This is a genomic window from Novosphingobium sp. (genome assembly GCF_024642085.1).
Classification (GTDB): Bacteria; Pseudomonadota; Alphaproteobacteria; order Sphingomonadales; family Sphingomonadaceae; genus Novosphingobium.
Genome location: NZ_JAHEBV010000002.1, coordinates 1 through 111,131, shown reverse-complemented (window position 1 = coordinate 111,131; position 111,131 = coordinate 1). Strand labels below are relative to the sequence as shown.

Annotated in this window: 113 protein-coding genes (1 of these 113 running past the window's edge); 63 read left to right on the top strand and 50 right to left on the bottom strand. The window is 61.1% G+C overall.

Features of this window, described 5'->3' with window-relative positions; all coding sequences use genetic code 11:
* Positions 1-373 carry the 5' portion of an endonuclease domain-containing protein gene (locus Q0L62_RS01480; RefSeq protein WP_296675388.1) on the bottom strand. 113 nt of this gene lie to the left of the window's left edge, so 373 of the gene's 486 nt are visible here — the first part of the coding sequence; the start codon lies at positions 371-373; its stop codon lies beyond the left edge, outside the window.
* Positions 374-474: 101 nt separating this feature from the next.
* Between Q0L62_RS01480 and Q0L62_RS01475 the strand changes: the two genes are divergently transcribed.
* Positions 475-1,158 (top strand): sulfotransferase family 2 domain-containing protein, encoded by a 684-nt coding sequence (locus Q0L62_RS01475; RefSeq protein ID WP_296675386.1) that lies wholly within the window; start codon positions 475-477, stop codon positions 1,156-1,158.
* Between the two features lie 14 nt (positions 1,159-1,172).
* On the opposite strand, the gene sufB is transcribed toward Q0L62_RS01475, so the two are convergent.
* The 3 genes from sufB to Q0L62_RS01460 form a co-directional block, all read right to left on the bottom strand.
* A complete protein-coding gene (sufB, locus tag Q0L62_RS01470; protein ID WP_296675383.1) occupies positions 1,173-2,648 on the bottom strand; it encodes a Fe-S cluster assembly protein SufB in 1,476 nt (491 codons plus the stop codon).
* Positions 2,645-3,052, bottom strand: coding sequence for an SUF system Fe-S cluster assembly regulator (locus Q0L62_RS01465; RefSeq protein WP_296675380.1), 408 nt, complete (start codon positions 3,050-3,052; stop codon positions 2,645-2,647). The genes sufB and Q0L62_RS01465 overlap by 4 nt, the downstream gene beginning before the upstream one ends.
* A gap of 65 nt (positions 3,053-3,117) precedes the next feature.
* Positions 3,118-4,047 (bottom strand): AraC family transcriptional regulator, encoded by a 930-nt coding sequence (locus tag Q0L62_RS01460; RefSeq protein WP_296675378.1) that lies wholly within the window; start codon positions 4,045-4,047, stop codon positions 3,118-3,120.
* 295 nt (positions 4,048-4,342) lie between these two features.
* On the opposite strand from Q0L62_RS01460, the gene Q0L62_RS01455 reads away from it, so the two are divergent.
* The 3 genes from Q0L62_RS01455 to Q0L62_RS01445 all read left to right on the top strand — a co-directional run bounded on the left by Q0L62_RS01455 (position 4,343) and on the right by Q0L62_RS01445 (position 9,005).
* Complete coding sequence (locus tag Q0L62_RS01455; protein WP_296675375.1) at positions 4,343-5,374, top strand: quinone-dependent dihydroorotate dehydrogenase; 1,032 nt, start codon at positions 4,343-4,345, stop codon at positions 5,372-5,374.
* 10 nt (positions 5,375-5,384) lie between these two features.
* Positions 5,385-7,106 (top strand): gamma-glutamyltransferase, encoded by a 1,722-nt coding sequence (ggt, locus tag Q0L62_RS01450; RefSeq protein ID WP_296675373.1) that lies wholly within the window; start codon positions 5,385-5,387, stop codon positions 7,104-7,106.
* A gap of 159 nt (positions 7,107-7,265) precedes the next feature.
* Positions 7,266-9,005 (top strand): long-chain fatty acid--CoA ligase, encoded by a 1,740-nt coding sequence (locus Q0L62_RS01445; RefSeq protein WP_296675550.1) that lies wholly within the window; start codon positions 7,266-7,268, stop codon positions 9,003-9,005.
* 4 nt (positions 9,006-9,009) lie between these two features.
* Here the strand turns inward: Q0L62_RS01445 and Q0L62_RS01440 are convergent, their stop codons facing one another.
* The 4 genes from Q0L62_RS01440 to Q0L62_RS01425 all read right to left on the bottom strand — a co-directional run bounded on the left by Q0L62_RS01440 (position 9,010) and on the right by Q0L62_RS01425 (position 12,917).
* Positions 9,010-10,818, bottom strand: coding sequence for a hypothetical protein (locus Q0L62_RS01440; protein WP_296675370.1), 1,809 nt, complete (start codon positions 10,816-10,818; stop codon positions 9,010-9,012).
* A 94-nt stretch (positions 10,819-10,912) separates the two neighbouring features.
* A complete protein-coding gene (locus Q0L62_RS01435; protein ID WP_296675368.1) occupies positions 10,913-11,440 on the bottom strand; it encodes a hypothetical protein in 528 nt (175 codons plus the stop codon).
* A gap of 64 nt (positions 11,441-11,504) precedes the next feature.
* Positions 11,505-12,485, bottom strand: coding sequence for a sulfur carrier protein ThiS (thiS, locus tag Q0L62_RS01430; RefSeq protein ID WP_296675365.1), 981 nt, complete (start codon positions 12,483-12,485; stop codon positions 11,505-11,507).
* Positions 12,486-12,536: 51 nt separating this feature from the next.
* On the bottom strand, positions 12,537-12,917 hold the full coding sequence (locus Q0L62_RS01425) for a MerC domain-containing protein (protein WP_296675363.1): 381 nt from the start codon (positions 12,915-12,917) through the stop codon (positions 12,537-12,539).
* Between the two features lie 104 nt (positions 12,918-13,021).
* Here Q0L62_RS01425 and Q0L62_RS01420 point away from each other — a divergent pair, with 104 nt between their 5' ends.
* The 4 genes from Q0L62_RS01420 to rpsI all read left to right on the top strand — a co-directional run bounded on the left by Q0L62_RS01420 (position 13,022) and on the right by rpsI (position 16,064).
* Positions 13,022-14,080 carry a COX15/CtaA family protein gene (locus Q0L62_RS01420; RefSeq protein WP_296675360.1) on the top strand — a complete coding sequence of 353 codons (1,059 nt, stop codon included), beginning with the start codon at positions 13,022-13,024 and terminating at the stop codon, positions 14,078-14,080.
* 110 nt (positions 14,081-14,190) lie between these two features.
* On the top strand, positions 14,191-14,925 hold the full coding sequence (locus Q0L62_RS01415; protein ID WP_296675358.1) for a hypothetical protein: 735 nt from the start codon (positions 14,191-14,193) through the stop codon (positions 14,923-14,925).
* A gap of 165 nt (positions 14,926-15,090) precedes the next feature.
* On the top strand, positions 15,091-15,570 hold the full coding sequence (gene rplM, locus Q0L62_RS01410) for a 50S ribosomal protein L13 (protein WP_296675355.1): 480 nt from the start codon (positions 15,091-15,093) through the stop codon (positions 15,568-15,570).
* Entirely contained in the window at positions 15,570-16,064 is a 495-nt protein-coding gene (gene rpsI, locus Q0L62_RS01405; protein ID WP_296675353.1) for a 30S ribosomal protein S9, read from the top strand. The genes rplM and rpsI overlap by 1 nt, the downstream gene beginning before the upstream one ends.
* Positions 16,065-16,128: 64 nt before the next feature.
* On the opposite strand, the gene Q0L62_RS01400 is transcribed toward rpsI, so the two are convergent.
* Genes Q0L62_RS01400 through Q0L62_RS01375 form a run of 6 tightly spaced genes read right to left on the bottom strand, consistent with a single transcriptional unit; the run spans position 16,129 to position 21,760 of the window.
* Positions 16,129-16,941, bottom strand: a complete 813-nt coding sequence (locus Q0L62_RS01400; protein ID WP_296675350.1) for a metallophosphoesterase — start codon at positions 16,939-16,941, stop codon at positions 16,129-16,131.
* On the bottom strand, positions 16,938-17,789 hold the full coding sequence (locus Q0L62_RS01395) for a diacylglycerol kinase family protein (RefSeq protein WP_296675348.1): 852 nt from the start codon (positions 17,787-17,789) through the stop codon (positions 16,938-16,940). Before Q0L62_RS01395 ends, Q0L62_RS01400 begins: the two co-directional genes overlap by 4 nt.
* A gap of 38 nt (positions 17,790-17,827) precedes the next feature.
* Positions 17,828-18,094, bottom strand: coding sequence for a hypothetical protein (locus Q0L62_RS01390; protein ID WP_296675345.1), 267 nt, complete (start codon positions 18,092-18,094; stop codon positions 17,828-17,830).
* Between the two features lie 49 nt (positions 18,095-18,143).
* On the bottom strand, positions 18,144-18,890 hold the full coding sequence (locus Q0L62_RS01385) for a LytTR family DNA-binding domain-containing protein (RefSeq protein ID WP_296675342.1): 747 nt from the start codon (positions 18,888-18,890) through the stop codon (positions 18,144-18,146).
* A complete protein-coding gene (locus Q0L62_RS01380; protein WP_296675339.1) occupies positions 18,883-20,205 on the bottom strand; it encodes a sensor histidine kinase in 1,323 nt (440 codons plus the stop codon). Before Q0L62_RS01380 ends, Q0L62_RS01385 begins: the two co-directional genes overlap by 8 nt.
* 31 nt (positions 20,206-20,236) lie before the next feature.
* A complete protein-coding gene (locus tag Q0L62_RS01375) occupies positions 20,237-21,760 on the bottom strand; it encodes a fumarate hydratase (protein ID WP_296675337.1) in 1,524 nt (507 codons plus the stop codon).
* Positions 21,761-21,915: 155 nt separating this feature from the next.
* Here Q0L62_RS01375 and Q0L62_RS01370 point away from each other — a divergent pair, with 155 nt between their 5' ends.
* Genes Q0L62_RS01370 through Q0L62_RS01350 form a run of 5 tightly spaced genes read left to right on the top strand, consistent with a single transcriptional unit; the run spans position 21,916 to position 27,003 of the window.
* A complete protein-coding gene (locus Q0L62_RS01370) occupies positions 21,916-22,503 on the top strand; it encodes a protein-L-isoaspartate O-methyltransferase (RefSeq protein WP_296675335.1) in 588 nt (195 codons plus the stop codon).
* 2 nt (positions 22,504-22,505) lie between these two features.
* Entirely contained in the window at positions 22,506-23,933 is a 1,428-nt protein-coding gene (locus Q0L62_RS01365) for a TolC family outer membrane protein (protein WP_296675334.1), read from the top strand.
* A gap of 38 nt (positions 23,934-23,971) precedes the next feature.
* Positions 23,972-24,442 carry a DUF2497 domain-containing protein gene (locus tag Q0L62_RS01360; protein WP_296675549.1) on the top strand — a complete coding sequence of 157 codons (471 nt, stop codon included), beginning with the start codon at positions 23,972-23,974 and terminating at the stop codon, positions 24,440-24,442.
* A 60-nt stretch (positions 24,443-24,502) separates the two neighbouring features.
* Positions 24,503-26,641 (top strand): S9 family peptidase, encoded by a 2,139-nt coding sequence (locus Q0L62_RS01355; protein WP_296675330.1) that lies wholly within the window; start codon positions 24,503-24,505, stop codon positions 26,639-26,641.
* Positions 26,626-27,003 (top strand): (2Fe-2S) ferredoxin domain-containing protein, encoded by a 378-nt coding sequence (locus tag Q0L62_RS01350; protein WP_296675326.1) that lies wholly within the window; start codon positions 26,626-26,628, stop codon positions 27,001-27,003. Before Q0L62_RS01355 ends, Q0L62_RS01350 begins: the two co-directional genes overlap by 16 nt.
* On the opposite strand, the gene Q0L62_RS01345 is transcribed toward Q0L62_RS01350, so the two are convergent.
* Positions 26,991-27,296 carry a hypothetical protein gene (locus Q0L62_RS01345; protein WP_296675323.1) on the bottom strand — a complete coding sequence of 102 codons (306 nt, stop codon included), beginning with the start codon at positions 27,294-27,296 and terminating at the stop codon, positions 26,991-26,993. The genes Q0L62_RS01350 and Q0L62_RS01345 overlap by 13 nt on opposite strands.
* Positions 27,297-27,389: 93 nt before the next feature.
* Between Q0L62_RS01345 and Q0L62_RS01340 the strand changes: the two genes are divergently transcribed.
* From Q0L62_RS01340 to xth, 3 genes are read left to right on the top strand one after another with little or no spacing between them, the layout of a single operon-like run.
* Complete coding sequence (locus Q0L62_RS01340; RefSeq protein ID WP_296675321.1) at positions 27,390-27,818, top strand: CBS domain-containing protein; 429 nt, start codon at positions 27,390-27,392, stop codon at positions 27,816-27,818.
* A 35-nt stretch (positions 27,819-27,853) separates the two neighbouring features.
* Positions 27,854-28,186 carry an iron-sulfur cluster insertion protein ErpA gene (erpA, locus tag Q0L62_RS01335; RefSeq protein ID WP_296675315.1) on the top strand — a complete coding sequence of 111 codons (333 nt, stop codon included), beginning with the start codon at positions 27,854-27,856 and terminating at the stop codon, positions 28,184-28,186.
* Positions 28,186-28,959 carry an exodeoxyribonuclease III gene (gene xth / locus Q0L62_RS01330; protein ID WP_296675546.1) on the top strand — a complete coding sequence of 258 codons (774 nt, stop codon included), beginning with the start codon at positions 28,186-28,188 and terminating at the stop codon, positions 28,957-28,959. The genes erpA and xth overlap by 1 nt, the downstream gene beginning before the upstream one ends.
* Before the next feature lie 30 nt (positions 28,960-28,989).
* Here the strand turns inward: xth and Q0L62_RS01325 are convergent, their stop codons facing one another.
* The 9 genes from Q0L62_RS01325 to Q0L62_RS01285 all read right to left on the bottom strand — a co-directional run bounded on the left by Q0L62_RS01325 (position 28,990) and on the right by Q0L62_RS01285 (position 35,005).
* Positions 28,990-29,649, bottom strand: a complete 660-nt coding sequence (locus tag Q0L62_RS01325) for a cell wall hydrolase (protein WP_296675313.1) — start codon at positions 29,647-29,649, stop codon at positions 28,990-28,992.
* Positions 29,650-29,839: 190 nt separating this feature from the next.
* A complete protein-coding gene (locus tag Q0L62_RS01320) occupies positions 29,840-30,187 on the bottom strand; it encodes a DUF1491 family protein (protein WP_367183238.1) in 348 nt (115 codons plus the stop codon).
* Positions 30,188-30,211: 24 nt separating this feature from the next.
* Positions 30,212-30,673, bottom strand: a complete 462-nt coding sequence (locus Q0L62_RS01315) for a PTS sugar transporter subunit IIA (RefSeq protein WP_296675310.1) — start codon at positions 30,671-30,673, stop codon at positions 30,212-30,214.
* A gap of 126 nt (positions 30,674-30,799) precedes the next feature.
* Positions 30,800-31,366: a ribosome-associated translation inhibitor RaiA gene (gene raiA, locus Q0L62_RS01310; RefSeq protein WP_296675307.1), complete on the bottom strand. Its 567-nt coding sequence runs from the start codon at positions 31,364-31,366 to the stop codon at positions 30,800-30,802.
* A gap of 39 nt (positions 31,367-31,405) precedes the next feature.
* Positions 31,406-32,092: a DNA polymerase III subunit epsilon gene (gene dnaQ, locus Q0L62_RS01305; RefSeq protein WP_296675305.1), complete on the bottom strand. Its 687-nt coding sequence runs from the start codon at positions 32,090-32,092 to the stop codon at positions 31,406-31,408.
* 48 nt (positions 32,093-32,140) lie between these two features.
* Positions 32,141-32,740: a dephospho-CoA kinase gene (coaE, locus tag Q0L62_RS01300; RefSeq protein ID WP_296675302.1), complete on the bottom strand. Its 600-nt coding sequence runs from the start codon at positions 32,738-32,740 to the stop codon at positions 32,141-32,143.
* Complete coding sequence (gene aroE, locus Q0L62_RS01295) at positions 32,737-33,594, bottom strand: shikimate dehydrogenase (protein WP_296675300.1); 858 nt, start codon at positions 33,592-33,594, stop codon at positions 32,737-32,739. The genes coaE and aroE overlap by 4 nt, the downstream gene beginning before the upstream one ends.
* Positions 33,591-34,178 carry a nucleoside triphosphate pyrophosphatase gene (locus tag Q0L62_RS01290; RefSeq protein ID WP_296675297.1) on the bottom strand — a complete coding sequence of 196 codons (588 nt, stop codon included), beginning with the start codon at positions 34,176-34,178 and terminating at the stop codon, positions 33,591-33,593. Before Q0L62_RS01290 ends, aroE begins: the two co-directional genes overlap by 4 nt.
* The gene (locus Q0L62_RS01285) at positions 34,175-35,005 is read right to left on the bottom strand and encodes a pyruvate, water dikinase regulatory protein (protein ID WP_296675540.1); all 831 of its coding nucleotides are present in this window, start codon (positions 35,003-35,005) and stop codon (positions 34,175-34,177) included. The genes Q0L62_RS01290 and Q0L62_RS01285 overlap by 4 nt, the downstream gene beginning before the upstream one ends.
* Before the next feature lie 318 nt (positions 35,006-35,323).
* Here Q0L62_RS01285 and hemE point away from each other — a divergent pair, with 318 nt between their 5' ends.
* From hemE to Q0L62_RS01260, 5 genes are all read left to right on the top strand, one after another.
* Positions 35,324-36,349 carry a uroporphyrinogen decarboxylase gene (hemE, locus tag Q0L62_RS01280; protein ID WP_296675295.1) on the top strand — a complete coding sequence of 342 codons (1,026 nt, stop codon included), beginning with the start codon at positions 35,324-35,326 and terminating at the stop codon, positions 36,347-36,349.
* Positions 36,350-36,498: 149 nt separating this feature from the next.
* Positions 36,499-39,249: a TonB-dependent receptor gene (locus Q0L62_RS01275; RefSeq protein WP_296675291.1), complete on the top strand. Its 2,751-nt coding sequence runs from the start codon at positions 36,499-36,501 to the stop codon at positions 39,247-39,249.
* Between the two features lie 157 nt (positions 39,250-39,406).
* Positions 39,407-39,850, top strand: coding sequence for a CopD family protein (locus tag Q0L62_RS01270; RefSeq protein ID WP_296675288.1), 444 nt, complete (start codon positions 39,407-39,409; stop codon positions 39,848-39,850).
* A gap of 140 nt (positions 39,851-39,990) precedes the next feature.
* Positions 39,991-41,247 (top strand): transcription termination factor Rho, encoded by a 1,257-nt coding sequence (gene rho / locus Q0L62_RS01265; RefSeq protein ID WP_296675285.1) that lies wholly within the window; start codon positions 39,991-39,993, stop codon positions 41,245-41,247.
* A 1-nt stretch (position 41,248) separates the two neighbouring features.
* A complete protein-coding gene (locus Q0L62_RS01260; protein WP_296675282.1) occupies positions 41,249-41,794 on the top strand; it encodes an AAA family ATPase in 546 nt (181 codons plus the stop codon).
* Here Q0L62_RS01260 and Q0L62_RS01255 read toward each other — a convergent pair.
* Complete coding sequence (locus Q0L62_RS01255) at positions 41,779-42,177, bottom strand: nuclear transport factor 2 family protein (RefSeq protein WP_296675279.1); 399 nt, start codon at positions 42,175-42,177, stop codon at positions 41,779-41,781. The genes Q0L62_RS01260 and Q0L62_RS01255 overlap by 16 nt on opposite strands.
* Positions 42,174-42,872 carry a dienelactone hydrolase family protein gene (locus Q0L62_RS01250; RefSeq protein WP_296675276.1) on the bottom strand — a complete coding sequence of 233 codons (699 nt, stop codon included), beginning with the start codon at positions 42,870-42,872 and terminating at the stop codon, positions 42,174-42,176. Before Q0L62_RS01250 ends, Q0L62_RS01255 begins: the two co-directional genes overlap by 4 nt.
* A gap of 119 nt (positions 42,873-42,991) precedes the next feature.
* Between Q0L62_RS01250 and Q0L62_RS01245 the strand changes: the two genes are divergently transcribed.
* The 12 genes from Q0L62_RS01245 (at position 42,992) to Q0L62_RS01190 (ending at position 55,159) form a co-directional block, all read left to right on the top strand.
* Positions 42,992-43,252, top strand: a complete 261-nt coding sequence (locus tag Q0L62_RS01245; RefSeq protein WP_296675274.1) for a DUF6489 family protein — start codon at positions 42,992-42,994, stop codon at positions 43,250-43,252.
* Positions 43,253-43,290: 38 nt separating this feature from the next.
* Entirely contained in the window at positions 43,291-44,568 is a 1,278-nt protein-coding gene (gene mnmE / locus Q0L62_RS01240) for a tRNA uridine-5-carboxymethylaminomethyl(34) synthesis GTPase MnmE (RefSeq protein ID WP_296675271.1), read from the top strand.
* Positions 44,569-44,608: 40 nt separating this feature from the next.
* Positions 44,609-46,456 (top strand): tRNA uridine-5-carboxymethylaminomethyl(34) synthesis enzyme MnmG, encoded by a 1,848-nt coding sequence (gene mnmG, locus Q0L62_RS01235; protein WP_296675269.1) that lies wholly within the window; start codon positions 44,609-44,611, stop codon positions 46,454-46,456.
* Positions 46,456-47,103, top strand: coding sequence for a 16S rRNA (guanine(527)-N(7))-methyltransferase RsmG (rsmG, locus tag Q0L62_RS01230; RefSeq protein WP_296675536.1), 648 nt, complete (start codon positions 46,456-46,458; stop codon positions 47,101-47,103). Before mnmG ends, rsmG begins: the two co-directional genes overlap by 1 nt.
* A 5-nt stretch (positions 47,104-47,108) precedes the next feature.
* Positions 47,109-47,885: an AAA family ATPase gene (locus tag Q0L62_RS01225; RefSeq protein ID WP_296675266.1), complete on the top strand. Its 777-nt coding sequence runs from the start codon at positions 47,109-47,111 to the stop codon at positions 47,883-47,885.
* Complete coding sequence (locus Q0L62_RS01220; RefSeq protein ID WP_296675263.1) at positions 47,882-48,838, top strand: ParB/RepB/Spo0J family partition protein; 957 nt, start codon at positions 47,882-47,884, stop codon at positions 48,836-48,838. The genes Q0L62_RS01225 and Q0L62_RS01220 overlap by 4 nt, the downstream gene beginning before the upstream one ends.
* Positions 48,839-48,912: 74 nt before the next feature.
* Entirely contained in the window at positions 48,913-49,392 is a 480-nt protein-coding gene (locus Q0L62_RS01215) for a spore coat U domain-containing protein (protein ID WP_296675262.1), read from the top strand.
* 92 nt (positions 49,393-49,484) lie between these two features.
* Positions 49,485-49,979 (top strand): spore coat U domain-containing protein, encoded by a 495-nt coding sequence (locus Q0L62_RS01210; RefSeq protein ID WP_296675259.1) that lies wholly within the window; start codon positions 49,485-49,487, stop codon positions 49,977-49,979.
* Between the two features lie 195 nt (positions 49,980-50,174).
* Positions 50,175-50,666 carry a spore coat U domain-containing protein gene (locus Q0L62_RS01205; RefSeq protein WP_296675258.1) on the top strand — a complete coding sequence of 164 codons (492 nt, stop codon included), beginning with the start codon at positions 50,175-50,177 and terminating at the stop codon, positions 50,664-50,666.
* A gap of 17 nt (positions 50,667-50,683) precedes the next feature.
* Complete coding sequence (locus tag Q0L62_RS01200; RefSeq protein ID WP_296675256.1) at positions 50,684-51,454, top strand: molecular chaperone; 771 nt, start codon at positions 50,684-50,686, stop codon at positions 51,452-51,454.
* Positions 51,426-53,891 (top strand): fimbria/pilus outer membrane usher protein, encoded by a 2,466-nt coding sequence (locus Q0L62_RS01195; protein ID WP_296675253.1) that lies wholly within the window; start codon positions 51,426-51,428, stop codon positions 53,889-53,891. The genes Q0L62_RS01200 and Q0L62_RS01195 overlap by 29 nt, the downstream gene beginning before the upstream one ends.
* 113 nt (positions 53,892-54,004) lie before the next feature.
* Positions 54,005-55,159, top strand: coding sequence for an acyl-CoA dehydrogenase family protein (locus Q0L62_RS01190; protein ID WP_296675250.1), 1,155 nt, complete (start codon positions 54,005-54,007; stop codon positions 55,157-55,159).
* Between the two features lie 25 nt (positions 55,160-55,184).
* On the opposite strand, the gene Q0L62_RS01185 is transcribed toward Q0L62_RS01190, so the two are convergent.
* Together Q0L62_RS01185 and Q0L62_RS01180 are read right to left on the bottom strand one after the other, a co-directional pair.
* A complete protein-coding gene (locus tag Q0L62_RS01185) occupies positions 55,185-55,856 on the bottom strand; it encodes a glycine zipper 2TM domain-containing protein (protein ID WP_296675247.1) in 672 nt (223 codons plus the stop codon).
* Positions 55,857-55,983: 127 nt separating this feature from the next.
* Positions 55,984-56,466 carry a GAF domain-containing protein gene (locus tag Q0L62_RS01180; RefSeq protein WP_296675246.1) on the bottom strand — a complete coding sequence of 161 codons (483 nt, stop codon included), beginning with the start codon at positions 56,464-56,466 and terminating at the stop codon, positions 55,984-55,986.
* Between the two features lie 62 nt (positions 56,467-56,528).
* Between Q0L62_RS01180 and Q0L62_RS01175 the strand changes: the two genes are divergently transcribed.
* Positions 56,529-57,998 carry a sorbosone dehydrogenase family protein gene (locus Q0L62_RS01175; protein WP_296675243.1) on the top strand — a complete coding sequence of 490 codons (1,470 nt, stop codon included), beginning with the start codon at positions 56,529-56,531 and terminating at the stop codon, positions 57,996-57,998.
* A 9-nt stretch (positions 57,999-58,007) separates the two neighbouring features.
* Here the strand turns inward: Q0L62_RS01175 and Q0L62_RS01170 are convergent, their stop codons facing one another.
* Both Q0L62_RS01170 and Q0L62_RS01165 read right to left on the bottom strand, forming a co-directional pair.
* A complete protein-coding gene (locus tag Q0L62_RS01170) occupies positions 58,008-58,832 on the bottom strand; it encodes an ATP-binding protein (RefSeq protein WP_296675241.1) in 825 nt (274 codons plus the stop codon).
* Entirely contained in the window at positions 58,829-60,553 is a 1,725-nt protein-coding gene (locus Q0L62_RS01165) for an acyl-CoA dehydrogenase family protein (RefSeq protein ID WP_296675239.1), read from the bottom strand. Before Q0L62_RS01165 ends, Q0L62_RS01170 begins: the two co-directional genes overlap by 4 nt.
* A gap of 56 nt (positions 60,554-60,609) precedes the next feature.
* Here Q0L62_RS01165 and Q0L62_RS01160 point away from each other — a divergent pair, with 56 nt between their 5' ends.
* Positions 60,610-61,560: an L-threonylcarbamoyladenylate synthase gene (locus Q0L62_RS01160; protein ID WP_296675237.1), complete on the top strand. Its 951-nt coding sequence runs from the start codon at positions 60,610-60,612 to the stop codon at positions 61,558-61,560.
* Here the strand turns inward: Q0L62_RS01160 and Q0L62_RS01155 are convergent, their stop codons facing one another.
* The 6 genes from Q0L62_RS01155 to Q0L62_RS01130 all read right to left on the bottom strand — a co-directional run bounded on the left by Q0L62_RS01155 (position 61,561) and on the right by Q0L62_RS01130 (position 66,937).
* Positions 61,561-61,890, bottom strand: coding sequence for a hypothetical protein (locus Q0L62_RS01155; RefSeq protein ID WP_296675235.1), 330 nt, complete (start codon positions 61,888-61,890; stop codon positions 61,561-61,563).
* Between the two features lie 67 nt (positions 61,891-61,957).
* Positions 61,958-62,776 (bottom strand): head GIN domain-containing protein, encoded by an 819-nt coding sequence (locus Q0L62_RS01150; RefSeq protein WP_296675233.1) that lies wholly within the window; start codon positions 62,774-62,776, stop codon positions 61,958-61,960.
* Positions 62,777-62,900: 124 nt separating this feature from the next.
* Entirely contained in the window at positions 62,901-63,434 is a 534-nt protein-coding gene (locus tag Q0L62_RS01145; protein WP_296675231.1) for a CarD family transcriptional regulator, read from the bottom strand.
* A gap of 311 nt (positions 63,435-63,745) precedes the next feature.
* Complete coding sequence (gene fdxA, locus Q0L62_RS01140; RefSeq protein WP_296675228.1) at positions 63,746-64,084, bottom strand: ferredoxin FdxA; 339 nt, start codon at positions 64,082-64,084, stop codon at positions 63,746-63,748.
* Entirely contained in the window at positions 64,081-64,389 is a 309-nt protein-coding gene (locus Q0L62_RS01135) for a S4 domain-containing protein (RefSeq protein ID WP_296675227.1), read from the bottom strand. The genes fdxA and Q0L62_RS01135 overlap by 4 nt, the downstream gene beginning before the upstream one ends.
* Before the next feature lie 4 nt (positions 64,390-64,393).
* Positions 64,394-66,937 (bottom strand): helicase-related protein, encoded by a 2,544-nt coding sequence (locus Q0L62_RS01130; protein ID WP_296675224.1) that lies wholly within the window; start codon positions 66,935-66,937, stop codon positions 64,394-64,396.
* Between the two features lie 151 nt (positions 66,938-67,088).
* Here Q0L62_RS01130 and Q0L62_RS01125 point away from each other — a divergent pair, with 151 nt between their 5' ends.
* The 5 genes from Q0L62_RS01125 (at position 67,089) to Q0L62_RS01105 (ending at position 73,180) form a co-directional block, all read left to right on the top strand.
* Complete coding sequence (locus Q0L62_RS01125) at positions 67,089-68,675, top strand: M23 family metallopeptidase (RefSeq protein WP_296675223.1); 1,587 nt, start codon at positions 67,089-67,091, stop codon at positions 68,673-68,675.
* A 32-nt stretch (positions 68,676-68,707) separates the two neighbouring features.
* Positions 68,708-69,703, top strand: a complete 996-nt coding sequence (gene hemB / locus Q0L62_RS01120) for a porphobilinogen synthase (protein WP_296675220.1) — start codon at positions 68,708-68,710, stop codon at positions 69,701-69,703.
* Positions 69,696-70,256: a GNAT family N-acetyltransferase gene (locus Q0L62_RS01115; RefSeq protein ID WP_296675219.1), complete on the top strand. Its 561-nt coding sequence runs from the start codon at positions 69,696-69,698 to the stop codon at positions 70,254-70,256. Before hemB ends, Q0L62_RS01115 begins: the two co-directional genes overlap by 8 nt.
* Before the next feature lie 117 nt (positions 70,257-70,373).
* Entirely contained in the window at positions 70,374-72,605 is a 2,232-nt protein-coding gene (locus tag Q0L62_RS01110; RefSeq protein ID WP_296675216.1) for a spermidine synthase, read from the top strand.
* The gene (locus tag Q0L62_RS01105; protein WP_296675215.1) at positions 72,602-73,180 is read left to right on the top strand and encodes a gamma carbonic anhydrase family protein; all 579 of its coding nucleotides are present in this window, start codon (positions 72,602-72,604) and stop codon (positions 73,178-73,180) included. The genes Q0L62_RS01110 and Q0L62_RS01105 overlap by 4 nt, the downstream gene beginning before the upstream one ends.
* 259 nt (positions 73,181-73,439) lie before the next feature.
* Here Q0L62_RS01105 and Q0L62_RS01100 read toward each other — a convergent pair whose 3' ends face one another.
* The 6 genes from Q0L62_RS01100 to Q0L62_RS01075 all read right to left on the bottom strand — a co-directional run bounded on the left by Q0L62_RS01100 (position 73,440) and on the right by Q0L62_RS01075 (position 81,273).
* Positions 73,440-74,075 carry a DUF1275 family protein gene (locus tag Q0L62_RS01100; protein ID WP_296675212.1) on the bottom strand — a complete coding sequence of 212 codons (636 nt, stop codon included), beginning with the start codon at positions 74,073-74,075 and terminating at the stop codon, positions 73,440-73,442.
* Positions 74,076-74,107: 32 nt separating this feature from the next.
* On the bottom strand, positions 74,108-75,703 hold the full coding sequence (locus tag Q0L62_RS01095; RefSeq protein ID WP_296675210.1) for a cisplatin damage response ATP-dependent DNA ligase: 1,596 nt from the start codon (positions 75,701-75,703) through the stop codon (positions 74,108-74,110).
* A gap of 13 nt (positions 75,704-75,716) precedes the next feature.
* Entirely contained in the window at positions 75,717-76,721 is a 1,005-nt protein-coding gene (locus tag Q0L62_RS01090) for a ligase-associated DNA damage response exonuclease (RefSeq protein WP_296675207.1), read from the bottom strand.
* A gap of 35 nt (positions 76,722-76,756) precedes the next feature.
* Positions 76,757-78,505, bottom strand: coding sequence for a M1 family metallopeptidase (locus Q0L62_RS01085; RefSeq protein WP_296675205.1), 1,749 nt, complete (start codon positions 78,503-78,505; stop codon positions 76,757-76,759).
* A 39-nt stretch (positions 78,506-78,544) separates the two neighbouring features.
* A complete protein-coding gene (gene clpA, locus Q0L62_RS01080) occupies positions 78,545-80,938 on the bottom strand; it encodes an ATP-dependent Clp protease ATP-binding subunit ClpA (protein ID WP_296675202.1) in 2,394 nt (797 codons plus the stop codon).
* A gap of 134 nt (positions 80,939-81,072) precedes the next feature.
* Entirely contained in the window at positions 81,073-81,273 is a 201-nt protein-coding gene (locus Q0L62_RS01075) for a DUF1192 family protein (RefSeq protein ID WP_296675200.1), read from the bottom strand.
* A gap of 105 nt (positions 81,274-81,378) precedes the next feature.
* Here Q0L62_RS01075 and Q0L62_RS01070 point away from each other — a divergent pair, with 105 nt between their 5' ends.
* The 4 genes from Q0L62_RS01070 (at position 81,379) to Q0L62_RS01055 (ending at position 85,685) form a co-directional block, all read left to right on the top strand.
* Positions 81,379-82,389, top strand: a complete 1,011-nt coding sequence (locus Q0L62_RS01070) for an NAD(P)H-quinone oxidoreductase (RefSeq protein ID WP_296675197.1) — start codon at positions 81,379-81,381, stop codon at positions 82,387-82,389.
* A gap of 36 nt (positions 82,390-82,425) precedes the next feature.
* Positions 82,426-83,109, top strand: a complete 684-nt coding sequence (locus tag Q0L62_RS01065; RefSeq protein ID WP_296675195.1) for a hypothetical protein — start codon at positions 82,426-82,428, stop codon at positions 83,107-83,109.
* 115 nt (positions 83,110-83,224) lie between these two features.
* Positions 83,225-83,935 (top strand): DUF1013 domain-containing protein, encoded by a 711-nt coding sequence (locus Q0L62_RS01060; protein ID WP_296675193.1) that lies wholly within the window; start codon positions 83,225-83,227, stop codon positions 83,933-83,935.
* A 64-nt stretch (positions 83,936-83,999) separates the two neighbouring features.
* Positions 84,000-85,685 carry a long-chain fatty acid--CoA ligase gene (locus Q0L62_RS01055; RefSeq protein WP_296675190.1) on the top strand — a complete coding sequence of 562 codons (1,686 nt, stop codon included), beginning with the start codon at positions 84,000-84,002 and terminating at the stop codon, positions 85,683-85,685.
* A gap of 27 nt (positions 85,686-85,712) precedes the next feature.
* Here Q0L62_RS01055 and Q0L62_RS01050 read toward each other — a convergent pair whose 3' ends face one another.
* Both Q0L62_RS01050 and Q0L62_RS01045 read right to left on the bottom strand, forming a co-directional pair.
* On the bottom strand, positions 85,713-86,069 hold the full coding sequence (locus tag Q0L62_RS01050) for a polymer-forming cytoskeletal protein (protein WP_296675189.1): 357 nt from the start codon (positions 86,067-86,069) through the stop codon (positions 85,713-85,715).
* 4 nt (positions 86,070-86,073) lie between these two features.
* Positions 86,074-87,177 carry a M23 family metallopeptidase gene (locus Q0L62_RS01045; RefSeq protein WP_296675183.1) on the bottom strand — a complete coding sequence of 368 codons (1,104 nt, stop codon included), beginning with the start codon at positions 87,175-87,177 and terminating at the stop codon, positions 86,074-86,076.
* A 296-nt stretch (positions 87,178-87,473) separates the two neighbouring features.
* Here Q0L62_RS01045 and Q0L62_RS01040 point away from each other — a divergent pair, with 296 nt between their 5' ends.
* From Q0L62_RS01040 to Q0L62_RS01000, 9 genes are all read left to right on the top strand, one after another.
* A complete protein-coding gene (locus Q0L62_RS01040) occupies positions 87,474-88,751 on the top strand; it encodes a glutamate-5-semialdehyde dehydrogenase (protein ID WP_296675181.1) in 1,278 nt (425 codons plus the stop codon).
* On the top strand, positions 88,715-89,389 hold the full coding sequence (locus Q0L62_RS01035) for a nicotinate-nucleotide adenylyltransferase (RefSeq protein ID WP_296675178.1): 675 nt from the start codon (positions 88,715-88,717) through the stop codon (positions 89,387-89,389). The genes Q0L62_RS01040 and Q0L62_RS01035 overlap by 37 nt, the downstream gene beginning before the upstream one ends.
* 40 nt (positions 89,390-89,429) lie before the next feature.
* Entirely contained in the window at positions 89,430-89,846 is a 417-nt protein-coding gene (gene rsfS, locus Q0L62_RS01030; RefSeq protein WP_296675177.1) for a ribosome silencing factor, read from the top strand.
* Between the two features lie 12 nt (positions 89,847-89,858).
* Positions 89,859-90,281 (top strand): 23S rRNA (pseudouridine(1915)-N(3))-methyltransferase RlmH, encoded by a 423-nt coding sequence (locus Q0L62_RS01025; protein ID WP_296675174.1) that lies wholly within the window; start codon positions 89,859-89,861, stop codon positions 90,279-90,281.
* Positions 90,282-90,289: 8 nt separating this feature from the next.
* Positions 90,290-91,516, top strand: coding sequence for a peptidoglycan DD-metalloendopeptidase family protein (locus Q0L62_RS01020; RefSeq protein WP_296675169.1), 1,227 nt, complete (start codon positions 90,290-90,292; stop codon positions 91,514-91,516).
* A gap of 63 nt (positions 91,517-91,579) precedes the next feature.
* A complete protein-coding gene (locus Q0L62_RS01015; protein ID WP_296675166.1) occupies positions 91,580-92,917 on the top strand; it encodes a S41 family peptidase in 1,338 nt (445 codons plus the stop codon).
* Positions 92,917-93,408, top strand: a complete 492-nt coding sequence (locus Q0L62_RS01010) for a disulfide bond formation protein B (protein ID WP_296675163.1) — start codon at positions 92,917-92,919, stop codon at positions 93,406-93,408. The genes Q0L62_RS01015 and Q0L62_RS01010 overlap by 1 nt, the downstream gene beginning before the upstream one ends.
* Positions 93,405-93,920 (top strand): demethoxyubiquinone hydroxylase family protein, encoded by a 516-nt coding sequence (locus tag Q0L62_RS01005; protein ID WP_296675160.1) that lies wholly within the window; start codon positions 93,405-93,407, stop codon positions 93,918-93,920. Before Q0L62_RS01010 ends, Q0L62_RS01005 begins: the two co-directional genes overlap by 4 nt.
* Positions 93,921-93,982: 62 nt before the next feature.
* Positions 93,983-94,570 (top strand): hypothetical protein, encoded by a 588-nt coding sequence (locus Q0L62_RS01000; RefSeq protein ID WP_296675158.1) that lies wholly within the window; start codon positions 93,983-93,985, stop codon positions 94,568-94,570.
* Positions 94,571-94,576: 6 nt separating this feature from the next.
* Here Q0L62_RS01000 and Q0L62_RS00995 read toward each other — a convergent pair whose 3' ends face one another.
* Genes Q0L62_RS00995 through Q0L62_RS00985 form a run of 3 tightly spaced genes read right to left on the bottom strand, consistent with a single transcriptional unit; the run spans position 94,577 to position 97,430 of the window.
* Complete coding sequence (locus Q0L62_RS00995) at positions 94,577-95,404, bottom strand: SDR family oxidoreductase (protein WP_296675157.1); 828 nt, start codon at positions 95,402-95,404, stop codon at positions 94,577-94,579.
* Between the two features lie 4 nt (positions 95,405-95,408).
* Entirely contained in the window at positions 95,409-96,458 is a 1,050-nt protein-coding gene (locus tag Q0L62_RS00990; RefSeq protein WP_296675155.1) for a YihY/virulence factor BrkB family protein, read from the bottom strand.
* Positions 96,459-96,476: 18 nt separating this feature from the next.
* Positions 96,477-97,430 (bottom strand): DnaJ C-terminal domain-containing protein, encoded by a 954-nt coding sequence (locus Q0L62_RS00985; protein ID WP_296675152.1) that lies wholly within the window; start codon positions 97,428-97,430, stop codon positions 96,477-96,479.
* A 102-nt stretch (positions 97,431-97,532) separates the two neighbouring features.
* On the opposite strand from Q0L62_RS00985, the gene pdxH reads away from it, so the two are divergent.
* A complete protein-coding gene (gene pdxH / locus Q0L62_RS00980) occupies positions 97,533-98,150 on the top strand; it encodes a pyridoxamine 5'-phosphate oxidase (RefSeq protein ID WP_296675150.1) in 618 nt (205 codons plus the stop codon).
* On the top strand, positions 98,147-99,073 hold the full coding sequence (locus Q0L62_RS00975) for a cation diffusion facilitator family transporter (protein WP_296675148.1): 927 nt from the start codon (positions 98,147-98,149) through the stop codon (positions 99,071-99,073). Before pdxH ends, Q0L62_RS00975 begins: the two co-directional genes overlap by 4 nt.
* A gap of 4 nt (positions 99,074-99,077) precedes the next feature.
* On the opposite strand, the gene Q0L62_RS00970 is transcribed toward Q0L62_RS00975, so the two are convergent.
* Positions 99,078-100,058, bottom strand: coding sequence for a GDP-L-fucose synthase family protein (locus tag Q0L62_RS00970; RefSeq protein WP_367183236.1), 981 nt, complete (start codon positions 100,056-100,058; stop codon positions 99,078-99,080).
* Positions 100,055-101,209 (bottom strand): serine hydrolase, encoded by a 1,155-nt coding sequence (locus tag Q0L62_RS00965; protein ID WP_296675145.1) that lies wholly within the window; start codon positions 101,207-101,209, stop codon positions 100,055-100,057. Before Q0L62_RS00965 ends, Q0L62_RS00970 begins: the two co-directional genes overlap by 4 nt.
* Positions 101,210-101,239: 30 nt before the next feature.
* On the opposite strand from Q0L62_RS00965, the gene Q0L62_RS00960 reads away from it, so the two are divergent.
* Together Q0L62_RS00960 and Q0L62_RS00955 are read left to right on the top strand one after the other, a co-directional pair.
* Positions 101,240-101,587 (top strand): hypothetical protein, encoded by a 348-nt coding sequence (locus Q0L62_RS00960; protein ID WP_296675143.1) that lies wholly within the window; start codon positions 101,240-101,242, stop codon positions 101,585-101,587.
* Between the two features lie 366 nt (positions 101,588-101,953).
* Positions 101,954-102,850, top strand: a complete 897-nt coding sequence (locus tag Q0L62_RS00955; protein ID WP_296675140.1) for an SPFH domain-containing protein — start codon at positions 101,954-101,956, stop codon at positions 102,848-102,850.
* A 10-nt stretch (positions 102,851-102,860) separates the two neighbouring features.
* Here Q0L62_RS00955 and mnmA read toward each other — a convergent pair whose 3' ends face one another.
* Positions 102,861-104,006 (bottom strand): tRNA 2-thiouridine(34) synthase MnmA, encoded by a 1,146-nt coding sequence (gene mnmA, locus Q0L62_RS00950; protein WP_296675137.1) that lies wholly within the window; start codon positions 104,004-104,006, stop codon positions 102,861-102,863.
* 155 nt (positions 104,007-104,161) lie between these two features.
* Between mnmA and Q0L62_RS00945 the strand changes: the two genes are divergently transcribed.
* The 6 genes from Q0L62_RS00945 to Q0L62_RS00920 all read left to right on the top strand — a co-directional run.
* The gene (locus Q0L62_RS00945) at positions 104,162-104,479 is read left to right on the top strand and encodes a hypothetical protein (protein WP_296675133.1); all 318 of its coding nucleotides are present in this window, start codon (positions 104,162-104,164) and stop codon (positions 104,477-104,479) included.
* Between the two features lie 2 nt (positions 104,480-104,481).
* Entirely contained in the window at positions 104,482-104,781 is a 300-nt protein-coding gene (locus Q0L62_RS00940; protein WP_296675131.1) for a DUF1153 domain-containing protein, read from the top strand.
* A 120-nt stretch (positions 104,782-104,901) separates the two neighbouring features.
* Positions 104,902-105,174 (top strand): GlsB/YeaQ/YmgE family stress response membrane protein, encoded by a 273-nt coding sequence (locus tag Q0L62_RS00935; protein ID WP_296675128.1) that lies wholly within the window; start codon positions 104,902-104,904, stop codon positions 105,172-105,174.
* A gap of 231 nt (positions 105,175-105,405) precedes the next feature.
* Positions 105,406-106,593, top strand: a complete 1,188-nt coding sequence (locus tag Q0L62_RS00930; protein WP_296675126.1) for an efflux RND transporter periplasmic adaptor subunit — start codon at positions 105,406-105,408, stop codon at positions 106,591-106,593.
* 11 nt (positions 106,594-106,604) lie between these two features.
* Positions 106,605-110,069: an efflux RND transporter permease subunit gene (locus Q0L62_RS00925; protein WP_296675123.1), complete on the top strand. Its 3,465-nt coding sequence runs from the start codon at positions 106,605-106,607 to the stop codon at positions 110,067-110,069.
* Between the two features lie 68 nt (positions 110,070-110,137).
* Positions 110,138-111,131, top strand: a 994-nt coding sequence (locus Q0L62_RS00920; protein WP_296675527.1) for a DUF445 domain-containing protein, incomplete at its 3' end; no start/stop codon positions are given.

Here is a 111,131-nt window from a genome sequence, read left to right as displayed (position 1 = left end):
CCAGCACGTCCGCTGCGGCAAAGCGCAGCAGGTTGATGCCGACCGCTTCCAGGCTTTTGTCGCGCCGTGCAGTCACTGCCGGATCGCCGCCTTCGTCGATCGACACCGCGATCTTGAGCGGGTTGCAGGCAAAGTCGACAATGGCCGATCCAATCACCTGCTGGCGGGTCAGCTTGTATTTGCCGAGATTTGCCTCGTTCAGCTTCTCGCCCAGCAGCTTCTGCGCCGCAGTCGGGTTTAGCTTCGCGATCCGCGCCTGTTCGTGGATGGCGTCGAGCCGCGAGGTTGAAATTGCCCAACCGCGCCCGCGTTTTTCGATGGCGGGGGCGTCGGTGCGTTCTTCGGGCGGGAGGACGGAAAGGGTCTTTTTCATGTCATGCTGCAGTTGATTGCCATATAAGTTTTTACTGGTGCGCAAGTCGAAGCCGGCCGCCTAGCTGCGGCGCCAACATCTTCGAACTTTGAGATAAATTCATGCATCTGGCTCAGCGCCTGGTCACTTTGGCGTCGCATTTTCATACCGGAGAGCTTACACTTCAACGCGTCCGTGCGCGGCGGCGCGGCGACAGCTTTCGCGATGCCGGTACGACATATATCCACGTTCCGCGCACCGGCGGCACCAGCATTGCCAGCGCCATATTCGGACGCTTCATCGGCCATTTCAGCCTTGCCGACCTGCTGGCTGTGTCCGGCCCCCGGGTGCTTGCTCTTCCGCGCTTCACGATCGTCCGCAATCCATGGGACCGGCTTATTTCTGCCTGGACATTTGCCAGCCAAGGACGGGGGGACGCAGGCGACATCTCCATCAAGGTCAACCCCCGCGTGCGCAAGGAAATCCAGCGCTTTCACAGCTTTGAAGCCTTTGTGGAGGAATGGCTTTTTGTTCAGGACACGGCAACGCGTGACGGGATCTTCCGTCCTCAACATGGCTACATTGTTGATGGTGCGGGGCGTATGCGGTTCGATCATGTCGGCCGGATGGAAAGCATGGCCATGACCCAGGATTGGCTGAGCGACACCTTGAAGCGCCACGTTGTTTTCGGCCATGTCAATCGCAGCGCGCGGCGCGACTATCGCGGCTATTACACACCCCGGCTGCGTGATCTGGTCGCTGCAGCCTACGAACGCGACATCGCACTTCTCAATTACGACTTCTGAGGTCCGGGCCAAACTCATCCGACCGATCCTTCAAGGGAAATACCCAGCAGCTTCTGCGCCTCCACCGCAAACTCCATCGGCAGTTGCTGCAGCACTTCCTTGGCGAAACCGTTGACGATCAGCGCCACCGCTTCTTCGGTGCCAAGCCCGCGCTGCTGGGCGTAGAACAGCTGGTCGTCCGAAATCTTGCTGGTGGTCGCTTCATGCTCGATCTGCGCGCTGGGATTGCGCACTTCGATATAGGGCACGGTGTGTGCCCCGCAATCCTTGCCGAGCAGCAGCGAATCGCACTGGGTGAAATTGCGCACCCCTTCCGCCTGGGGGGCAACGCGGACCAGACCGCGATAGGTGTTCTGGCTTCGCCCGGCCGAGATGCCTTTGCTGATGATGGTCGATCGGCTGCCTTTGCCGTTATGGATCATCTTGGTCCCGGTGTCGGCCTGCTGGTAATTGTTGGTGACCGCGACCGAATAGAATTCGCCCACAGAATCTTCACCATTCAGTACGCAGGAAGGATATTTCCAGGTGATCGCCGATCCGGTTTCAACCTGGGTCCACGACACCTTGCTGCGCTTGCCCTGGCACAGCGCGCGCTTGGTGACGAAATTGTAGATCCCGCCCAGTCCTTCGGCATTGCCAGGATACCAGTTCTGCACGGTCGAATACTTGATCTCGGCATCGTCCAAAGCGACCAGTTCGACCACCGCGGCGTGAAGCTGGTTTTCATCGCGCATCGGCGCCGTGCAGCCTTCAAGGTAGCTGACATAACTGCCCTTGTCCGCCACGATCAGGGTGCGTTCAAACTGCCCGGTGTTTTCGGCATTGATGCGGAAATAGGTCGACAGCTCCATCGGGCAGCGCACGCCTTCGGGGATGTAGACAAAGGTGCCGTCGGAAAAGACCGCCGAATTGAGCGCGGCAAAGAAGTTGTCATGGATTGGCACGACCTTGGCCAGCCATTTCTTCACCAGATCAGGGTATTCGCGAATCGCTTCGGAGATCGACAGGAAGATGACCCCGGCCTTTTTCAGCTCTTCGCGGAAGGTGGTTGCGACGCTGACCGAATCGAACACCGCATCGACCGCGACCTTGCGTGCGCCTTCGACCCCGGCGAGCACTTTCTGCTCTTCCAGCGGGATGCCCAGCTTCTTGTAGACCTCGAGGATTTCGGGATCGACCTCGTCCAGGCTGGCCAGCTTGGGTTTGGCCCGCGGCGCGGCATAGTAATAGGCATCCTGGTAATCGATCGGCGGGACATTCAGCTTGGCCCAGTCAGGCATCGGCATGGTCAGCCAGTGGCGAAAGGCCTTGAGCCGCCATTCAAGCATCCATTCCGGCTCGTTCTTCTTGGCCGAAATGAACCGGACGGTATCTTCGTTCAGGCCCTTGGGGGCGAAATCGGTTTCGATATCGGCAGACCAGCCGTGTTCGTAATCGGCGACCTTGGCGGCGGCATCGCGCGCGGCCTGATCCTTGACCATGTCGTTCATCGGCCCGCCTCCGCCAGGCGGGTCAGCGGCACCGCGGAAAGCGCACCGCGCAGCGCGCTGCTTGCCTCGGCCCAATGCGGGCGGACCATGCAGCCCTCTTCACGGGCACAATCGTGGGCCTCGTCCGCACAGGGGGCGAGCGCGATCGGGCCGTCGACCGCCTCGACAATATCGGCCAGCGTAATCGCCGCAGCCGGACGCGCCAGCTTGAGCCCACCGCCCACCCCGCGTGACGAACGCAGCAGACCCGCAGCGGTCAGGCGGCTGACCAGCTTTTGCACCGTCGGCACCGGCAGGCCGGTTTCTTCGGCCAGCTGCGCCGCTGCAACGCGCGAACCGCCGCAATGGCGCGCGGCGGCGCTCATCGTCAGGACAGCATAGTCGGCCATATTGGAAAGGCGCATTGCCCGCTCCGGTTAAATCGGAAAGAATCGTTCCGATTTCCACCTAGTCGCGGAAACTGCGATTTTCAACCCTTGGGAATGCGCGCGAAACTGGGGCGCCGGTGGCGGAAATTGTCAATTCCGTTCATCGCCTGGGTCAACGCGGATTCCTCGGCCACCAGCCGCGTCGGGGTTCGTCCCAGGTAATGGCGCATCTCACGGATCAGGTGCGACTGGTCATAGAACAGATTGGTCAGGGCGGCGGCGCGTTCGTCATCACAATCCGGCGATTGCAGCAGTGCCGCCACACGCAGCGCACGGTACTTGCGCACCAGTTCGCGCGGAGTAGCACCGAAATAGCGCTTTACCAGGCGTTCGACCTGCCGGACCGAATAGCCTGTAGACCGGCCCAGCGCCGACAGTTCGGGGTCGAACGAGGATGATAGCCAGTCCCCCGTCTCGCGGATCAGGGATATGTGGCGCGGCGACGGCATTTTCATCTGCGCCGTCAGGATCGCGGCCAATTCGGCGCAGATCGCCTCACCGGTCAGCGCAGCGCTGACATAACCGGTACGCCAGCGCCGCAAGGCCGGGCCCGCTTCATCGCCAAGCCAGCTGGCTGCAGCAAGCACCTGGTTGCGCGCTTCGAAGGCCGGCATCCCCGTAAGAGCGCCCCAGCCAAGCGGCGACAAGGCCGCACCGACCAGGTGAAACGGTCCATCGGCGGTTACATGGGCAGCGCCGCTGGTCGGCGTCAGCAAGGCAAGTGGCGGCGCATCCACGCTTTCGCCATGCGCAAAGGTAACTTTGGCACTGCCCGAGAGGAGCGCCATGACATAACCGACGCCTGCTGGAACTACATCGGAAAGCAGGATTTCGTCGCAGGTAAAATGGTACAAGGTGACCACGAAAGGAGCGAGCGCGGCCGGCACCGGAAAATGATCGAGGCGGATCAGACTGGACGATGTCAGCTGCCCTTTGGCTGCCTGATCGTCTTGCCCGCTTGAAAATGTCACCCGGCCTCCTTTGCAGAAGATCATCGTGGCACTGCCAGTAACGTCTATGCAACATAAAAGAGCGGCTCCCCCGGGGTGCCGGGAGAGCCGCTTTGAGTTACAAGAACTCGTCGCAGAAAGCTTCGAGCCCTTCGGGTCGCGAGGTCTGACTACGCGATTCGGTTTGCAGGCGATTGTATGGAATCGACAAATTTTCGGATGAATCGTGCTATTTGTCGGTTGCAATCAATTTAAAACAATTGACCTTTTGACTGCATCGACACGGCCGAACACGCCTGTCATAGGCGGTTGCGCCATGATCTATGCCATGTTCCGCCCTGTCATGCGGCTGCTCGACGCCGAAGATGCGCATCGCCTTGCGATACAATCGCTCAAGCTCATTGCGCTGGGCGCAAAGCCGCGCGCCGACGGGCCACTCGCGACCAAGGTGGCGGGAATTGCCTTTCCCAACCCGCTTGGCATTGCCGCCGGTTTCGACAAGGATGCCGAGGTTCCGGACGCCTTGCTTGGCGTCGGCTTCGGATTTGCCGAGGTCGGATCCATCACCCCCCTGCCCCAATCCGGCAACCCGCGCCCGCGCCTGTTCCGGCTGGAGGAAGACCGCGGCGTGATCAACCGCATGGGGTTCAACAACCGCGGGGCCGAGGCCGCCATTGCCAGGCTTGCGCGGCGGGCAGGCCGGCCAGGAATCGTCGGGATCAACATCGGAGCGAACAAGGATTCGGTCGACCGCGTAGCCGATTATGCCACCATGGCGCGCTTGATGGCGCCGCTGGCAAGCTATCTGGCAGTCAATATTTCCAGCCCCAATACTCCGGGACTGCGCGCTTTGCAGGATGAAGGGGCGCTGGCCGGGCTGCTCGATGCCGTTATGGCGGCGCGTGGTGCAGACGGTCCGCCGGTGTTCCTGAAAGTGGCGCCGGATCTGGAGCCGGCGGATATCGATGCCATTGCCCGGATTGCGATGGACAAAAAGCTGGGCGCGCTGATCGTGTCCAATACGACAATTTCCCGCCCGGCGTTGAAATCGCGCTTTGCTGATGAAGCCGGGGGCCTGTCGGGCACGCCATTGCGCGATCTGGCCCAGCAGCGGCTGCGCGATTTTCGCCTGGCCACCGGCGGTGCGCTGCCGCTGGTCGGCGTTGGCGGGATTGCAACGGCGCAGGATGCCTGGGCGCGCATCCGCGCCGGGGCCAGTCTGGTGCAACTCTATTCGGCCATGGCTTTCGGCGGCCCCGGCATTGCGCGGTCAATTACAGCTGGTATCCGGCGCCAGATGCAGCGCGACGGGTTTGTCACCATTGCCGAGGCGGTTGGAACAGAATAGCGTGAAGGCCATGACCCTTCGCACACACGTCGCCCTGCTGGCACTGCCCGTCCTCTCCGCCTTCGCAGTCGTTCCCGCGGCACTGGCCCGTCCTGCAGCAACACAGGTCTACACCAAGGGCATGGTCAGCGCGGCTGATCCCCGCGCAGCCGATGCCGGGGCACAGATGCTGCGCGCGGGCGGCAATGCGACCGACGCCGCGATTGCAACGATGCTGGCGCTATCCGTGGTCGAACCGCAGAGTTCTGGAATCGGCGGCGGCGGCTTCTTCGTCGAAACCGGGGCCGACGGGCATGTCGTTACCATCGACGGCCGCGAAAAGGCGCCGGCAAGTGCCAGCGACCAATGGTTTGTGCGCGATGGCAAAGTCATGAGTTTTTCAGATGCCGTGCCCGGTGCAATCAGCGTGGGCGTACCCGGAAACGTAGCCCTGGCTGCCAAGGCGCACAAGGCCCACGGCAAGCTGCCCTGGGCGCGGCTGTTCGCCCCGGCAATCAATTTGGCCCGACACGGTTTCGCCATTACCCCGCGGCTCAACGCCGCACTGAAGAACAGCGCAGCGACCGCCGCGTTTACGCCTGCTGGCAAAGCCCTGTTCTATGACGCGTCGGGCCAGCCCAAGGCGGTTGGAACGCGGGTGATCAATGCGGAAATGGCAGCAACGCTGATGGCGATTGCGGCGCGGGGCCCCAGGGCCTTCTACAGCGGACCGAACAGCACCAGCCTGGTCACCGCATTGGTCACCGCCGCGCGTAATCCCGCGCCGGTTACCAAGGAAGATGTCGCGGCCTATGCCGCACAGAACCGGGAACCGGTTTGCGGCAATTATCGCCTGTACCGGATCTGCGGGATGGGCCCGCCCAGTTCCGGCGCGACCACGGTTTTCGCCACGCTGAAACAGCTGGAACGGTTTGACCTGACTGCACTGGGCAAGGATTCGCCTGTAGCCTGGCACCTGATCGCCGAATCGATGCGCCTCGCCTATGCCGACCGCGCCCGCTATTCTGGTGACGCTGATTTCGTGCGCGTGCCGGTGGCGGGGTTGACCGATCCTGACTATCTGTCGCAGCGTTCCGCACTGATTTCGCCGGAAAAGACCATGCCTGCGGTCAGCGCCGGCATGCCCCGCGGGGCCGAAAGCCTGGTTCTGGCCGATCCCGCCCCGCAGGAAGAGCACGGCACGTCGCACTTTGTCGCAGCTGACCGGCGCGGAAATGTTGTCACCTACACCTCGACAATCGAAAGCGCGTTTGGATCGGGACTGATGACGGGCGGCTATTTCCTCAACAACGAGTTGACCGATTTTGACATGAACCCGGTTTTTGGCGGCAAACCCGCCAACAACCGCGTGCAGGGCGGCAAACGCCCGCGCAGTTCGATGAGCCCGACCCTGGTATTCGGGCCGGATGGCGCCATGCGGCTGGCCGTTGGCGCCGCAGGCGGCGCGACGATCCCGGCACAGGTCATCCGCGCAGTGATTGGCGTACTTGACTGGAAACTGTCGGCGCAGGATGCGCTGGCCCTGCCGGTGCTGTTCGCTCCTGGCGGCGATGCCGTCTACGTCGAACAGGGTTCCGCTGCCGAAGCGATGGTTCCGGCGCTGACCGCACTGGGCCATGCCAGTGTCACCGCGCGTGCCCTGCCGCTCAAGGCCAATGCCATCGAAATGGTCGGCGGCGTGCTGATCGGCGCTGCCGATCCGCGCAGCGAGGGTAAGGCCGTGTCCGAATAAGGCCAAGCCAATGCTTGCCGCTAGGCCAAACCCCGCCTAGTTTGGGCTCCGGGTTTGAGGAACTGTGCAGCATAATAAAGGGGCTTCCTGCACGTGGTTGATATTTCCGATCTGCCGACCAGAAAGAATCTGGTCGATTTGCTGTTCAGCCGGGCCGATATGCGCGGTGACGCGCCGTTCCTGTGGGCCAAGCGCGGCGGAACCTGGCAATCGCAAAGCTGGGCAGAAACCGTGCGCCAGATCTGCAAACTGGCCGAAGCGCTGCGTGCAATGGGCCTGAATTCCGGCGACCGGGTGCTGCTCGTATCGGAAAACCGGCCCGAATGGCTCATTGCCGATTTCGCGATCATGGCTGCGGGCTGCGTCAGCGTGCCGGCCTATGTCACCAATACCGAGCGCGATCATTTGCATGTACTGGACAATTCGGGCGCCCGGGCGGTGATTGTCGCCAACGACAAGCTGGCCAAACCCTTGCTGAGTGCAGTGCTGCGCTCCAGCCGGGCCGAACATGTCATTGGCATAGAGCCGCTGCGCATGGCCCAGACCGGCAGCTTTGAATATCACGATTGGCAAAACCTGCTGCAAGGCGATGCCGCTGCCAGCCGGGCTGCGGTCGACGCAAGGATTGCCGGGATCGGGCGCGAAGACCTGGCTTGCATCATTTACACCAGCGGAACCGGCGGGGCGCCGCGCGGGGTAATGCAGCATCACGGCGCGGTGCTGTGCAATGTCGATGGCGCGGCACGCATCCTGAACGAGGATTTCGGACTGGACGACGAGGTGTTCCTGTCGTTCCTGCCGCTTAGTCACGCATATGAACATACCGGCGGGCAAATGCTGCCGATCGGGTGCGGGGCGCAAATCTATTATTCCGAAGGCCTTGAGAAACTGGCCAGCAATATCGAGGAAGTGCGCCCGACGATCATGGTGGTCGTGCCCCGCCTGTTCGAAGTGCTGCGCACCCGGATCATGAAACAGGTCGAAAAGCAGGGCAAGCTGGCGAACTACCTGATGGACCGGGCAGTCGGGATCGGAACGCTGAAGGCAAAAGGCCGCAGGCGGTTGCGCGACATGCCGATCGGTCTGGTCATCAGCCGTGCTCTGCGGCCCAAGATTCGCGCCAAGTTCGGCGGCAGGCTGAAAGCAATGGTTTCGGGCGGGGCGCCGCTCAACCCGGATATCGGTGTGTTCTTCGACTCAATGGGACTGACCATGCTGCAAGGCTATGGCCAGACCGAAGCGGGGCCGGTGATCAGCTGTAACCGGCCCAAGGCCGGGCTCAAGATGGATACCGTCGGCCCACCGATGCACGGGGTCGAAATCCGCATTGCCGAAGATGGCGAAATCCTGGTGCGCGGCGAACTGGTGATGCGCGGTTATTGGCAAAACGAGGCCGAAACCGCCAAGGCGCTGCAGGACGGCTGGCTGCACACCGGTGATATCGGCCATATCGACAACAAGGGCCGGATTGTCATCACCGACCGCAAGAAAGACATGATCGTCAACGACAAGGGCGACAATGTCTCGCCGCAGAAGATCGAGGGAATGCTGACCCTGCAGCCCGAAATCGCGCAGGCGATGGTGATCGGTGACAAGCGCCCCTATCTGGTCGGCCTGATCGTGCCCGACGCAGAATGGGCATTGGAATGGGCCCGCGCCAACGATGAAAAGTTCAATCTGCACGCGCTGCAGGATTTGCCTGCCTTCCGCTCAGCCGTGCGCGGGGCGATCGACCGGGTCAACCAGGACCTGTCGGTAATCGAGAAGGTTCGCCAGTTCACTTTCGCCGACGAGGCTTTCGGGATCGAGAACGAGGAAATGACGCCCAGCCTGAAGATCCGGCGGCACAAGCTCAAAGACCGTTACGGCGAGCGACTGGACGCGCTTTACAAAGGCTAGCCGACTAGCGCCGCCCAAGCCAGGCCCGAAGCCGCGACCACAGGGTAGGCGCTGGCACCGGTTCATGATCCGGCTCGGCCGCGTAGGCGGCTTCTTCTTCAAGCCAGTCGATGCCGAACGGCCAGACCGGTCCGAGCTCCGGCGTGCGACTGGCCGGTTCGGTTACCGGATCTTCTGCTGCAAGCCCGGCCGGTTCAGGTTCAGGTGCGGGACTGGACGGGCGCAGTTCCGGCACGTGCGGGGCGAGCAGCGATTCAAGCCTGATCTGCAGGCTGGGTTCCAGAAAGGCAAAGCCGGGCCCGACCGGGGGCTGGCTTGGAAAACGTGGGCGCGGCGCAGCTTCGCCAACCGGATCGGGCAAGCGTGGCAGCAACGGCGCAAGCTGGGCCAGCGGCGGCTCCGGCTCGTCAGGTTCAGGCTCTCCCGGCGGTACGGGCGGATCACCAGGGCCGGCCGTTTCGAACGGCAGGTCGGCAACCGCCGGCTTGGTCTCGGGCAATGGTTCCGGATCTTGCGGCAGTGCGGTTTGCGCCGGCTCAGGCGTGGCGGGCCACTGCTCGGCTGCAGGTACGACCGGATCGGCCGGATCGGCCGGACGGGCTGCTTCGAACGGCAGATCGGCAACTGGCGGCTTGGTCCCGGGCTGGGGTTCCGCCCGGTCAGGCGTCAGCGCAGCCGGCGGCCCTTCCGGGCTTTCCGGTTCGGGCTGTGACGGCGGTTCGAACGACAGGTCGCCGTGCGGCGGTTCAGCATCGCGCGGCGGACCCAGCATGTCGCGGAAGTCCCATGATTGGCCGGGGGCCTTCTTGGTCATCAAGGGACCGTCGACGACCGGAATGATCGTGGTTTCCGGGTCGATGCCGACCGGCGGCTCATCCGCGCTGGCCGCTGCAGGCAGGGCGGGCGGCGGTAGCGCACCTTCGCGGTGGTTGATACCGCGCAGCGATGCGATACGCACTTCCATTTCCTCGGCGCTTTCCTGAAGCACCAGGACCGCGCGCTTTTTGGCCCGCGGGATGCCGGTTACCAGCAGGCTGGAATAGCGCGGGCCGGGTACGCCGCGATCTATCACTTCGTCTTCTTCGGCAGCTTCGGCAGCTTTGCGCGCGTCTTCGGGCATTCCCGCAACCGGCGCGTCAAAATAAGGATAGACCCCGTTGCTGCCGGCCATCACGCATAACGGACGCGGCAGGCCGTCGCGAACGATTCGATCGGATACGGCCTGGTACAGCAGCACCGAAAGCAGGCAGGCGCCCAGTGACCCGGCGCGAATGCCGTCGTCGTCAGGCTCGTCGCTCTCCAGCAAGCGCGCTTCCAGAATGGCCAATGCGCCGTGCAGATCATCGATGCCGCCAAGCGAGAGCGTGCTTTCGGTCGCTTCGCAATCATCGGCCCAGGTACACCCGTGGTAGGAATAGCCATCAAGCAGATCTTCGCGGGCGCTGACCGAAAACGGAAACGAATCGTCGGTGTAATAGCCGGTTTCGATCAGCGGATTGAGCCGGCCATCGGCGTCAGGAACCGGGCTCTCTTCCCCGGGCCAGCCAAATGCGATCGACAATGCGGTGACCGGGCGGCCCGGACGGTCATGGCGGTGCAGCGCATCGGCCAGTCCGTCCCAGCCATAAAGATTGAGGTCGGCCGAAGTAACGGTCAGAAAGCGTTCGGGCAAAATGCCGCCCGGTCCGGCGAAAAGCGCAATCAAGCCGCGCAAGCGTTCAAGCGCAGCGCCGGCCAGATCGTGGCGCAGACGCATTTCGATCGAACGCCGGAACTCTTCTTCGTTCAGTCCATCAAGTGTAATGGTGTTCACACGCGTTTCCCCAGGCGCTGGCTAGGGCGGACCTTCGCGCACAATGGTTTATATGGCGTTACGAACCCGCCAGGGCATCGCAACGAAAGGCGGCTCAAGCCGCTTCCTTCTCCACCCATTCGGGATAGAAACTGGGTTCACGCGCCGACCAGCCCGGAGCGGTGGCGGCCGCTTCGCTGATCGACTGAAGCAGATGCTTGCGCTTGTCGGGGCGGATCTGCGGAAGTGCCGCCGCCGCGCAGAATGCCGAAGGCAGGAACGGGCGCACTTCGGCGCCGAGCAGCCGTTCATAAAGAAAGCGAAACGCCGAGAAACCGTCGATGCGTTCCTGTGCCAGATCGAAAGCGGCGATGCGCACCAGCTTGCCGATATAGGCTTCCAACGCGTCGAATCCGGTGTCTGCCGGGACCTGGCCGCGCAGCGCCTTCAGTTCTTGGTAGACCACGTACTGGCTGCGGATCGAACGGCTTTCCGAATCGTCGCGCGCCCACAGCTTGAACGCGTCCTGCCGCCCCAGCCCGACATCGAGGCTGCGCTTGATGTAGCGCTGCTCGCACGAAGTGAAGCTGGCAAACTCGCGCAGTTCCGAGATGGTCAGCGATGCAGTTCCGATATTGGCCATGGTCTTGCCCCCTTGATGAGAACAAGATCACCCAAGGTAGTTATAAACCCGTTAACCGTGTTGTCTAAATCAGTCCGGCCAGCGGGCTGGATGGATCTGCGTACTTGCGGGTTGCCATCCGGCCCGACAAATAGGCGTCGCGGCCGGCCTCGACCGCCAGCTTCATGGCGCGGGCCATGCGCAGCGGGTCCTTGGCCTCGGCTATTGCCGTGTTCATCAGCACGCCGTCACAGCCCAGTTCCATCGCCACGGCGGCATCGCTGGCGGTGCCAACCCCGGCATCGACCAACACCGGGACAGACGCACCTTCAACGATCAGGCGGATCGTTACCCGGTTCTGGATGCCCAGACCCGATCCGATCGGCGCGCCCAGCGGCATGACAGCAACCGCGCCGGCGCTTTCCAGTTGTTTGGCGGCAATCGGATCGTCAGTACAGTAGACCATCGGGGCAAATCCCTCGCCCGCCAGCACCTCGCATGCCTTCAACGTTTCGCGCATGTCGGGATAAAGCGTTCGGGCCTCACCCAGCACTTCCAGCTTGACCAGATCCCATCCGCCCGCCTCGCGCGCCAGGCGCAGAGTGCGGATCGCATCATCGGCGGTGAAGCAGCCCGCCGTGTTGGGCAGATAAGTGATTTTCATGGGATCGATGAAATCGGTCAGCATTGGCGCGCCGCGATCGCTGACGTTGACCCGGCGCACCGCGACGGTGACGATTTCTGCGCCCGAAGCTTCGAGCGCCGCGGCATTCTGGGCAAAGTCCCTGTACTTGCCGGTGCCGACAATCAGGCGTGACCGAAACGTGCGGCCAGCAACGGTCCAGCTGTCATCATGGTCACCCCCGCCGACGAAGTGGACAATTTCCAGCACGTCACCATCGGTCAGCGCCACAGTCCCAAGGGTTGATCGCGGAACGATCGCTCCATTGCACTCAACTGCGACCTTGGCCGGGTCAAGATCTAGGGACCGGACCAGATCGGCCAGCGAACCAGAAGCGGTGCGGCGCAATTCGCCATTGACGGTCAGTGAAATTGTTTCGGTCATCGCTCCGCAGATAGCGCGGATCGGCCGAGAATCAACGCCGTGTAACCGCGATCAGGCCGCGCAGCTGTTCAGCCGCATATTGCGAAGGTGCGCGGCTGCTAGCAGCACCACCCCGCCAATGGTCAGCACGGCCTCGGCCGTTCCGTGACCGACAAACAGCGCAACGCCCATCAGCGCGATCCCGGCGGCTCCGGCATGCAGCGGAACCGGATCGCCATGGCGAACCACACCCATCACCAAAGTCCCTGCGCCAACGGCAATCGCCAGCGCCAGTCCTACCCGGTGAATCGCAGGATTGAGCAGAAACTCACCCCCCAGTCCCATACCGGCGACAAGCAGCAGACTGGCCAGGCAGTGCACCGCGCAAAGCCCCGACAACAGGACGCCGACCCGGTCAAGCCGGTCGCGAATCGAGAGCATGGCTACACGCATTGCAGGGCCCATGTATGTGACGGTATACCATCATTCAAGCACCAAGGTGCAGGTCGGCGTATTTCCCTTGCGCTTTGCCGCCTGGTTTTGCACTGGCGCTGGCCATGAACGCGGTCCAATCTTCCGCCCGTCCGCTGGCCTTGGCACGCTGGCTGTTCACCGTCGCGGCCTTGGTGGTCCTGATGGTGGCAGTGGGCGGGATCACCCGGCTGACCGAATCGGGTTTGTCGATTACCGAATGGAAACCGGTCAGTGGCGCGCTGCCGCCGCTCAACGAAACGCAGTGGCTGGACGAGTTTGCTGCCTACAAGCGTATTCCTCAATACCGCGAGGTCAATGGTCCGGCCGGGATGACGCTGGCCGAATACAAGTTCATCTTTTTCTGGGAATGGTTCCATCGCCTGCTTGGGCGGATGATCGGGATTGCCTTTGCCTTGCCGCTGGCCTGGTTCTGGGTCAGGCGCGCAATTCCACCGGGCTATCGCTTGCGGCTTGTCGGCCTGCTGGCGTTGGGCGGTCTTCAGGGCGCAGTTGGCTGGTGGATGGTCAAGTCGGGCCTGACCCACGATGTCAAGGTCAGCCATTTCCGCCTCGCCACACATCTCCTGTTGGCCTTGACCACTCTGGGTGCGTTGGTCTGGACCGCGCTCGATTTGCGCGCTGAGGCGCGTGGACGCAGCGCCGCACATGTTACGGCATTTGCAGGGCTGGCTCTGGCCATGGTGCTCCTTCAGCTTGGTTATGGCGCACTGGTGGCCGGGCTTCGCGCCGGGTACGTTGGCGGATCGGGCTGGTTGAACTGGCAGGCCTGGCCGCTGATGCAGGGGCGGTTTGTGCCCGACGGCATCGATCTGTCGCAAGGACTGGGCCATGCCTTGGTGTCGGATCTCTACCTGGTGCACTTCATCCACCGCTGGTGGGCCTGGGCGGTGGTGGCGATCCTGATCGTGCTGGCCCGCAAGGTGAGGTCCATCGATCGGCGGGCGTCCGTGGCTATCCACGCTGCCTTCGGGACACAGGTTCTGCTTGGTATCGCCACGGTTATGAGCGGGATGACACTGTGGCTGGCCGCTCTGCACCAGCTGGTTGGCGCGCTTCTTGTCGCTGCGGTGGTCTGGGGGGTCCACTGTCTGGGCCGAACCGTTGACAGGTCCGCCACCTAAGACAGATACGCAAAGATACGCAGGCCTATGGCGGCGCTAATCGGTTCATGATAGGTGCGCACGGAACGCCCCGCAGTCCATGCGCAGGGGTGAGGGGCGCAATTGTGCAGATGAAGTCACCAACAGGCCGGCCACGGCATGCGGTCTTGCTGGCCGGTCTGGCAGCGCTGGCCCCCGGCTTGTGCGCGGGCGCGCCAAGCGCTTTTGCCAGCGAAACCGGAACGCAGCATTTCAATCCGCCGCGTTCGGCTGTCATCACCCGTACGCTGTGGCGTTTGCTTTCTGACGGCCAAGCGATTGTGGTAACGCGCCGTTATGATGTTCGCTTCGTGCGGGCGCAGGACGGCTTCCGGCTTGAAGGGTCGCTGATCGATACCGCGGTCAATGCGCCGCCCGAACTTGCGGCCCTTGCTGAAATTGAACGCAGCCGCGCCGATCACGCCTTTCCCATCCTGCTTGACCGGGCGGGCAGAATCCAGACGGATGGTACATTGGCAGCACCCGTGTCCCCCGATACCTTGACCGCCCATTCGCTCAAGGTTGTTGAAAAATCCCAGGTTCCGGTAAGCGGCCGGCAGGAAATTTTGCGCCAGCTTGCCGGTCTCACGGCCATGCCGGGACATAGCCCGACACCGGCCGAACTGTTCGATCCGCATGCGGCCAACCATCGCGAAACGCGCACCCTTGCCTTGCCAGGGGGAATGCTGGGCGAGGTTGAACTGTCCACTAAGGTCGAAGCGGCCGCTGGCGCGCGGCTTCCCAGCCGGGTCGAGAAGGTGACCACCACGCGCCTTGCCGGCACGACCAATGTCTCGCGCGAAGTCTGGACCGTGACGCCGCGCTGATGGGTTTGGTCGCAGCGCAATACGGCGCGGTATTATTTTACCTCTTGGCAAACGGGCTGAAAAGCTTGACTTTGCGGGGCATCTGGACGAATGGCCCGCCTTCTCCTGCCCCGTGCAGGGATTCGCAATTCCCAGGGTAACCCCTTTTTACAAGGAAAGCTGGCCATGAAGGCGCTCAGCAAGGTCACCCGGTCGATCAAACCGGCCGAGGTGGAAAAGAACTGGCATCTTATCGATGCCGATGGACTGGTAGTCGGGCGTCTGGCCGTGGTCATCGCCAACCGTCTGCGCGGCAAGCACAAGCCAAGCTTCACCCCTCACGTCGATTGCGGCGATCACGTTGTCGTGATCAATGCTGACAAGGTGCGGCTGACTGGCAACAAGCTCAAGCAGAAGACCTATTACAAGCACACCGGCTATGCGGGCGGGATCAAGGAAGTCACTGCCGACAAGGTGCTGGACGGCCGCTTCCCTGAACGCGTGCTGGAAAAGGCCGTGGAACGCATGATCCCGCGTGGCCCGCTGGGCCGCGCGCAGATGCGTGCGCTTCACCTCTACGCCGGCACCGAGCATCCCCATGGTGGCACCCAGCCCCAGCCGCTCGACGTTGCTGCCATGAACCGCAAGAACAAGGTGGGCGCATAATGTCCGAAACCACTCTCACCGACCTGGCTGACCTCGGCACTGCCGCCGACGTTCCGGCCACTCCGGCTGCTCCTGCCGCCCCGCTGCGCGAACAGCAGATCGATGCCCAGGGCCGTGCCTATGCCACCGGCCGCCGCAAGGACGCGGTAGCCCGTGTCTGGATCAAGCCCGGTTCGGGCAAGATCGTCGTCAATGGCCGCGATCAGGACGTGTATTTTGCCCGTCCAACTCTGCGCCTGGTAATCGACCAGCCGTTTCAGATCGCCGATCGCGCCGGACAGTACGATGTGATCGCTACCGTCAAGGGCGGCGGACTTTCGGGCCAGGCCGGTGCGGTCAAGCACGGCATTGCCCAGGCCTTGTCGAAGTTTGAACCCGCGCTGCGCAGTGCGGTCAAGGCTGCCGGGTTCCTGACCCGCGACAGCCGCGTGGTCGAACGCAAGAAGTACGGCCGGGCCAAGGCGCGCAAGAGCTTCCAGTTCTCGAAGCGCTAAGTTTTTTAGCCTCGGCTATGACGAAAAAGGCGGTCCGCAAGCGGGCCGCCTTTTTTCATGGCCATCATGCTATCGCGGCGGTTTCCCCGGGCAAGGGTCCGCTTGGGACTTCGCCCACCTGGACTTGCGGCGTTGCCAGATGTTCGCGATTGCGCACCGCAACACGCACGTCGCTTCCGGCAAGCTCGATGCGATTGTAGCTGGGCGGCGTCGATCGCAACCGGGTCGACAAGGTGCCGGCACCGATCATTCGAAGATGGCCTTGCGCCGTTTCCTGCACCAGATCGAACGGATCGTGGACATGACCGGTCAGCACCGCGGCGACACCGCGCCGGGCCAGCTCGGCCATGGCGCGGGTTCCCCCTATGGTAAGGTGTTTGCCTTCCGGCGACCGTTCCGGCAGCGGATGATGCGCCGTGACCAGCACCCGCGTTTCTGCTGGCAGCGCATCTATCGCTGCCAGGGTCTGTGCCAGCGCAGGTTCGCGAACCCATCCATCGACCCATGGCCAGCGCCACTGCGCCCGCGTAGTGGTGCGCAAAGGGACTACGGCGAAACCGGGAAAGCCCAGCTCGCGTTCGATCAGCCGCTCGATTGCATGGTAGCGGCGATAGGGGTCGGTAAAACGTTCCCACAGGTTGAAATAGGGCAGGTCGTGATTGCCCACCTCCACCGTCACGGGAACACCCAGATCGCTGATCCAGGCGCAGGCTGCGTCAAACTCGCTGGTGCGGGCGCGCATGGTAAGGTCACCCGTGATCAGCACCGCATCCGGTTTTTCAAGCGCGATCGCATCGCGCACCCATTGCAAGGCACCGCGATCCTCGCGCCCGAAATGCAGATCGCTGATATGAAAAAAAGTAAGGTCCGGGGTCATGCCGCCGGAGCAAGCAGATCAACCGCCAAAGGTGCAAGAGAAAACGTCTCGGCCGCCTTTCCCGTCGCACGTTCTCCGTCGATCATCAGGTCCATCTTCGACCCATCGATAGTCTCGCAGCGGATGGACGCATGCTCGCCCAACTCATCGTGCGGACCTTCGCGAAAGTTGCGGCGCAGCAGGGCAAGGCCCTGCTTCAGATAGTCCGCCACGCCTTCGCTGCCATAACCGTCTACCGCCATGCCGCCGGCTTCGGGCACCAGCCGCACGCCGCCATAGCCATCAGGTTTGCCCAGTTCCGGCTCGCACAGCCGGACCAAACCTCCACTGCTGGTCTGCTTGGCCGCTTCAACAGCAGTCTGGGCCATGGCAACAAGATTGCCTTCGCGCATTTCCTCTCGCACGTCGCTCCACGTTGCACCTGGTCCCGCCAGCAGTTCGCACACCGCCTTGCCGCCGCTGTAGGCTATGGCATGTCGGCGCGTTGCCTGCAGCGATCCGGCCGCCAAGGCGGCAAGGACCGCTTCGGTGGTCACGTCTTCTCCGTGCAAAGACTTGGCCAGCAGATTGGTCGTCCCGCCGGGCAGGACCAGAACCTTGCCGCCCCATCCTTCCACCGCGCAAATGACCGAGTTTAGCGAGCCGTCGCCGGTAAAGACCGCCAAGATCGCCACACCCGCACGATCGAGCGCGGCGGGCGAAATATCCGGTTCGGCCGTTATGTCGACAATCTGGTCCGGGGCGTGACCCGCTTTGGTCAAACCCTCGATCAGACTGTCGCGCGCTGCATCATCGTTGCTGCCGCTTGCCGGATTGACGACAAGCCATAGGCTTTTTGATTGGTCCATGATGCAGCATCAACCGGCGAATGGCCGCGATGTTCCGTTCAGACCCTTTCGGTCAGGATCAACCAAGCGGCAAGCGCGTTGAATGCGGTATAGGCCCCGTAAAACATCGCCCAGATAGTGTGCCCTTGGGCGATCAGCAGCATTGCGCCCAGCAGCATCACAAACTCGACCGCAATCGCAGCGCGGCCACCCATGCTATGGAAAAGGCCGGCCATCGATGTCAGGAGCGGGTGCCCGCTTTCGACAACTGCGCGGTGCAAAACGAAGTTGGCAATGCCAAGCAGAAAGGTCACGATCAAGGGCATGCTGGCCACACCCTAGGGCTAATGCAGCGCTTGGCAATCATCGACGGGATCAGCGGCCGGCCATTGCCTTCGCCTTGGCCAGATAGGTTCGCCCGATGCGCACCGCGCTGCCATCGCCCAGTTCGGCCGACCACACCCCAAGCCCATCGTGACGCAGCCCCGTGATCCGGTCACGGCGCAGAATCGTCGAACGGTGCAGGCGGATGAACTTCTCAGGATCGAGCCGCGCTTCCAGGCCCGATACGGTCTGCAGCATCAGGTAGCTGCGCGGCGGGCCATCCGGCGCCGTAACATGCAACCGCACATAATCGCGTTCGGCATCGATCCGGCTGACATCGGCAGCCGCGATGCGCAGCAGTTCCGAGCGGTGCGGCACCCAGAATTCGGTAAGCCATTCACCCTTGCCCGCAGCGCGGCTGCCGCGGCGGGAGACCGCGCGGGAGACGGCGCGTTCCAGCCGCTCGGGGGTGACGGGTTTAAGCACATAGTCGACCGCGTCGAGATCGAAGGCTTCGACGGCGAACCCGTCATGCGCGGTTACAAAGATGATCGCCGGTGCCACACTTCTAGCTGACAGTGCGCGTGCCACGGCAAGGCCGTCCAGCTCGGGCATGGTCATATCAAGCAGGATCAGGTCGGGGACGTGCTCGTCTATTGCGCGCAGCGCCGCAGCACCATCGTGCGCTGTGCCAACCACATCAAGCGATGCCAGGCTGCGACAAATGTGCAGCATCCTCTCAAGCGCCAAGGGCTCGTCGTCGACCACAAGGGTGCGCAAGGCTGCGGGATCAACCATGCTGTTCCAGCGGCATTCGGATCGTTGCGGTCCAGCCTCCATCTGATGCAGGGCCCGCCGACAACGCGGCCTGATCGCCGTAACGCGCGGCCAGACGATCGCGGACGTTCGCAAGGCCGATGCCAAAACCCTTGTCTGCAATGCTGGGCAGGCCGGGTCCGTTATCGTGCACTTCCAGGACCAGAACGTCGCCATCAGCATGCGCGGCAATGCGGATTGTCACAGGACGGGATACCGGCGCCACGCCATAGCGCACTGCATTTTCAACCAGCGGCTGAAGAATCATGCCGGGAACGCTGGCATGGCGCAGACTGTCCGGAACCGCAATCTGGGCCCGCAACCGGTCGGGAAAGCGGACCGCTTCGATCTCAAGATATAGCTGCTGCTGCGACACTTCATGGCTCAGCGCCTGTTCCGCGCTGGGATCGCCCGCCAGGCTGCGGCGATAGAATCCGGACAGCGACTGGATCATCCGTTCGGCAGCCTGCGCCTTGCCGGTCAGCACCAGCGCCGACAGCGAATTGAGCGTGTTGAACAGAAAATGCGGATTGACCTGATAGCGCAGGCTTCGCAGCTCCGCCGCCTTGGCAGCGCGGCGGTAATTGCCTTCGCGCCGCTCTGCCGCGCGGGCCTGCTCGGCATTGACCAGCGCAAAATATAGCGCCGTCCAGGCCAGTAGCAGAAAATAGCGACCCAGCGCCACGTCGACCAACTGCCGCCAGCGAATGTCGTTTCGCGTTTCGGCATCGATGGTAATGGCCGGATCGCCTTGTTCCTGCTGCGCTATGGTGGGGATAGCAGGCGATGGCGGCGGCACGATTGGCGGAGCGGAGCCGGACTGCACGCTGACGGGATCTTCATCGCGATCAAGCGGATCGACCAGCAGGTTGCCCGCCTCGTCACTGCGAATGCGGAGGCCTTCACGCGCACCAATCTGCGCGGTCGCCTGTTCTTCTACCGAGGCGAACACCCACTGGTTTATCAGCGCCAGCAGCAGCGATGCCGGCAAGGCGACCAGCAACACAGCCATCGATTTTTCCCACAAAGGCCGCGGGTCAAGCAGGCGCAGCAGCGGCCACAGCGCAAGGGTAACGCCCATCGAACAGGCTATGACCAGCGCTCTGCGCCACAGCAGCGCATCGTATAACTCAAGCCCGACCAGCCAGCCGCGCAGCGTGGCGATAAGGAAATAAGCCAGCCACAGCCCCGCCACCGAAACGATGACGACGCGCGCCGGCACGCGCGAAGGGGTAGCCTCATCCTCCATTACCATCTGCACTAGCCTACCGCGCGGCCCCAGGGCCAGTCGCTTCATCGAAGCATCGGCGTGGTTGGTCGAAGGGCCCTTACTTGGCCAGCAGTCCTTCACGGGCAATCTTTTCCTGCCACACCAGCGGGGCGATCTTGTGGACATTGTTGCCTTCGCTATCCACTGCGACGGTCACCGGCATATCTTCGACCGTGAACTCGTAGATCGCCTCCATGCCCAGATCTTCGAACGCGACCACCTTCGATTCGCGGATCGCCCGGGACACCAGATAGGCGGCACCGCCGACCGCCATCAGGTAGGCAACCTTGTGCCTGGCAATGCAATCGACCGCGCCTTGCCCGCGCTCGGCCTTGCCGATCATGGTCAGCAAGCCAAGTTCAAGCATCATGTCAGTGAACTTGTCCATCCGCGTCGCGGTTGTCGGGCCGGCGGGACCGACCACTTCGCCCAGAACCGGATCAACCGGACCGACATAGTAGATCGCCCGGCCCTTGAAATCGACTGGCAGAGCCTCACCCTTGGCCAGCATGTCCTGGATGCGCTTGTGCGCGGCATCGCGGCCCGTCAGCATCTTGCCGTTCAACAGCAGCCGGTCACCTTGCTTCCAGCTTTCCACCTCTTCGCGGGTCAGCGCATCAAGATTGACGCGCTTGGCCGCTTTATCCGGGGTCCAGTGCACGTCGGGCCATTCATCGAGCCGGGGCGCTTCAAGAAAGCTGGGGCCCGATCCGTCGAGCGTGAAATGGGCATGGCGCGTGGCGGCGCAGTTGGGGATCATGCCTACCGGCTTGCCCGCGGCGTGGCACGGCGCGTCCATGATCTTGACGTCGAGTATGGTTGACAGCCCGCCCAGTCCCTGCGCGCCGATCCCCAGTGCGTTGACCTTATCGAAAATCTCGATCCGCAGGGCTTCGACATCGGTCTTCGCGCCGCGCCGCTTCAGCTGGGCCATGTCGATCGGCTCCATCAGCGCTTGCTTGGCCAATACCATGCACTGTTCGGCCGTTCCTCCGATACCGATCCCCAGCATGCCCGGGGGGCACCAGCCGGCGCCCATCTGGGGCAACATCTCGATCACCCAGTCGACGATCGAATCGCTGGGGTTCATCATCTTGAACTTTGACTTGTTTTCACTCCCGCCGCCCTTGGCCGCAACATCGATCGACACGGTTCTGCCCGGCACCATTTCCACATGAAGCACGCAAGGGGTGTTGTCGCGGGTGTTGCGGCGGGTGAAAGCGGGGTCAGCCAGCACGCTGGCGCGCAGCTTGTTGTCGGGGTTGAGATAGGCCTTGCGCACCCCGTCATCGACCACGTCCTGCAGCGAACGGCGCGAATCAAGCCGGCATTCCGTGCCCCACTTGACGAACACGTTAACGATCCCGGTGTCTTGGCAGATCGGTCGGTGTCCTTCGGCGCACATTCGGCTGTTAGTCAGAATCTGGGCGATCGCGTCCTTGGCTGCCGGTCCCTGCTCGGCCTCATAGGCATCGCCCAGAGCCCGGATATAGTCCATCGGGTGGAAATAGCTGATGAACTGTAGCGCGTCGGCCACGCTTTCGATCAGGTCCTGCTCGCTGATGGTCACCATGTCGGTCATTCGCCGATTTCCCTCTTGAACTCGTGCTCGCCGCCCCATAGGCGCTGCACAACCCTGTCGTCAAAGTCGCTGTGGCGGGTTTTGGCGGGATCGCAGGGGTAGTTGCCTACCTGTTTTGCCTGTGTAATACAGTCCGCAATAAAGGACATCGATTGATGAGCGTAGCCACTCTGGACTCTGCTGCCGCCCGCAAGGCGATGATCGACAGCCAGCTGCGCCCCAGCGGCGTTAACGAGGAATGGGTCTTGGCCGCTATGGGCTCCGTCGCGCGCGAAGACTATGTCCCTGCCGCCGCACGCGGCCACGCTTATATCGACCGCGCCCTGCCGCTGGGTGATGGTCAGGCGCTGCCCGCTCCGCTGGTCCAGGGCACTATGCTGTGCCAAGCGGCGCCTCGCGCCGATGACAAGGTGCTGGTGGTCAGCTGCGGCAGCGATTACCTCGCCGCGCTGCTGCGCTCGCAAGTTACGGATGTGACTGTGGTTTCCGCCATGGCCGCTGCTGCCGGGGTCAAGGGTACCTTCAGTCTGATCCTGGTCGATGGCGCGATTGAGCATCTGTCCGACGGGCTGGCAAGCGCGCTGGCCGAAGGCGGGCGGATCGTTACCGGGCTGGTTCAGCGCGGCGTCACCCGGCTGGCATCGGGCCGCAAGATCGGCGGCAATGTCGCGCTGATCGCGCTTGCCGATATGGGTATTCCCACCCTGCCCTCTTTTTCTGCCCCCAAGAGCTGGAGCTTCTGACTATGCGCCTGATGCGCTTTGCCCTGCTTGCAGGGATGGCTCTGGCCGCGAGCCCGGCCCTGGCCGACGATCTGCGCGAAGCGCTGACCATGGCGTATGCCTCCAATCCGCAATTGCAAGCCGCCCGCGCCCAGCAGCGCGCGGTGGACGAAGGCGTGCCAATCGCGCGATCGTCCTCACTTCCATCGGTCAGTGCCGGTGCAACCTATACCGAGTTTCTGCACACCAGCGGGTCAAGCCCGCTGGCGCCCGATCGCAATCTGGGCTTCAATGTCGATGTCGGCATGCCGCTTTATGCCGGCGGAGCGATCAAAAATTCGATCCGCGCCGCACGCACGCGGGTCGCAGCCGGACAGGCTGATCTGCGCGCGACCGAATCAGGCGTGTTCAGCCAGGTGGTCGCAGCCTATATGGATGTGATCACCGGACAGGCCGTGGTCAATCTCAACCGCAGCAACACCAGAGCGCTGGGCGTCAATCTGCAAGCCACGCGCGACCGATTCGAGATCGGCGATCTGACCCGCACCGACGTTGCCCAGTCGCAGTCACGATTCGCCCTTGCCGGAGGACAGACCCGCAGCGCCGAGGCGCAGCTGATTTCCGCGCGCGAACGCTATATTCAGGTGGTTGGAAAAGCGCCCGTCGCGCTTCAGCCCCCTCCGCCGTTGCCGGGCCTGCCCGATTCGGTCGATGCGGCCGTCCAGACCGCGCTCGACAGCAATCCTGATCTTGTTGCCGCGCGCACGCGCAGCAAGGCCGCCGGTTTCGACACTGCCGTGGCAGGTTCGGGACGACTGCCCACAATCAGCGTATTCACCGGCGCGGACCGCAGCGATTATCTGGGCTCGAACGGCGTACCCGGCGCCGCGCAATCGTCGACCAGCGCGGTGGCCGGCATTCGCGCCTCGATCCCGTTGTTTCAGGGCGGCCTGCCCGCTGCGCAGCGACGTCAGGCGCAGGCCCGCGAAGGCGCGACGCTGGAGCAGGAAATCGGTATTGAACGCGAAGTGATCGCCGCCACCCGCTCAGCCTATGCCAGCTGGCAGGCGGCGACATCGCTGATCACCTCTTCGCAAACCGCAGTCGACGCTGCAGCGCTCAGTCTTGAAGGGGTGCGCGCTGAAAATACCGTCGGGAACCGCACCATCCTCGATATCCTCAACGCCGAACAGGAACTGCTTAACGCGCAGGTCCAGCTGGTGACGGCCAAGCGCAATGCCTATGTTGCCGGGTTCAATCTGCTGTCAGCTATGGGTAAGGCCGAAGCCCGCGATCTGGGGCTGGATGGCGGACCGCTGTATGATCCGGTTACGAATTACGACCGTGTCAAAAATATCATCTGGGATTGGCAAAGCGACCCCGCGCCCAAGCCCCAATCGACGCGGACCGTTGACACCCCGGCGCAGGACGGTTCAGTTATCAATCCGTGAATCAGTCCCGTCATGGGACAGCTGGGGGTAACAGGGCGATGCGCCAGGCTGGAGAACCATCGGTCGAGGAGATCCTCGAATCGATCAAAAAAGTGATCGCGCGCGACAACCGCGTTGGCGCTGCAGAAGAACGCAAGGACCGCGAAGAGCGCGGAATCTCGCGGGATACAGCACCTCAGACCGATCCTGCCGACGACGAGGTATTTGATCTGGCTGACGCCGATCTGGTCGATGCAGACGATGTTGATGATCAGGCGATGGCGCCCGACAGCCCTCTACTGACAGAGGATGCAACCAGTTCAATGCGCGATTCGCTGAGCGCGCTGGCGATGTTGGCCCAGCCGCCCGCTGCTCCGCAGATCGTCCGTTCGGGCGAAACCTCGCTCGAAGGGCTGACCCGCGAATTGCTGCGCCCGGCACTGGCGCAATGGCTCGACACCAATCTGCCGCCGCTGGTCGAACGAATGGTTGCTGCGGAAATTGCCCGGATCGTCGGCAAAAAGGTCTGATCCCGAAGGGCGAGGCAATTCATTTTGCCTTTGGCGCCAAGGCGTTTATCCCTGCCGCCCATGACGCACACCTTTTGGCTTGCAGCAGCGCTTTGCGCGGCCTCCGCCCTGTCCGCTGTTCCCGTCCAGGCACAAACCGCCCCGCCGATGAGCGCGCAGGATCTAGTCACTCTAGGGCGGCTTGGCGCTGTTGCGGTTTCACCCGATGGCAAGACCGTTGCCGTGGTGGTTACCACCACCGATCCCGCCACGTACAAGCGCAGCGGCGCCATCCGCTTTATCCCGCTGGGCCGCACCGGCGTGCAAACCCAGTTACCCTGGACCGGCGCCAGCGACCCTGCCTATGCGCCCGACGGTACGCTTTACTGGCTGTCGGCCAGTGGCATGGATGGCAAGCCCGCCGCTGACGGCTTGACCCAGGTTTGGGCCTTGCCGGCCAAGGCGCGCAGCGGCAATGCGCCGCCGGCCGCTGATTTCACGGCGATACAGGTCACCCGGTTCAAGGCCGATGTGGCCGGCTTCAAGGTTTCGCCCAATGGCAAGCGCTTGCTGGTCTGGGGCGATGTGGCACGCGATTGCCCGACATTGGGCTGCGAGAAAGACGGTAACACAGCACTGCCCGGCCCTGGCACCGGGCGGCTCTACAAGGATGGCAGCGGCTTTGTCCGGCACTGGGACGCGTGGGAAACTCCGGGCAATTACAGCCGCGGCTTCGTCGTCGATCTTGGCGCAGATGGGACAGCAAGCAGCGCGGTGGTCGCCATCGACGGCCCGTCCGATACGCTGACCGGAGATACCCCGTCCAAACCATTTGGCGGGGGCGAAGAACTGTCGTGGTCTGCCGATTCGAAGGGGGTCTATTTCACCGCCCGCCAGGCCGACCGCAACGAGCCGCTGTCGACCAATCTAGACGTGTGGCATTCCCCGATAGACGGGACAGCCCCGCACAACCTGACCCCCGACAATCTGGCAACTGACACCCTTCCTGCAGCATCGCCCGATGGCAAGTGGCTCGCCTGGGCAGCAATGGCGCGCCCCGGTTACGAAGCTGATCGACAGGTGTTGACCCTGCTCAGCCTGCAGACTGGCCAGAAACGCGCGCTCACTCAAGGTTGGGATCGCTCAGTTGGGTCAATTGACTGGATGCCCGATTCGCAAGGGATGATCGTTACTGCCAATGACGTGCTCGATAACCCGGCCTTTCGCGTCGATCTGGCCGGCAAGGTGACCCGCTTGGCGCTTTCGCCCGAGGTGAAGCGTGAAGGGCATATTGGCGCCGTGTTCCCCTTGCGCGACGGGCGGATCGTCTTCACCCGCGATTCGATTGCCGGTCCGGCCGAGCTCTACATTGCCGCGAAGGGCAAGCGCGGTATGCGGATTACGGATGTGGCCGCATCTGCCCTTGCCGCGCGTGCGTCCGTTGTCACCCAGCGCTTCAGCTTTGCCGGGGCAAATGGCGATACCGTGTGGGGCCAGATCACCAAGCCAGCTGGCGCAGCGGGCAGGCTGCCCGCGATCCTCTATGTCCACGGCGGGCCGCAAGGCAGTTTCAACGACAGCTGGTCCAACCGCTGGAACCCCCGCGTGGTGGCGAGCCAAGGTTACGCGGTCGTCTCGGTCGATTTTCATGGCAGTACCGGCTATGGTCAGGCCTTTACCGATGCGATCAACAAGGACTGGGGCGGCAAGCCGTTGGAGGATCTTCAAAAGGGATTTGCCGCGGCGGCGCGGCTTGATGCGCAGGTTGATCTGGCCAATTCCTGCGCGATGGGCGCCAGCTATGGCGGCTACATGATGAACTGGATTGCGGGAAAATGGCCCGACCAGTTCAAGTGCCTGGTCCAGCATGACGGCGTGTTCGATGCCCGGGCCATGGCCTATGAAACCGAAGAATTGTGGTTTGACGAATGGGAACACGGCGGCAAACCCTATTATGAGGCCGCTGCCGAGTACGAAAAGTGGAACCCGGTGAACCACGTCGACAAATGGAAGACTCCGATGCTGGTCATCACCGGCGAAAAGGATTTCCGCATTCCCTATACTCAGGGACTGGCCAGCTACACCGCCTTGCAGCGCAAGGGCGTGCCGAGCGAACTGCTGGTGTTCCCCGATGAAAACCATTGGGTGCTGAAACCCAAGAACTCACTGCAATGGCATCAAACTGTGTTTGACTGGTTGGGCCGGTGGCTGAAGAAGTGAGCACTGGGGCGCAAATTGCCAAGGCCCGTGCTGCGCTGACCAAGATCGGCGGTGAAGGCACGCGCCGCCACATCTTCCTTTGCGCCGAACCCGAAAAGGGCGAGTGCTGTTCGCGCAGCGTCGGCGCGCCTGCGTGGAAATACCTCAAAAAACGTTTGAAGCAGCTCGACCTTGATGGCGGCGGCGGCGTTGCGCGGACCAAGGCGGACTGCCTGCGAATCTGCGCTGCGGGGCCGGTCGCCGTGGTCTGGCCGGACGGGGTCTGGTATCATTCATGCACAGAACCGGTGCTGGAACGCATCATTCAGGAACATCTGATCGGCGGCGTTCCGGTCGAGGATTACCGGCTTTACCCGACCTGATCGTCCCGCCGTTCAAAATCACGGACGGCGTCATCATGGCCGGTTCCACTCGACAGGAAAAGCAGGCTCATCAACGCCCCGGTCATCATGATCATGGCGCCGATGCCCAGCGCCGCGGCGATGTAGAAGTGGATTGAAACCAGCCCGAACTGGTTGAAAAACCACGCCACCGCGCCAGCTGCTGACAGGACTGAAACCAGTGCCCAGCCGCGCAGCATCCGGCGAAACCGGTTCCAGGCAAACTGAGCGTTTTCAACATTGTCGAGCGGAGAGCGGACCATGACGCTGTTCATGATCGCAAGTCTGGCGGCTGACAAGTGGCGGACTGGCCAATTCACAGGCTTCGTGGCATCATGGCGGCACCATACATCTGCGGGAGAGCGCCCATGACAATTGCACGCCTGATCCAGGAGCGCAGCGGCGCGATCATCAGCTGCGATGCGTCAATCAGCGTGGCCGAAGCGGTGGCCATTTTGGCCGATCGCCGCATCGGCGCATTGCCGGTTATGCAGGAAGGCCGTGTTGCGGGAATATTTTCCGAACGCGATGTCGTCTATCAACTGGCCGCCCATGGTCCAACCATGCTGAACAAGCGGGTGGGCGACGTCATGACATCGCCAGCCATATCGGTAGACCCGCAGACCGGAGTGCTTGACGCCTTGGGCTTGATGACCCGGCGGCGCGTACGCCACTTGCCGGTAGTCGACGACGGACAGCTAACCGACTTTGTCTCGATCGGTGATCTGGTGAAATACCGTATCGACAACATAGTGGCGGAAGCCGAAGCGATGCGCAGCTATATCCAGAGCGCGTAGTTGCTGCAAAGGGACAGACACCCTACATCGGCTGCATGGACATCCAGACCATGACCCTTAGCCATTCCGCCGCCGCGCGCGTGGCGGCAATCGCAGCCAAGCAGGGTAAGCCCGCAATCTTGCGCCTGGCCGTCGAAGGCGGCGGTTGTTCGGGCTTCCAGTACAAGTTTGAACTGGCCGATGCACCAGACCCTGACGACCTCAAGGTTGAAACCGACGGGGTTGCGCTGGTGGTTGATCCGGTCAGCCTTGATCTGGTCGCCGGCAGCATGGTCGATTTTGTCGAATCGCTTGGCGGATCAGCTTTTCAAGTGACCAATCCCAACGCGGCAAGCGGTTGCGGGTGCGGATCCAGCTTCGCCATCTGATGAAGATCGCCACGTTCAACATCAACGGTATCAAGGCGCGGCTGCCGCGGCTGCTGGAATGGCTGGAAGAAACGCGGCCAAGCGTGGCCTGCCTGCAGGAGATCAAATCCCAGGATGACGGGTTTCCGGCCGCAGACTTTGAAAAGATCGGTTATCACGCGATATGGCATGGCCAGAAAAGTTTCAACGGCGTGGCGATTCTGGCGGATGGAATAGTCCCAACCGAAGTTCAGCGCGGTCTGGCGGGCGAGGACGAGGATGACCATTCACGCTACCTAGAAGCCGATGTTTTCGGCACACGGGTGGCCTGCATCTATCTGCCCAACGGCAATCCGCAGCCCGGCCCCAAGTTCGATTACAAGCTGCGCTGGATGGACCGGCTGCGCAGCCGCATGCGCGAAATCGCTGCCCAGGAAGTACCGGCAATCATTCTGGGTGATTACAATGTCATTCCGAATGATAGCGATGTTTGGTCACCCACTGCGATGGCCGCGGATGCCTTGATGCAACCGGCATCACGCGATGCGTATTCCCGCTTACTATGTGACGGCTGGACAGATGCGCTCGCCACCCACAATCCGCAAGGCGGCGTGTGGACCTATTGGGACTACCAGGCCGGCGCCTGGCAGCGCGATCACGGCTTTCGCATAGACCATGGGCTTTTGTCGCCCGAGCTGGCCGACCGGCTGGTCGCCTGCGGCGTTGATAAAGACCACCGCGGCCGCGAAAAAGCCAGTGACCATGCTCCGGTTTGGTTTGAGTTTGGAGCGTAGCGATAAGGGTTAAGGCCAACCGGCCCGTGCTCACCGATAAAAGACGTGATTGTCGACTCGGGCCAGGCGGGTCAGGCGCCAGCCGGGCGAAACATAGGCGGCGTGAAAGAACAACGCGCCTTCGGCCGGACTTTTCCACGCGCCAGAATGGGCTATCTGGGCGATTGCCACAGCGTTCTTCCACTGCTTCGAAGCCTTGGGGATCGCAGGCATGGACGCGCCGCGCACGAACGAGAACTGCGAACGCTGAAAAACCACGCCGCAATAAGAGTCAGGGAAACGGCCCGATTTTGACCGCGCCACGACCACTCGTCCGACAGCGAGCTGTCCGGCAAGCGATTCGCTCTTCGATTCGAAATAAATCGCACCGGCCAGGCAGTTCAGTTCCCGCGAGAGGTCGCTAACCTTGGGTTGAGCGGCAACCATCGCGGCCAACGACGCGGCTTTGGGTATGACGGGAAGGGGAAGGGCATCGGCAACCGGGTCGGTTTCCGGACCAGTGCCTTCGGTGACCACGGCCGGCGCTTGCGGCGTGGTGATCAAGATCGACGCTTGAGGAGTCGGCTCCTGAATTGCCGTGTCAGCCTTGGCGGCCTGAGCGGCAGCGCCCGAACCGTCGGCGCTGAAGACTATCGTCATTACTGTGGCGGCCATGGCAAGTGCGCTGGCCTTGTTAAGCTTGCGGCTCATTCGTCCGTCGTATTGGGCGGTGGACGCGCCAGAACAAGGTCGGATCGGGATCGCCTGAGCCATCCGATACCAGCTGAAACCCTGCCGGCTGTCCCCCGTCTGCGTGCTAGCGTGACGGGCCTAGGTGCCCCCCGCGCCGCCTGCGCACAAACAAAAGGTGCGCGCCCCTAGTTGCCGCAGTGCAGCAGAGTCAATCAATAGTTCCCGACAATCCGATGAACCGTTCACCATTCGCGATATCCAGTTCAACAATCCACAAATCGGGGTCCTGCGCTCGTCGGCGGTTTAGAAATTCCGATGTTTTTTGTTTATTTTCAATGTCTTCCGTAAATGTCAGACGCCAAGATCGCTGACCCGTAGCAGTTGGCATTCGCTCATAGATGCGCGCATTTTCGCCCTTGTCGATGGTTAATACGAGGATTGTGCCAGCGTCGCGTTCACCTTTTGCGGCAACCACGGCAAAACCGCCCGCAGCCTCAACAGCGCGGACCAGCCCGGCAACTTCAAGATGAGCGGGAAAGCGCGGTTCGATGATCAAGGACCGGTCAGGCGCAAACCGAAATCAGGCCGCGTCGCGGTCTATCGAATTGGCCAGCAGGCTGTAGAGCGCCTCGGAACCCGGCGCTTCGCCCAAGGCCTGGTGCATCGTTTCGTCGCGCATCATGCGGCTGATCGCGGCAAGGGCGTGAAGATGCGCTGCGCCCGCCTGTTCGGGCGATAACAGACCAAAGACCATGTCAACCGGCATGCCGTCGGCAGCATCAAACGCAACGGGCGTATCGAGACGAAAGAACGCCGCCACAGGACGGCTCAAATCCGGCATCCGGGCGTGAGGTATCGCAACGCCTCGGCCAAATCCGGTGCTGCCTAGCTTTTCGCGTTCTTCGATTCGTTCCAGCACGAGCACGGGATCCAGCCCGTAAACCGATGCGAACCGGTCAGCCAGGCTAGCCAGGATGATTGGCTTGGTATCAGCCAAGATCATGCCGACAGCATTGGGGGAAAGGGTAAATAGTGCGGTCATTTCAGGGGCGCTAGCTTCCGTAAAACGGCAAAAGGGGGGCACAGGTGCAAGGTCAACTGCGGAAGCACCGCAACTGTTCCCCTGATCCTCACCCCCCGGAAAGTGCGCGGGCCTTTACCCTGTCCGTTACGAAGGTTCAACCCAACCGATCGAACCATCGCCGCGGCGGTAAACCATGTTGTGACGACCAGTACCCGTATTTTTGAAAAGGAGTGCGTTGGTATTACGCAGATCAAGCATCATAACGGCATCGGAAACTGTTGTTTCGGGCACGTCGACGCGGGTTTCGGCAATGACCACCGGGGCATCGGCGGAAACTTCTTCCGCTGCATGGTCAGGCTCTTCGAACACGGTATAGGCAGCGTCTTCCGCGCGGTTGGCGTGGCTGTGCTGTTCGTGGCGGTCCTTGATCCGGCGCTTGTAGCGGCGCAGCTGCTTGTCGATTTTTTCCGCTGCCTGGTCGAGCGCAACGTGCGCGTCCTGCGCGATGCCGGCACCCTTGAGCACTAATCCCTGCATGGCGTGCGTGACGATATCGCAGCGAAAGGCGTTGGCCGGTGCGCGGTTGAATGTAACGGTGCTGGACAGCGCCTGGCCGAAATACTTGTCGACAATGGCGGAAAGGCGTTCCTGCGCATGACTTTGCAGGGCTTCGCCGGTTTCAACCTGATGGCCGGAAACGCGAATATCCATGAATCACTTACTCCTGTCTTCGAACCCCGAAAGCTCGGATCAGGACTGCCAGAGCGGCGCCTTGACCGTTTCGAGGAAGGCAGCATGTGCCGCCAGTTCCGTCTCATTTGGCCGGTGGGGCCGCGCGGGGCGAAGGGGTCGTTCGCGAACCGTCAAGGTGACGGAGGCGGCTACCAGACTGTCCACCGCATCCTCCGCCAGGTGAAGCCCGATCTGGCGTCCGCCGGTCAGTTCAACATAGACCTGGGCCAGCAATTCGGCGTCAAGGAGCGCACCGTGCAACGTCCTGTGGCTTCGGTCGATGCCATAGCGGGAGCACAATGCATCGAGGCTGAGCTTGGCGCCGGGGTGCCGAATCCGTGCCAGCGCGACAGTATCGATCATCCGCGCCCGGTCGACCGGATCAAGGCCGCACATCTCCAGTTCGGTATTGAGGAAGCCGAAATCGAATCCGGCGTTATGCGCAACCAGCGGGGAATCGCCCAGAAAAGCGAGTAGATCGGCGGCGCGCTCATGAAAGCGGGGCTTGTCCGACAGGAAAGTGATCGACAGCCCGTGCACCGCTTCGGCGGCCTGGGGCATGTCACGATCGGGGTTGAAATAGGCGTGAAAGGTTTGCCCGGTTGTAACCCGATTGACCATTTCGATGCAGCCGATTTCCACCATGCGGTCGCCGGTCTTGGGATCAAGGCCGGTGGTCTCGGTATCGAATATGATTTCACGCATTAAGGGGAATATCTGCCTGTCCGCGCGCCTGCGCAAGGGGGCGCGGCGCTATTTTTCGGCAGTGGTGATCCCGTGCACCAATGCTTTGACGGCATCGCGCGTTTGATTCAGCGTCATGCCGGTGTCGATTACGTAGTCGGCCCGGCTGCGTTTGTCCGCATCGGACACCTGCAGTGCCAGAATCTGTTCAAACTTTTGCGCCGTCATGCCCGGCCGCGCCAAGACCCTGGCGCGCTGCATTTCCGGCGGTGCCGAGACGACCACCACCGCATCAAGCCCGTGCTGGCCGGTTTTTTCGTACAGCAAAGGAATATCGAAAACGATCAGCTCTGCGTTCGCATTGTCAGCCAGAAAGGTGCGGCGCATTTCAGCCACTTCGGGGTGAACGATGGCCTCAAGCCGTGTTAGCGCTTCGGCATCACCAAACACCGCCGCACCAAGCCGTGGCCGGTCGACCCCGCCCGGGCCGGTCGTTCCCGGGAACGCACGCTCGATCGGGGCCACGCAAGCGCCGTCAGGGCCTTGCAGTTCGTGCACCGCAGCGTCGGCATCGAACACCGGCACACCAAGGGCGCGGAACATTTCGGCTACGGCTGATTTGCCCATACCGATCGATCCGGTCAGACCCAGGATGAAGGGCTTGCTCATCGCGTCAAACGGTCGCGCAGCTCGGCGTCGTATTTGCGCGGCGCAGGTTGGCCGAAAAACAATTCGAATGCCGCAGCGGCCTGACCGATCAACATGGCCAGACCGTCGACCGTTTCAAACCCCCGTTCGCGCGCCGCGACCAGCAACGGCGTTTCAAGGGGATGAGTAACGATGTCATAGATTATACTTCCCGGGGGGACGTGGCTGAAATCCAGTTCAAGCGGTGACTGCCCCGCCATGCCGAGAGGGCTGGCATTGACCACGATGTCACAGATTCCTTGCCTGTCATCGAAAGCAAAATCGGTCGGCTGAGCAAAGTGCGCAAGCTGGACCGCGTGGTTGTCATCACCATGAGCCAGTTCGCCCAGCAATTCGGCGGCTTTTGCCGGATCACGTGCAGCCAGCACAATGGCAAACCCGGCGTTGGACAGCGCACTGACAATCGCGCGCGCGGCTCCGCCAGCACCGAACACGCGGGCAATGCGGAAAAGGTGCTGCTGGCCCAGCAGCGGCTGGAGCGGTTCGAGGAATCCGGCTACATCGGTGTTGGTTCCGGCAAGCACGCCGTGGGCACTGCGAACCACTGTGTTGACAGCCCCGATCCGCTGGGCGGCCGCATCGATTTGGTCCACCAGCGGCATGATAGCCTGTTTATGCGGCATGGTTACATTGCAGCCAAGCCAGGCCGTGTCGGTTCGACGCTGTGCGAGATATGTTTCCAGCCCGTCAGGGGGCACCTGGCATGCACGGTAACCCGCATCGATACCGAGCTTGTCCAACCAGAATGAATGGATCGCAGGCGACTTCGACTGTGCGATTGGATCGCCGATCACCTCGGCATAGGGGCGCGTCATGCCGAAATTGCCTTCAACTCGCGCAGGGCCCGCAATACCAGGAACAACGGCATTCCCAGCACGGTGAAATGATCACCGCGAATCTCTTCGAACAATTGAATGCCGAGCCCCTCAATCCGGAATACCCCGACGCAGCCGGCCACGGCTGGCCATTCGTGATCGAGGTATCCAGCGATGAAGCGATCCGACAGATCGCGGAAGGCCAGAGTTGCCGTATCAACCTGCTTCCACAGGCACCGCCCGCCGCGGGCCAAAGCGGCGGCGGAATGGAGCGACATATGCTTGCCTGAAAACAAGCGCAGGTGTGCGGCCGCCTCATCCCGGCTGGCGGGCTTGTCGAAGCGGCGCCCACCCACCACGACCAGAGAATCACTCCCCAGCACCAGGTCGCCCGGTCTTTGGCGCGACACCGCTTCGGCCTTGGCCTGGGCAAGGGCAAGAGCAATAGTTTCGGGCATCGAGCTTGACAGTTCAGCTTCGATCGCCCGCTCGTCAAGATGAGCGGGAACCGCCTGATGCAGCACACCGGCCGCCTTCAGCATAGCGCTGCGTGAGGCGCTTTGCGAAGCAAGGATCAAGGTCATTCCGCCGCAGCCTCGCGCGCGGCCAGAAACTCGTTGTAGAGGTTGATGATCGCCGCTGCAGCCTCTTCGATCGAGCGTCGGGTAACATCGATCACCGGCCAGTCGTTGTCGGCAAACATGCGCCGCGCAAACTGCACTTCCTTGGCAACGCGATCTTCATCCACATAGGCCGTTTCGGGCGCCTGGTTAAGCGACAGCAAGCGATTGCGGCGTACTTGGATCAACCGTTCTGGCGCAGTCGTCAGCCCGACCACCAGCGGATGTCGCAGGCCGTAGAGTGCTGAAGGCGGCGGACTTTCCACAACGATCGGTATGTTGGCCACCTTGTAACCCCGGTTGGCCAGATAAATGCTGGTCGGGGTCTTGGAACTTCGCGAAACGCCGGCGAGCACGATGTCGGCTTCTTCCCAGTCTTCCCACAGCACGCCATCATCATGCGCGATGGTAAACTGGATCGCATCGACCCGCGCAAAGTATGCCTCATCCATCATATGCTGGCGGCCAGGCCGGGCCTTGGGGTGCTGGCCCAGTGCGCTTTCTAGTGCTTCGACCGCTGCATCAAGCACTGGAACGATTGGCAGGCCAAGCGTGCGGCACTGCTCTTCCAGCCGGGTGCGGGTTTCGGCATTGACCAGCGTGAAGAATACCACGCCCGGATTGCTGGCGATTTCACCCATGATCCGGTCAAGGTGTTGTTGGCTGCGGACCATCGGCCAAAAATGGCGCGATACATCCGCTCCCTCGAACTGCGCGAGCGCTGCCTTGGCGATCATCTCCAGGGTTTCGCCGGTTGAATCGGACAAAAGATGCAGGTGCAGGCGCGGCATGACGGGATCGGAAAAGCCCCTGTGGACAGAGGCCCGCATAAACCACGGGACAACAGCAGGCACAAGTTCGGCAAGGGATTCGCTGCCCGCAACCGGCCTTCGAAATGGACTCTTGTGGACAGGGGGAAACTGTTCCCCACAGGCTGGGGATAGCGGGCATAGCTTAAGCTTGACGCGCAGGGGTAGGGATTCGCCGTTGCGCTTGGCCCTGTTCAGTCCGGCACAAATCAGGCAAGGGCGCGTCGTCCCCGCTTTCCACAGCACAACAACCTACAGAATCCTTTTAAGAATCTTATTGTTTTGATTAGGAATCGCCCGATGCCCGGTTTGCTCCTACGTACCCTGCGGGGTGAAAACTCCAGTGATCGGCCAGTCTGGCTGATGCGCCAAGCGGGGCGTTATCTTCCCGAATATCGCGCTTTGCGTGAACAGAAGGGCGGGTTCCTGCCGCTGGTTTATGATAGCGAAGCGGCGGCCGAAATCACCTTGCAGCCGATCCGCCGGTTCGGCTTTGACGGGGCAATCCTGTTTTCGGATATCCTGATCGTTCCTTATGCCATGGGCCAGGATCTTGAGTTCCTGGCGGGCGAGGGGCCACACCTCTCCCCGCGGTTGGCGGACGCGGCGCTGGCCGCGCTTCACGCGGTGCCCGAGCGGCTTTCCCCGATCTATGAAACAGTCAAGTTGGTGCGCGCGGCCCTGCCCGCAGACAAGACGATGCTGGGTTTTGCCGGCAGCCCGTGGACCGTCGCGACCTATATGGTCAACGGTCAGGGCAGCCGCGACCAGCATGACACCCGTGCCATGGCTTACCGCGATCCGGCCGCGTTCCAGGCCATCATCGATGCGATCACTGCGGTGACGGTCGAATATCTTGGCGGCCAGATCCTGGCAGGGGCCGAGGCAGTGCAATTGTTTGACAGCTGGGCTGGCAGCCTGGCTCCTGCAGAGTTCGAACGCTGGGTGGTGGCACCCAACGCAGCGATTGTGTCAGCGCTTCGCCAGCGATTTCCTGACGTTCCGATCATCGGCTTTCCCAAGGGCGCGGGCGAGAAACTCGATGCCTATGTCCGCGAGACCAAAGTTGATGCAGTGGGGATCGACGAAACGGTCGATCCGCTGTGGGCGGCACGTGTACTTCCTTCTCGCATGCCAGTGCAGGGCAATCTTGATCCCCTCCTGCTCTTGGCAGGAGGAGCGGAACTGGAGCGCCAAACGCTGAAAATCCTCGATACTTTTGCTGATCGACCCCACGTGTTCAACCTGGGACACGGGATTGGTCAGACCACACCGGTCGAGAATGTTGGCCATTTACTGGCGCTGGTTCGGGGTTGGCGTCCTTAAGGCATGCTATGTGGCCTGCTTGCACTGGTTGCCGGTTAATTGTGTTCGCCAAGCATTTCGGACATTGAGAGATTGTTGCGCCGGGTCTAGAACTGAACAGCTAACCACGACCGCATAAGGTCGGGCCGGATTTCAATGGGAGTCGATTGATGAGGTATTTTTCGCGGAAAATCAGCTTGCAGGCGCTTGTTGCGGCTTCAAGCGTTCTGGCGCTCAGCGCGCCGGCCTACGCGCAGGATTCCACTGCACAGGCTGACGAAGGTGAAACTGCCAGCGGTGAAATTATCGTCACCGCGACCCGCCGGGCCGAAGCTTTGTCGAACGTGCCGATCGCGATTTCGGCGGTCAATGCACAGTCTTTGCAAAACTCGGGGGCAAACGATATTCGCCAGCTTAACCAGCTTGCCCCGTCGCTGCTCGTATCCTCTACCGGCACCGAAGCAAACGGTTCGGCGCGTATTCGCGGCATCGGCACGGTTGGTGACAATCCCGGTCTGGAAAGTTCTGTCGCGGTATTCATCGATGGCGTCTATCGTTCGCGCTCAGGTATAGGCCTTAATGAACTGGGCGAAATCGAACGTGTTGAAGTGCTGCGCGGTCCGCAGGGTACGCTTTTCGGGCGCAATGCTTCGGCAGGCCTGATCCACGTGATCAGCAAGAAGCCGTCATTCACTTTCGGGGGCAATGCCGAAGCGACTTACGGCAACTTCAACTACTGGCGGCTGGCTGGCGGATTGACCGGTCCGATTTCGGACCAACTCGCTGTTCGTGTCGACGGCGTTTATTCCAAGCGCGACGGGTTCTACAACGACGTGCTAAACAACCGCGACGTGAACAACCGGAACCGGTATTTCGTGCGCGGCCAGCTGCTGTTTGAGCCGAGCGATGCTACCTCCATCCGTCTGATTGGCGATTATTCCCACAAGAGCGAAGACTGCTGCGCTGCGGTCTATCTTGATCGCAACTTCAATCCGTTGATTGGCGGGCTCAACGATCCGGCACAGAATAATATCGTTCGCGTGTTGACCGATCTTGGCCAGCCGGCAGCGGGTTTCAGCGATCCGTTCAGCCGTAATATCTGGGTAAACTCAGGGCGTACTTTCCACGGTACCACCAACGATGGCGGTGTCAGCCTTGAATGGAACCAGGATCTGGGTGCCGCCAAGCTGACCTCGATCACCGGTTACCGCGAATACAAGAGCGGGGGAGGTTCGGACACTGACTATTCAGCGGTCGATATTCTGTACCGGTCCGACGACGGAAATGCGTTCCGCCAGTTCAAGACTTTCAGCCAGGAACTGCGCCTGCAAGGTTCAGCCTTCAACGATAAGCTGGACTGGTTAATCGGTGGCTTCCTTGCCGATGAACGGTTGTCGCTGTCCGACAATTTGCGGTTTGGCAACCAGTATGGCCGCTTTGCCACCTGCCGCATTATCAGCGGAGGCTCTCTTGCCGGTCTGTATTCGCCCACCAACGTTGGTTGCGTTCCGCCGACAGTCGGACCGGCAACTATCGCAAGTGCTAGCGGCGGCGGGGCTACAGGTGCAGCAATTGCAGCTGGTTTCACGACGCTCGACGGGCTGAATAACCTTGGCAGCACGACTGATGTCTATAACCAGAAAAGCCGCAATTACGCGCTGTTCACCCACAACATCATTTCGCTTACCGATCAGCTCAAGCTGACCCTGGGCGCGCGCTACACGTGGGAAAAGAAGGACTTCAACGCCACCTTCGGCAATAACAACACGGTCTGTACGTCACTGCAAAGCAGTCTGACCAGTGCTCTCACCAGTGCTAACGCCTTGGCGCGTGGCCTGGCCGGCGCGTTGATCGGGCTGGGCTGCCAAGGCAACTCAACCGCAGAACTGAACGGCGTTTCGATTAACAGCAAGCGCAATGAAAGCGAGTTCACCGGCACTGCCGTGCTGTCTTACAAGGTCACGCCCGATCTGCTGGCTTATGCCAGCTTTTCCAAGGGCTATAAGGCAGGCGGCTTCAACCTTGACCGGTCGGCGCTGAAACTACCCATCCTGCCGGTTGCTGGCGTGCCCACCACTACATTTGCGGCTGCTGGCGGTGCCCAGTCGCTGGTTGGCAACCTGCAATTCGATCCGGAACTCAACAACGCGTACGAAGTCGGGCTGAAATACGGCACCCGGCCGTTCAGCGTCTCGATCACCGGCTTCCGGCAGGAGTTCAAGAACTTCCAGCTCAACACCTTCAATGGTTCGGTCTTCCTGGTCCAGACGGTCAATGGCTGCAAATCAAGCCTTGGCGGGCTCGACCGTGATGCCAGCGCAGCCACCGGAGCATGTCCGATCGGTGATGTCAGCTACGGCGTCCTCAGCCAAGGCGTTGAAATTGAAAGCGCCATCAATCCGGCACGCAATCTGGCCTTCAACTTTGGTGTGACCTATTCGAGCACCAAGTATCGCAATGACCTGGTCGGTAATAAAAGCGGCGCTCCGCTGGATCCTGCACTGCGCCTGCTGCCGGGCAAACAGCTTTCAAACGCCCCGGAACTGGTCGTGACAAGTTCGGCGTCTTGGACCCCGGACATCGGCAGTTCCGGCTTGTCTGCCCTGTTCTACGTCGATGGACGGTTAAGCAGCGATTATAACACCGGTTCTGACCTGTTCCCGCAGAAAGCGCAGGATTCTTTCATCCTGGTCAATGCCCGCGTTGGTCTGCGCGGTCCGGACAAGAAGTGGGCGATAGAAGCCTGGGTTCAGAACCTGTTCGACAAGGATTATACTCAGGTTGCCTTCAACACCCCGTTCCAGGCAGGCGGTGCATCAGCCGCGTTCACCTATCCAGCGTTCCCCGGTGGTCGCCAGATCTTTTCTGCATTCCTGGCCGAACCGCGGACCTACGGTGTAACACTGCGCGGCAAGTTCTGACCGCCTGATCCGGTTCTGACAAAAGGCCCGGGACCGCACGCGGTTCCGGGCCTTTTGCTTTGCACAGTCTGCCCTTGCCAAGCCGACAGCGGTAAGTCACAGGCCGGCATGATCTTTCCTTGAGTTCGATAGCTTCGCGGCTCTATGGACCTGGCTTATGCAGTGGGTGCTTTCCATGACGTATTTGTGGCTGAAAGCCGGGCATGTCGTGTTCGTGATTTTTTGGATGGCCGGCCTGTTCATGTTGCCGCGTTTCTTTGTCTACCATCAGGAATGCGCCATAGATTCGGCCGAAAACGCGGTGTGGACAGACCGCGAGGCCAAGCTGCTGAAGATCATTCTGTGGCCTTCGCTGGTCGTGGTGTGGCTTCTTGGCCTGGCCTTGGCAGTCTCTATTGGCGCCTTTGGTCAAGGCTGGTTTCACGCCAAGCTGGGTTTGGTACTGGCGCTCAGCGCCTATCACGTCTGGCTGGCCGGATATCACGCCGCTTTGGCCCAGGGAGAGCGGCGCCTGACTGGCAAGCACCTGCGCATGCTGAACGAGATCCCGGGCATCGCTGCGGCGCTGATCGTCATTCTGGTGATCGTTAAACCGTTCTGATCCGTTGACGGCAGGCCTGCGGCAGCCTATTTGCTGCGCTACCGGCACTTCGCACGCGGTTCTCCGCGGCACGATCCGCTTTCCCCAAGCCCTTCGATCTGGCCGGCCATTACCCAAATCCGCACAAACGGAAACCCGACATGCATCTCAAAGAACTCAAGAAAAAAACCTCGGCCGAACTGGTCGAAATGGCCGAAGAACTCGGCGTAGAAGGCGCATCAACCCTGCGCCGCCAAGACCTGATGTTCGCCATTTTGAAAGAAGTGGCCGAAGACGGTGAGGAAATTATCGGCCAAGGCACGATTGAAGTGCTGACCGACGGCTTTGGTTTCCTGCGCAGTCCCGAGGCAAACTGTCTGGCCGGTCCGGACGATATTTACGTGTCTCCCAACCAGGTTCGCAAATGGGGCCTGCGCACCGGCGACACGGTCGAGGGCGAGATACGCGCGCCGAAAGACGGCGAACGCTATTTTGCAATTACCAAGCTGGTCAGCGTCAACTACGATGATCCCGAAGCTGTTCGTCACCGGGTCAATTTCGATAACCTTACGCCGCTTTATCCCGACGAAAAACTCAGTCTCGATACGCTTGATCCGACGGTCAAGGACAAATCGGCGCGCGTGATCGATATCATCAGCCCGCAGGGTAAGGGCCAGCGCGCGCTGATTGTTGCGCCGCCGCGCACCGGCAAGACCGTGCTGCTGCAAAACATCGCTAAAGCGATCACCGACAACCATCCCGACGTGTTTCTGCTGGTCCTGCTGGTCGACGAACGGCCCGAAGAAGTCACCGACATGCAGCGCAGCGTAAAAGGTGAAGTAATTTCGTCCACCTTTGACGAGCCAGCCAGCCGCCACGTTCAGGTGGCCGAAATGGTCATCGAAAAGGCCAAACGGCTGGTCGAGCACAAGCGGGATGTGGTTATCCTGCTGGATTCGATCACTCGCCTTGGCCGCGCTTACAACACCGTGGTGCCCAGTTCGGGCAAGGTGCTGACGGGCGGTGTCGATGCCAACGCGCTTCAGCGTCCCAAGCGCTTTTTCGGCGCGGCGCGCAACATCGAGGAGGGCGGTTCGCTTTCCATCATCGCCACCGCGCTGATCGATACCGGCAGCCGCATGGACGAGGTCATCTTTGAAGAGTTCAAGGGGACCGGTAACTCTGAAATCGTGCTGGACCGCAAGGTAGCAGACAAGCGCATCTTCCCCGCGCTCGATGTGGGCAAGAGCGGTACCCGCAAGGAAGAATTGCTGGTCGAAAAGGACAAGCTATCCAAGATGTGGGTCTTGCGCCGCATCTTGATGCAGATGGGTACGGTCGATGCGATGGAGTTCCTTCTCGACAAGATGAAGGATTCCAAGACCAATGAAGATTTCTTCGCCACGATGAACCAGTAAAATGGCGCTTTCCGTACCCCGGCACGCGGTCCTTACCGGTGCGCCGGGGGCCGGAAAGACCACGCTGCTGGACGCTGCTGCTGCGGCGGGCTTGCAGACATCTCCGGAAGTTGCACGGCGTATTCTGCAGCAACCAGGCGGCATGACCCTGCGCAAAACGGATCCGCTTGGCTTTGCTGAGGCGATGGCCGAGGCTCACGCCCGTGAATACGAGCGTTTTGCCGACTATCCGGGAATCATTCTGTTCGACCGCGGTTTTCCGGATGTCGTCGGTTTTCTTGACGTCTCGGGTCTTTCCGTGCCCCGCTCTGTCGACCGGGCTTGCCGGACCTTGCGCTATGAAGGGCCGGTGTTTCGTGCTCCGGCGTGGGAGGACATCTATGTTCAGGATGCCGAGCGCATTCAGGATTGGGACGCGGCCGTTGCCAGTGATCAGGCGGTCACAGCAGCGTGGAAGCGTTATGGATATAACGTTACGCCGTTACCTTTGGTTCCCGTCGATCAGCGGCTGGCCTATCTGCTTGGGTCGCTTCAGTCGGCAGCCTGAAGCTGGGCAGCCATCAATTCCCAAAGCTTGTTGACGGCTTTGAGCGGCCGTACCATCACCTTGAAATCCTTTATCTTTCCGTGATCATCGAAAGTAATGAGATCGATTCCATTAACGTGGATGCCGTCAATCGTGGCAGTGAACTCCAGGCAGGCTTCGTTGCCGTCGACCAGTTCACGCTCATAGCGGAAACTGTCGTTCCCCAGCACCTTGGCAGCGCTCAGCAGGTATAGCATGACCTTGGCCTTGCCCACTTGCGCGGTATGGACGACGGGCGAGTGAAAGACTGCATCGTCTGCCACCAGCGCTGCCAAAAGATCGCGATTACCGCCGCTCTCCATGTAACGATGCCACGCGGCGATGCCTTGGTCCGCCGAGGTCATTGCAGATGCTCTGCAAGGAACGCAGCTGTGCGATCATCAGCGATCTGAGCGCCAGCTTCATCCCGGCGCTGGCCCATTTCGGCGGCGAAGCCGTGATCTAGCCCAGCGTAATCGTGAAGCGTAACCTTGGGGTGGCTGTCAAACGCGGCGTGAATCTTGGCCTGGGCTTCGGGGCCGACGAAGTGATCGGCGGTCGGAATGTGCAGCATCAGCGGATTGGCGATAGCGTGGGCCTCGTCCAGCATCTGGTCTATCATCACGCCATAATAGCCGACCGAGGCATCGATATCGGTTCGTGCCGCCGCCATATAGGCCAGCCGCCCGCCAAGGCAGTATCCCGCGCAGCCTACCTTTGCCACGCCGGCGCTGCGCCGCACCCAGTGGATCACCGCCTCGATATCGTAGACACCATCAGTCGGATCATATCGCTGAAAATAGCCGAACGCTTCATTCAGCTGATCGGGTATGTCAGGATCAAGTTCGACGCCGGGTGCAAACCGCCAGAATATGTCCGGCGCAACCGCGAGATAGCCCGCGTCGGCCCACTTGGCGCACTTCCCGCGAATACCTGCGTTGACCCCGAATATCTCGGGAATGACGATCACAGCCCCCTTGGGAGTGCCGGACGGATGCGCAACGTGGGCCGGAATTGCGCCAGAGCCGTCGATTGTGGGGATTTGCACTGATTCGGCCATGTCATCGCTCCGGTTGGAATAGGGTGATTGCGGCCCACCGTAAGCGCGGCGTAGACTTTGCCAAGGGGCTATGCCAGCAAGGGCACGCGAGGGGACCGGCACTCGCCCAAGGAGGCACCATGAAAGTTCACGTCGAAATCGACTGCACGCCCGAAGAGGCACGCACCTTCCTTGGCCTGCCAGATGTGGGCAAAGCCAACCAGTTTTACGTTGATGCCATATCCAAGGCTATGAAGGGGGCGGGCAGCGTCGATCAACTGCAGGAGTTCGCCAAAGGGCTGGCACCGATGGGACAAGTCGGCATGAAGTTGTTTCAGAACTTCATGGAAAGCGGAAATGCCTTTGCTGCCGGCGCAAAAAAAACCCGGGACGATACCTGAGCGTTACGTTTGAACGGGCATGACGCCCGCCCGCTGCCATGAATGATACCATTTTCGCCTTGTCGAGCGGACCTCCACCGGCAGCAATCGCCTTGATCCGTGTCAGCGGTCCGCAGGCCGACGCCGCGCTGTGGGCCCTTGCCGGGCGGGCTTTGCCGCCGCGCAAAGCGGTGACAGTCAGCCTGCGTGACGGCGGGGGAGAGCTGATTGATCGCGCTCTTGCGCTATGGTTGCCGGGGCCAGGAACAGCGACAGGCGAAGATACATTGGAATTGCACTGCCATGGTGGGCGCGCGGTAATTGCGGCGGTTGAGCAGGCCCTGGGTGATGTGCCTGGCCTTCGCGGGGCGACGGCCGGGGAGTTTACCCGGCGTGCGTTTGCCAATGCACGCATCGACCTGGCTGAAGCCGAGGGCCTGGCCGATCTGTTGGCAGCGGAAACCGAATTGCAGCGGCGCGCAGCCATTGCGATGGCTAGCGGCAGCCTGTCTCGCACTGTAGATGAGTGGCGTGATCGGCTGCTTGGGCTTTCGGCTAGGGTAGAGGCGATTCTCGATTTCGGAGATGAGGACGATGTGTCTGGGCTCCCGATTGGATTCGGCGATCAGATCACAGACTTGCAGAACGGTTTGCAGGCATGGCTGACGCAGCCCCGAGCCGAGATGTTGCGTGACGGCTTCAAAGTCGTACTGGCGGGTCCGCCAAATGCTGGAAAAAGCACACTTTTCAATGCTTTAATTCAGGAAGAGGCAGCGATTACCGCTCCTTTGGCGGGTACCACCCGGGATGTCTTGAATTATCCCATCGCCATCAACGGTATCCCTTTTCGTTTCCTCGATACCGCAGGCCTCCGCGACGAAACGCAAGACGCAGTAGAAGCCATCGGAGTAGAACGCGCGCGGTCCGCTTTGGCAGCGGCTGACCTTGTCTTGTGGCTGGGTCCTGAAGGGCAGGGACCACCATCGGCATGGGAAATTGCGCCCCAGCAAGACCGCGCCGACTTTCCCGGTAAAGTCACCCCGCGTCACCGCGTATCTGCCAAAACGGGAGAAGGGCTCGACGCGCTGCGTGCTGATCTGGTGCAGACGGCACGGCTTTCGATGCCGGCGCCTGGGCAAGCGGCACTTAACGCGCGTCAACACCGCCTGCTGTCTGAAGCAGCCGATGAGCTTGGCGCAGCAGCGATGGTTGGCGACCTGCTGTTGATCGCGGAAAATTTGCGGCTTTCGCGACTGGCCTTCGACGCATTGTTAGGCCGGACCACGACCGAAGATATGCTGGACACGTTGTTCGGACGATTCTGCATCGGCAAATAATGTTCCACGTGGAACACGTCTGCGCTAAGAGTCCCGGCGCATGAGTGGGTTTGATATTATTGTCATCGGCGGAGGACACGCCGGGGTAGAGGCCGCTGCGGTCGCCGCGCGCATGGGCGCACGTGTGGCGCTGGTTAGCTTTGACCTGGCTACCATTGGCGCGATGAGCTGTAACCCAGCCATTGGCGGCTTGGGCAAGGGCCACCTCGTACGCGAAGTTGATGCCTTCGATGGTATCATCGCCCGCGCTGCAGATGCTGGCGCAATTCATTACCGCATGCTCAATCGCTCAAAGGGGTCCGCGGTCCAGGGGCCACGCGTTCAGGCCGACCGCAAACGTTTCAAAGCAGAAATTCAGCGGCTGCTAACCTTGCAGGGCGATTTGACCCTGATTGGCGGCGAGGCGGCATCGCTGCAATTTAAAGGTGCAAGGGTTACGGGGGTAGAGCTGGCTGACGGGACAGCGCTGAAAGCGCGGGCTGTGGTCTTGTGTACCGGCACGTTCCTGGGTGGTACGTTATTCCGCGGTGAAGAGCGCATGACCGGAGGGCGCGTCGATGAAGCATCGGCGCAACGGTTGGCGGATCAACTGCGTTCAGCTTCCTTACCGATGGCTCGGCTCAAAACAGGGACGCCGCCTCGTCTTGATGGCCGGACGATAGACTGGGCTGTTCTCGAAGAACAACCGTCAGACAGCGAACCGTGGACGATGAGCGCGATGGGTACGCGGCGTCCTTTGCCGCAGGTGTTTTGCGCGATCACCCGAACCAACCCGGCGAGTCATGAAGTCATTCGCGCCAACCTTGATCGGTCACCGTTGTTCAGCGGCGCGATCGGTGCGTCTGGCCCGCGCTATTGTCCCTCGATAGAGGACAAGATCCACCGTTTTGCCGATCGTGATGGGCATCAGGTTTTCCTGGAACCGGAAGGCCTTGATACGCATCTGGTTTATCCTAACGGCATAAGCACGTCATTGCCCGCTGACGTGCAACTGGCCATGCTGCGTACTATGCCGGGGCTTCAGAAAGTCGACATGGTGGTGCCGGGCTACGCGGTAGAATATGATCATGTAGATCCCCGAAGTCTGCGAAAAAGCCTCGAAATGCGGACAATCGCAGGTCTTTTTTGCGCCGGTCAGATCAATGGCACCACCGGTTATGAAGAGGCGGCCGCGCAAGGCTTGGTCGCCGGAATGCACGCTGCTGCGTCTGTGCTGGATCGTGAACCAGCGCCCCTTGACCGCGCCAACAGCTATCTTGCAGTGATGGTGGATGATCTGACCCTTCACGGCGTAAGCGAGCCATACCGGATGCTTACGGCGCGGGCAGAGTATCGATTGCGTCTACGGGCCAACAATGCCTCAACCCGCTTGACCGATCTGGCCCTTGCAGCCGGTTGCATTGGTGCAGAGCGGCGCGAATGGTTTCGGGACCGAAAGCAAACCAAGCGAACGATAGAAGACCGTCTCGACTTAAATGTTGCGGCTGGTGACCTTATTGCTGCCGGCCTGTCCGTAAGGCCCGATGGCGGGCGACTTACCCTGCGTGATTGGTTGCGCTTTGACGGCGTAAGCATGGTTGGTCTTTCAAATTGGCTTGGCGATTTGCCGATCGGCGATTGCGATATCCTCGACGAGATTGCCGAAGACGCCGCATATGCACCTTACCTGGTTCGGCAGGATGCTGAATTGCGCGATATGCGGTCCGCTGACGCACTGGTTCTGGGTGAAACCTTTCCGTACGAAGCCGTGCCAGGGCTATCCCGAGAGATGGTTGAACGGCTTTCATCCGCCCGGCCTGAAACACTAGCTGCGGCAGGCCGCATTCCCGGCATTACGCCCGCTGCTCTGGCCGCGTTGTTGGTTCAGGCACGGCGGATTGCCGCGTGATATTGAATGACGAACGTTCGGCGCGTGCCTGGCTTTCCGCTCTGCCAGAGTGGAATGTGCAAGCGGGGGAGCGGTTGGAAAAGCTGATCACATTGCTCACCGAAGAAAACAGCAAGCAAAACCTTGTTTCCACTGGAAGTCTGGATCTGATTTGGCCGCGCCACATTGCCGATTCGGCGCAATTGTTGCCGCACTCTCCACGTGAAACGTGTTCACCCTGGCTTGATTTGGGTACTGGGGCCGGCTTTCCTGGATTGGTGATTGCCGCTCTGCGTCCCGAATCTAAAGTTCATCTGGTTGAATCGCGGGCGCGGCGGATAGACTGGCTTACCAGAGCAACATTGGCTCTCGGCCTCGAAAATGTAGAAATACATGGCGATCGACTGGAGTCGCTCTCGTCATTTCCGGTCCGTGTCGTTTCGGCACGGGCATTTGCTCCGCTGAACAAGCTTATAAGCCTATCGGAGCGTTTTTCCACAGCAGACACACTATGGTTGTTGCCCAAAGGCAGGTCCGCCGCGCATGAATTGCAGGAACTCGGGGGATGGAGACATATGTTCCACGTGGAACAATCGCTGACAGACCCAGAAGCTGGTGTGATCGTGGGCAATATTGGACGACCGGCAAAGCGCGGAATGAAGGGATAAACGTCGTGATACGCGTGGCAATCGCCAACCAGAAGGGCGGGGTAGGCAAGACCACCACGGCGATAAATATTGCGACGGCCATGGCCGCAACAGGCTGGAAAGTCCTGCTGATCGACCTTGATCCGCAAGGAAACGCATCAACCGGGATAGGCATCGCCACGAATGATCGAGAACGGTCATCCTATGATCTCCTGGTCGATCAGGTATCCGTCAACGAATGCCTGCAAGCGACACGCATCCCCAATCTGGATATCATCCCTGCAACCGTTGACCTTTCCGGCGCAGAAATTGAACTCGTCTCAGTCGATAACAGGACTGATCGGTTGCGCGATGCGCTGAACGGCGCTCACGGGCACGACATTTGCTTCGTTGATTGCCCGCCATCTCTCGGGCTGCTGACGCTCAACGCCCTGACCGCAGCCGATACATTGCTTGTCCCACTTCAATGCGAGTTCTTTGCGCTGGAAGGGCTGAGCCAACTTTTGCAGACGGTCGAACGGGTCCAGCAGCGGTTCAATCCTGATCTGGGGATTGTCGGCATTGCATTGACCATGTTTGATCGGCGCAACCGCCTCACCGATCAGGTTGCCGATGACGTACGCTCTTGCCTCGGCGGTTTAGTGTTCGAATCGGTAATTCCCCGCAATGTCCGCCTGTCAGAGGCACCGAGTCACGGATTGCCGGCGCTTGTCTATGATCACACATGCGCCGGGAGCCGCGCCTACATGGCCCTGGCACGCGAATTGATCACGCGGTTGCCGGAAAAAAGGAAGGCTGCATGAGCGACGAACCAGCTGTCCGCACACCGTCCAAACCTGAGGCATCCCCGCGTCGTCCGGCTCTGGGGCGCGGTCTTGGTGCTTTACTGGGCGATTCGCGTCGCGAAGAGCCGCTGGTAGTCGCGGGCCTTTCGGGTGATGCCGGGCAAAGTCTAAACGGGGCGGGGTTTGCCATGCTGGCGGTTGCATCGATTTCGCCGCATCCCGGTCAGCCACGGCGGCGTTTTGATGAGGCGGCGCTTGACGAGCTGGCCGCTTCGATCGCTGCGCGCGGCGTCATCCAGCCAGTTATCGTTACAGCGCATGATCAAGGCTATCGTCTGGTCGCTGGCGAACGCCGTTGGCGGGCCGCGCAAAAAGCGCAACTGCATGAAATACCAGCCCTAATTCGAGATCTTGACGAGCGCGAAATTACAGCGCTGGCCTTGATCGAGAATCTCCAACGGGAAGACCTCAACCCGATTGAAGAGGCGCGCGCCTATCACAAATTGGCCGAGGATGAGGGGCTGACCCAGGCCGAAATTGCAAAACTTGTCGACAAGAGCCGCAGCCACGTCGCCAATTTCCAGCGTCTGCTGACATTGCCTGAACCGGTACTTGAGCTGGTGGAGGAAGGTCGACTTTCGATGGGCCATGCCCGTGCGCTTATCGGAGTTGAAGATGCCTTGATGGTGGCCACCGACGCAGTTGCGCGCCACCTGTCTGTGCGTGAGGTCGAAAAACTTGTTCGACGCAAATCGCCTGGCAGTGCTGCACCGCGCCGCGCCCGGGGTCAAACCGATGTCGGTTCAACCGCCGATATCGCAGCAGTGCAAGGCCATCTGGAGGAGTTTCTGGGTCTTCCCGTGCGAATCAATGCCGATGCCGATCCGCGTTCGGGGACGGTTACCATCCGCTATCGCACGCTCGATCAGCTTGATCTGGTGTGCCAGCGCCTTACTGGCGGCGGAATCTGATCCGGTGTTTCATGCGCATATTTACCGATGCGTGCCGTAGTGCGCCAGCAAGTCTGCTGAGTTAGGTCAAGGATGTGCTTCGCCGGTCCATCCTGCTGACCCTGATCGCCTCATCCGCCCCCATGCAGGCGCGGGCCGGCGAAGCCAGCATCGGCGCTATTGCTGTGAGTGTCGAAGTCGTTTCCAATTGCACGGTATCTGCCACACCCATTACGCTTTCCGCTCGTGAGGGCGTGACGACGCAGGCCGAATCAGCGATCGACGTACAATGCGGCCCGGAGCAGCCGTTTACTGTGAGCTTAAACCACGGCGACTATGCCGATGGGACTACGCGCCGGGCCTTTGACAGTGCTGCAATGCGCTATCTGGCCTACGATATTTACCGCGATCCTGCCCGCTTATTTCCCTGGAGTGATTCGCCCGAACAAAGCGCTTCAGGAGTGACCAACGCTGTCGGCCAAGCGAGACTGAAGGCCTACGGATCTTTACGAACTGCCCAGGCTATTTCACCCGGCAAATATGCCGACCGCGTCGTTGTGACTATTAATTTCTAAATATACCATACACTTAAGGGCTTCGATTAAGCCTTAACTTCATCGCAAGGGTAAACCCTTAGACCTCCGATTAAGACTGATTGGGGGTACTGATGCGATTCGCGCATCGTCAATGCTGCATCGCGCTGGCTGCGACCGGACTGGTTGCTGCTGTGCCCGCGCATGCCGGCAAGGCGACCTATACGATGCCGGTTCGTGCCACGGTGATCAACGGCTGCACGGTCTCTGCCTTGCCGCTGGTGTTCATGGTCCCGGTTCCGACCAATCTTAATGTCGATTCGTCTACCACGGTAACTGTCGCGTGCACGCCGAACATTCCCTTTACGGTGGACATCGATACCGGCCTTTACGCCAACGGTATCAACCGCCGTGTCTTTAATGCGGCGGCCAGCGCGTATATAAACTATGATGTGTACCGCGACCCGCCGCGTAGCCAGGTCTGGGGTACGGGCGGGGCTAAAAACGTAACCGGAAACTCTGGCATCACCGGTGTCGTTGTCTTGCCCGTTTATGGGCGCCTAGCATCGTCCGCCAAGCTCAAAGCTGGCAATTACCGCGATACGCTGACCGTAACGATCAGCTTCTAAGCGCACACAGCACTACACTGCCCAAACCGGCGCGGCTCATGAAAATGATGGCCGCGCTTACCTGTTGTTAACCATATCTTCCTAACAATACCGGGCAGCAGAGAGCAGAAATTCATTGCAGCATTAAGTCTTTTGCAACGGATTGCAGCGCATGGAGACGGCGGCAGAGATTGCCAATGATCAGGGGAATACACCATGCGTAAAATTGCTTTCGGGTTCGCAGCCATTGCTGCTGTCGCTGCCACTCCGGCTCTTGCCGCTTCGGCCAGCAACCAGATGCCGGTTTCGGTTAACGTTGTAAATTCGTGCACCGTGTCGGCAACGCCGATGGCGTTTGGCACGCTGACTTCAGTTGGCGGCGTGAACGTCGATACCACTTCGAACGTCGACCTCATCTGCACCATCGGTGCAAGCTATGACGTGTCCATGGACTTTGGCACCCATGCAGCGGGTAGCCAGCGCAACCTTCAGAACACGACCGACGCGACGAAAAAGATTCCGTACGGCGTGTACCGCGATTCCGCACGCGGTCTGAGCTGGGGCAACACCTCTGGCACCGACACCGTTGTCGGTTCAAGCGCCACAGGCCTTGCCACGCTGACCGCCTTTGGCCGGATCCCGTCGACCGCTACGTCGGTACCGGCTGGTTCGTACACCGATACCGTCACTGTGACGGTGAACTTCTAAGCATTATGGAGACCTGAATGATCCGCAATGTCGCTGTCCTCAGCAAGTTTGCCCTGATAACGGCAGGCGGATCGTTCCTCTCCTTCGGGCTGCTTACGGCGGCCCGTGCTGAAGAGCCTATTGTCGCCGCGGCCCCGCAAAACGCGGACCGCGGCGCTCGGCTTAATATTGCCCCGCTGCGGATCGAGCTTGATGCTGCAAAGACCGGGGCAACGGTCATGCTGACCAATACATCAAATCGCCCGCTGCCCGTCCAGACCCGGCTATTCGCCTGGTCGCAGGAAGGCGGCGAAGATCGCTTTGCACCGTCCGGCGCGCTAACCGTATCGCCATCGATCATTTCGATTGCTCCTGGTGCAACGCAGATTGTCCGGCTGATCCGCACCACCGGTGCTTCTCAAGGCGAAAAACACTTTCGGTTGGCGGTAGACCAGCTACCCGATCCGGCCCTGGTGCAAAGCGGCGAGGCCGAAGCGCGCCTGCGTTTCACCGTTCCGGTGTTCCTTGATCGCGACAAGGCAGCTCCTGCCGCCTTGAACTGGAGACTCGCCGGCAACCGCATCGAACTTGCGAACAGTGGCGGCCAGACTGCGCGCATCCTGGGTATTCAGATCAAGTCTGCAAGCGGGCTGTCAGTTTCCGTTGAGCGCAACGCCTTGCGTTATGTGCTGGGCGGTTCGACGATACAGTGGACACTCACCGGATCATGCCCGCAGGGTCCTCTAACGATCTCTACCCAGATCGATGGCCAGGCCGTCAATGCGCAGGTTTCGCCAAACTGCGGGTGAGCGGCTCCTTGCGCTGGCTGCCGCGCTTGGCACGGCCCTGGGCGGACAATCCGCCCACGCGCAGACGGATCCGTTCGCCCTCCCCACAGGCGTAACCGCCCAGAGCGTGGCGGCGCAAAGCGGGCCCGGCTTGTCGGAAATCGCGATAGACGGGGAAACTCGTGCGCGGCTGGTCGATCTTTCCTGGGCCAACGGTGTCCTGACGATCAGCGCCGAAAGTGCAAAAGCAGCAGGTCTGCCAATTCCAGCCGATGCCAGCGGGCAAATACCTCTGTCATCAATCAAAATTGCCAAATGGAGTTTCGATTCGCTCAAGCAGCGGCTCGACATTCAGCTGCTTCGCAAGAGCGACGGCAAAAATCTCATAGATATGGGCATTACAGCACGGCTGGATGGCACCAGTACTCCGCTCACCGCCTTCCGGATAGACTATGACATGACGGCAACGGCGGCGCAGGGGCGGACTGGCGCTGCCGCGTTCCTCGAAGCATCGGTAGTCCGGGGCAACTTTGCCGCCTTGTCATCGTTTCAATATAATACCGACCCCCAGCCTGGATCACGCGCACTGACCAGGCTCGATTCGCAGGTGCAAGTGCTTCTGCCCAAGCCGGGAATAACGGCAACGGCTGGCGATTTCATCTCAGCAGGCGGCCAGAACCAGCGTGCATTGCGGCTCGGCGGTGTGCAGATCGCTTCGGATTATTCCTTGCGCCCTGATCTGGTCACCGTTCCGCTACCCGCATTTACGGGCCAGGTGTCGGTTCCGACCGGCGTAGAGCTGATTAGCGGCGACCAGCGCTATTCCTTGGGTGACGTCCAACCCGGCGAGTTCACGGTCCGCAACGTTCCATCAAACGCTGGCAGGGGTGAAGTCGCAGTAGTGATCCGCGATTCGCTGGGCCGCGAAGTCATCCAGAACGCCCGGTTTTATATGTCGCGGTCATTGCTGGCGCCACGTTTGCGCGAATATGCCATCAACGCGGGCGTCGTGCGACGACGCTATGGGGTCCGCAGCAGTGACTACGGACCCCTTGCCGCCAGCATTTATTATCGCCGCGGCGTCAGCTCGCGGTTTACGGTTGAAGGGACCAGCGAATGGACCCCGGGGCTCATCAACATGGGCGCCCGGGGTGATCTAGCGCTTGGCGGGATCGCGCTCGCCACGGTTGAAGCGCGTGCCAGCTCGGAGCATTCCACAGGCAAGGCGGGCGCGCTTGTCAATTTGGCGCTCGAATCCGTTGGACGGACAATATCTGCGCGGGTTTCGGCATCGTTTCCAAGCACCGGCTATCGTGATGTTGCGGCGAAACTGGGCGACCCTTTGTCCCCGCGTGAGTTTTTGGGGCAAATCTCGTTCAACCTTAAGAACATGACCCAGCTTCAGCTTTCGGCAGGACGACAGGAGCGTCATTTCGATTCGCGCTATCCGTCGCTTGAGCCCCGCGTCACCTTTGCAAACGCAGCGTTTCGCACGCGCATCAGTAAAAAAGTCGATTTTTACAGCTCAGTCGGGATGCGCAATGGCCTGACGCGTTCGGTATCGGCCTGGGCCGGACTGTCGTTCCAATTTGGTGGAGGGCGCTCGGCGCAAGGATCTGCCAGCAGTGGAACAGGGATGCCAGTCAGCGTCAACGCCGGCTACTATCGCCACGCGACGGAGCAGCAGCGGCTCGGATACGCCTTCGAAGGCAGCACCGGCGCTTCAACCCGGATTTCGGCCGCTGCCACCTACCGCAGTACCTTTACCCGGGTCGAAGCCCAGGCTGAGCGCGTTGCCGGCCGGTATGGTATGCGCCTCAATGCCCGAGGCACGCTATTGATGGCCGGCGGTTCGGTGTTTGCCCGCAACCAGACCGGCGGTAGCTACGCCCTTGTCCGTACAGGCAAAGTCGCCGGGGTCACGGTACTACGCGAAAACCGCGCTGCCGGGGTGACCAAGAAAGGCGGCCTGCTGCTTGTTGAAAATATAACACCGCAGGTTCCGCTCAGCTTCGATATCGATCCCGACAAGCTGCCGGTGAATGCACTAGCCCGCGACACCCATCGCCGCGTCCTGGTTCCGCGGCGCGCGATCGGCTTGGTGTCGCTCGACGTCATCCGCTTTGCTCCGCGTCAGGTTCGCATCACCGGGCCCACCGGCGTTAACCTGCCGGTCGGCACCATCTTGCTGGCGCAACCTTCAGGAGACCAAATGATGGTCGGATTTGACGGTCTTGTGGATTTCAACGCGGAAGGCGGCGATACCCAGCTTGATCAGATCCTGGACGGCGGTTCGCATTGTGTGGCGAGTATAAAGCCGATTGCCGTTGCTGCGACGGATGAAATTGCGGTGGTGGCCTGCCGGATCGAGATCAAGGCGGAGTTTGCCGCGCGCAGCCCGAACAATCCCAATCGTCCTGCTGTCCCAGGTCGGGGGAAGGGTGCAGGGCGGCGCTGATCAAGTTGCGCCGCGCAACTTCGGCTATCTTTAAGCGATCGATTAAATCCAGTTGCGATCATTCTACGCCGCGCCTAATCGTTGGGGCAACCACTCCGCTGATGAGGTTGACCATGACGCTCGATACGCTTTCGCGCACTTGCTATTCCGAAGATCACGAAGCCTTCCGCTCAACCGTGCGGCGCTTTGTTGCCGAGCAGCTTGAGCCGCATGCCGCCAAATGGGATGAAGACGGGATCGTGCCGAAAGACGTCTGGCCGAAAGCTGGCGAACTGGGCCTGCTCTGCCCGACTGTGCCCGAAGCTTATGGAGGCCTGGGCCTCGACTTTGGTTACAACGCGATAATCGATGAAGAGATCGGCTATGGAACGGACGTTGCCACCGGCTTTTCACTGCAGTCCGATATCGTTGCCAACTACATTATCCAGTACGGCTCGGATGAGCAGAAACAGACCTGGCTTCCCAAGATGGTCAGTGGCGAGATTGTAACCGCGATTGCCATGACCGAACCGGGCACCGGATCGGATCTGCAGGCACTGCGCACCACCGCGCGCAAGGACGGCAACCACTACGTGATCAACGGATCCAAGACCTATATCACCAATGGCCAGAACGCCGATCTGATTCTGGTTTGCGCCAAGACCGATACCGACGTGCAGCCGGCATGGAAAGGCGTGTCCATCGTTCTGGTTGAAGCTAATCGCGAAGGATTCAAGCGCGGCCGTAATCTCGATAAAGTGGGTCTTGATGCAGCTGACACATCGGAAATGTTTTTCGAGGATGTCCGGGTGCCGATCACCAATTGTCTGGGAGAAGAAGGCAAAGGCTTCATTTATCTGATGAGCGAACTGCCACAGGAACGCCTAGGCATTGCCATATCGGCGCAAACCGCAGCGCAGCGTGCCTTTGATATGACGGTGGAGTTTACCCGCGATCGCAAGGCATTCGGCAAGCCGGTGCTCGATTTTCAGAATACACGGTTCATTCTGGCCGATCTTAAGGCCAAACTTCAGGTTGGCTGGGCGCATCTGGACTGGTGCATCGCCCGCCACATCAAGCACGAGCTGACCCCTGTCGAGGCATCTGGCGCCAAATTGTGGCACACCGAACTGCAAGGCGAAGTGGTCGACAAGTGCCTGCAGCTGCATGGCGGCGCGGGCTTCATGAACGAATACCCGATTGCCAAGCAGTGGCGCGGCGCGCGGGTGACCCGGATCTTTGGCGGCACCAGCGAAATCATGAAAGAGCTGATTGGCCGCTCGCTCTAGCAGCGTTCAATTCGCCCCGGGGCTGTCAGTTGACAGGTATCCGTTTGTCCGGCGCAAGCCTGATGCGTTTGTCGGGCAACGGACGCGGACGGGGCGGAATGTAACGCTTGCGCGGCCCCACAGGCACCCATTCCTCGATCACTTGTGTTTCCGTGCACTCGCGCGTCCGGGGCTGCGAGGAGGCGGCGATTGGCTGTGCCTGGGCGATCATCACCGGAACCATCACCGTCATTGGCTGATACGCATAGGTATAGCCATAACCTGGCTGGCCATAGCCAGACGCGGTGTGGCGTTCGAGATAGCTTTCGCAGTAATCGATTGACCGGCGCTCATCGCGGCGGTCTGCCCCAGAACCCAGCGCGCCGCCTGCCGCGGCGCCGACGGCGGCTCCGGCGATTGTGCCCAGCGTCTTGTCACCCCGGCCAGCAACGGCATTACCGACCAACCCGCCGACCACGCCGCCGACCAAGGCGCCGCCAATTGTCTTGCCCTTGCGCCCACCTCGGTGGTTAGCGCGGCATTCATCCAGCCAGGCAGCGCGCTGGTCTTCCCAGGCGGCTTGGTCATACTGCGGTGCATAGCCGGCGCCCACAGGCGGCGGCGCAACCATCTGTGCCTGGGCCGGGGCGGCGATCGCTGTGACCGCGACAAACCCCAGCATCAGGCTGATCCGGTGAGATGACAAACGGAATGGCATGGCAACCCCCTGCATTCACCGGGCGATTCCGGTGTTAACGTGTAAGTTACCATCACTAACCAAATGAATCCAAGGCTCGGTTCCGATCTGTCTTGCCGCTGTCCCGATCTGGTGCAACGCCAAGACGTCAGATTGCGTCGGCGATTTCCCGCGCAAGTGCCTCTATTCCAGCGGCGTCTTCAGCATCAAAGCGCCCGGCTTCCGGACTGTCGAGATCGATGACGGCGATTACTTCGCCGCGGCGGATGACTGGAACGACCAGCTCACTTCGGCTTTCCGCGTCACAAGCGATGTGGCCCGGAAATGCGTGAACATCGGGTACCAGCAGGGTTGCTGCGCTGGCTGCCGATGTGCCGCACACGCCCTGACCAAAGGGAATGCGAATGCAGGCTGCCTTCCCTTGAAATGGCCCGAGCACCAACCCGCCATCGACTACGCGGTAAAATCCGGCCCAGTTAAGCCGATCAACGAATTGCCAGACGATGGCCGCAACATTGGCCATGTTGGCAACCGCGTCCGGTTCGTCTGCAACTAACGCGCGCGCGGCTAGCACCAGGTCTCGGTACAGTTCGGCCTTTGGCTGGGCAGCACCTGGAAAAAAAGCATGCATGCGCGTTATACTATCTCACACACGCCTTGCCGCCTAGCCGTGATGCGCCTACTTCGTTGCACATGTCGACCAAACGCAAGCTTCTCGTTGCCCTAGGGGTATTTCTTCTCGTCATCGGTGGTTTCGCACTCTATCTCTTCCGAGGAACGCCGGCAGAAAAGACACTGGATCAGCTGTCTGGACGCGATCCGCAACTGGTCGAACCCAAACCAGAGAAAATACCATCGGTAGGGATTGCCAAACCGGTCGGATGGAAAGCCAGCGAAGCGCCGGTGGCAGCGCCCGGTTTGGCGGTTTCGCGCTTCGCTGAGGGGCTTGATCATCCCCGCGTTATGCTGACTCTGCCTAATGGCGATGTTCTTGTATCGGAAGCCGATGCACCGCCTGCAAATACCGGAGGCGGTATCAAGGGCTGGATCATGAAAATGATGATGCAACAGGCCGGGGCAAACAAGGGTTCGCCTGATACGCTGGTGTTGCTGCGCGATGCAGACGGCGATGGCAAAGCCGAAGGCAAGTTCGCACTTCGCCAGGGCAACGGACTTGCTTCCCCATCAGGCCTCGCCTGGCGCAATGATACGCTTTACGTGGCCAATCACGATGCAGTGTTGGCATTTCCCTACAAGCTGGGCGAAACGACACTTGGTGCAACACCCAAGAAACTGATGGACCTGCCTGCCGCAGGCAATCACTGGATGCGCAACTTGCTCCTTAGCAACGATGGCGAGCGGCTTTATGTTGCGGTGGGATCAGCCAGCAATATTGCTGAAAATGGTCTCGAAATCGAAAAGGGCCGCGCCGCGATCTGGGAACTTAACCTCAAATCCGGTTATCCCCGCCAGTTTGCGCAAGGGTTGCGCAACCCGAATGGAATGGACTTCAACCCCGCTTCGGGCGAGCTGTGGACGGTGGTCAACGAACGTGACCAGTTGGGCCCGGATCTGGTTCCTGATTACCTGACTAATGTCCCTGTGGGGGCGCATTATGGCTGGCCGTGGGTCTACTACAAGACGCACGACGACGACCGGGTCAAATCGGCACCGCCCGAGTTCTTCGACGACTATGTGCGCAAACCGGAATACGCATTAGGTGCGCACGTGGCGCCCCTTGGCCTGGTATTTGTGCGCGGGGGCGAAAAGCTGGGTTCGAACTTTGCCAACGGCGCGGTGATCGCCCGGCATGGTTCTTGGAACCGCAAGCCGATTTCTGGATATGACGTGGTATTTGTCAAGTTTGACGCGAACGGGAATCCGCAGGGACTTCCGATTTCTTTGCTGTCGGGCTTCTTGGTCACGGGCAAAAAGGAAACGCGTGGCCGTCCTACCTGGGTATCGTTTGCGCGCGATGGTGCTCTGCTGGTCAGTGACGATACCGGCGGAATAATCTGGCGGGTGCTTTCACCTACTGCCGCTCCGGCCGGTCCAATCAAGCCGGTCGTGACCGCTAGAATGCCGCCGCAGCGCGATCTTAAGGGCGATCCCAATGCGCAGTATAGCGCCGGATTCCGCCCTGATGAAAAGGTCAGGCAGTAACAGCTGCCGTCAAAGCACAATCCCGGCGCGTCCGGCCAGTTCGGTCACGAACTGCCAGGCGATCCGGCCCGATCGCGCACCGCGGCGCTTGGCCCATTCCAGCGCCTCGCCGTGGTCCCAGGCAAGCGAGTGGGCCGCGCAGTAGCCGGCAACAATCGCCAGGTAATCGTCTTGGCTGCAGGCATGAAAGCCGATCGACAAACCGAATCGGTCCGCCAGCGCCAACCGGTCATCGACAGCGTCGCGCGGATTAACCGGATCATCCTGTTCGGACAAATGCCGGGACACAATAGCGCGGCGGTTGGATGTGACGGCCAATCTTACGTTGGCGGGCCGCGCTTCGATACCGCCTTCCAGCCACGAACGCAGCGCGCGCGGGCCGGCGCTGTCACCGTCTTCAAATCCCAAGTCATCAATGAAAACAAGAAACCGCCGATCCACGGCCCCAAGGATGCCAAAAAGGCTGCTGAGCCGGGTCAGGGCATCGGGCGTGACCTGCACTAATGCCAGCTTGCCAGGCGCCCTGGACTGGGCCGCGGCAACACCGGCGCGCAGCAGTGCCGATTTGCCCATCCCGCGCGATCCCCACAGCAGCATGTCATGTGCCGCAAAGCCATTCGCCAGCCGGGTAACATTGGCGGTAACCGCCGCTTTCTGGTTATCGATGCCCATGAGCAGTTCCAGCGGCGGGGCGATCAGGCGGGCGACTGGCCGCGGCGCACCGTTCCAGACATAAGCCGGCGAAGCTAGCCAGTCTTCATGGATGGCAGCCGACGGGCACAGCCGTTCCAGCGCATCGGCGATGCGAGCCAGGGGGTCGCCCTGATCGCTCATCCTGCCAACACTGCGCTATCGAGTTCGTAAAGCAAGCCAGCCCCAGCAGTCGCAGCCGCCTTCAGCCCCATCGCCTCTGCTGCGATGGTTTGCGCAAAATAGCGCGTGACGACAGACTTGGCCTTAGCTTTCACGGTCTCTTGACCCACCAAGGCTGCGGCCTGCCGGGCCAGCTGGGCGCCCCCGATGGCCACTGCGCACATGGTGCAGAACGCCGTGCTTCCCGCCAGCCGATCGTCGAGCGAGGCGTCGGTGCTCATCCATCCGGCAATTGCGATGCAGTCCTGGGCCAGGCTTTGCAACACAGGATAGCCGGCGGCATCGCGGGCAGCCTCTGCCAGCAGCGACGTCAAGACCGCGCCTCCCTCGTAGCCAAGCTTGCGGGTGACAAGATCAGCGGCCTGAATGCCGTTGGTCCCTTCGTAGATCGGTGCAATCCGTGCATCACGGTAATGCTGGGCAGCACCCGTTTCTTCAACAAACCCCATCCCGCCGTGGATCTGGACCCCGATGCTGGCGACTTCGCACCCGATGTCGGTACCCCAGGCCTTGATGAGCGGAACCAGGCAATCAGCACGGGCCTGTGCCCCGGAAATGCCCAGCGCGCCGCGATCCACCAGTCCGGCCGTGTAGTACAGCAGCGCACGAGCGCCTTCAGTCAACGCGCGCATCCGCAACAGCATCCGCCGTACGTCAGGATGCTCGATGATTGCCACCGGGTTCTTGTCGGCTGATCCGGCGCGCGCCGACTGGATCCGGTCGCGGGCATACCGGCTGGCCTGCTGCAAGGCGCGTTCAGCAATCTGCACGCCCTGGTTGCCCACATTGATACGGGCGCTGTTCATCATCGTGAACATTGCCTTCAGGCCTTCATTTTCGTTGCCGACAAGTTCGCCCACACAGGCGTCATCGTCACCGAAGGTCATCACGCAGGTCGGGCTGGCCATGATCCCCAGCTTATGTTCTATTCCGGCGCAACGAAGGTCGTTGCGCGCGCCCACAGATCCGTCTGCTTCAACCAAGAATTTGGGGACCACGAACAGACTGATTCCCCGGCTGCCAGCAGGCGCGCCGGGTGTTCGGGCAAGGACCAGATGGACAATGTTTTCGGTCAGGTCGTGTTCGCCCCACGTGATATATATCTTGGTCCCCTTGATCGACCAGGTGCCATCGCCGCGCGGTGTCGCTGTGGTGCGCAGCGCGCCGACGTCGGAGCCGGCCTGCGGTTCGGTCAGGTTCATCGTGCCGGACCATTCGCCGCTGATCAGCTTGGGCAGGTAATGCGCTTTCTGGCCCTGGCTGCCGTGATGCTGCAGCGCCTCAATCGCGCCGACAGTCAACAACGGGAGCAGTGTAAAAGCCATGTTGGCGCTACCAAGGTTTTCGATAACGCTTGTAGCAAGTGAAAAAGGTAGCCCTTGGCCGCCATGCTCTGGCGGCCCGGCGATCGCGTTCCAGCCTTGTTCGACATAGGCATGGTAGGCCTTCGCAAAGCCTTCTGGCAGGGTAACGGTTTGGTCGGCCAGCTTTGCCCCCTCGACATCGCCCTTGCGGTTAAGCGGGGCGAATTCCCCAGCCGCGAATTGGCCGATCCCTTCTACGATGGCTTCGACCATGTCGGGGCTAGCGGCGGCGAAGGGTTCGTGCGCGGCAATTTCGGCAATGCCCGCATTGACGGATATCGCCAGGATCTGGTCGGAAGTTGGTGCAACGTAATCCATCGGCAGTCTTTCGGCTTTAGCTTGGCAATTGTTCTTATCGCCTATAGCGCGGGGCCATGTCGGGCAAGCATCACAACAGCCAGATCCGCGCTCCCGATGCAGCTGGAATTGCGGCAGCCGTTAACACGTTGCAAGGCGGCCAGCTGGTCGCGCTGCCGACCGAGACCGTTTACGGACTTGCCGCCCGTGCAGACTGCGCCGAAGCCGTAGCGGCAATTTACCGGGCCAAGGGGCGGCCCGATTTCAACCCCTTGATCGTCCATGTCGGGACTATTGAACATGCCGCGACGATCGCACGGCTGGATGACCGTGTCCGCGGTCTTGCTGACGCATTTTGGCCCGGGCCTTTGACTTTGGTTTTGCCGCTGCAAAAAGAAGCACCGATTAGCCCGGCCGTCACCGCCGGGCTCAGTACCGTGGCGATTCGCTGTCCTTCTCATCCCGTTATGCGCCGTGTTCTGCTGGACAGCGCACTAGCCCTTGCTGCGCCCTCTGCCAATCGCAGCGGCGCGGTCAGTCCAACCCACGCCGCCCATGTAGCTGCTTCACTGGGCGACAAGGTGTCGTTGATTCTTGATGGAGGCGCCTGCGCCGCCGGTATAGAAAGCACCATAGTGGCACTTCGAGAAGGGGGCGGCTGGCAGATCCTTCGGCCCGGACCGATCGCTGTTGCGCAAATCGCTGCCATTCTTGGCGAGGATGAACAAGAAGCAGCCTCAGCTGGAATTGAAGCGCCGGGACAGTTGGCAAGCCACTATTCGCCGGGCAAGCCGATACGCCTCAATGCCATAAACGCCGCCAGTGACGAGTTTTTTATCGGCTTCGGCCCCGTTGCCGGTATGGTCAACCTTTCCACCGGCGGCGACTTGGCCGAGGCAGCTTCCCGGCTTTATGCATGCCTGCACCGCGCCGCTGCGGCGATAGAACCTCGCATTGCCGTGGCTCCGATTCCGGAACGCGGGATAGGGGCCGCGATCAAAGACCGTCTGCGCCGCGCCGCAGCGTGATCAGCGCATCGTGGCTGGGACCGATGGCAGCAGCAACTCGATGTCGCGGGCCATCGCTTCAGCCTTTTGGCATGCTTCGGCGTCTCCTTGCTCGCAGCGCTGCACTTCGCGACGTTGCTGGCGTTCAAGCTTGCCCAACTGCTCTTCACGCCTGCGCAAATCGCGCCCGCGCTTTTCGTCCGACTCGGATTGGCTGGTTGTGACAAGGTCAACGCTCCTGCTGACCACTTTTACTGGTGCCGTCACAACATCCATGGCGGTGCGGGCGATGCACCCGCCAAGTGTGGCGACCAGCGCCAACGCGCCAAAAACCCGGACCCCGTGTTTCATTTAGACCACCTTCAATGAGCAGGATGGCGATGAAGCACGGGTCGGGTTGCTCGGCGGTGAACAGCGCTTATTGCGGCGTTAGCGGTGCAGTGGGCGCGGCCGGCGGTTTTGTTGTTTTTTCCGATGCCTTCGGTTCCACCGGTCCTTCGCAGATCAGGCTACCCGAACCCATCGACGAGACTTTGCAGCGCGCGCGTCCTTTTACAGTGACCGAACCGGAACCCATGATAGAGGCGTCGACTTCTCCATCAGAGGAGAATGTCGCATCGCCTGATCCCGCTACTGTGACCTTGGCTCGTTCGGTTTTGAGAGGGGCCATGTCGGCCGATCCGCTGCCGGCCACGGTTATGTCGAGCTTTTTGGTGTTTCCAGCTCCGCGGAAGCTTCCCGATCCGGCAATGTTGAGGTCGAGGCTTTCATCCCCGACGCTTGTGGTTTCAACAGTTCCAGAGCCTGCCACCGTAACTTTAGAGTCAGCAGCAAGCGCGGCGGCCACAATCTTGCCCGAACCGGCCAGCACCATTTCCTTGGGAGGGGGCATCGTGACGTGGACCACCGCGACTTTCATGTCGTCCTTTTCGAAAAGTTTGCCATCGCGCATAATACCCAAGGTTCCATCCTTGAGGGTAAAGCGTATCTTTGCGGCCGCTTCGGCATCGCCGCCTACTGTTATGGCCAGCTTTTCGCCTTGTGAAATCTGGACTTCATCGGGGCCTGCCAACACCACTTCTTCCGGGGCCAAGCCTGACAGGTCAAGATCGGCCAGCTTCTTGCCGTCTTCGCCGTTGATCTTGAATGACGTCTTGCCATCACAGCCGGCCAATGCAGCTGCAAGGGCAATACAGACGATCGGGGCAAAGGCCCTTGAAAGATGCTTGAAATTCATCGCCACCTCCACTGTGTGTATTATTGTTATAATACTGTAGAGGGGCTGCTGCAATACCTTGCAATGAAAAAGGGCCGTTCCTTCCGAAACGGCCCTTCCTCGGTGATTCGTGAAACCACGCCCGTCAGGCGGTGGCTGCTTCCGCATAATATTTTGGAGCGTGTTCATTCAGGATCGCAAGGATCTTTTTGAGCGCTGCCGGTTCGTCAGTCTTTTCCATTGCTGCCAGTTCGCGAGCGAGTCGCGAAGATGCGGCTTCGAAAATCTGGCGTTCGGAATAGGATTGTTCGGGCTGATCATCGGCGCGGAACAGGTCGCGGGTCACTTCGGCAATCGAAACCAGATCGCCCGAATTTATTTTCGCTTCGTATTCCTGGGCGCGGCGAGACCACATGGTGCGCTTGACCTTGGGTTTGCCTTTCAGCGTATCAAGGGCTTCGCGCAGAGTCTTGTCCGAAGACAGTTTGCGCATGCCGATCGCCTCAACCTTATTGGTTGGAACGCGCAGGGTCATGCGTTCTTTTTCGAAACGCAGTACATACAATTCCAGCTTCATGCCGGCGATTTCCTGCTCTTGCAGTTCAATCACCCGGCCAACACCGTGCTTGGGATAAACAACGTAATCACCAACATCGAAGGCGTGCGCCTTGATCACCATGTATCGTCCTTTCACTCACAGAACGAAGGCGCCAAAACGCCCGTAAACGGGGGATGCACTGGTAAACGGGTAGGAGATTGCGACCCGGCCCGATGTTCCCATCAACCGCTAAAACCGTCCTGCCTTTCATGATTTCAGGCTGCGCGCAGAACCAATCGGTTCCGGCAGTCACGGATTATATAACATATCCGTAACAATATTGCCAGAGCGCGTGAAACCGGGCTGTCTCTCGGATTTCAAATCAACATCAATCCACGATCAGTTGCATGTGACATACCGATTCGCGGCAAAATTCTGCCGCGCTGTGCCAATCAATCGCCTTCGCCGGGTTCGGCCGAGAAGTATGCTTCAAACTTGCCGTCCTTACCCTTGAACTCGTCGGCGTCCGCAGGCGAATCCTTTTTTGTGGTCAGGTTGGGCCATTCTGCAGAATATTTCGCATTAAGTTCGAGCCATTGTTCCAGCCCGCTTTCAGTGTCGGGCAAAATCGCTTCGGCCGGGCATTCCGGTTCGCAAACACCGCAGTCGATGCATTCGCTGGGGTTGATAACCAGCATATTCTCGCCCTCGTAGAAGCAATCGACCGGGCAGACCTCGACGCAGTCCATGTACTTGCACTTGATGCAGGCGTCGGTAACGACATAGGTCATGGCAATTCAATCCCCTCAGGCGTGGTTTCAGCGACTGCTATGGGATTTGCGGCTCCCACGTCAAGCACGCGGTAGCACGAATGCGCTTCTTCGCTGGGACCGCGGCGATCGGGCAGATTGATAAGCTCAATTATTGCCACCTTGCGGGCCAGAGGAATCACCAGAACATCCCCCACGGACACATTCTGCGCGCTGCGTTCAACGCGCTTTCCATTCAGCCGGATATGACCGCCTCCGACCATGGCCTGGGCCGCACCTCGGGTCTTTGACAAGCGCAAGAACCACAGGAGTTTGTCGATCCGCATTTTGTCAGCGAACCAGATCTGCCAGTGCTGCGAAGGCGCCACCCGCTGTCACTGCGCGCACCGCCGCAACGATCGGCGCGCGCCGCACGGGCCGCCAACGCCATTGCGGCGGCCTCGGTGGTCCGTAAGCTTTCGCGTCAAGGGGTCGAGGAACACTGGCGATGAAACCGCCGAACCGTAGCAACTGCGCATACGTCAAAGTCGACAGCCCGGTTGAAATCGCCATAGCGGGATCAATTACGAAAGCCCTGCCGCTGGCTGCAACGCGTGCTGCATGGGCCGCGCGCAGCAGTTTTTCCGCCACATCGAACCGGATCGCCTGCTTGCCCAATCGCCGGTAGCCTGCTGGCGTAGCTGATTTGCCCGTAATGACAACAACGGGCGGCATTCCTGGAATGATCGCAGGTATTATATTACCGCTAATAGCTGACACCGCACGCCATGCCAACAATGCTTGGTACTTGAGCATTGCTGGAACAAACAGGTCAAGCGCGCCCACCACAAGCCCCAGACTGCGCAGACGATCGCGCTGGAGCTTGTCGAGTTGATCAAGCCCGGATCCGGTCCGCTCAAGCATCCCGCCGCTTTCAACCAGACGAATCAGCAGCGCACGAAGCTCAGGGCCGGCTGAACCTTGGGTGGAGCCCGTCTGCAACCAATGCAGCGGTCTCAAGGCCGCGAACGCGCTTGTCAGCCATCCGGTCAGGGCTGCTTCAACCGCGCTACGCACAGGCAGGGACAGAGCGGCCAGCGATTCGTCCGGAACCATTTCAGGCGTTAGCACTGATCGCCCCGGCCGAAGGCGTGCAATTGGCTCACCATCCCAAAGGATCTGCGAATTGCGAAGTATCAATCCGGATTGCTCACCTTCCATCGCGGCCAGTAACTCGCCAGCGCGATGATCAAGCGCCTTGGGCAAGTGGCGCTCGGCCGCGGCGAGCAGCAATTTTCGGTCGGCCAGGCGTGTCTGCGGATCGACGCGAAACCGGAATCCAGCCAAGCGGCCGATATGCTCGCCGTCGACCAACACCTGATCATCGGTGACCGTCACCGGCAGCAAACCCGCGTCAGAGCCGAGCCTTTTCAACAGGACGCTGGTGCGTCGATTGACGAAGCGTTCAGTCAGGCGTTCGTGAAGCGCATCGGACAGCCGCGCCTCAGCGGCACGGGCGCGGCCCGCCATTTCATCGCGGGCCAGCACCCAATCGGGCCGCTGAGCGATGTAAGACCACGAGCGGATGGCGGCGATACGCATTTGCAGCGTGTCGATATCGCCGGTGGGGCGGTCCAATTCTGCAATCGCCCGCGCCATGTAGTCGCCGCCCAGACAACCACCGCGCAAATCTTGCCATAGCCGCGCAACAAAGCGTGAATGAGTGTCGATTCCCGCCTGGCGGAAATCAGGTAGTGAGCACACCTCCCAAAAACGCCGCACGGCCGCAGATCCGCGAACAGTTGAGGCAACATCCGGATCCTCTGCCAGCCGCTTTAGCACGGCAAGATCGATCGTTTCGGGTGCAGCAGCCAATTCAGCTAGATCCGGACGGGCTTCCAGGTCAGCGATCAGCACGGCCAGACTGCTGTTACGCGGCTCGGATTCGCGCCAGAAAAGTCGGGTCAACGGGGTAAAGCGATGTTCTTCGATCGCATAGACCTCCTCGGCCGAGAACTCGGCATCGTGGCCGCCGGTTCCGGCCAGGGTGCCGAAAGTGCCATCGCGCTGATGACGCCCCGCGCGACCGGCAATCTGGGCCATCTCGGTCGGAATCAGGCGGCGCTGCCGCACACCGTCGAACTTTGACAAGCCGGCGAAGGCGACGTGGTCAATGTCGAGGTTCAGACCCATGCCGATAGCATCGGTCGCGACAAGGTAATCGACTTCGCCGGCCTGGTAGAGTGCGACCTGGCGATTGCGAGTCTCTGGCGACAGCGCGCCCATCACCACCGCTGCGCCGCCGCGAAACCGGCGTAGCATTTCGGCCACGGCATAGACCTGTTCGGCCGAAAAGGCGACGATTGCGCTACGTGGCGGGATCCGGCTGAGCTTGCGCGCGCCGCTGTGGCGCAGAGTAGAAAACCGCGGGCGGCTGACGATTTCGGCTTCGGGAATGAGCGCACGGACCAAGGGCTCGATCGTGGCCGAACCCAGGATCATGGTTTCGTCGCGGCCGCGTGCGTGAAGCAGCCGGTCTGTAAAGATGTGCCCGCGTTCCCGGTCTGCCCCCAGCTGCGCTTCATCCAGCGCGACAAACGAAAGGTCGGCGTTAACCGGCATCGCCTCGGCAGTGCACAGCAGCCAACGGGCGTTCTTCGGCTCTATCCGTTCCTCGCCTGTGATCAGCGCAACCTTGTCGGCGCCCTTAATCGTGCAGACCCGGTCGTACACCTCGCGCGCCAGCAGCCGCAGCGGAAATCCAATTGCACCCGATGAATGGGCGCAGAGCCGTTCAATCGCCAAGTGGGTCTTGCCGGTATTGGTAGGGCCCAGCACTGCCTTGATGCGGCTGTCGGTGACGCGGGGCTTGGCGCGGGCAAAAGGCGTGGCCATTGTGAGAGTTAGATGGCATCGGCGCGCTTGCCTATCAAGGCTTGCTGCCGCGGCGATCCCCAGCTCTGCAGCCATCAGCGATTTAGCCAAGAATTAACTATCCCCGGTGCAGAATTGCAGCGGATTTCACAAGGTGTCCCGGGGGTAACTGGTGTTCAGGTCGCGCGAACTGGCGCAAGATGATTACGGCGCCCCGCGCGCTGCTGCCGTGGCGCTGCGCTCTCCGGCAGGTTTTGGCACGTCATCACGGCCCGATCCGGGCAACAGGCTGATGCAGCTAAAGGCCCGCCATGCGCAGCTTGGCACCATCTTGGCTAAGTCGGATTGGGCTGTCGATCTGGCTGATGACATCGGAAGCGCGCGGTGGTTTCGGGGCCTGTCGACATTGGCGGCGATCAGCACGCTGGCGATTGCCATGGCGCCGGCGGACAACACCTTGCGCTCGGCACCAGCCATGGCAATCGATGCCGCGGCGCAGGACGAGTTCCGCAGTCAGATGATTCAACCTATGGCATTGGGCAGCGACAGTGGCCGCCGGATGGGCGCAACCAGCGCGGTTATTCCGTTGGCCAGCGCGCCGCAGCGCCGCGCCGTGCAACTGACCGCTACGCTAGGCCAGGGCGACAGCTTTTCCCGCATGCTCGAACGCGCTGGCCTTGGTGCCGGCGATGCGGCGCAAGTCGAACGGATGATTTCCGGTGTCGCCTCACCATCGACATTTGCGCCGGGCACGCAGGTCGATATTACGCTGGGCCAGCCAGCCGATGGCGCTAGTACGCGCCCGCTTGAAAAGCTGGCCTTCCGCGCTCGTTTTGACCTGGACCTGTCAGTGTCGCGCAGTCCGGCGGGCCTGATCCTGACCCAGCACCTGATCCGGGTCGACACGACCCCGCTGCGTATTCGTGGGACCGTGGGCAGCGGAATCTTCCGGTCGGCCCGGGCTTCCGGCGCCCCGATTGAGGCGATCCAGCAATACCTGCAGGTGATTGACCAGCACCTCAGCCTTGATACCGAAGTGTTGCCCGGCGACACATTCGATATGATCGTCGCGTACCGCCGCTCTGCCAATGGCGAAAGCAAGGTTGGCGAGCTACTCTATGCGGGCCTCGAGCGCAGCGGCAAACCAGAGGCACAGCTGCTGCGCTGGGGTGGCGAAGGCCAATTTTTTGAAGCATCGGGCATGGGCTCGCAGCGCACGGGTTTGCTGATGCCGGTGGTCGGGCACATCACTTCGACCTTCGGCGCGCGCCGCCATCCGATTCTGGGCTACACCCGGATGCATGCTGGGGTTGATTTCGGCGCACCCTATGGCTCGGCGATATATGCTGTGGGTGATGCGACGGTAAACTTTTCAGGTTGGCACGGCGGCCACGGCAATTACGTGCGCCTGAACCACGGGGGCGGATATGCGACTGGCTACGGCCACATGAGCCGCATCGCGGTGGCGGCAGGAACCCGCGTCCGTGCGGGCCAAGTCATAGGCTATGTCGGATCAACCGGGTTGTCGACCGGCCCCCACCTTCATTATGAGCTTTATCAAAACGGTGTGCCGGTCAATCCGTTGTCTGTACGCTTTACTGTCAGCAATCAGGTCGATGCAGCGGAACTGGCCGCCTTCAAAAAGCGGCTCAGCGCGTTGCAACAAGTCCCAGCAGGTGTGGCCATGGCCAGCCTTGCGCCCCGTCAGGCTGTGGTCGGCACTGCGGCAGGCCGTGAAATCGACCGCCTTGGTGATTGAAGCCGCGACCCGTCCCGCCTAGAAGTCCGCGAATGACCGGATTGTATCCCGCAACGCGCCTGCGCCGCACTCGATCCACCGCGTGGAGCCGCGCGCTTTTTCGTGAAACGATGGTAACTCCCGCCGACCTGATCTGGCCGCTGTTCATCACTGATGGATCCGGGGTGGAACAGCCTATCGCATCGCTGCCCGGCGTATCGCGCTGGTCGGTCGACGGGATTGTCGCCCGGGCGCGCGAAGCGGTGGCCTTGGGCATACCGGTGGTGGCACTATTTCCCTACACGCAGGCGGAGCGGCGCAGCGCAGATGGTAAGGAAGCACTCAATCCCGACAACCTGATGTGCCGCGCCATTGCGGCGGTCAAGCAGGCCTGCGGCGACGAGCTGGGAGTTCTGACCGATGTCGCGCTCGACCCCTATACCGATCATGGTCAAGACGGACTGGTCGATAACTCTGGTTACGTCGTAAATGATGCCACGGTCGAGGTACTCGTCGGGCAAAGCCTCAACCAGGCGCGGGCCGGTGCGGATATCATCGCTCCAAGCGACATGATGGACGGCCGGATCGGAGCGATCCGCGACGCCTTGGAAGGGACAGGGTACGCCAATGTCCAGATCATGGCCTATGCGGCCAAGTATGCCAGCGCGTTTTATGGGCCGTTCCGCGATGCCGTGGGCAGCAGCGGACTGCTGAAGGGCGACAAGAAAACCTACCAGATGGACCCGGCGAACACCGAGGAGGCGCTTCGCGAGATCGAACAGGATTTGGGCCAGGGTGCTGACAGTGTCATGGTCAAGCCCGGCCTGCCCTATCTGGACATTGTCCGCCGGGTAAAAGACACGTTTGCAGTACCGGTCTTTGCTTATCAGGTAAGCGGCGAATACGCGATGATCGAGGCTGCTGCTGAAGCTGGAGTAGGCGAGCGCGATGCGCTGGTGCTTGAGACTCTGCTTGCCTTCAAGCGAGCGGGATGTTCGGGCGTGCTTACGTATCACGCAGCCCACGCGGCGAGACTTCTGGGTGGCTGAGGCAGAGCTGGAAACAGCGCGGCTGATCCTACGGCGGCCTGTGGAGGCTGATCTTCTTTGGCAGCAACAATGGCTCAACACCGCAGCGGTGATGCGGCACATGGGCGGCGTTCAAGCGCCTGAAACGCTTGAGCCGGGTTTCGCGGCCAATGCAGCAGCTATGGCAGCGGATGGTCCTGGTTTCTGGACGGTGGTGCTGCGTGAAACCGCGAAGCCTATCGGCAAATGCGGACTTGCTTCGATCACCGGATCATCCGTGCCGGCGGATTTACAGGATGAGGTCCAGGTCGGCTGGTCGCTGGCAGAGGCATTCTGGCGGTACGGCTATGGCAGCGAAGCGGCGCGCGCTGCGATTGCTCAAGGTTTCACCGCGCGCGGTCTTGGCACTATCTGGGCACAGACCAGCGATTCAAACGCCGCTTCGACGGCAATGATGACGCGGCTGGGCCTGACCCGTTGCCCGCAGTATGATTATACTGACCCGGCATATCCCGCAGCGGACAATCCGACCACTATCTATCGCCTGACAAAAACCGAATGGGAACAGTCATGACGTTTCCAGTAATTGCGTTTTTGTTGCGAACACGGTCACAGTTAAATGCGGTGCGCACATGGACATTGGCGCAAGGCCTTCGCAATCCGATCACCATATTCTGGCTGGAGCAACCCATTGACTGGTAGCATTATACCGCAAAAGGCCGCGCGGCCTTTGTTCGTTCTGACGATCCTGACCGGCAGTTTTCTGTTGTTTCTGGTTCAGCCGATGATTGCGCGAATGGCTTTGCCGCGGCTGGGCGGAGCGCCCAACGTTTGGAACAGCGCAATGCTGGTTTACCAGGCATTGCTACTGGGCGGCTATTTCTATGCCCACCGGCTGGCGCGGATGCCCGTGGCGCGCCAAGCGAAGATCCACCTGATCCTGTTCGCAATCGCCGCGCTGACACTGCCAGTGGGGCTGATCGATCTACCGCCCGCCAAGCCGGGCCTAGAGGCCATCTGGGTTCCAGCCCTGCTTGGCTTGTCGATCGGCCCTGTGTTTCTGCTGGTGTCCGCTCAGGCCCCTCTGATGCAGCGCTGGTATGCCGCCAATCCGTTGGCGGGTGAACCCTGGGCGCTCTATGCTGCGTCCAACCTGGGCAGTTTTTCCGGATTGATCGCCTACCCTTTGCTGGCCGAGCCGCTGCTGTCGCTTCATGCGCAAGCCTGGGGGTGGAGTATTGGTTATGGCCTGTTGTTCGGTTTGATCGCGTTGTGCGCGCTGGCCCGCCGCGACGCGGTTGATCAAGTCGCAGTGCCAGATGTGCAAGCCAATGTCGCGCCTGTGCCCCGGCGCAAGATTGCCCTGTGGCTGGCCCTGGCCGCAGTTCCTTCGGGGCTAATGCTATCGACGACCACGCATCTGACGACCGATCTGTTTGCCATGCCGCTGTTATGGGTGATCCCGCTGGGCCTCTATTTGCTCAGTTTCGTTTTCGCCTTTTCGGAACGGCGCGGCGCGGCACGACTGCTGACGCTGCTTGCCTGGCCGTCGCTGTTCACTGCTGGGGCGCTGGCGATGGTCTCACAAGGATCGAGTGCGCTCTTTCCGGTGTTCGCTTCGATCGCGCTACTGTTTCTCATCTGCGTGGCGCTGCATGGGCGCCTATACGATGAGCGGCCAAATGCCGCTCATCTCACCTTTTTTTATCTGATCATGTCAGTTGGCGGCGTGGTGGGCGGACTATTCACAGCGCTGATTGCGCCGTTGGCTTTCGACTGGGCATGGGAACATCCGATTCTGGTCCTTGCCGCAGCCGTGCTGATCCCGCCATCAGATCGGTTCGACTGGCGCAAGCTGCCGGGACTTGATCAATCCTCGCATCACCTGATGCGCCTGGCCGCGCTTGCCCTGGCGCTGTTCTGCTCATGGCAGATCGCCTTGATTGTGCTCGACAACGGGGACCGCGCGGTTGCCGCTCTGTGGTTGACCGGGGTGGCGCTGGGCGGCCTCCTAGTCAGCCAGTGGCGGCCGCTTGTGTTGCTCGTTACGATGTGGGCGATGCTGGCCGAAGGCGGACTGCTGACAATCCAAGAAACGTTGAATGGTATGCGAGAACGCAGCTATTTCGGCATCTATACCGTGCGCGAGCGGCCGACCGAAAAGGTCCGCACACTGGCCCATGGTACAACCCTCCACGGCATCCAGTCTACTGATCCAGCTCTCATCCGTCAGCCACTGTCCTATTACGGCCCTACGTCCGGGGCAGGACTTGCCTTTAGCCAAGCGCAGGCGCTGTACGGCAGCGGCGCGCGTCTGGGAGTGGTCGGGCTCGGCGCCGGATCGCTGGCCTGTTACAAGCGCCCGGGCGAGGCCTGGACTTTCTTCGAGATCGACCCGCTAGTACTCGCTTACTCCGTTAAACGAACTTTTACGTACCTCAAGGACTGCGCTCCCGAAGCCCGCGTGGTGATCGGGGACGCGCGGCTTGAACTGGCCAGAATCGCCCCAGCTTCATTCGACATGCTGGCAGTCGATGCTTTTTCATCAGATGCCATCCCCTTGCACCTTATGACCGACGAGGCGCTGGGCGTTTACGAACGCGCGCTTTCACCCAAGGGGATGATGCTGATACATATTTCCAACCGCTTCATCGATCTGGAGCCGGTATTGGCTGCCGATGCGAAAAAACGCGGCCTATTTGCGGTTAAACGTAACGACGTGCCCGATACAAGCGCCGGGTTCAGCCCGTCGCTGTGGATCGCGATGAGCCGCGACCCCCAGGCAATCGCTGGCTTGCAAGCAGGCACCAAATTACAGAGCTGGGAAAAACTGGGCAAGCCGGCCAAGACAGTATGGACCGATGATCATGCCTCGATCCTGTCACACGTTGAATGGCGCAACGTACTGGGAGCAAACAAGTGAACCGACCAGACGTGACCCTGCTGCCAATCCACGGCAAAAGTCCGCGGATTCATCAGAGCGCTTTCATTGCGCCGGGCTGCCGTATCATCGGCGATGTCGAGATCGGCCCCGATGTAAGCATCTGGTACAATTGCGTTCTGCGCGCCGATGTCAGCCGCATTGTCATAGGCGCTCGAAGTAATGTGCAGGACGGCAGCGTAGTTCACTGCGATCCGCCGCGTCCGGGGGATCCAGACGGGTCGCCGACGATCATCGGTGAAGACGTACTCATCGGCCACATGGCCATGATTCACGGTTGCGTGATCGAGGATCGCGGCTTTGTTGGTCTGGGTGCCATCGTAATGAATAAGGCGCGGATCGGCAGCGACGCCATGCTGGCTGCCGGAGCGATGCTTACCGAAGGCAAAGTGATGGAGCCGCGCCAGCTGTGGGGTGGACGTCCGGCGCGGTTCATGCGCGAACTTGATGATGTGGCAATCATGGGCATGCGTATGGGTACCGCGCACTACGTCGAGAACGGGCAGCATCATGCCGCGGCAATTACCGGCCTGACAAATGTTGCGGCCTCGTTCTGAACTCCCCTTATCCGGCGCCCTGCACACGCTGATCGGCAAACAGAGCCGGATCGCCCCGCGCATTGATCCGGGCACTGACAAGGAGGCGGTCGGGAATAGTCCGGGGTGCCGGTTGGTCAAAGTTTGCGCCGGGCTGGATAAACTCAAAGCCAACGCCGCATTACGCGCGTTGGCGGCAATTGAGTTTTGCCAGCCGACGTCCCGGCTTCCACTTGTTGCGCCGCGCAACTGGGCGCGACAAGCTGATCAGGATAAAGCTCTAGGCGCGGGGTAATCTCCGGGCAGCAATGCTCAGTGCACCGGCCCACAGGGCTGCCAGCCACAACATCAGTTCAGGAAAACGTAACCAGGCCATGGCGCCGGCGACAGCGCCCAATGCCAACCCCAACCACAGGAAGAACCATAGCACCCAGCCTTCGCCGCCGGTTCCGGATATCCGTGCCGCGATCCCTTGGCCAAGGCGGACCAGCGCACCGGTCATGTATGTCACTCCAACCGCAACGCCGCCATCACGCTGAAAGGTATTGTTTATCGCGCCCATGGCCAGGACAAGCAGCGCAAGTGTTACATTGCCTGAACCAGTAAGATTTGCCAGCGCCGCTCCCGCCAGCAGCAATGCCACGGCCGCCAGCACGGCAAACTTGCGCTGATCGCCTGCACGCGCGGATACGAGTGAGCCGCCCACTACCCCTGCTACAAATCCCCCGATAAGCAAAACCGGCATAATGGCCGATCCAGGTGTGGTGGCGAGATCCACGCCAAGCCTGGTTGTGTTGCCCGACATGAACGACACGAAATAGCGGTTTGCCGAGAGGTAGCCTGCCGCATCAATGCTGCCGGCAAGTGCTGCGGAGGCAATCGCAAGGGCTTGGCGCGGTGGATCGTAACTTTGCACCGGACCTGCCTAACCCACAGTGCGCGACGAGTTCAATCGCGGATCAAGGCCCTTAGGCTTTCTAGCCGGTCAGCTTCGTGGGCCGGCTTATCCGCACGTATCCGGTTGATGCGCGGAAAGCGCATGGCTACGCCGGATTTGTGCCGCTTGCTGGCGTGGACCGAATCAAATGCCACTTCGAACACCAGACTGCGATCGGTTTCGCGCACCGGCCCAAAGCGATTGACCGTATGTTGGCGGATATGGCGGTCCAGCCATTTCAATTCTTCGTCGGTGAAACCGAAATAGGCTTTGCCGACCGGAAGCAGATCCGCGCCGCTATCAGGATCGCCCGCCCAGCACCCGAACGTGAAGTCCGAATAGAAACTGCTGCGCTTTCCGCTTCCGCGCTGGGCATACATCAGGACACAATCGATCAACAGTGGGTCGCGTTTCCATTTGTACCAGAATCCGGTCTTCCGGCCCGTGACATACGGACTGTCACGCCGCTTCAGCATCACCCCTTCGATCGCGTCATCGCGGGCGCGATCGCGTATCGCGGTGAGTTCAGCAAAGTCGCGGGCTTCGATTACCGCGCTTATGTCAAAGCGCTCAGGGTCCAGCCTGGGCAGCAGCGCTTCTAATACTTGGCGCCGGTCGGTCCATGCGCGCGGCCGGTGGTCCTCGCCTTCCAGGACGAGGACGTCGTATAGCCGTACAAAGGCAGGAAAATCGGCCATCATCGCCTTGGACACAGTCTTGCGTCCCAGCCGCTGCTGCAAGGCGTTAAAGCTGGCAGCTCCGCCTTGCTCTCCGCCCTGATGGGTCCCGCGAACCAAAAGTTCCCCATCCAGCGCAGCGGGAACGGTAAGGGCCGGGGCCAGCTCGGGAAATGTCGCGGTGATATCGTCGCCTGAACGCGAATAGATTCGCGTTTCGCCAGACACGTGAACTAACTGAACCCGGATGCCGTCCCATTTCCATTCGGCCGCATAGTCCGCCAGATCAACCTGCAAATCCTCAAGCGGATGGGCAAGCATGAAGGGACGGAACAGCGGCAGGTCATCGGTGCGTGGCGGTGCTGCGCCGCGCGCTGCCCAATCAAACAGCGGTAAATAAGGCGGGGTCAGGCCGTGCCAGTATTCTTCTACATCGTCGACGCTTACACCGAAAGCTTGGGCAAAGGCGGTCTTGGCCAGGCGCGACGAAATGCCGATGCGCATTGCCCCCGTCGCCAGTTTGAGCAGAGCATAACGTCCCGACGAATCAAGCCGGTCGAGAAGGTCTGCAAGAACGCGCGGGGCGGTGGCGCGATTGCCGCCGGAGAGATCGGCGACAACGTTGCTTACCGTCGGAGGCGGCGCGGTAACGCCTGGCGGATCGGGCCACAGCAGGCTGGCCGTCTCTGCCGTATCGCCAACGTAGTCGCGGCTTAGCTGGAACAGTACCGGATCGACGCGATCCATCAGCAGTTTGCGGATCGTGCTCGCCTTGATTGCCGGGAAGTCCAGCCCGTCGGTCAATGCGGCCAGTGCCCAACCGCGATCGGGGTCGGGCGTGGATTGCAAATAAGCGGCCAGCAAGGCCAGCTTTGCATTGCGCGACGGGGTATAGACCAGTGCGTCGATCAGGGCGGCAAAGCGCTCCACCTAGTCGCCCCCCTTAATCATCTTCGTCCTCATAACCGATCAGCGCCAAGGCCCGCGCCTTGCGCTGGTTAAGCTCGCACCAGCGAAGCAGTGCATCTTCGCGTCCGTGGGTGATCCAGGTCTCAGCCGGATTGACCTCGGTGATCGTCCGCGTCAGTTCGCCCCAGTCGGCGTGATCGGAAATGATCAGGGGCAATTCGACATTCTTCTGCCGCGCGCGCTGGCGTACGCGCATCCACCCGGATGCCATCGCGGTGATCGGATCAGGCAGGCGGCGGCTCCACCGGTCGTTTAGCGCGGAAGGCGGGCAAAGGGCGATCTGCCCCTGCAGCGCGGCTTTGGGCAAGCCGGCAATCGGCCGTAATTCTCCTAACCCGACACCCAGTTCTTCGTAAAGTCGGCACATTTTTTCCAGAGCGCCATGGAGGTAGATCGGCTCGGCATATCCGGCCAGCCGCAGCTCGGCGATCACCCGCTGCGCCTTGCCCAGCGCATAGGCGCCGATCAGCACGCAGCGATCGGGACTGGCGGCACGTGCGGCGAGCAGCTTGGTCATTTCTTCCGCGATCGGCGGATGGTGAAAGATCGGCAGGCCGAAAGTTGCCTCGGTGATAAATATGTCGCAGGGGATCGGCACGAACGGCGGGCAGGTGGGATCACTGCGGCGTTTGTAATCGCCGGTAATCACGACGCGTTCGCCGGCATGTTCCAGTAGGATTTGCGCTGATCCAAGTACGTGCCCAGCCGGCTGGTACGTTGCTGTCACCCCGCCGGGCAAGCGGATTGTTTCGCCATAGGCCACCGGCGTGGCCCCGGCTTCGGTCTGGTAGCGCAGTTGCATGATTGCCAATGTCTGCGGTGTGGCGATGGTTTGTCCGTGGCCGCCGCGTGCGTGATCGGCGTGGCCGTGGGTGACCAGCGCCTTATCGACAGGCCGCGCCGGATCGATCCAGCAGTTGGCAGGAAGGATGCGGATGCCCATCGGCTCCGCCTTGATCCAGGAAAACGCTGCAGCCACCTCGTCCTAACGTGGAACCGGGCAGTACAGTTCCATCACTGGGCTGCGGCCGCCTTGGCCTTTGCATCCTTTTCTGCTTTTTCCTGCGCCTGCCATTCGGTGATCGCCTGGTTGTCGCGCAGGATCTTGCTTTCAGGATCAATCGTGTAATCGCTGGTGTCGCCGCCCAGTGTCACGCTGCCCCGTCCACCCGTCATCGGCAGTCGGGCAACGCGCGATCCGACGCGCACATCCAGGGGCATCGGGAAAACCGTATGACCTGCCGTTGTCCAGGCCAGATCAAGCCGCTGTCCGGTGCGCGTCACCGTTAGCTTGGGTAATGGCCCCTGGCTCAAATACGCTTCGAAGAACCATGTCAGGTCTTTCCCGCTGGCTTTTTCCGCCTCGCTTCTGAAATCATCGCTCGTTCGGTAGACAGGCAGGAAATTGCCGGGTCGCGGATCATCGCGGCCATAAGTCACGCGGCGCAGGGTGGCAAAAAAGGCTTTGTCCCCGATCAGCGCGCGCAGCGTATGGGCAATCCACGCGCCCTTGTAATAGATGTCACCGCCCCAACCGGCATCCTTATCGTTATAGTAGGCGCTCGACACCCGGCCATCGGGAACAAGCGCGACTTTCGCTACGATCTTCTTGCGCATGTCCCACAAGGCGGCGTGATAATTAGCCTCGCCAAGCTTTTGCTGGAGATAGAGCGGCTGCATGTAGCTGCCCAGCCCTTCCTGCAACCACATGTGTTTGGGTTCGGTTTCGGCCAGTTGATTGGCGAACCATTCGTGGCTGAACTCATGGTGCATCAGCCAGTCGTACCCTTCGGGCGCCAGCTTGAAGCCGTTGCCGTAAGCGTTGATGGTTTGATGCTCCATGCCGAGGTGCGGGGTTTCTACCAGCCCGACTTTTTCCGCGCCCGCCGGATAAGGGCCGATTGCACGCTCAAAGAAATCAAGGAATTGCGTCATCTGGTCAACTAGGGCGACGGCTTTGTCACGGTTGCCGGGCAGGTACCAGAACGAGATCGGATAGCTGTTTCCAAAGCGGCTGGCATAGGTCCGTTCGACCGTTTGATACGGCCCGATGTTGAGCGCTAGGGCATAGGTGTTGAGGTTGCGGGTCTGCCATTTCCATGTCGTCCAGCCGCCTTCGTCGCTGCGTCCCATGAACTTGCCGTTGCCCGCCGCAACCAGCGGGGCCGGGACTGCAATCGCCGCATCGATTACGGCAACGCGTTTTTGGGAGTTGTCGATGCAGGGGTATATCAAGTCGCAGCCTTCGCCTTGTACGGCGGTTGCGATCCATGGCTGGCCGCTCGGCGTGCGGCTCCACTGGATGCCGCCGTCCCAAGGTGCTTTCTTGGCTTTGTGAGGATGGCCGGAATAGCGCACTTCCAAGGCTATTTCGGCACCCTTCGAAGCCGGCTGCGGCAGATCGACCGAAAGCAGCCCCTTGTCGTTGCGCCAGCGTTCTGAAGTAACCAGTCCCCCATTTAGCCGCATAGCCGAAATGGCGTAACGCGGGTCCAAATCAAACTCGAGCCGGCTGATCGGAGCGAGCGCGGTCAGACGATAGCGCGCTATACCGGTCAGCGTGGTTGCCGCTGGATCAATCCGCAACGAAAGGTCCAGCGCGTCCAATCCGGTCGCCGTCTGGTTGGCAGTTAGCGGCAGGCCGCTTTCCCTGGTCCGTTCCGCCAGGGGCGGATCCCAGTCCGTGTCGTCTGCATCCTGGGCCAAGGTGGCAAATGGAATAATAGAAACCGCGAGCGCCAACGCTGCGATGGCGTTACGCACCGCGCGGTTCCACTTCGCGGCGATCACTCCCAAAGATGCCTATTCGGCGCTATCGTCGCTGGTTTCCGGCGCTGCCTTGGGCCTTTTGGTCCTGACTTTGGCCCGGCTTGCAACAGCATCGCTTTTTGGCTTTGCGCCGCGGGGCAACTTGGGCGGGGCAGGGGTGAGTTCAAAAGCGAGCGCTTCGTCTTTGACCGAGACGTGGACTTCGCCGCCGTGACGCAGCTTTCCGAACAACAGTTCCTCCGCCAGCGGCTGTTTGACTTTCTCTTGGATCAGGCGGGCCATCGGGCGCGCACCATAAAGCTTGTCATAGCCGCGCTTGCCCAGCCATTCGCGGGCATCGCCGTCAAACTGAATGTGAACATTCTGGTCGGCGAGCTGCAGTTCCAGCTGGAGCACGAACTTGTCGACAACACGGCTGATAGTCTCGGTGCCGAGATAGGCAAACGGCACGATCGCATCGAGCCGGTTGCGGAACTCTGGCGAAAACATCCGCTTGACCGCCTCATCGCCGGCATCCTCTTTGGATACGTCCCCAAAGCCGATGCCCTGCTTCGCCATGTCCGATGCACCGGCGTTGGTTGTCATGATCAGCACTACGTTGCGGAAATCGACTGTCTTGCCGTGGTGGTCGGTCAGACGGCCGTTGTCCATCACTTGCAGCAGGATGTTGAACAGGTCAGGGTGGGCCTTTTCGATTTCGTCCAGCAACAGGACGCTGTGTGGCTGCTGGTCGACTGCGTCAGTCAAAAGTCCACCCTGATCATATCCGACGTAACCGGGAGGCGCGCCGATCAGGCGGCTGACCGAATGACGTTCCATGTATTCCGACATGTCGAAACGCTGGATCGGAATGCCCATGATATCGGCCAGCTGCTTGGCCACTTCTGTCTTGCCGACGCCGGTCGGGCCGGAAAACAGAAACGAGCCAATCGGCTTTTCGGGATCGCGCAAGCCAGCCCGGCTGAGCTTCATTGCCGACGACAACACCTCGATCGCCTTGTCTTGGCCGAAAACGACGCGCTTCAGATCGCGTTCGAGATGCTCCAGCGCGGTGCGATCATCGCTCGAAACCGATTTTGGCGGGATCCGCGCCATCGTGGCAATGACCGCCTCGATCTCGCGCCCGGTGATGGTCTTCTTGCGTTTTGACGGCGGGACCAGCATCTGCATCGCGCCTACTTCGTCGATTACGTCGATTGCCTTGTCAGGCAGCTTGCGGTCGTTGATGTAGCGGGCCGAAAGCTCCACAGCGGTCTTGATCGCCTCGGGCGTATATTTGACCTTGTGGTGTTCCTCGAATGCTGTGCGCAGGCCCTTGAGGATCTTGATCGTGTCCTCGACCGTGGGCTCGTTCACGTCGATCTTCTGGAACCGGCGCAGCAGTGCGCGGTCCTTCTCAAAATGGTTGCGAAACTCTTTGTAGGTGGTCGACCCGATGCAACGGATGGTCCCGCCGGACAGGGCCGGTTTAAGGAGGTTCGACGCATCCATCGCACCGCCGCTGGTCGCCCCGGCGCCGATAACGGTGTGGATCTCGTCGATAAACAAAACGGCGTCCGGCATTTTTTCCAGTTCGTTGACCACCTGCTTGAGGCGTTCTTCAAAATCACCGCGATACCGGGTACCGGCTAGCAAAGCCCCCATATCCAGGCTGTAAATCACGGCTTCGGCCAGCACTTCGGGCACGTCACCTTCAACGATCTTTCGGGCCAGACCCTCGGCGATGGCGGTCTTGCCAACGCCGGGATCGCCGACGTAAAGCGGGTTGTTCTTGCTGCGGCGGCACAGGATCTGGATTGTCCGATCGACCTCGGGCCCCCGGCCGATCAACGGATCGACCTTGCCGGCCAGCGCCTTTTCATTGAGGTTCACCGTGAACTGGTCAAGCGCGGTTTCCTTTTTGCCGTCCTTGGTTGCGGCGGCCTTGTCCTCTGGTGCGGGGGCGTCTTCAGCCGCCCCCTTGGGACTGCGATCCTCGATCCGCTTGCCGCCCTTGCCTATCCCGTGGCTGATGAAGCTGACAGCATCCAGCCGGCTCATATCCTGCTGCTGCAAGAAATATACCGCGTAGCTGTCCCGTTCGGAAAACAGCGCAACCAGCACGTTGGCCCCGGTGACGGTGTCCTTGCCCGAGGACTGCACATGAAGGATGGCGCGCTGGATTACTCGCTGGAACCCTGCGGTAGGGGCGGGATCACCCTTTTCCTGGGTCTTGAGCGACTGGTATTCCTGATCAAGGTATTGTTTTACCACCTCGCCCAATTCGCCCAATTCAACCCCGCAGGCCTGCATCACTTCGGCTGCGTCGCTATCATCGATCAGCGCGAGCAGCAGATGCTCTAGCGTCGCGTACTCGTGGCTGCGCTCCGACGCGTTGGCGAGCGCAGAGTGGAGGGTCTTTTCGAGGCTTTGGGCAAAGCTGGGCATTTATGGGTCTCTTTCAGAGGGCAGAATGGCTCCGGAGGGTAAGGTTCGGCTTGCCGGAGAATATGAACGGTCGTGGTTAACAAAACCTATATGGGAAGCCCGCACCCTGCCGAAAAGGGCGGCGCTGCAAGCCATCAGCTGCTGCGCGGCCCGAACAGGGCATCAGCAGCGGCGCGGTGCGCGCTGGCCTTGTCGCGGTGAGCGCCTACGCGGGCAATTTCCGCTTCCAGCATGCATATCCGCTCAGCCAGTTCGTCCTGCGAATAACTGTCGAGCAGCTCCTTTGCCAGCAGGCTGGCCGCATCGCCTTTTACGCGGGGCAGATCGTCTTCCATGACGGGGACAGATTCGGAGCAGATGCCCTTGCTGTCAACACATCACGGCGATAGGGCGCAAAAGCGTGGCGATATGGCAACAGCGCCGCAAGACAGGGGCAAGGCATGACCGGGCAGATTCCTCAAACCATGACGGCAATCGGCTTTGATGCGCCGGGTGCGGCAGACGTATTGCGGCCCGAAACAGTGCCGGTCCCGGTACCGGGAATTGGCCAGGTGCTCATCCGGGTTGCCTACGCCGGGGTCAATCGCCCCGACGTAATTCAGCGCCAGGGGTTTTATCCCCCACCGCCTGGCGCCTCGCCAACCTGCGGGCTGGAAATATCAGGCACGATTGTGGCGCGCGGAGCCGGGTCCGATGCGGCGCTGGACGGACAGCAGGTTTGCGCGTTGGTCGCCGGCGGTGGATATGCCGAGTATTGCCTGGCAGAGGCCGACCTGTGTTTGCCGGTCCCGCACGGTCTGTCGCTCGCAGAGGCGGCCGCATTGCCTGAAACGCTGTTCACCGTATGGCACAACGTGTTCGAGCGCGGCTATGTCTGCGACGGGGAAACGATCCTGGTCCATGGCGGGACCAGCGGGATCGGTTCGATGGCGTGTCTTCTGGGCAAGCTGATGGGGGTGAAAGTCATTGTCACTTGCGGTGGGCCCGACAAGTGCGCCGCCGCTCTAGCCATCGGCGCAGCTCACGCCATCGATTACAAGGCCGCCGACTTTGTCGAGGAGGTGGCTCGGCTAACGGGGGGCCAGGGCGTTGCCATGGTGCTCGACATGGTTGCCGGAGACTATGTTGCGCGCAACCTCAAATGCCTTGCCGATGATGGCCGCCATGTAACCATAGCGGTCCAGGGCGGATTGCAGGCAACGCTTAACATGGCCGAGGTAATGCGCCGGCGCCTGATGCTGACCGGATCGACCCTGCGTCCACGCAGCAACACCTTCAAGGCGCTGCTCGCCCAGGAAATCGCCCAGCACGCTTGGCCCTTCGTGGAAAGCGGTCAGCTGCGCCCGGTGATGGACCAGACATTTGCCCTGGCCGATGCCGCATCGGCCCACGCCCGGATGGAAGCGGGCGATCATATCGGCAAGATAGTGTTGCGAGCCTTGGCGGTTTAGGCAAAAATTTGACTGACCGTTTGAAGGAAGAAATGAATGGGACTTCGTCATGTTGGTCTGCTTTGCACCTTCGCCCTGTCGGGGTGCGGCATAAGCGGCGGCGGCGAAGATTTCGCTGTTGATACCAAGGCGTCCCCAGCCGTTGTAGCCGCAGCATTGTCGAAAGTGTCATTCGACACACACGAGATGCTGTTCGGCAAACTGCCGATTGTACGAGAGCGGCCAGAAGAAGGCGCATTGCGTTGGATTATTGAGAGTTCATCGGTACCAGGCACCAAGGAAGACCCGGCAATTATCGCGCTTCGTCTTGAACCGCTCGGCAGTAATGGATCAACCCGCATTCACGCAACCATCGACGTTCCCGAGGTGCGGATCATGATGGGCGAAGCGAACAAGGTGCTGAGCGAGGCAAAAGTCGAAACGGAATTTCGCAAGCTGATCGAGAAACTGACCAAGCACCTTGATGCACGTAGCGATACGACTGCTGATGTCGATGAGATTGGTTCGCTCCTCGGGGCGGTGGCTGTTTCAGCCAACACCTCGCTTCAGGCGCGCGCCAATTATATCAAGAAGGATCTAGCAGGTGAATTGGGCTCCGTGGGCCGGGGGGATTCGGCAGCGGACCGGGAATATGCGGATCGCCCGTATGAAGACCGCTTTGATTCGCGCGGAAACGATAGCCAAGCGCAAGACGAGTCCTATGGCGATGCGGAACAGTAAGGCGGCGTCCCGGTGAATCGCGGCACTTGCCGGACGGCGCGAAACGCACTAGGAACGCCTTCGAACGGCCGCTCCGCAAGGGGCGGCCCTATTATTTTCTGACGGAGATTACCCCGTGTCCCAGCCGACCCCGCTGATGCCCCATGCGACCGCCTCGTGGCTGGTTGACAACACCGCGCTGTCATTTGAACAGATCGCGGAGTTCTGCGGACTTCACATACTTGAAGTCCAGGCGATGGCCGATGATCTGGCCAGTTCCAAGTACACCGGACGCGATCCGGTGCGGTCTGGGGAACTGACCATGGCTGAAATCGAAAAGGGCCAGGCGGATGCCGGTTATTCGCTGGTCATGCAAAAGGCGCCGGTCACGGTCAACCGCACCAAGGGTCCGCGGTATACCCCGGTTTCCAAACGCCAGGACAAGCCTGACGGCATTGCGTGGATTCTCCGCGCTCATCCCGAAATCTCGGACGCGCAGATCGGCAAGCTGATCGGGACGACCCGCAACACGATTTCCGCGATCCGCGACCGCAGCCATTGGAACATTGCCAACATTCAGCCCAAGGACCCGGTTACCCTGGGCCTGTGCAGCCAGCGCGAGCTGGACGCGATCGTAGCCAAGGCTGCCAAGAAGGCTGGCCTGACCGATGAAGCGGGCGATGATGCGCGGCTGGTCGATGACCGTGCTTCGCTGATCGAGGAACTGCGCGCCGAACGCGACGCGTCGAGCAAGGCGGCTGCTGAAGCCGCGCAAGAAGCAGAAGCCGCCGCCTGGCTTGAGGCCAAGCGAGCCGCCGAGGCTGCCGAGGCGGCTAGCGAAAGCTAAGCCTTTGCGAACAGCACGACCATGACGCTTGCCCTGCCCGGCGTGGTGGGGCTAAGCTGTTTACATGCATGTAAATAGTTCCGCTGCGGCACCTTGGGCCGAGCACTACGCGCACCCTTGCGCGTGGGATTTGGCGTTCCCGCCGCTATCTTTGCCTGATTTTTTTGCCGCTGCCGCACGCGACCATGCCGACAAGCCGCTGGTCGATTTCATGGGACGGCACTTCAGCTATGCCGAGCTCCATCAGGAGGCTTTGCACTTTGCCGCCGGTCTTCAGGAAATGGGGATTGCCAAAGGTGACCGGGTCGGGCTGTTCCTGCCGAACGTGCCGATCTATGTTTCCGCATATTATGGGGCAATGATCGCGGGCGCGATCGCGGTCAATTTCAGCCCGCTTTACACTGTGCCCGAGCTTCAGGCGCAGGTTGAGGATTCGGGCATCCGCGTGCTGGTCACGATCGATTCGTCCGCTCTGCTGCCTACCGCTCTTGAGGTTCTCGACAGCACGCCGCTCGAAACACTTGTAGTCGGCTCGCTTGCCGCATCGTTGCCTTGGTCAAAGGGGCTCCTCATGCGGCTGTTTGCGCGCAAAGCGCTGGCGCAGGTGCCTTGGCGCCAAGGCGTCAAAAGCTGGGCCGACACGCTGTTCATTACCGATCCGCCTCGCCCGGTGCCGTTGGATCCGCAAGAGGATCTGGCCTTGCTGCAATATACCGGCGGCACAACCGGATCGCCAAAGGGGGCTATGCTGACTCACCAGAACCTGTCAGCCAATGCCCGTCAGGTAGCGGCGATCGATCCCAAAGCAGGCCAGCGTGACATGATCATGGGGGTCCTGCCGCTGTTCCATGTCTTTGCCAACGTCTGCGTGCTAAATCGCACCGTCGCCAACGGAGGATGCATTGCGATGCTGCCGCGTTTCGATGCAGGCCAGGCGCTCAAGACCTTGCAGCGGGTCAAGGCGACGGCCATGCCAGGCGTGCCGACCATGTACCAAGCCCTGCTCGATCACCCAAACCTCAGCAGAACCGACTTTTCCTCACTTCGGGTTTGCATATCGGGCGGCGCCCCGCTTCCCGGCCCGCTGAAGACGCGATTCGAGGAAGCCACTGGCGCTCGGCTGGTCGAAGGCTACGGGCTTACCGAAACGTCGGGCGTGGTCTCGACCAACCCTTATGAGGGCGATGACCGCACAGGAACGATCGGGCAACCGCTCCCAGCCACGCGCATTCGCCTGCTCGACAAGGAGGACCCGGCTCAGGATGCGCCGCCGGGTGAGCCGGGTGAACTGGCAATCCAGGGACCCCAGGTGATGCGCGGATACTGGCGCCGGCCAGAAGCGGCAGCGTCTGCCTTTGCTGGCAGACCCGACGGGCGCTGGCTGCGCACCGGCGATGTCGCCACCATTGATACAGAAGGCTATCTGCGGATTGTCGACCGGATCAAGGACATGATCGCGGTAGGCGGATTCAAGGTTTTCCCAAGCCAGGTCGAAGCGGTGATCGAAGAGCATCCATCAATCAAAGAAGTGCTGGTGATCGGTGTGCCCGACACCTATCGCGGCGAGGCCCCCCGCGCCTATGTTACCTTGAAGGACGGTTGCAGCGATAGCGGTGAGGCGCTGCGCGACTGGCTCAACTTGCGGCTCGGCAAGCACGAGCGGGTTGATCAGGTAGTGGTAAGGAACAGTCTGCCCAAAACGATGATCGGCAAGCTGGACCGAAAGACACTGAGGGCCGAAGTTCTCTAGAAGCCCGAAACCAGCAGCGAACAGGCCTCAACTCGCTGCAAAGTTGACCACAGTGGCGTCTTCGCCCGCCACGCGCGGTGCAAAGCGGCCGTCAACCTGGGCGCCCTGTTCAATTGTCAGCGAATCGTAATGAACGTCGCCATGGATTCGTGCTGATTTCAGGATGACCAGATCACGGGCGTTGATCGTGCCGCGCACCGTGCCTGACAGGCGGGCGGTTTCGGCTTTGACCGCGCCCTGGATCTCGCTGCCTTCACCCTGCACCAGCGAGGTGCAGGTGACATCGCCTTCGACATGGCCATCAATGTGCAGATCGGCCGAAGCGTGCACATTGCCGGTGATGCGGATGTCGGTGCCGAATACGGAAAAAGTGGAAGCTGCCATCGACTTACCTTGCGGTCTGGGCGCCGTTTCCGGCGCGGTTTTCTGCTTGAACATGGGGCGCTGCCTCCAAAAAGGGACGCGGGTTGACCGGCCTGTCGCCGATGCGGACTTCAAAATGCAGGTGCGGTCCGGTCGAACGACCAGTGCTGCCGATCAGGCCGATGACTTCGCCCGGATTGACGGCCAGTCCGATTTGCGTGCGGAAAGCCGACATATGGGCATACCGGGTCACAAGGCCGTTGCCGTGGTCAATCTCGACGCAGTTGCCATAGCCGGATCGCTGGCCGACAAAGCTTACCGTTCCTCGCGCTGCCGCATAGATTGGTGCGCCGAGCGGCCCCTTGAAATCAAGTCCGGGATGAAACTCGCCGCCGCCGCCGGTAAAGGGGTTGGCGCGATAACCGAAGCCGGATGAGATGTATTCCAGACTGGCCGGAAGCACTTGCGGCAGGCCCCGGATCGAACGCTCGAGCAAGTCCATGCGCGCCATGCTTAATGCAAAGCGTTGAAAACGCGGGTCTATTGATCCATCGGACGATGTCGCCAAGGCTATCTGCGGACCACCTTGCGCTGACCGATCGTCACGCGCAGCAAGCATCGACTTGGGATTAAGGCCCAGGCTGCTCAGGCGCGCTTCAGCCGCTGCTGCGCGCCGATCAGCAAGCCTGGTCAAACCTTCAATCAAGGCAAGCTGCCGCGCTTCTATCCGGGCCAGCTCGACAGCCTGCGGTACAGCCAGAGAGACCTTTTCCACTGTCTGCGCCGCTTCGCTTGAACTGTTCGACACTGTTTCGCCAGCCTTGGCGTCACGGGGGAGGTCGCCCAACACGGCCTGGCTGGTCTTTTCGATGAAGTCCTGGCGGCGCTTCAAATCGTCGGCAACCTTGCCGATGTTTTCGCCGTATGCGTTCAACCGGCTTTCCGAACTTGCGACCTTGGCTTCACGGTCAAGCAGAGCCAGACGGTGGCGAGTCGACAGCACACTGGAAATCGCCATGGCAGCCATCGACAGCAGCCAGACAGCCAGCAATGCGGCAATTGCGCCTGCAGCAATCATCTGCACACGCGCGGAAATCTTGATGAAGCGAACCTGACCCTGCGATCGCATGAAAAACTCGCGATCCGGAAACCACGCACGCAGGCGGCCCCTTAATCCACCTTCGGCCAACTTTTGCAAAACGACCCCGAGTCCCTTTGTCCCTTTATGGGCCGCGCGCTAGCAGGTCGGATCGGGCATGGCGAATCTGCGGGATAGCTAAGACGCCGAGTCGAATTAGACTCGGGACGAAACGAAGGATTTAGCTGACATAGGGGTAAACTACGTATTGCGAATGCGCTCGGAACCCGGCCCAGACTCGTCTGGCCGTGACAAGGCAATTAGGCGGTGATAGGCCGATTTTCGCCATGAATTCACAACTCGAGACCAAAGCCGAATCGCCCGAAAACCTTGTTGGCCGGCTTGCCGCGGCTGGTCGCGCAGCGCAGCGCCAGCTCGCGCAGATGGATTCGGCGGCAAAGGCGCGGGCTTTGCACGCTGCCGCGACTGCCTTGCGTGCTGCCGAAGGCGCGGTCCTGGCTGCCAATGCGCGTGATGTTGCAACCGGGGAGGCCAGCGGCCTTAGCCCGGCGATGCTTGACCGGTTGAGACTTGATGCGGCACGGCTGGCGGCCATTGCCGATGCAGTAGATCAGGTTGCCGATTTGGCCGATCCGGTTGGCGCGGTCATCGACAGTTCGGTCCGGCCCAACGGTATGGCGCTGTCGCGGGTGCGCGTGCCAATCGGTCTGATCGGCATCATCTATGAAAGCCGGCCCAACGTCACTGCCGATGCCGCCGCGCTATGCCTGCGTTCGGGTAATGCGGTGCTGCTGCGCGGGGGCAGTGAAGCCGTGTACTCCAACCGTGCGATACATGCCGCCCTCGTCGCAGGACTGGAAGGCGAAGGCGTTCCCGCTGCCGCAGTTCAGCTGCTCCCGACCCAGGACCGGGCTGCCGTCGGCGCTATGCTGACCGCAGCTGGCCTGATCGACATGATCGTGCCGCGCGGGGGCAAGAGCTTGGTCGCACGGGTGCAAGCCGATGCCCGTGTTCCCGTGCTCGCTCACCTCGACGGGATTTGCCACACCTATATCCACGCTGCAGCCGATCCGGCCAAGGCAGCGGCGATTGCGCTAAACGCCAAGATGCGCCGAACCGGGATCTGCGGAGCCATGGAGACGCTGCTGATCGACGTGCAGTTTCCCGCTGCCCAGGCCGTGGTCGCAGACCTGCTCGGTGCGGGCTGTGAACTGCGCGGTGATGCACGGGCGTGTGCGCTTGATGCGCGAATTGCTCCAGCTGCGGACAATGACTGGGATACCGAATATCTCGATGCGATCCTCTCGGTTGCCGTGGTGGACGGATTAGAGGCTGCATTGAGGCATATCGCATGCCACTCTTCGCACCACACCGATGCAATCGTCACCGAAGATATCGGCGCAGCAGAACGGTTCCTGGCCGAAGTCGACAGCGCTATCGTGATTCACAATGCCAGTTCGCAGTTCGCAGACGGGGGTGAGTTTGGCCTGGGCGCCGAGATCGGGATCGCCACCGGACGCCTTCACGCCCGCGGTCCGGTCGCCCTCGAAGGCTTGACTACCTACAAGTGGCTGGTTCGCGGCAGCGGACAGATACGGCCCTGAAGACAGTCGGGCTCCTTGGCGGCAGCTTCAATCCCGCACACGGCGGGCATCGCCGTATTTCGTTGTTTGCACTGCAGGCGTTGGGATTGGACGAGGTCTGGTGGCTGGTGTCCCCCGGCAATCCGCTCAAGCCTAAAGCTGGGATGGCGCCGCTTGCGGCGCGGCTGGGATCGGCAGTGGCACAGGCGCGTGCCGCGCGAATCGTTCCGACCGCGATAGAGAGCGAACTAGGCACAGTTTATACAGTGGAAACCTTGCGCGCGCTGGTTCGCCGCTATCCCAAGACCCGTTTTGTGTGGCTCATGGGAAGCGACAATCTGGCTCAAATGCACCGCTGGCGCGACTGGCGGCAGATTGCGCGGACCATGCCGATTGCGGTAATTGCGCGTCCGGGTTATGACACCGCCGCAGCCGCGAGCCCCGCGGCAGCCTGGCTCGGCCGTTACCGGCGGTCCGCCGCCAGCCTTAAGCACCGGGCAGGATGGAGCGCACCCGCGCTGATACATTTGCGTTTCGATCCCGATCCGCGCTCGGCGACAGCTGTTCGCCGCGCCGATCCCGACTGGGCCAGCCGCTTTGTCGGCCGCGCTTGGTACGATCCGCTTACCCACCGTCCCGTCGAACCCGACATCGCATGAACCCTTGCGCCGCCCGCCCAGAGGAGCCGTTTCCGCTTAAATGACGCCCAATTCTTCCGATCTGGCCGCGACCACGCCGGCCTCAGATGCCGGGGTACCGGCCCCGCTCCCCGCCTCGGAACCGGGCTCGCTCCACGAACTCGTTCTGAAGTCGCTCGACGACGACCAGGCGATGGAACTCGTCTCGATCCCGCTCGAAGGCAAAAGCTCGATTGCCGATTTCATGGTAATCGCTTCGGGCCGCTCGACCCGTCAGGTCGCCGCAATGGCGCAGAAGCTGGCCGAACGGATCAAGCATGGCGGTTTCGGTCATGTCCGGATCGAGGGGCTGCCCGCCGCCGACTGGGTGCTGGTCGATGCCGGCGACGTTGTCGTTCATCTGTTCCGTCCCGAAGTGCGCAGTTTCTATAACCTTGAACGCATGTGGGCATTCGGCGACAGCGTCGGCGCTGCTTGATCCAACCGGTCGATGCGCCTCCACATCGTTGCGCGCGGCAAGATCGGACGATCACCCGAAGCTGAATTGGTCGATCGCTATCTCGCGCGGATTGCCTGGCCGGTTAAACTGACTGAGCTACCCGATGCAGGCGGTGCGTCGCCTGCTGCCATGACGCCATCGCGTACTGTCCTGTTGGATGAGCGCGGCCGTCAGTTTTCGTCCGGTGAGTTTGCGGCGCTGCTGGGCAAATGGCGTGATGAAGGCGTGCGCGAAACGCGCTTCGTGATCGGCGCAGCGGACGGCCACGCCAAAGCAGCACGATCCCAAGCCGACCTGCTGATCGCATTTGGCGCGATGACCTGGCCGCACATGATGGCACGGGCCATGCTTGCGGAACAATTGTGGCGCGCGGTCAGCATTCTGGCTGGCCATCCCTATCATCGTTCGGGATAAGGACGGCGATGGCGCTGCGTCCGATGTTCCTTGTCTTGTCGCTTGGCGCGCTGGCCATGGTCGGCGGCGCTTTGGCGCAAGACACTGCCGCCCCGACAACTGCGCAGGATGCGGCCGAGGCGCTCTTTGCTGCGAGGGCCCAGCAGGCCGAGGCCGGTGAACGTGCGCATCAGCTTGAAATCGCAGCGCGCAACGCTGTAGCAGAGGCTGACAAGACTGCGCAGGAAAGTGCTGCACTTGCCGCCCGAATCCAACAGGCTGAGGCGGCGATCGCCGCGAACCAGGCACAGATTTCGGTAATCGCAAGTCAGCGTGCGGTGCTGCGCGCCCGACTGGCCGAGCATCAGCGGCCCTTGGTGCGGCTAACCGCAGCGCTGCAGCGCATGTCGCGCCGCCCCCCCACGTTGTCTTTGCTCCGACCGGGATCGCTCCAAGATACGATTTACCTTCGCGCGGTCCTGCAGACCATGCTGCCCGAGGTCCAGCGCCGTACCGCAGGGCTGCGCAACGAAATTATGCACGCTCGCGCGCTGGAATCAAAGGCCGTTGCCGCCAATGCCGATCTGCGCGCCAGCGAGGGCGAGTTTGCCCGCCGCCGCCAGGCGCTAGCTGCGGTCGAGACTAAGCAACGCCTGACTTCACGTGAAGCCAGCGGTGTAGCCGATCGCGAGGCAGAGCGCGCCCTGGCGCTTGCCGAACAAGCCCGCGATCTGGGCAGCCTGGTTGGCGAACTTTCAAAGCAAGGAGAATTGCGCGCCGAACTGGCCTCCCTGCCGGGGCCGGTTCTGCGTCCGGCACTGCCCGCAAGTGCACAGGTCAGCGGTTCCGCTGCGTCTCCGACCGATGGGCCCGATACTTCTGCCACTGCCCCCGCTGGATACCGTCTTCCCGTCGCCGGGCGGCTCGTCCAGGGCTTTGGCGCCAGCACCTCTGGCAAGCCTCGAGCACGCGGAATTACGCTCGCCGTGAACCCTTCGGCCCAAACCGTGGCACCCGCTGCCGGACGGGTCGCCTTTGCCGGGCCCTATGCCGGCTACGGGCAAATAGTAATCATCGAACACGCGGGCGGCTGGACAAGTGTGATAACCGGCCTGGTTACGCTGGATACACGCGTGGGGGCGCAATTGATCGCCGGATCACCGTTGGGGCTGGCGGGGCCGGGCCGCCCAGTGATCACACTCGAGCTGCGCAAGGGGGGCGAACCGGTCAATCCCCTCGAAATTGCTGCCCGTTAGGGCTATCTGGCGTTAAGGCTTGGCCGTCTATAAAGCAGCCACTCGATACGAAAGGCCGCACCGATGAAGTTCGCACCTCTGCTTCGCGCCAGCTTGCTGGTTACCGCCGTTGCCCTGATTCCGGCAACTACTGCAGGTCTTGCCGCAGTTGACGGTCGCGCTGGGCCCGAGTTCGGGCGGCTTTTGTCGGTCTATCAGATGGTCAAATCTCAATATGTTGAGCAGGTCGATGATGACAAATTGATCAACGGGGCAATTGACGGGATGCTGGCATCACTCGATCCGCATTCAACATATCTTGAAGGCGCGACGCTGACCCGGCTGACCACGATGATCGACGGCAAATATTCGGGCCTTGGGCTGTCGGTTGAAATGGACGATGGTGCGGTCAAGGTGGTTTCGCCGATGCGCGGCAGCCCGGCCGAAGCATCGGGAGTCAAGGCGGGCGATTATATTACGCACCTTGATGGCAAGCTGATCTATGGCGGTGATCTTGACGATGCCGTGGCCAAGATGCGCGGCGAAGCGGGCTCCAAAATCCGCCTGACGATCTTTCGCGCAGGCCGCGAACAGCCGTTTGATGTTACTGTAACGCGCGGCGTAATCACGCTGGAGCCGGTTACCTGGAAGCTGGAAAAAGACGTTGGCGTTATCAGCGTGAATGAGTTTTCGCGCGATGTCGGCGTAAACGTCAATCGCGCTATTGCCGAGCTACGCAAGCAAAGCGCCGGCAAACTGTCAGGCCTTGTGCTCGATCTTAGGTCCAATCCGGGCGGCGCGCTGGACGAAGCGGTGGCATTGTCCGACCTGTTCCTGACCAAAGGCGATATCGTGTCGCAGCGCGGCCGCAACCCGCAGGATAACGAATTCTACAAGGCTGAAAGCGTTTATCCGGGCGATGCAGCAAAAGGCTTGCCACTGGTTGTGTTGATCGACGCCGGTTCGGCCTCGGCTTCGGAAATCGTTGCAGGCGCGCTGCAGGACCAGCACCGCGCGGTAATTATGGGCGAACGCAGCTTTGGCAAAGGCAGCGTCCAGTCGCTGTTCGAGCTCGATCGCAGCCACGCAGTCAAGCTTACCACTGCGCGCTATTTCACACCGTCGGGCCGGTCGGTGCAGGAAGGCGGGATCGACCCTGATATCCGTGTCCCGCAGCTGTCCGATCCCGATGCCCAGCGCCGCAATGATCTGGCTTTGCGCGAAAGCGACCTGCGCCGCCACTTGGTCAACGAGATCAGCATGGACGACAAGAAGCTTGAGGCCGATCGCCAGATCGATCCGCGCTTCAAGCAGACAGCAGAAGAGCTGAAGGCCAAAGGCATCAAGGATTTTCAGCTTTATTACGCGATGGAAACCCTGCGCCGCACTGGCGGCGTCGCTCTGGCCGCCAAGGGCAAGTAATGCTGTCACGCGGGGCAACGGCGTGGATCTGGGCGCGCCTTTTGGCGTTGGCGGTGCCAGCGGCCTTGCTGGGCGGCGCCTATCTTGGCGAGATCGGGTTTGATCTATACCCCTGCGAGATGTGCTGGTGGCAGCGCTATCCGCATTTTGTTGCCGTTGCGCTGGGCATCCTGGCTTATGTGTTGCGCGGTCAGGCGCGGCTGCTGGTGGCACTTGCGGCATTTGCCATCCTGATTTCTGGCGCGATTGGAGCTTTTCATGCCGGGGTCGAATATGGATGGTGGGAGGGTATAACGACTTGCACCGCAAGTCCGCTGGATGGGACTGGCGACCCGCTGAAAGCCATTCTCAACGCGCCGATCGTGCGCTGCGACCAGGTTCAGTGGGAAGTGCTGGGGATCAGTCTGGCCGGGTTCAACTTTCTTATTTCAACCATCGCGGCGCTGCTGATTTTTGGGCTGCTGCGCCGTTCGCAGGGATCACAGCCATGAACCGCGTTCAATCCGAGCGGATGCTCCGCGTCGATCAGGCGGGCGAGTATGGCGCCACGCGAATCTATGCCGGTCAGTTGGCAGTGATGGGTGATCGGGCGCCCCATGCTGCGACCGTGCGCCACATGGCCGAACAGGAAGCCGGTCACCGTGCCAAGTTTGACGCGCTGATCGCAGAACGCGGGGTCCGGCCCACCATATTGCAACCATTCTGGGACGTGGCGGGCTTTGCATTGGGCGCTGCGACCGCACTGATATCACCGGAAGCGGCCATGGCCTGCACCGCAGCTGTCGAAGAGGAGATCGACCGGCACTACACCGAGCAGCTTGAACAGCTGGGTGATGACGATCCTGAACTGGCCGCTCTGATCGAGGAGTTTCGCGCCGACGAACGTGAGCACCGCGAAACCGCCTTGGCTGCCGGGGCTGAGCGCGCTCCCGGCTTCCCTTTGCTGTCGGGCGCCATCCGGCTGGGATGCCGCGCGGCGATCAAGCTGGCCGAACGGATCTGATGTGATGGTGCCGCGTGAACGCGGCATTGCTTCATCTGTTATTCACCGCGTGGGCGCCCTATATGGATAGCCGTATCGCCGCGATTGAAGGAGTAGACCCCGTGATCCGCCACAGCCTGACCGGACTTGCCCTGGTGACTGCCTTTGCCGGCTTGTCCGCGCCTGCCGCCGCGCAGCAAGCGGCCGAACCCAAGGTCAACCAGTTGATCGTTTACGGCGATGATGAATGTCCGGCAGGCCAAGGGGACGAGATCGTGGTCTGTGCGCGCAAGGCGGAGAGCGAACGATACCGTATCCCAACGATCCTTCGCGAATCAACCTCACCACAGAACGAGGCATGGACGAACAAGGTGCTTGCCTACGAAACCGTCGGGCGCGGCGGTACGCAAAGCTGTTCGCCGGTCGGACCTGGCGGATTTACCGGCTGCACTAGCAAGTTGATCAACGACGCCTACAAGGAAAAGGCGACCGGTTCCGACGTCAAGATGGCAGAGCTGATCGCAGCCGAACGCGCCAAACGTCTGGCCACCATCGATGCCGACGCGGCCGAAACGCAAAGGCGCGTTGAGCAGGCGGAAAAGGACTATCTCGCCCGTCAGCAAGCGCTGGAAGAGGCTGAGGCCGCCAAGAAAGCTCCGCCCAAACCGTAATCCGGTCTATCCCAGCGCGATGTCGGGCGCGTCTTCCTGCTTCATGCCGATGGTGTGGTAGCCTGCATCGACGTGGTGGTTTTCGCCCGTCACACCCGAGGCCAGATCGGACAGCAGGTAAACCGCTGCTCCGCCAACATCGGCGATAGTGACATTGCGCCGCAGCGGCGCATTGTATTCGTTCCATTTCAGAATGTACCGGAAATCGCCGATCCCGCTGGCTGCAAGAGTCTTGATGGGTCCTGCCGAAATCGAATTGACCCGGATTCCCTGTGGTCCAAAATCGTTGGCCAGGTATTTCACACTGGTTTCAAGCGCCGCCTTGGCCACGCCCATTACATTGTAGTGGGGCACTACCTTTTCCGCGCCGTAATATGACAGCGTCAGCATCGCGCCGCCGCCGCTGCCAGTTTCGGGATCGAAGGCCGGCATCATCGCCGCCGCGCGGCGCGCCACTGCGGTAAAGCTGAACACTGAGATATTCATGGTCATCAGGAAATCGTCGAGGCCGACATCGGCATAGTGGCCGCGCAGCGCTTCCTTGTTGGTATAGCCGATCGCGTGGACCACGAAATCGATGCTGGGCCAGCGCGCGGCCAGTGCGGCGAAAGCCTTGTCCAGCTCTGCTTCGGTCGACACGTCGCAGTCTATCAGAAAATCGCAGCCCAGCTGCTCAGCCAGCGGGCGCACTCGCTTTTCCATTACCTCGCCCTGATAGGATATGGCCAGTTCTGCGCCCTGTTGGTGTAGCTTCTGGGCAATTCCCCAGGCCAGTGACTTGTCATTGGCGAGGCCCATTATCAGCCCCCGTTTGCCCTGCATCAGTCCGGTCATGCGTCTATCCTTGCGGTCCGTGTCGTCCCGGCGCGGCGCCAGTGGCGCGTTGGCGGTTATCCTTCTGCCCGATTGCATCCCGTTCCTCGGGGCTTTCGGTCAGCGCTGCGTTCAGTTCGGCGCCCATGACCATTCCTAGGCCGACCAGCCAGAAAAAGAAAAGTGCGATCATCACGCCGGCCAAGCTGCCGTAAGTCAAATCGTATGTGAAAAAGCGTTGCAGAACGGCAGGCAGGGCCATGGTGACAGCAACCCACCACACTGTAACCAGCAACGCGCCGGGCCACTTGGGATAGGCTTTGCCGCGATAGGCGGTGGGTGTCAGCGTCAGGAACAGTAGCCACAGAGACAGATAGATGATCGCCGCGGGAACGAGCCGCGACGTAGTCAGAGTGCCGATCCAGCCGCCCAGTCGGGGCAGCGAATGTTCGATGACCTGCTGTGCAGCGCCAATGGCCACCTGCACCAACAGGGCAAAGACCATGGCAATTACGGCGACAATGATCACACCTGTCGATGACAGGCGATAGCGCCAAAATGCGTGCATTGACTGAGTCCCATAGGCACGGCGCAGGATGTCGCGGATCGTTTCGATCAGGCTGCCCACAGTCCACAGTCCGACGATGGCACCCGCCCATAAAAGCCAGCCGCTGCGGGCTGCCACCACGTCCTGCGCGACCGGTTCAAGCGCGTTCGCCACCACTGGAGGCAAACCCAGAAGAAAGGCGTGAACCGATTCTTCACGCTGCGATTGCTCGCCGATCAGCGAAAATCCGGCGCCGACAGTTATGAAAAAGGGAAACAGCGCCAGGATCGCCATATAGGCCAGGTTGCCCGCATGGATGAACCCGTCGTGATAGGCTCCGGTCCAGACCCGGTTAAATACCTTGAAGAACCGCGTCTCCCAGAACTTGCCTTGTGGTCCGACGTGTTCGTCAAGTGTTTCCTGCAGCCCAGCGCGCAGACGCAACGCGCGCTTGCGGCGAGCTTCGGGGGAAAGGTCGGGCGGGGTTAGGGGGGGCAGGTTGCCATCAACCAGCGGACGCTCTTCCATCAGCGCGCAGCCCGCCCCTCAGACGCCCAGGCGCGCACGCAGGTTGCGCGGATCACGCCAACCATCAAGCCGGCGGACGAGATCCTCGTCCTGTTCGGGTAGCTGCACTTCCAGCGTTATGAGCTGATCGCCCCGGGTACCGTCCTTGCGGGTGAACCCTTTGCCCTTTAGGCGCAGCGTCTTGCCGGAACTGGAGCCGGGGGCCACGGTGAGCATCACCGCACCTTCAGCAGTGGGCACGCGCACCTTTGCCCCGCTCACCGCCTCGTCCAGGCTGATCGGCAAGTCGATCCGCAGGTTGTCCCCATCGCGCCGGAAAAAAGGGTGGGGCTGGAACTGGATCGTCACCAGGGCATCGCCGCTCCCGCCGGGACCGGCCTGGCCCTTACCGGTCAGCCGCATTTGCATGCCGTCCTCGATCCCGGGCGGCAGCTTCAGGTCAATGGTTTTACCGTCCGACAGGGTTATGCGCTGGGTGTGGAGCAATGCCACATCGGTCAGCGGCACGCCCAGCTTGTATTGCACCGAAGCACCCTTTGGTGCTGGACCGCGGCGGCCACCGGGCTGCGACCCGCCAAACCCGCCACCCATGCCGCCTCGTCCACCGAACAGGCCATCGAAAATATCGCCCAGGTCGATCCCCTCACCGGTCATTCCCTCAAACCCATCGGCGCGAAATCCGCGCTGTCCGGCGCCGGCGAATCCGCCACCCTGTCCTGCGCCGCCGCCGTATCCGAAAGGCATGCTGGGATTGCCGTCGATGTCGATTTCGCCGCGATCAAAGCGGGCCCGCTTGTCCTTGTCGGACAACAGATCATAGGCGCGCGTGATTTCGCCAAAGCGTTCAGCAGCCTTTGGGTTATCGGTATTGCGATCGGGGTGGAGCTCTTTTGCCAGCTTGCGATAGGCAGACTTGATGTCTTTCTCGGTCGCACTGCGGGCTACGCCCAGGATCGAATAGGGATCGGCCATCAAGGCTAGCTAAGTGTCCGCACCCGATCCGGCAAGCCGCCATTCGCTTATTGCGAGACGGTCGCGCTTTTCTAGCCCGGTTTGCGCCGCTATGCGAAGGCTATGGACAATGCCGATGCGATTACCGGATCAGACCCTTTTGCGCTGTTCAGCGCATGGTACAATGATGCCCGCAGCAGTGAACCCAACGATCCTGATGCCGTGGCTTTGGCCACAGCAACGCCCGATGCGGCGCCTTCGGTGCGGATGGTGCTGCTGAAGGACCACGGGCCGCACCTGGGCAGCCGGGGCGGGTTCGTGTTCTATACCAATGGCCAAAGCCGCAAAGGCAACGAACTTCACGCCAACCCGCAGGCCGCGATGCTGTTCCATTGGAAATCGCTGCGCCGCCAGATCCGCATCGAAGGGACTGTGGCTGAAGTCGATCCTGCCATGGCTGACGCCTATTTCGCCAGCCGCAGCCGCGATTCGCAATTGGGCGCAATTGCGTCCGACCAGTCGCGTCCACTGGCCTCACGGGGCGAGTTTTTGGCCAGGATTGCCCGGGTTACTGCTGCTAACCTGGTCGGCAAGATCCAGCGGCCCGCCCACTGGACAGGGTTTTGCCTGACTCCCTCCGCGTTTGAGTTCTGGATGGACCGGCCTTTTCGTCTTCACGAACGGCGCCGCTTCGTTGCGGGCGCGGACGGCGGCTGGACCAGCGCGCTGCTTTACCCATGACCGACGCGGGACGCCTTAACCGCAGCGCTGCCCTGGCATCGATTTCTGTCGCACTGCTATTGGTTGCGTTGAAGGTCTGGGCGGCGTGGACAACGGGTTCAACCGCCATGCTTGGTAGCCTGGCCGACACCGTACTCGACCTGGTTGCCAGCCTGGCGACGCTGGCGGGGGTGTGGGTAGCGGCCCAACCTGCGGACGAAAACCACCGGTTCGGCCATGGCAAGGCAGAGGCACTAGCAGCCATGTTCCAGGTCGTGCTGATCTCGATCTCCGCATTGACGCTGGCTGCGCGGGCGATCAGCCAATTGATTGGCGAAGCTCGCCCCGAAGGCGCAGAGGGCGGGATCATCGTCTCGCTGATTGCCATGGCGGCAACTCTCGCGCTGCTGGCTTGGCAGCGCTACGTTATCCGCCAGACTGGCAGTATCGCGATCAGCACCGATCACTTGCATTACAAATCGGACCTGCTTCTAAATCTAGCCGTAATCGCGGCGCTGGCACTGGACCAGTATGCGGGAATCGCCGGCGCTGATCCGCTGTTCGGCCTTGGCATCGCCGCGTGGCTGGGCTGGGGTGCGTGGGGCGCGTCGCAAGCAGCGATCGAGCAGCTGATGGATCATGAATGGGATGATGCCAAGAAGGCGCGCTTTCTTGAAGTCGTCGCCCGCCACCCTGAACTCAAGGGCCTTCACGACCTGCGCACGCGTTCGTCGGGCGACCGAGATTTCGTCCAGTTCCATGTCTCGGTAGATCCGCACATGACCGTGCGTCAGGCCCACCACGTGATGGACGAGATCGAAGCCAAGCTGCTGGCCGAGTTTCCCGGGATAGAGATCCTGATCCATCCCGATCCCGAAGGGCTGATCGACGAAACCGGGATTGCTGCCGAAGATCTGCTCGCCGCGCATCAGCGCAGCGCCTGAAAACTCACGCGTTGCGGCCCTCTCCGGCCAGGAATGCCGAATAACTGCGGGCGATTCCTTCCTTGAGGCCGACTTTTGGCGCCCAGCCAAGTGCGGCAAGCTTTGACCCGTCCAGCAGTTTACGCGGTGTGCCGTCAGGCCGGGACGGATCGGTCACGATGGTCGCGTGATAGCCCAACACATCCATCACAACCTGCGTCAAATCGATGATCGCGATATCCTTGCCGGCACCGACATTGACGTGCCCTGCGCCCGAGTAATGCTCCATCAAGTGAATGCAGGCATCGGCGCAGTCATCGACGTACAGGAATTCGCGCAGCGCAGTTCCGCTTCCCCAAATCTCCACCGGGCTCTGATTCAATTTAGCTTCGTGTACCTTGCGGACCAGGGCCGGCATAACATGACCGCCCTCGGGATCGTAATTGTCTCCAGGGCCATAAAGATTGGTCGGCATTGCGCTAATAAAGTCGCAGCCGAATTGCTGACGATATGCTTGGGCTAGTTTTATCCCGGCAATCTTGGCGATGGCGTACCATTCGTTTGTCGTCTCGAGTGGCCCGGTCAGCAAGGCTTCCTCACGGATCGGCTGCGCGGCATCGCGTGGATAGATGCATGACGAGCCAAGAAACAGCAGCTTTTCGACGCCCACTGATTCCGCCGCGGCTAAAATCGCGGTTTCGATAAGCAGATTGTCGCGAAGGAAATCGACAGGGAAAGTTGAATTAGCTAGGATTCCGCCGACCTTTGCCGCTGCCAGAAAAACGGCCTGAGGACGATGACTATGCATCCAGCCAAGGACGGCGCGTTGGTCTGTCAAGTTTAGGCTAGCGCGATCGGCGACAAGCACTTCGCACCTTTCATCAGCCAACCGGCGGACGATGGCAGACCCCACCATGCCAGTGTGTCCCGCAACCCAGACACGTTTGCCGGTCAGCGAATAAATAGGTTGGGGGGCAGCTTTGTACTGACCTTCATGTTGGCTCACTTGGCAGGGTCCTTTTGCGGTGCGGCAGTCTGGGGAAACAGCTGGATGATCTGCGCCATGGCACTACGCACCGGAGCATGGGCACCTTCGGCGGTCTTGCCAAGGCGGACCACGACCACGCCTTTGGTCGGCGCAACCGCTACAAACTGTCCCAGATGGCCGTTCATCGAAAAGGTCGAGGCAGGCGCGCCAGGCCATTCCAGGTGGCCGTCGCCAGCTTGCGGACGGTTAAGCCAGATCTGGGCGCCGTACCCCTGATTGCGCGGGCTGGGCCGGGTCATGAAATCGATCCAGGTAGTTGGCACCAGTTGTGCGCCCTTGACCGCGCCGCGATTGCGCAAAAACTCGCCAAAACGGGCCCAGTCGCGCGCGGTGCCGTGCATCAGGCTGCCGCCCAGTAACGTGCCTGCCGCGTCGAATTCAGCAATCATGCTTTTCATGCCGATCGGTTCGAACATACGCGTTTGGAGGTAATCATGCACCACGCGGCGCCGTTCGGCAGGATCGGTGCTGGTCGTCAGCGACCGGGCTGCAAGATCAGACAGGATTATTGAGGTAGCTGTCGAATATTCCCACTTGGCACCTGGTTCGGCCTCGAGCGGTTGTGCTTCCGCATAAGCGGCGGTGTCGTCGCGCCCATCCATGAACAGCATTCGCGCGGTATCGGTCAGGTAGGGCGCACCCTCTGCCTCAACGTGGCGCAGGCCTGACCTCATCTGCAACAGCTGGCGCAGTGTAATCTCGCCGCGCGGATCGCCGGGGCGTTGCCAAGCCGGGACTGGGGCGGTCTCGTCCAGTCGCAGGCGGCCGTCGGATACCAACATGCCAATCATCACCCCGGTGACCGATTTTGCCATCGACCAGGATATGAAGCGCGTATTCTCATGATAGCCGGGGGCATAACGTTCGGCCACGATGTGGCCGTCCCTCATCACCACTACGGCGCGAGTTTCGCTTGTGTCGGGCGCCGCGAACAGTCGGTCCACACTGCGGGCGAGCGCATCGCGATTTACACCGGGCTTGTCCACCACCGCGCTCAGAGCGGCGCTGGTCAACGGCGGCAGCGCAGGTGCTGCATTGTCGCCTGAACAGCCCAACAGGGCTGGCAGGAGAGCCAAGGGCAGGATAAGGGGCAGGCGGCGCGATCCCATGGCGCGCATCCCTTGCCCAAAGGCCCAGCAATGGCAACCGATAACCCCGCCGCTCCCCGTCGTCCCCGCCGCCGCCGGCAAATCGTGTGGCTGGCCATGCTTGCCCTGGCTGCTGCGCTGGCGTGGTTCTGGCAGCCCCTGAACGGCTATGCCCGCGTCGGCACCGCTTATGGCGCGCGGGTGGCCTGTTCGTGCCGGTTCGAAGGTGGCCGTAGTCTTGGGGATTGCCGCAAGGATTTTGAGGACGGCATGCAACTGATCATGCTGAGCGAAAACAGCGCGGCTAAAAGCGTGACGGCCCGCTTTCCCCTTCTGGCCAGCGATACCGCCACCTACCGCGAAGGCGAGGGTTGCCGATTGAAGCCGTGGACGCGCTGATTGCATGAAATGCAACGGCTGTTGCGCCGATTTCAGAGTCTTCAATGTCGGGTTTCGATTGCAGCCTTTGCAGGCGGCGATAAATTCAGCGCTATCGAACCGATCAAGGAGTTGGAGTAGCGGCGTTTCAGGGCTTGAGATTGTGCAGAATTGTTGACCGCCAATGGTCGGTTCTGCTTCTAGGCTGTTGCTTTCGTCGCCTTCGCCCGTGCTGCCATCCTTGCTTGGCAGCCCCCGCGCCGGCTTCCCGAACCCACAGACCATGACAACCCCGCGGGATGCGTTCCCGTGCGCCAACCTCTTATTTTGAGCGGCCCGAATCGCGCTCGGGGGGGCGACTGATCCCCCGCATGGGAGTAACACGGTATGGCATATACAAACGATGACGATGATGCGCAGACCGGCCATCAGGGTGCCCTGCGCCGGGCGTTCGGACCGCTGGCGGGACGGGCCGGGATGATTTTTGGTGCAGTCGCCGCAGGAACTTTGCTGTTCAGCACATTTGCCCAGGTTGAACCTGGCAACGTCGGGATCCGTGTCAACAATATCGCGGGCGGGGTTTCCACCCACCCGCTGGGAGTGGGCTGGTATTTCGCGCCGCCGGGCACGAAAATTTATGAGTATCCGGTCTTTACGCGCACCTATACCTGGACCGGATCGCCGACCGAACAAAGCCCGATTGATGAAAGCTTCGGCTTTCAGGACAAGAACGGTCTATCGCTAAAGGCTGACGTGGCGGTCAGTTACCACGTCGATCCGGGCAAGGCACCGATCCTGTTCCAGCGGTACCGTACTGATATGGACCAGATCATTTCCGGCCCGCTGCGTAATTCAATCCGCAATGCGATCGTCGAACGCGCATCGCAACTGGGGGTTGAACAGATATATGGCGATCACAAGGCCGAATTGGTCCAGACGGCCCAGGCCGCAGTGCAGCGCTTCTTTGGCCCGGTCGGGCTCGAGGTAGAGCAGATTTACTGGGCCGGGAACATTCAGGTGCCCCAGCAGGTGCTGGAACAGATCAACGCCAAGATTGCCAACGAACAGGCTGCGCTGGCAGCACAGGCCAATGTCGCCACCGCCGCGGCCAATGCCGACGCGCGCATTGCCAAAGCCAAAGGCGATGCCGAGGCGATCCAGGTCGAAGCCCAGGCGATCCGCACCAACCCTGAAATCGTCAAGCTGCGCGCTGTGGAAAAGTGGGACGGTAAATTGCCGACTTATGCCGGCGGCGGACCGCTTCCCTTCATCGATGTGAAATAGGGCGCTGGTGTCAGGTGGCGGGCTGGGTCGCTTCGATCCAGCCCCCGCCGACCACCCGTTCCCCGGCATAGATTACCGCGGCCTGGCCAGGGGCGACGCCGTATTCGGCCTGGGCAAAACGAATCGTGGTGTCCGCGCCTTCGCCCAGAGGCCCCTCAAGCGTGATGGGCACTGGCCTGGCCAACGAGCGTACCTTTGCGCTGAGCGGAACATCGGGCAGCAGACCAATCCGGTTAGTGTCGCTGATCGCCGCGCTGGCCACGCCCAGCAGCCGCTTTGGGCCGACCAGCACGCGGTGTTGCGCCGCATCGATGCCGGTCACATAGAGCGGTTCGGGCTGGCCGCCGATCTCCAGCCCCCGGCGCTGGCCGACGGTGAAATGGATGATCCCGGCATGGCTGCCCAATACCGCTCCGGTTTCGGCATGGACTATCTCGCCCGGCCGGACGCCTTCGGGCCTCACCGCCCGGACAATTTTGGCATAGTCGCCATCGGGGACAAAGCAGATGTCCTGGCTGTCGGGTTTGGCGGCGACGCGCAGACCTTCGGCGTCAGCAATCTGGCGGACCGCAGATTTGGGCAGACCGCCCAGCGGAAAGCGCAGAAAATCGAGCTGCGCCTCGGTTGTGCCATAGAGAAAATAGGACTGGTCACGTGCAGGATCGAGCGCGCGGTGCAATTCCGGTCCCGCTGCGCCCACTACGCGGCGGACGTAGTGACCGGTTGCCAGGCAATCCGCACCCAGTTCGCGCGCCATGCGCAGAAGGTCGGTAAACTTGGGCCCCATGTTGCAACGGATGCAGGGGATCGGGGTGCGGCCAGCCAGATAGTCATCGGCAAAGCGTTCAACTACGTCTTCGCGAAAGGCGCTTTCATGGTCGAAGACGTAGTGGGTGATACCCAGCCGGTCTGATACGGCGCGCGCATCGCGAATATCGTCGCCGGCGCAGCAAGCCCCCTTGCGGCCGGTCGCGGCGCCATAATCGTAAAGCTGGAGCGTGATACCGATGGTTTCGGCGCCGCTGCGTGCAGCCAGTGCAGCCACCACCGAACTGTCGACCCCGCCCGACATCGCAACGACGATTCGCTTGCCCGCCAAGGGCGAAGAAAGCTGGAACAGGTCCGCAAGGTCAAGATTGGCAAGCTGCTGCATCATCGCGCGCCGCCCATACACGCAGCGCGGCGCGAAGGGAAATACGCTCTATGGTGCGCAGCTTGGTGCGGCCGTGATGCAATTCGGTAAGTAATATGACCGGCAGGTAAAACAGGGCTTTACCCGATTTTGACGAGTGGCGGTCTAAGACGCCGAACATGGAGTACGCATCCGACCTGATGACCAGCCTTCGGGCGCGCCTTAAGACCGGTGAAATGCCGCGTCCGAGCGGTGCGATCGACTGGTACGCGCTGCAAACCCGTCTTGCCGCTGGCCATTCGGCGCGGCGCGAGCTGTCGCGCTGCGAATCGCAGGGCCGCATCAAGCCGGGCGCATTTGCGCAGTGGGTGAATATTCAAACCGGCGCCCACTGGGGTGCACCTGTCGTTAACCCAAATGATTTAGCAGTTCGCAAAGGAGCCGCTGGCATGGATGGCGCTGTCGCCGAACATGCCGCTCGCGGCGGCCAAGGATAACAATGATCGAGAACCAGAAAATCCGACCTGCGATGGTAATTGGCCCGCTTGGTGAGCCGCTGACGATCGAATCGCTGCCTGCGCCCGAAACCACCCGGTGGGTCGTGCGCCGCAAGGCAGAGGTAGTCGCGGCGGTCAACGGCGGCCTCTTGACGATTGACGAAGTGTGCGAGCGCTACAGCCTGACGCTGGAAGAGTTCGCTTCGTGGCAGCGGGCAGTCGACCGCTCGGGAATGCAAGGCCTGCGGGTAACCCGGCTGCAGCATTATCGCGACTTGTACGAGCGTCAATTCAAGTACTGACCGCAATTTAGAATCACCCTTTCGCGAACGGCCGGCCCGGCCTAGTCTCGGGCCGGTCGTTTCGTTTTGTGCGCAGTGGGCCGCAAGCGATCGGCTTGGAAAAAAGGGGAGAGTCTCAACATGATCAATCTCATCATCGCCCTGGTCGTGGGCGGCATTATCGGCTGGTTGGCCAGCATGGTCATGAACCGCGATGCCTCGATGGGCATGATAGCCAATGTAATCGTCGGCTGCCTTGGCTCGATCCTTGGCCGATTCCTGCTGGGCCGGTTTTTCGGCGGCGGGCACCTGCGCGGCGATGCGTTCGATCCGATGACCTTGCTGACTGCGTTCATCGGTGCGATCATTTTATTGGCTATCGTCAACCTGGTGCGACGCGGACGCGTTCGCTAAGGTCTTAGCTGCGGCCAACGCTGTTTGCCGAAGCCATTCGGCAGTCTGCCGAGCCGTCTATTGCCTCGCTGCGGCCCGGCGCTTATGCGCCGGGCCGTTGTGTCATCTTCACCGCGTAACTCTTGATTAGTCGGCGAAGGTGATATAGCCATGTAACACAGTGGCAAACCCCCGCAATTCACTGTACCATGGCGATATGGACCGCGGACCAGACTAAAGGCGCATTGGATAATGAACTTCGACACGCGGATCAGCAGTGACGACACTGCATTGAGCGATGAGCGTAATCCGCTGCTTGGTGACGCTGACCGCCGTAGCCGTATCCTGGTGATTGCGGGCATAGTGGCTGTCCTGGCGGTGATCGTGGGCGTGTGGTTCCTGACCAGAAGTGGAGGCGCAGGCGAAGGCGCCAACGCGGCAAAGGCGCAGGTTCCTGTCGTCAGCGTGGTTTCGCCCGGCAGCGGTACAATAGCCGGCCAGATCAACGCTACGGGCACGCTGGCGGCACGGCGCGCATTGCCAGTGGGCATACCGGGCGAAGGCGGGCAAATCGTCCGCGTCCTGGTTGAACCTGGCCAGTGGGTCCGCCAGGGCCAGGTCCTGGCGATCATCGACCGTTCGGTACAGGTCCAGCAGCAAGCCAGTCAGGGCGCACAAGTCCAGGTAGCGCGGGCCAATGCCGATTTGGCTGAAGCCAATTATCAGCGCGCGCTTAAGCTGGTCGACAAGGGCTTCATTTCGAAGGCCGACGTCGATCGTTTGCGCGCTACCCGTGACGGGGCCTATGCTCAGGTTCGCGTTGCCGGCGCGCAGTTGGGCGTACTGCGGGCGCAGTCCGCGCGGCTCAACGTGGTTGCGCCGGCCGCTGGTCTGGTACTGGAGCGGCGGGTTGAACCGGGTCAGGTAGTCAGCGGCGGATCGGGCGTGCTGTTCAGTATCGCGAAGGGCGGCGAGATGGAATTGCTGGCCCAGGTCGGCGAAATTGATCTTGCCAAACTGGCAACTGGAGTTTCAGCCGAAGTCACACCTGTCGGATCGGACCGCACCTTCGGCGGACAAATCTGGCAGGTTGCGCCGGTAATCGATCCCCAATCGCGGCAGGGCACCGCGCGTATCGCCTTGGCCTATGCCCCTGAACTGCGACCTGGCGGCTTCGCCGGCGCAGTGATCAATGCTGGCTCGCTCGTGGCCCCGCTCCTGCCCGAATCGGCGATCCTGTCTGATGACAAGGGGCGCTATGTCTATGTCGTTGACAGTGCCAACAAGGTCCGGCGCCGCGCTGTCAAAACCGGACTGGTCACAGGCCAGGGCGTCGCGGTGATCGAAGGCTTGAACGGTGCAGAACGGGTCGTGCTGCGCGCTGGCGGATTCCTCAATCCGGGAGATACGGTCAAGCCGCAAGCGGCCAAGGCCAACTGAGGGGTCCTGGCGTGAACTTTCGTAACATTTCTGCCTGGTCGATCCGCAACCCGATCATTCCGATCGTGCTGTTCATCGGCTTGCTCCTGGCCGGCGTCGTCTCGTTCAGCCGGATGGATGTGAACGACAATCCGGACATCGACTTTCCCGCTGTCAACGTCACGATTGCGCAGCCCGGCGCAGCACCGCGCGAGATCGAAACACAGATCACGCAAAAGGTCGAAGCGGCAATCCGATCAATCAACGGGGTCGATGAAATCCAGTCGACCGCCAGCGAAGGTGCCAGCAATACTTTCGTTCAGTTCGCCATCGGGACCAACACGATCGAGGCAACCAGCGACGTCAAGAACGCGATTGACCAGATTCGCGGAAGTCTTCCCGACGGCATTCTCGAACCACAGATTTCAAAGGTCGAAATCGGCGGCAACGGCCCAATCGGCTATTTCGCGGTCAGCGCCGATGACATGACGATGGAACAGCTCAGCTGGTTTGTCGACGATACCGTAGCCAAGCGGCTGCTCGGTGTAAGCGGGATGGCCTCGGTCGAACGTGCTGGCGGGGTTGACCGTGAAATCCGTGTCGTACTCGATCCGGCGCGGATGCAGTCCCTGGGTGTCACGGCAAGCCAGGTCAACGCTGCACTCCGCCAGGTCAATGTCGATGCTGCCGGCGGACGCGCAGAAATCGCCGGTTCGCGCCAGTCGGTGCGCGTGCTGGGCAATGCCCGGGATGCCTATGCGTTGTCGCAGACCCAGGTCGCGCTCAGTGGCGGCAGGACTGTGCGGCTTAGCGACGTAGCTGCCGTGTCGGACGGCTATTCCGAACAGACTTCGATCGCGAAGATGGCAGGGCGCCAGGTTGTGACTTTCGGGATCGAGCGCGCCAAGGGTGCTTCCGATGTGACGGTCTACGACGGCGCAATTGCCGAGATCGACAAGCTGAAGAAGGAAAACCCGGGGATCCACTTCACTCAGCTTTATACCAGCGTAAAATATACCAAGGACCAATATCACAGTTCGCTCGAAGCGATGATCGAAGGCGCCGTCCTTGCGATCATCGTGGTGTTTTTCTTCCTGCGCGATTGGCGCGCTACGATCATCAGCGCAATCGCGATCCCCTTGTCGGCGATACCGACCTTCTGGTTCATGAGCCTGATGGGGTTCAACCTCAACAGCCTCTCGCTGTTGGCACTCAGTCTGGTTGCAGGCGTGCTGGTCGACGATGCCATCGTCGAGATCGAAAACATCGTGCGCCACATGCGCATGGGCAAGACAGCTTATCAGGCGTCCATTGATGCGGCTGACGAAATCGGCCTGGCGGTGGTGGCGACCACGATGTGTATCGTCGCGGTTTTCCTGCCGGTTGGCCTGATGCCGGGCATTTCGGGGCAGTTCTTCAAAAACTTCGGCCTGACGATCGTCGCCGCAGTTCTGGTATCACTGGCTGTCGCGCGCATGATAACGCCGATGGTCGCGGCCTATTTCCTCAAGTCTCACGGAGAGGAAAGCCACGGCGAAGGCCGCATGATGGACTTTTACACCCGCGTGCTTTCGTGGACGCTTGATACCTCGAAGGCCGAGGCCATTCGCGCCCGGGTTGAGCGTCAACGCGGGTATTGGGCCTATTACCTGTTCGAACTGGTTCTGATAGTTGTTTCGGTGATCGCCGCCCTGGCCGGTCGGATGGGCTTGACCAAGGTGCTGGCCCCGCTTGAGCTTTCCGCGCTGATCCGCGTACCGCTGACCCTATTGGTCATGATCGTCGCCGCCTTTGCCGCCGGCGCTTTGCTCAGCCGGCTTGCGGGCAAATTGGGCGGCGGACTTGGCCGATACCACGCGTATTTCAAGGCACGTGTGGGTGCGCGACTGAAAGGCGATCACCGCGTTTGGGCGTTTGGCATGGGCCTCGTCGCGCTGGTGCTCACCTTTGCGCTGCTAACCAACATCCCGCAGCAGTTCCAACCGACGATCAACGACGATTCCAGCCGGATAAATATCGAGACAGTTCCCGGAACAACGATCGAGCAGACCTTGCTCATCGCCGACAAGGTCGAAGCCCTGATTGGCGGGCAACCCGAAGTTGAACGGGTGATGGAACGTGTGCGCGAAGGAAATGCGCGGCTGTTCATCACGCTGAAGGCAGAACGCGAAACAACTTCGATCGAGTTCGAGCGTCGTCTGGCCCCCGCACTGGCTGCAATCCCTGATGCGCGTGTCACTTTTGCCTCGCAATCGGGGGGGTTCGGCACCGGTCGCGATATCTCGGTCATGCTGTCGGGCAGCGACCCGGACCTGCTGCAGAAAACAGCTCAGACCTTGGCTGACCAGATGCACGATGTGGTCGGCGTCGTCGCGCCGCGCATCGCCGCGGACATGAAGCGGCCCGAACTGGTCATCATCCCGCGCCTCGACATTGCCGCCCAGCTCGGTGTGACAACAGCGTCACTCAGCCAGGCGATCCGCATTGCAACGCAGGGTGAGATTGATCAGAATGCGGCCAAGTTCTCGCTCAGCAACCGACAGGTACCGATCCGGGTAATCCTGCCCCGCGAAGCGCGGCGCGACATTGCGACGATCCAGAACCTGCCGGTGCCCACGGCGACCGGCGGATCGGTACCGCTCAGCCGGGTGGCGGAAGTAACCTTTGGTGCCGGCCCCACGCAGATTCAACGCTACAACCAATCGCGCCGGATCTTTGTTGGCGCCGACCTGGCCGAAGGAGCGGTCAAGGGCACAGTCACGGAAAAAATTCAGGCCTTGCCGATCATGAAGAACTTGCCGCAAGGGGTTTCAAACGCCCCTGTAGGCGACGAGAAATGGCAGGGCGAATTGGTGATGAACTTCATCTATGCCGTCATTTCTGGCATCCTGCTGGTCTTTGCGGTGCTGGTGCTGCTTTATCACCGCTTCGTGTCGCCGCTGGTCAACATGACATCGCTGCTGCTCGCCCCTCTGGGCGGTCTTTTGGCCTTGGTCCTGATCGGCCAGCCGATATCGATGCCGGTCTACATCGGTTTGCTGATGCTGTTGGGTATTGTCGCCAAGAACTCGATCCTGCTGATCGACTTCGCGATCGAGGAGATGGCACGCGGCGTGCCCAAGCTGCAGGCGATCAAGGATGCCGGGCACAAGCGCGCGCAACCAATCGTGATGACCACCGTGGCGATGACCGCAGGGATGGTTCCGACCGCACTTTCGCTGTCGGGTGACGGCGCATGGCGCGCGCCGATGGGAACGGTAGTGATGGGCGGCCTGGTTGTATCGACCGTCCTCACTCTGATTATCGTTCCAGCGGGCTTCAGCCTTGCTGACGGCCTCGAAAAGCGGATCGGCCCGTGGCTGCGCACCCGACTCCTGACCTACCAGCCGGGTGATGCCGAAGGCGAACCCCGCGAGCCCCGCCCACAAACCGAAATTCCTGCAACCGTACCGGCGACTCGCCTTGGCGGACAATCCGGGCCATTACCGGCCGAGTGACGCAACCTACTCCCAGCCAGCACTTGCCCGGAACCATTCCGATCCCGCTTGTCGATCGGGCGCGGCGGATGCGGTTGTTCGCCACCAGCCTGTTGGTAGTCATGGCCGGGGTTTATTTTGTGGCGCGCCAATTTCTTGGCCTGCATCCGGCGTGGGGCTATGTTCTTGCCTTTGCCGAAGCGGGCATGATTGGCGGCATGGCAGACTGGTTCGCGGTTACGGCGCTGTTCCGCCACCCACTGGGCCTGCCGATCCCGCACACCGCCATCATCCCGGAAAACAAGGACCGCATCGCTGATACGATGGCGGCCTTTCTGCGCGAATATTTCCTGACCCCGCAGGTCGTTGCCCGGCGGCTGCACAGCATGAACCTGGCGGGTGCGGCCGGCAACTGGCTGGCTGAACCCGGAGGCGGAGCCGCAGGGTCGCGCATCGGTACCGGGGCGGCGGAACTGGGAGCGCAGCTGCTCGAATCGCTCGATCCGGAACGGCTGGGGGTGCAGGTGCGCGGCGGGCTGGTGCGTCAGGTGGGCAAGTTGGAAGTCGCACCGCTGTTGGGGCAGCTCCTTACCGCTGCAATTGCCGATCGCCGCCACCTGCCTGTGATCGATGCGCTGGTGCGCTGGACGGGGCTGACGCTGGAGGACAACGAAGAACTGATCCGAAAACTCATTCATGACCGTGCCAATGGAGTCCTGCGCTGGACGGGGCTGGACGAAAGGTTGGCCAATTCGGTGATTGACGGGCTCTACAAGCTGCTTGCCGAAGTTATGGTCGATCCCGAACACCCCTTGCGCGACAAGATCGAGGAAGGCCTTGCCAGCCTGGCCGACAAACTTTTGAACGATCCGGAAATGCGCGCCACGGTCGAGCGGCTGAAAGGCGAAGTGCTGGCCAATCCCGCTGTGGCAAGCTGGTGGCAAGGCGTATGGGAACGAATACGGCTCGGAATGATTAAACGCCTGCGCCAGCCCGGCGCCGGACTGGGCAATCAGTTTACCGAAGCGCTGGCTGAACTTGGAACCACTTTGCGGGATGATCCGGCGTTGCAGGCGCAGATCA

Excerpts from the sequence above, each read along its gene's own strand:
- Q0L62_RS01025 (WP_296675174.1), top strand. The coding sequence starts at position 89,859 with ATGCGCCTCCACATCGTTGCGCGCGGCAAGATCGGACGATCACCCGAA.
- pdxH (WP_296675150.1), top strand. The coding sequence starts at position 97,533 with ATGGACAATGCCGATGCGATTACCGGATCAGACCCTTTTGCGCTGTTC.
- Q0L62_RS01285 (WP_296675540.1), bottom strand. The coding sequence starts at position 35,005 with ATGCCGCGCCTGCACCTGCATCTTTTGTCCGATTCAACCGGCGAAACC.
- xth (WP_296675546.1), top strand. The coding sequence starts at position 28,186 with ATGAAGATCGCCACGTTCAACATCAACGGTATCAAGGCGCGGCTGCCG.
- Q0L62_RS01425 (WP_296675363.1), bottom strand. The coding sequence starts at position 12,917 with ATGCGTGTAGCCATGCTCTCGATTCGCGACCGGCTTGACCGGGTCGGC.
- thiS (WP_296675365.1), bottom strand. The coding sequence starts at position 12,485 with ATGACCGAAACAATTTCACTGACCGTCAATGGCGAATTGCGCCGCACC.
- Q0L62_RS01390 (WP_296675345.1), bottom strand. The coding sequence starts at position 18,094 with ATGCCCTTGATCGTGACCTTTCTGCTTGGCATTGCCAACTTCGTTTTG.
- Q0L62_RS01010 (WP_296675163.1), top strand. The coding sequence starts at position 92,917 with ATGCTGTCACGCGGGGCAACGGCGTGGATCTGGGCGCGCCTTTTGGCG.
- Q0L62_RS01045 (WP_296675183.1), bottom strand. The coding sequence starts at position 87,177 with ATGCGATCGCAGGGTCAGGTTCGCTTCATCAAGATTTCCGCGCGTGTG.
- Q0L62_RS01380 (WP_296675339.1), bottom strand. The coding sequence starts at position 20,205 with ATGAAGCGACTGGCCCTGGGGCCGCGCGGTAGGCTAGTGCAGATGGTA.
- rho (WP_296675285.1), top strand. The coding sequence starts at position 39,991 with ATGCATCTCAAAGAACTCAAGAAAAAAACCTCGGCCGAACTGGTCGAA.
- coaE (WP_296675302.1), bottom strand. The coding sequence starts at position 32,740 with ATGAGCAAGCCCTTCATCCTGGGTCTGACCGGATCGATCGGTATGGGC.
- mnmG (WP_296675269.1), top strand. The coding sequence starts at position 44,609 with ATGAGTGGGTTTGATATTATTGTCATCGGCGGAGGACACGCCGGGGTA.
- Q0L62_RS01275 (WP_296675291.1), top strand. The coding sequence starts at position 36,499 with ATGAGGTATTTTTCGCGGAAAATCAGCTTGCAGGCGCTTGTTGCGGCT.
- fdxA (WP_296675228.1), bottom strand. The coding sequence starts at position 64,084 with ATGACCTATGTCGTTACCGACGCCTGCATCAAGTGCAAGTACATGGAC.
- Q0L62_RS00985 (WP_296675152.1), bottom strand. The coding sequence starts at position 97,430 with ATGGCCGATCCCTATTCGATCCTGGGCGTAGCCCGCAGTGCGACCGAG.
- Q0L62_RS01145 (WP_296675231.1), bottom strand. The coding sequence starts at position 63,434 with ATGGTGATCAAGGCGCACGCCTTCGATGTTGGTGATTACGTTGTTTAT.
- Q0L62_RS01065 (WP_296675195.1), top strand. The coding sequence starts at position 82,426 with ATGGGACTTCGTCATGTTGGTCTGCTTTGCACCTTCGCCCTGTCGGGG.
- Q0L62_RS01360 (WP_296675549.1), top strand. The coding sequence starts at position 23,972 with ATGCGCCAGGCTGGAGAACCATCGGTCGAGGAGATCCTCGAATCGATC.
- Q0L62_RS01190 (WP_296675250.1), top strand. The coding sequence starts at position 54,005 with ATGACGCTCGATACGCTTTCGCGCACTTGCTATTCCGAAGATCACGAA.
- Q0L62_RS01210 (WP_296675259.1), top strand. The coding sequence starts at position 49,485 with ATGCGATTCGCGCATCGTCAATGCTGCATCGCGCTGGCTGCGACCGGA.
- Q0L62_RS01130 (WP_296675224.1), bottom strand. The coding sequence starts at position 66,937 with ATGGCCACGCCTTTTGCCCGCGCCAAGCCCCGCGTCACCGACAGCCGC.
- Q0L62_RS01020 (WP_296675169.1), top strand. The coding sequence starts at position 90,290 with ATGGCGCTGCGTCCGATGTTCCTTGTCTTGTCGCTTGGCGCGCTGGCC.
- Q0L62_RS01345 (WP_296675323.1), bottom strand. The coding sequence starts at position 27,296 with ATGAACAGCGTCATGGTCCGCTCTCCGCTCGACAATGTTGAAAACGCT.
- Q0L62_RS01245 (WP_296675274.1), top strand. The coding sequence starts at position 42,992 with ATGAAAGTTCACGTCGAAATCGACTGCACGCCCGAAGAGGCACGCACC.
- Q0L62_RS01340 (WP_296675321.1), top strand. The coding sequence starts at position 27,390 with ATGACAATTGCACGCCTGATCCAGGAGCGCAGCGGCGCGATCATCAGC.
- Q0L62_RS01400 (WP_296675350.1), bottom strand. The coding sequence starts at position 16,941 with ATGACCCCGGACCTTACTTTTTTTCATATCAGCGATCTGCATTTCGGG.
- Q0L62_RS01475 (WP_296675386.1), top strand. The coding sequence starts at position 475 with ATGCATCTGGCTCAGCGCCTGGTCACTTTGGCGTCGCATTTTCATACC.
- Q0L62_RS00990 (WP_296675155.1), bottom strand. The coding sequence starts at position 96,458 with ATGGAAGAGCGTCCGCTGGTTGATGGCAACCTGCCCCCCCTAACCCCG.
- Q0L62_RS01055 (WP_296675190.1), top strand. The coding sequence starts at position 84,000 with ATGCATGTAAATAGTTCCGCTGCGGCACCTTGGGCCGAGCACTACGCG.
- Q0L62_RS01185 (WP_296675247.1), bottom strand. The coding sequence starts at position 55,856 with ATGCCATTCCGTTTGTCATCTCACCGGATCAGCCTGATGCTGGGGTTT.
- Q0L62_RS01160 (WP_296675237.1), top strand. The coding sequence starts at position 60,610 with ATGTCGGGCAAGCATCACAACAGCCAGATCCGCGCTCCCGATGCAGCT.
- Q0L62_RS01040 (WP_296675181.1), top strand. The coding sequence starts at position 87,474 with ATGAATTCACAACTCGAGACCAAAGCCGAATCGCCCGAAAACCTTGTT.
- Q0L62_RS01315 (WP_296675310.1), bottom strand. The coding sequence starts at position 30,673 with ATGACCGCACTATTTACCCTTTCCCCCAATGCTGTCGGCATGATCTTG.
- Q0L62_RS01155 (WP_296675235.1), bottom strand. The coding sequence starts at position 61,890 with ATGAAACACGGGGTCCGGGTTTTTGGCGCGTTGGCGCTGGTCGCCACA.
- ggt (WP_296675373.1), top strand. The coding sequence starts at position 5,385 with ATGACCCTTCGCACACACGTCGCCCTGCTGGCACTGCCCGTCCTCTCC.
- Q0L62_RS01435 (WP_296675368.1), bottom strand. The coding sequence starts at position 11,440 with ATGGCCAATATCGGAACTGCATCGCTGACCATCTCGGAACTGCGCGAG.
- Q0L62_RS01180 (WP_296675246.1), bottom strand. The coding sequence starts at position 56,466 with ATGCATGCTTTTTTTCCAGGTGCTGCCCAGCCAAAGGCCGAACTGTAC.
- Q0L62_RS01195 (WP_296675253.1), top strand. The coding sequence starts at position 51,426 with ATGCGCAGGTTTCGCCAAACTGCGGGTGAGCGGCTCCTTGCGCTGGCT.
- Q0L62_RS01370 (WP_296675335.1), top strand. The coding sequence starts at position 21,916 with ATGAGCGTAGCCACTCTGGACTCTGCTGCCGCCCGCAAGGCGATGATC.
- aroE (WP_296675300.1), bottom strand. The coding sequence starts at position 33,594 with ATGACGCGCCCCTATGCCGAGGTGATCGGCGATCCAATCGCACAGTCG.
- Q0L62_RS01000 (WP_296675158.1), top strand. The coding sequence starts at position 93,983 with ATGGATAGCCGTATCGCCGCGATTGAAGGAGTAGACCCCGTGATCCGC.
- Q0L62_RS00930 (WP_296675126.1), top strand. The coding sequence starts at position 105,406 with ATGAACTTCGACACGCGGATCAGCAGTGACGACACTGCATTGAGCGAT.
- Q0L62_RS01170 (WP_296675241.1), bottom strand. The coding sequence starts at position 58,832 with ATGAGCGATCAGGGCGACCCCCTGGCTCGCATCGCCGATGCGCTGGAA.
- Q0L62_RS00955 (WP_296675140.1), top strand. The coding sequence starts at position 101,954 with ATGGCATATACAAACGATGACGATGATGCGCAGACCGGCCATCAGGGT.
- hemE (WP_296675295.1), top strand. The coding sequence starts at position 35,324 with ATGCCCGGTTTGCTCCTACGTACCCTGCGGGGTGAAAACTCCAGTGAT.
- Q0L62_RS01415 (WP_296675358.1), top strand. The coding sequence starts at position 14,191 with ATGAAGTCACCAACAGGCCGGCCACGGCATGCGGTCTTGCTGGCCGGT.
- Q0L62_RS01395 (WP_296675348.1), bottom strand. The coding sequence starts at position 17,789 with ATGGACCAATCAAAAAGCCTATGGCTTGTCGTCAATCCGGCAAGCGGC.
- hemB (WP_296675220.1), top strand. The coding sequence starts at position 68,708 with ATGACCGGATTGTATCCCGCAACGCGCCTGCGCCGCACTCGATCCACC.
- erpA (WP_296675315.1), top strand. The coding sequence starts at position 27,854 with ATGGACATCCAGACCATGACCCTTAGCCATTCCGCCGCCGCGCGCGTG.
- Q0L62_RS01150 (WP_296675233.1), bottom strand. The coding sequence starts at position 62,776 with ATGAATTTCAAGCATCTTTCAAGGGCCTTTGCCCCGATCGTCTGTATT.
- mnmA (WP_296675137.1), bottom strand. The coding sequence starts at position 104,006 with ATGATGCAGCAGCTTGCCAATCTTGACCTTGCGGACCTGTTCCAGCTT.
- rpsI (WP_296675353.1), top strand. The coding sequence starts at position 15,570 with ATGTCCGAAACCACTCTCACCGACCTGGCTGACCTCGGCACTGCCGCC.
- Q0L62_RS01270 (WP_296675288.1), top strand. The coding sequence starts at position 39,407 with ATGCAGTGGGTGCTTTCCATGACGTATTTGTGGCTGAAAGCCGGGCAT.
- rsfS (WP_296675177.1), top strand. The coding sequence starts at position 89,430 with ATGACGCCCAATTCTTCCGATCTGGCCGCGACCACGCCGGCCTCAGAT.
- Q0L62_RS01290 (WP_296675297.1), bottom strand. The coding sequence starts at position 34,178 with ATGACCTTGATCCTTGCTTCGCAAAGCGCCTCACGCAGCGCTATGCTG.
- Q0L62_RS01250 (WP_296675276.1), bottom strand. The coding sequence starts at position 42,872 with ATGGCCGAATCAGTGCAAATCCCCACAATCGACGGCTCTGGCGCAATT.
- Q0L62_RS01465 (WP_296675380.1), bottom strand. The coding sequence starts at position 3,052 with ATGCGCCTTTCCAATATGGCCGACTATGCTGTCCTGACGATGAGCGCC.
- Q0L62_RS01205 (WP_296675258.1), top strand. The coding sequence starts at position 50,175 with ATGCGTAAAATTGCTTTCGGGTTCGCAGCCATTGCTGCTGTCGCTGCC.
- dnaQ (WP_296675305.1), bottom strand. The coding sequence starts at position 32,092 with ATGCGTGAAATCATATTCGATACCGAGACCACCGGCCTTGATCCCAAG.
- Q0L62_RS01135 (WP_296675227.1), bottom strand. The coding sequence starts at position 64,389 with ATGCGGATCGACAAACTCCTGTGGTTCTTGCGCTTGTCAAAGACCCGA.
- Q0L62_RS00960 (WP_296675143.1), top strand. The coding sequence starts at position 101,240 with ATGGCAACCGATAACCCCGCCGCTCCCCGTCGTCCCCGCCGCCGCCGG.
- Q0L62_RS01050 (WP_296675189.1), bottom strand. The coding sequence starts at position 86,069 with ATGGCAGCTTCCACTTTTTCCGTATTCGGCACCGACATCCGCATCACC.
- Q0L62_RS00945 (WP_296675133.1), top strand. The coding sequence starts at position 104,162 with ATGGAGTACGCATCCGACCTGATGACCAGCCTTCGGGCGCGCCTTAAG.
- Q0L62_RS00935 (WP_296675128.1), top strand. The coding sequence starts at position 104,902 with ATGATCAATCTCATCATCGCCCTGGTCGTGGGCGGCATTATCGGCTGG.
- Q0L62_RS01015 (WP_296675166.1), top strand. The coding sequence starts at position 91,580 with ATGAAGTTCGCACCTCTGCTTCGCGCCAGCTTGCTGGTTACCGCCGTT.
- raiA (WP_296675307.1), bottom strand. The coding sequence starts at position 31,366 with ATGGATATTCGCGTTTCCGGCCATCAGGTTGAAACCGGCGAAGCCCTG.
- Q0L62_RS01005 (WP_296675160.1), top strand. The coding sequence starts at position 93,405 with ATGAACCGCGTTCAATCCGAGCGGATGCTCCGCGTCGATCAGGCGGGC.
- Q0L62_RS00940 (WP_296675131.1), top strand. The coding sequence starts at position 104,482 with ATGATCGAGAACCAGAAAATCCGACCTGCGATGGTAATTGGCCCGCTT.
- Q0L62_RS00995 (WP_296675157.1), bottom strand. The coding sequence starts at position 95,404 with ATGACCGGACTGATGCAGGGCAAACGGGGGCTGATAATGGGCCTCGCC.
- sufB (WP_296675383.1), bottom strand. The coding sequence starts at position 2,648 with ATGAACGACATGGTCAAGGATCAGGCCGCGCGCGATGCCGCCGCCAAG.
- rplM (WP_296675355.1), top strand. The coding sequence starts at position 15,091 with ATGAAGGCGCTCAGCAAGGTCACCCGGTCGATCAAACCGGCCGAGGTG.
- Q0L62_RS01325 (WP_296675313.1), bottom strand. The coding sequence starts at position 29,649 with ATGAGCCGCAAGCTTAACAAGGCCAGCGCACTTGCCATGGCCGCCACA.
- Q0L62_RS01075 (WP_296675200.1), bottom strand. The coding sequence starts at position 81,273 with ATGGAAGACGATCTGCCCCGCGTAAAAGGCGATGCGGCCAGCCTGCTG.
- Q0L62_RS01355 (WP_296675330.1), top strand. The coding sequence starts at position 24,503 with ATGACGCACACCTTTTGGCTTGCAGCAGCGCTTTGCGCGGCCTCCGCC.
- Q0L62_RS00975 (WP_296675148.1), top strand. The coding sequence starts at position 98,147 with ATGACCGACGCGGGACGCCTTAACCGCAGCGCTGCCCTGGCATCGATT.
- Q0L62_RS01070 (WP_296675197.1), top strand. The coding sequence starts at position 81,379 with ATGACCGGGCAGATTCCTCAAACCATGACGGCAATCGGCTTTGATGCG.
- Q0L62_RS01375 (WP_296675337.1), bottom strand. The coding sequence starts at position 21,760 with ATGACCGACATGGTGACCATCAGCGAGCAGGACCTGATCGAAAGCGTG.
- Q0L62_RS01385 (WP_296675342.1), bottom strand. The coding sequence starts at position 18,890 with ATGGTTGATCCCGCAGCCTTGCGCACCCTTGTGGTCGACGACGAGCCC.
- Q0L62_RS01165 (WP_296675239.1), bottom strand. The coding sequence starts at position 60,553 with ATGGATTACGTTGCACCAACTTCCGACCAGATCCTGGCGATATCCGTC.
- Q0L62_RS01220 (WP_296675263.1), top strand. The coding sequence starts at position 47,882 with ATGAGCGACGAACCAGCTGTCCGCACACCGTCCAAACCTGAGGCATCC.
- Q0L62_RS01260 (WP_296675282.1), top strand. The coding sequence starts at position 41,249 with ATGGCGCTTTCCGTACCCCGGCACGCGGTCCTTACCGGTGCGCCGGGG.
- clpA (WP_296675202.1), bottom strand. The coding sequence starts at position 80,938 with ATGCCCAGCTTTGCCCAAAGCCTCGAAAAGACCCTCCACTCTGCGCTC.
- Q0L62_RS01445 (WP_296675550.1), top strand. The coding sequence starts at position 7,266 with ATGCGCGGTGACGCGCCGTTCCTGTGGGCCAAGCGCGGCGGAACCTGG.
- Q0L62_RS01255 (WP_296675279.1), bottom strand. The coding sequence starts at position 42,177 with ATGACCTCGGCGGACCAAGGCATCGCCGCGTGGCATCGTTACATGGAG.
- mnmE (WP_296675271.1), top strand. The coding sequence starts at position 43,291 with ATGAATGATACCATTTTCGCCTTGTCGAGCGGACCTCCACCGGCAGCA.
- Q0L62_RS00965 (WP_296675145.1), bottom strand. The coding sequence starts at position 101,209 with ATGGGATCGCGCCGCCTGCCCCTTATCCTGCCCTTGGCTCTCCTGCCA.
- Q0L62_RS01200 (WP_296675256.1), top strand. The coding sequence starts at position 50,684 with ATGATCCGCAATGTCGCTGTCCTCAGCAAGTTTGCCCTGATAACGGCA.
- Q0L62_RS01420 (WP_296675360.1), top strand. The coding sequence starts at position 13,022 with ATGAACGCGGTCCAATCTTCCGCCCGTCCGCTGGCCTTGGCACGCTGG.
- Q0L62_RS01365 (WP_296675334.1), top strand. The coding sequence starts at position 22,506 with ATGCGCCTGATGCGCTTTGCCCTGCTTGCAGGGATGGCTCTGGCCGCG.
- Q0L62_RS01175 (WP_296675243.1), top strand. The coding sequence starts at position 56,529 with ATGTCGACCAAACGCAAGCTTCTCGTTGCCCTAGGGGTATTTCTTCTC.
- Q0L62_RS01455 (WP_296675375.1), top strand. The coding sequence starts at position 4,343 with ATGATCTATGCCATGTTCCGCCCTGTCATGCGGCTGCTCGACGCCGAA.